81 protein-coding genes, 1 tRNA gene and 1 pseudogene (1 of these 83 cut by a window edge) are annotated in these 97,670 nt (G+C 60.0%); 41 read left to right on the top strand and 42 right to left on the bottom strand.

What is annotated here, in order from left to right:
* Positions 1–145 precede the first annotated feature (145 nt).
* From K0F88_RS25150 to choX, 5 genes are all read right to left on the bottom strand, one after another.
* On the bottom strand, positions 146–1,309 hold the full coding sequence (locus K0F88_RS25150; protein ID WP_219097017.1) for a gamma-butyrobetaine dioxygenase: 1,164 nt from the start codon (positions 1,307–1,309) through the stop codon (positions 146–148).
* Positions 1,310–1,323: 14 nt separating this feature from the next.
* A complete protein-coding gene (locus tag K0F88_RS25145) occupies positions 1,324–1,800 on the bottom strand; it encodes a thioesterase family protein (protein ID WP_219097016.1) in 477 nt (158 codons plus the stop codon).
* Between the two features lie 223 nt (positions 1,801–2,023).
* Positions 2,024–2,989, bottom strand: a complete 966-nt coding sequence (locus K0F88_RS25140) for an L-carnitine dehydrogenase (RefSeq protein WP_077747265.1) — start codon at positions 2,987–2,989, stop codon at positions 2,024–2,026.
* A gap of 142 nt (positions 2,990–3,131) precedes the next feature.
* On the bottom strand, positions 3,132–4,019 hold the full coding sequence (locus K0F88_RS25135) for a 3-keto-5-aminohexanoate cleavage protein (protein ID WP_008151915.1): 888 nt from the start codon (positions 4,017–4,019) through the stop codon (positions 3,132–3,134).
* Between the two features lie 75 nt (positions 4,020–4,094).
* A complete protein-coding gene (gene choX, locus K0F88_RS25130; protein WP_219097014.1) occupies positions 4,095–5,039 on the bottom strand; it encodes a choline ABC transporter substrate-binding protein in 945 nt (314 codons plus the stop codon).
* Between the two features lie 211 nt (positions 5,040–5,250).
* Here choX and K0F88_RS25125 point away from each other — a divergent pair, with 211 nt between their 5' ends.
* A complete protein-coding gene (locus K0F88_RS25125) occupies positions 5,251–6,210 on the top strand; it encodes a GlxA family transcriptional regulator (protein WP_219097012.1) in 960 nt (319 codons plus the stop codon).
* 138 nt (positions 6,211–6,348) lie between these two features.
* On the opposite strand, the gene K0F88_RS25120 is transcribed toward K0F88_RS25125, so the two are convergent.
* Complete coding sequence (locus tag K0F88_RS25120) at positions 6,349–6,765, bottom strand: DUF3010 family protein (RefSeq protein WP_219097010.1); 417 nt, start codon at positions 6,763–6,765, stop codon at positions 6,349–6,351.
* A gap of 61 nt (positions 6,766–6,826) precedes the next feature.
* The gene (locus tag K0F88_RS25115) at positions 6,827–7,228 is read right to left on the bottom strand and encodes a lysozyme inhibitor LprI family protein (RefSeq protein ID WP_094470273.1); all 402 of its coding nucleotides are present in this window, start codon (positions 7,226–7,228) and stop codon (positions 6,827–6,829) included.
* A 236-nt stretch (positions 7,229–7,464) separates the two neighbouring features.
* On the opposite strand from K0F88_RS25115, the gene K0F88_RS25110 reads away from it, so the two are divergent.
* The 8 genes from K0F88_RS25110 (at position 7,465) to K0F88_RS25075 (ending at position 17,207) form a co-directional block, all read left to right on the top strand.
* Entirely contained in the window at positions 7,465–8,442 is a 978-nt protein-coding gene (locus K0F88_RS25110; protein ID WP_008033250.1) for a dipeptidase, read from the top strand.
* A 79-nt stretch (positions 8,443–8,521) separates the two neighbouring features.
* Entirely contained in the window at positions 8,522–9,052 is a 531-nt protein-coding gene (locus K0F88_RS25105) for a DUF5943 domain-containing protein (protein WP_008033249.1), read from the top strand.
* Positions 9,053–9,067: 15 nt separating this feature from the next.
* Entirely contained in the window at positions 9,068–11,128 is a 2,061-nt protein-coding gene (dgcA, locus tag K0F88_RS25100) for a dimethylglycine demethylation protein DgcA (protein WP_219097008.1), read from the top strand.
* A 162-nt stretch (positions 11,129–11,290) separates the two neighbouring features.
* Positions 11,291–13,240 (top strand): dimethylglycine demethylation protein DgcB, encoded by a 1,950-nt coding sequence (dgcB, locus tag K0F88_RS25095; protein ID WP_219097007.1) that lies wholly within the window; start codon positions 11,291–11,293, stop codon positions 13,238–13,240.
* Positions 13,240–14,460, top strand: coding sequence for an electron transfer flavoprotein subunit alpha/FixB family protein (locus tag K0F88_RS25090; protein ID WP_219097006.1), 1,221 nt, complete (start codon positions 13,240–13,242; stop codon positions 14,458–14,460). Before dgcB ends, K0F88_RS25090 begins: the two co-directional genes overlap by 1 nt.
* A gap of 15 nt (positions 14,461–14,475) precedes the next feature.
* On the top strand, positions 14,476–15,246 hold the full coding sequence (locus K0F88_RS25085) for an electron transfer flavoprotein subunit beta (RefSeq protein ID WP_219097005.1): 771 nt from the start codon (positions 14,476–14,478) through the stop codon (positions 15,244–15,246).
* A gap of 145 nt (positions 15,247–15,391) precedes the next feature.
* Positions 15,392–15,958, top strand: coding sequence for a GNAT family N-acetyltransferase (locus K0F88_RS25080; protein ID WP_094470280.1), 567 nt, complete (start codon positions 15,392–15,394; stop codon positions 15,956–15,958).
* Between the two features lie 79 nt (positions 15,959–16,037).
* On the top strand, positions 16,038–17,207 hold the full coding sequence (locus tag K0F88_RS25075) for a retropepsin-like aspartic protease (RefSeq protein WP_219097004.1): 1,170 nt from the start codon (positions 16,038–16,040) through the stop codon (positions 17,205–17,207).
* Positions 17,208–17,994: 787 nt separating this feature from the next.
* Here K0F88_RS25075 and gbcA read toward each other — a convergent pair.
* Entirely contained in the window at positions 17,995–19,290 is a 1,296-nt protein-coding gene (gbcA, locus tag K0F88_RS25070; RefSeq protein ID WP_109635436.1) for a glycine-betaine demethylase subunit GbcA, read from the bottom strand.
* Positions 19,291–19,576: 286 nt separating this feature from the next.
* Here gbcA and gbcB point away from each other — a divergent pair, with 286 nt between their 5' ends.
* Positions 19,577–20,677, top strand: coding sequence for a glycine-betaine demethylase subunit GbcB (gene gbcB, locus K0F88_RS25065; protein WP_109635434.1), 1,101 nt, complete (start codon positions 19,577–19,579; stop codon positions 20,675–20,677).
* A 117-nt stretch (positions 20,678–20,794) separates the two neighbouring features.
* Here gbcB and K0F88_RS25060 read toward each other — a convergent pair whose 3' ends face one another.
* A complete protein-coding gene (locus K0F88_RS25060) occupies positions 20,795–21,619 on the bottom strand; it encodes an NAD(P)-dependent oxidoreductase (RefSeq protein ID WP_219097003.1) in 825 nt (274 codons plus the stop codon).
* Positions 21,620–21,767: 148 nt separating this feature from the next.
* A complete protein-coding gene (locus K0F88_RS25055; RefSeq protein WP_219097002.1) occupies positions 21,768–22,808 on the bottom strand; it encodes a low specificity L-threonine aldolase in 1,041 nt (346 codons plus the stop codon).
* A gap of 133 nt (positions 22,809–22,941) precedes the next feature.
* On the opposite strand from K0F88_RS25055, the gene K0F88_RS25050 reads away from it, so the two are divergent.
* The 8 genes from K0F88_RS25050 to fdhA all read left to right on the top strand — a co-directional run bounded on the left by K0F88_RS25050 (position 22,942) and on the right by fdhA (position 33,108).
* Positions 22,942–23,658 (top strand): TraX family protein, encoded by a 717-nt coding sequence (locus tag K0F88_RS25050; RefSeq protein WP_219097001.1) that lies wholly within the window; start codon positions 22,942–22,944, stop codon positions 23,656–23,658.
* A gap of 284 nt (positions 23,659–23,942) precedes the next feature.
* Positions 23,943–25,196, top strand: coding sequence for a serine hydroxymethyltransferase (glyA, locus tag K0F88_RS25045; RefSeq protein ID WP_219097000.1), 1,254 nt, complete (start codon positions 23,943–23,945; stop codon positions 25,194–25,196).
* 23 nt (positions 25,197–25,219) lie between these two features.
* A complete protein-coding gene (locus tag K0F88_RS25040) occupies positions 25,220–26,470 on the top strand; it encodes a sarcosine oxidase subunit beta (protein WP_007947735.1) in 1,251 nt (416 codons plus the stop codon).
* Positions 26,471–26,484: 14 nt separating this feature from the next.
* Positions 26,485–26,814, top strand: a complete 330-nt coding sequence (locus K0F88_RS25035; RefSeq protein WP_219096998.1) for a sarcosine oxidase subunit delta — start codon at positions 26,485–26,487, stop codon at positions 26,812–26,814.
* On the top strand, positions 26,811–29,828 hold the full coding sequence (locus K0F88_RS25030) for a sarcosine oxidase subunit alpha (RefSeq protein WP_219096996.1): 3,018 nt from the start codon (positions 26,811–26,813) through the stop codon (positions 29,826–29,828). Before K0F88_RS25035 ends, K0F88_RS25030 begins: the two co-directional genes overlap by 4 nt.
* Before the next feature lie 131 nt (positions 29,829–29,959).
* Positions 29,960–30,592, top strand: coding sequence for a sarcosine oxidase subunit gamma (locus K0F88_RS25025; protein WP_219096994.1), 633 nt, complete (start codon positions 29,960–29,962; stop codon positions 30,590–30,592).
* Positions 30,593–30,843: 251 nt separating this feature from the next.
* Complete coding sequence (gene purU / locus K0F88_RS25020; RefSeq protein ID WP_109635419.1) at positions 30,844–31,701, top strand: formyltetrahydrofolate deformylase; 858 nt, start codon at positions 30,844–30,846, stop codon at positions 31,699–31,701.
* 207 nt (positions 31,702–31,908) lie between these two features.
* Positions 31,909–33,108, top strand: coding sequence for a formaldehyde dehydrogenase, glutathione-independent (gene fdhA, locus K0F88_RS25015; protein WP_007947729.1), 1,200 nt, complete (start codon positions 31,909–31,911; stop codon positions 33,106–33,108).
* A gap of 45 nt (positions 33,109–33,153) precedes the next feature.
* On the opposite strand, the gene K0F88_RS25010 is transcribed toward fdhA, so the two are convergent.
* Complete coding sequence (locus K0F88_RS25010; RefSeq protein WP_219096986.1) at positions 33,154–33,537, bottom strand: DUF3757 domain-containing protein; 384 nt, start codon at positions 33,535–33,537, stop codon at positions 33,154–33,156.
* Positions 33,538–33,959: 422 nt separating this feature from the next.
* Positions 33,960–34,172: a cold-shock protein gene (locus K0F88_RS25005; RefSeq protein ID WP_219096985.1), complete on the bottom strand. Its 213-nt coding sequence runs from the start codon at positions 34,170–34,172 to the stop codon at positions 33,960–33,962.
* A 322-nt stretch (positions 34,173–34,494) separates the two neighbouring features.
* On the opposite strand from K0F88_RS25005, the gene K0F88_RS25000 reads away from it, so the two are divergent.
* Positions 34,495–35,052, top strand: coding sequence for a DUF2780 domain-containing protein (locus K0F88_RS25000; protein WP_094470293.1), 558 nt, complete (start codon positions 34,495–34,497; stop codon positions 35,050–35,052).
* A 1-nt stretch (position 35,053) separates the two neighbouring features.
* Here the strand turns inward: K0F88_RS25000 and K0F88_RS24995 are convergent, their stop codons facing one another.
* Complete coding sequence (locus tag K0F88_RS24995) at positions 35,054–35,941, bottom strand: acyltransferase (RefSeq protein ID WP_219096983.1); 888 nt, start codon at positions 35,939–35,941, stop codon at positions 35,054–35,056.
* Between the two features lie 313 nt (positions 35,942–36,254).
* On the opposite strand from K0F88_RS24995, the gene K0F88_RS24990 reads away from it, so the two are divergent.
* The 4 genes from K0F88_RS24990 to creD all read left to right on the top strand — a co-directional run bounded on the left by K0F88_RS24990 (position 36,255) and on the right by creD (position 40,399).
* Positions 36,255–36,761 (top strand): ATP-dependent zinc protease, encoded by a 507-nt coding sequence (locus tag K0F88_RS24990; protein ID WP_176457736.1) that lies wholly within the window; start codon positions 36,255–36,257, stop codon positions 36,759–36,761.
* Between the two features lie 59 nt (positions 36,762–36,820).
* Complete coding sequence (gene creB, locus K0F88_RS24985) at positions 36,821–37,501, top strand: two-component system response regulator CreB (protein WP_219096981.1); 681 nt, start codon at positions 36,821–36,823, stop codon at positions 37,499–37,501.
* A complete protein-coding gene (creC, locus tag K0F88_RS24980; RefSeq protein ID WP_219096979.1) occupies positions 37,501–38,919 on the top strand; it encodes a two-component system sensor histidine kinase CreC in 1,419 nt (472 codons plus the stop codon). Before creB ends, creC begins: the two co-directional genes overlap by 1 nt.
* Before the next feature lie 109 nt (positions 38,920–39,028).
* Complete coding sequence (creD, locus tag K0F88_RS24975; RefSeq protein WP_219096977.1) at positions 39,029–40,399, top strand: cell envelope integrity protein CreD; 1,371 nt, start codon at positions 39,029–39,031, stop codon at positions 40,397–40,399.
* A gap of 223 nt (positions 40,400–40,622) precedes the next feature.
* Here creD and K0F88_RS24970 read toward each other — a convergent pair whose 3' ends face one another.
* The 9 genes from K0F88_RS24970 to K0F88_RS24930 all read right to left on the bottom strand — a co-directional run bounded on the left by K0F88_RS24970 (position 40,623) and on the right by K0F88_RS24930 (position 51,405).
* Complete coding sequence (locus K0F88_RS24970) at positions 40,623–41,252, bottom strand: glutathione S-transferase (RefSeq protein ID WP_219096975.1); 630 nt, start codon at positions 41,250–41,252, stop codon at positions 40,623–40,625.
* Positions 41,253–41,435: 183 nt separating this feature from the next.
* Complete coding sequence (locus K0F88_RS24965) at positions 41,436–42,731, bottom strand: MFS transporter (RefSeq protein ID WP_219096973.1); 1,296 nt, start codon at positions 42,729–42,731, stop codon at positions 41,436–41,438.
* A 337-nt stretch (positions 42,732–43,068) separates the two neighbouring features.
* Positions 43,069–43,248, bottom strand: a complete 180-nt coding sequence (locus tag K0F88_RS24960; protein WP_219096971.1) for a hypothetical protein — start codon at positions 43,246–43,248, stop codon at positions 43,069–43,071.
* Positions 43,245–44,375: a PepSY domain-containing protein gene (locus K0F88_RS24955; protein WP_219096970.1), complete on the bottom strand. Its 1,131-nt coding sequence runs from the start codon at positions 44,373–44,375 to the stop codon at positions 43,245–43,247. The genes K0F88_RS24960 and K0F88_RS24955 overlap by 4 nt, the downstream gene beginning before the upstream one ends.
* 72 nt (positions 44,376–44,447) lie before the next feature.
* Entirely contained in the window at positions 44,448–46,874 is a 2,427-nt protein-coding gene (locus K0F88_RS24950; RefSeq protein ID WP_219096968.1) for a TonB-dependent siderophore receptor, read from the bottom strand.
* A 151-nt stretch (positions 46,875–47,025) separates the two neighbouring features.
* Positions 47,026–47,997: a FecR domain-containing protein gene (locus K0F88_RS24945; RefSeq protein WP_219096966.1), complete on the bottom strand. Its 972-nt coding sequence runs from the start codon at positions 47,995–47,997 to the stop codon at positions 47,026–47,028.
* Positions 47,994–48,512, bottom strand: coding sequence for an RNA polymerase sigma factor (locus tag K0F88_RS24940; protein WP_094470301.1), 519 nt, complete (start codon positions 48,510–48,512; stop codon positions 47,994–47,996). The genes K0F88_RS24945 and K0F88_RS24940 overlap by 4 nt, the downstream gene beginning before the upstream one ends.
* 239 nt (positions 48,513–48,751) lie before the next feature.
* On the bottom strand, positions 48,752–49,468 hold the full coding sequence (locus K0F88_RS24935; protein WP_219096965.1) for a PolC-type DNA polymerase III: 717 nt from the start codon (positions 49,466–49,468) through the stop codon (positions 48,752–48,754).
* The gene (locus K0F88_RS24930; RefSeq protein ID WP_219096963.1) at positions 49,465–51,405 is read right to left on the bottom strand and encodes a putative nucleotidyltransferase substrate binding domain-containing protein; all 1,941 of its coding nucleotides are present in this window, start codon (positions 51,403–51,405) and stop codon (positions 49,465–49,467) included. Before K0F88_RS24930 ends, K0F88_RS24935 begins: the two co-directional genes overlap by 4 nt.
* Before the next feature lie 255 nt (positions 51,406–51,660).
* Here K0F88_RS24930 and K0F88_RS24925 point away from each other — a divergent pair, with 255 nt between their 5' ends.
* On the top strand, positions 51,661–52,119 hold the full coding sequence (locus K0F88_RS24925; RefSeq protein WP_219096961.1) for a response regulator: 459 nt from the start codon (positions 51,661–51,663) through the stop codon (positions 52,117–52,119).
* A 57-nt stretch (positions 52,120–52,176) separates the two neighbouring features.
* On the opposite strand, the gene K0F88_RS24920 is transcribed toward K0F88_RS24925, so the two are convergent.
* Positions 52,177–54,354, bottom strand: a complete 2,178-nt coding sequence (locus K0F88_RS24920) for a malate synthase G (protein WP_219096959.1) — start codon at positions 54,352–54,354, stop codon at positions 52,177–52,179.
* Positions 54,355–54,947: 593 nt separating this feature from the next.
* Between K0F88_RS24920 and K0F88_RS24915 the strand changes: the two genes are divergently transcribed.
* On the top strand, positions 54,948–55,466 hold the full coding sequence (locus K0F88_RS24915) for a glycine cleavage system protein R (RefSeq protein ID WP_094470306.1): 519 nt from the start codon (positions 54,948–54,950) through the stop codon (positions 55,464–55,466).
* Between the two features lie 215 nt (positions 55,467–55,681).
* On the opposite strand, the gene rarD is transcribed toward K0F88_RS24915, so the two are convergent.
* From rarD to K0F88_RS24890, 5 genes are all read right to left on the bottom strand, one after another.
* Positions 55,682–56,569 (bottom strand): EamA family transporter RarD, encoded by an 888-nt coding sequence (rarD, locus tag K0F88_RS24910; RefSeq protein WP_219096957.1) that lies wholly within the window; start codon positions 56,567–56,569, stop codon positions 55,682–55,684.
* Positions 56,570–56,772: 203 nt separating this feature from the next.
* Positions 56,773–57,747 carry a serine/threonine protein kinase gene (locus K0F88_RS24905; protein WP_219096955.1) on the bottom strand — a complete coding sequence of 325 codons (975 nt, stop codon included), beginning with the start codon at positions 57,745–57,747 and terminating at the stop codon, positions 56,773–56,775.
* 207 nt (positions 57,748–57,954) lie between these two features.
* Complete coding sequence (locus K0F88_RS24900) at positions 57,955–59,856, bottom strand: PhoX family phosphatase (RefSeq protein ID WP_219096953.1); 1,902 nt, start codon at positions 59,854–59,856, stop codon at positions 57,955–57,957.
* Between the two features lie 58 nt (positions 59,857–59,914).
* Positions 59,915–60,679 (bottom strand): TOBE domain-containing protein, encoded by a 765-nt coding sequence (locus K0F88_RS24895; RefSeq protein ID WP_094470310.1) that lies wholly within the window; start codon positions 60,677–60,679, stop codon positions 59,915–59,917.
* Between the two features lie 188 nt (positions 60,680–60,867).
* Positions 60,868–61,608 (bottom strand): ComF family protein, encoded by a 741-nt coding sequence (locus K0F88_RS24890; RefSeq protein WP_094470311.1) that lies wholly within the window; start codon positions 61,606–61,608, stop codon positions 60,868–60,870.
* A 90-nt stretch (positions 61,609–61,698) separates the two neighbouring features.
* On the opposite strand from K0F88_RS24890, the gene bioB reads away from it, so the two are divergent.
* The 11 genes from bioB (at position 61,699) to K0F88_RS24835 (ending at position 76,755) form a co-directional block, all read left to right on the top strand.
* A complete protein-coding gene (gene bioB / locus K0F88_RS24885) occupies positions 61,699–62,754 on the top strand; it encodes a biotin synthase BioB (protein WP_219096951.1) in 1,056 nt (351 codons plus the stop codon).
* 147 nt (positions 62,755–62,901) lie between these two features.
* Positions 62,902–64,080, top strand: a complete 1,179-nt coding sequence (gene bioF, locus K0F88_RS24880) for an 8-amino-7-oxononanoate synthase (protein WP_219096949.1) — start codon at positions 62,902–62,904, stop codon at positions 64,078–64,080.
* On the top strand, positions 64,073–64,804 hold the full coding sequence (locus tag K0F88_RS24875) for an alpha/beta fold hydrolase (protein WP_219096948.1): 732 nt from the start codon (positions 64,073–64,075) through the stop codon (positions 64,802–64,804). Before bioF ends, K0F88_RS24875 begins: the two co-directional genes overlap by 8 nt.
* Entirely contained in the window at positions 64,797–65,609 is an 813-nt protein-coding gene (bioC, locus tag K0F88_RS24870; protein WP_219096946.1) for a malonyl-ACP O-methyltransferase BioC, read from the top strand. The genes K0F88_RS24875 and bioC overlap by 8 nt, the downstream gene beginning before the upstream one ends.
* Complete coding sequence (gene bioD, locus K0F88_RS24865; protein WP_094470315.1) at positions 65,606–66,286, top strand: dethiobiotin synthase; 681 nt, start codon at positions 65,606–65,608, stop codon at positions 66,284–66,286. The genes bioC and bioD overlap by 4 nt, the downstream gene beginning before the upstream one ends.
* 106 nt (positions 66,287–66,392) lie before the next feature.
* Positions 66,393–66,689: a pyrroloquinoline quinone biosynthesis protein PqqE gene (locus K0F88_RS24860; RefSeq protein WP_219096944.1), complete on the top strand. Its 297-nt coding sequence runs from the start codon at positions 66,393–66,395 to the stop codon at positions 66,687–66,689.
* Between the two features lie 277 nt (positions 66,690–66,966).
* On the top strand, positions 66,967–68,772 hold the full coding sequence (locus K0F88_RS24855) for a phenylacyl-CoA dehydrogenase (protein WP_219096943.1): 1,806 nt from the start codon (positions 66,967–66,969) through the stop codon (positions 68,770–68,772).
* 478 nt (positions 68,773–69,250) lie between these two features.
* Positions 69,251–71,389 (top strand): cytochrome-c peroxidase, encoded by a 2,139-nt coding sequence (locus K0F88_RS24850; RefSeq protein ID WP_219096941.1) that lies wholly within the window; start codon positions 69,251–69,253, stop codon positions 71,387–71,389.
* A 147-nt stretch (positions 71,390–71,536) separates the two neighbouring features.
* Complete coding sequence (locus K0F88_RS24845) at positions 71,537–72,826, top strand: GGDEF domain-containing protein (RefSeq protein WP_219097021.1); 1,290 nt, start codon at positions 71,537–71,539, stop codon at positions 72,824–72,826.
* Positions 72,827–72,916: 90 nt separating this feature from the next.
* The gene (locus K0F88_RS24840; protein WP_219096940.1) at positions 72,917–74,713 is read left to right on the top strand and encodes an acyl-CoA dehydrogenase C-terminal domain-containing protein; all 1,797 of its coding nucleotides are present in this window, start codon (positions 72,917–72,919) and stop codon (positions 74,711–74,713) included.
* Between the two features lie 263 nt (positions 74,714–74,976).
* On the top strand, positions 74,977–76,755 hold the full coding sequence (locus tag K0F88_RS24835; protein ID WP_219096938.1) for an acyl-CoA dehydrogenase C-terminal domain-containing protein: 1,779 nt from the start codon (positions 74,977–74,979) through the stop codon (positions 76,753–76,755).
* Positions 76,756–76,982: 227 nt separating this feature from the next.
* Here the strand turns inward: K0F88_RS24835 and K0F88_RS24830 are convergent, their stop codons facing one another.
* Positions 76,983–77,912, bottom strand: a complete 930-nt coding sequence (locus K0F88_RS24830; RefSeq protein ID WP_219096937.1) for a LysR family transcriptional regulator — start codon at positions 77,910–77,912, stop codon at positions 76,983–76,985.
* A gap of 169 nt (positions 77,913–78,081) precedes the next feature.
* On the opposite strand from K0F88_RS24830, the gene K0F88_RS24825 reads away from it, so the two are divergent.
* From K0F88_RS24825 to K0F88_RS24810, 4 genes and pseudogenes are all read left to right on the top strand, one after another.
* A complete protein-coding gene (locus K0F88_RS24825) occupies positions 78,082–79,323 on the top strand; it encodes an aspartate aminotransferase family protein (protein WP_219096935.1) in 1,242 nt (413 codons plus the stop codon).
* A gap of 248 nt (positions 79,324–79,571) precedes the next feature.
* A pseudogene (locus K0F88_RS24820) lies at positions 79,572–79,936 on the top strand (type II toxin-antitoxin system RelE/ParE family toxin).
* Positions 79,920–80,240, top strand: coding sequence for a DNA-binding transcriptional regulator (locus tag K0F88_RS24815; RefSeq protein WP_219097020.1), 321 nt, complete (start codon positions 79,920–79,922; stop codon positions 80,238–80,240). The pseudogene K0F88_RS24820 and the gene K0F88_RS24815 overlap by 17 nt, the downstream one beginning before the upstream one ends.
* 84 nt (positions 80,241–80,324) lie before the next feature.
* Positions 80,325–80,483, top strand: coding sequence for a YqaE/Pmp3 family membrane protein (locus tag K0F88_RS24810; protein ID WP_007904205.1), 159 nt, complete (start codon positions 80,325–80,327; stop codon positions 80,481–80,483).
* Positions 80,484–80,617: 134 nt separating this feature from the next.
* Here K0F88_RS24810 and K0F88_RS24805 read toward each other — a convergent pair whose 3' ends face one another.
* From K0F88_RS24805 to K0F88_RS24760, 10 genes are all read right to left on the bottom strand, one after another.
* On the bottom strand, positions 80,618–82,438 hold the full coding sequence (locus K0F88_RS24805) for a S9 family peptidase (RefSeq protein ID WP_094470323.1): 1,821 nt from the start codon (positions 82,436–82,438) through the stop codon (positions 80,618–80,620).
* Positions 82,404–83,546: a pyrroloquinoline quinone biosynthesis protein PqqE gene (gene pqqE, locus K0F88_RS24800; protein WP_219097019.1), complete on the bottom strand. Its 1,143-nt coding sequence runs from the start codon at positions 83,544–83,546 to the stop codon at positions 82,404–82,406. Before pqqE ends, K0F88_RS24805 begins: the two co-directional genes overlap by 35 nt.
* A 4-nt stretch (positions 83,547–83,550) precedes the next feature.
* The gene (gene pqqD / locus K0F88_RS24795) at positions 83,551–83,826 is read right to left on the bottom strand and encodes a pyrroloquinoline quinone biosynthesis peptide chaperone PqqD (protein ID WP_219096933.1); all 276 of its coding nucleotides are present in this window, start codon (positions 83,824–83,826) and stop codon (positions 83,551–83,553) included.
* Positions 83,823–84,575: a pyrroloquinoline-quinone synthase PqqC gene (gene pqqC / locus K0F88_RS24790; protein ID WP_219096931.1), complete on the bottom strand. Its 753-nt coding sequence runs from the start codon at positions 84,573–84,575 to the stop codon at positions 83,823–83,825. Before pqqC ends, pqqD begins: the two co-directional genes overlap by 4 nt.
* Positions 84,576–84,726: 151 nt before the next feature.
* The gene (gene pqqB, locus K0F88_RS24785; protein WP_219096929.1) at positions 84,727–85,638 is read right to left on the bottom strand and encodes a pyrroloquinoline quinone biosynthesis protein PqqB; all 912 of its coding nucleotides are present in this window, start codon (positions 85,636–85,638) and stop codon (positions 84,727–84,729) included.
* Between the two features lie 79 nt (positions 85,639–85,717).
* Entirely contained in the window at positions 85,718–85,792 is a 75-nt protein-coding gene (pqqA, locus tag K0F88_RS24780; protein ID WP_009045898.1) for a pyrroloquinoline quinone precursor peptide PqqA, read from the bottom strand.
* A gap of 155 nt (positions 85,793–85,947) precedes the next feature.
* A complete protein-coding gene (gene pqqF, locus K0F88_RS24775) occupies positions 85,948–88,374 on the bottom strand; it encodes a pyrroloquinoline quinone biosynthesis protein PqqF (protein WP_219096927.1) in 2,427 nt (808 codons plus the stop codon).
* Positions 88,375–88,422: 48 nt separating this feature from the next.
* Positions 88,423–89,217: a carbon-nitrogen hydrolase family protein gene (locus K0F88_RS24770; protein WP_109635347.1), complete on the bottom strand. Its 795-nt coding sequence runs from the start codon at positions 89,215–89,217 to the stop codon at positions 88,423–88,425.
* 12 nt (positions 89,218–89,229) lie between these two features.
* Positions 89,230–90,912 carry an NAD(P)/FAD-dependent oxidoreductase gene (locus K0F88_RS24765; RefSeq protein ID WP_219096925.1) on the bottom strand — a complete coding sequence of 561 codons (1,683 nt, stop codon included), beginning with the start codon at positions 90,910–90,912 and terminating at the stop codon, positions 89,230–89,232.
* A 260-nt stretch (positions 90,913–91,172) separates the two neighbouring features.
* Positions 91,173–91,634: an Lrp/AsnC family transcriptional regulator gene (locus K0F88_RS24760; protein WP_109635345.1), complete on the bottom strand. Its 462-nt coding sequence runs from the start codon at positions 91,632–91,634 to the stop codon at positions 91,173–91,175.
* A 182-nt stretch (positions 91,635–91,816) separates the two neighbouring features.
* Between K0F88_RS24760 and K0F88_RS24755 the strand changes: the two genes are divergently transcribed.
* Positions 91,817–92,494 (top strand): peptidase M41, encoded by a 678-nt coding sequence (locus K0F88_RS24755; protein ID WP_094470332.1) that lies wholly within the window; start codon positions 91,817–91,819, stop codon positions 92,492–92,494.
* A gap of 79 nt (positions 92,495–92,573) precedes the next feature.
* Here K0F88_RS24755 and K0F88_RS24750 read toward each other — a convergent pair whose 3' ends face one another.
* The 3 genes from K0F88_RS24750 to K0F88_RS24740 form a co-directional block, all read right to left on the bottom strand.
* A complete protein-coding gene (locus K0F88_RS24750; RefSeq protein WP_094470333.1) occupies positions 92,574–92,882 on the bottom strand; it encodes a DUF3077 domain-containing protein in 309 nt (102 codons plus the stop codon).
* A gap of 959 nt (positions 92,883–93,841) precedes the next feature.
* A tRNA-Ile gene (locus K0F88_RS24745) sits at positions 93,842–93,918 on the bottom strand.
* Positions 93,919–93,933: 15 nt separating this feature from the next.
* A protein-coding gene (locus K0F88_RS24740; protein ID WP_219096923.1) for a bifunctional diguanylate cyclase/phosphodiesterase crosses the window boundary here: on the bottom strand, positions 93,934–97,670 show its 3' portion. 10 nt of this gene lie beyond the right edge of the window; only the last 3,737 of its 3,747 coding nucleotides appear in the window; its start codon lies off the right edge, out of view; its stop codon occupies positions 93,934–93,936.

The following is a 97,670-nucleotide window of genomic DNA, read 5'->3' as shown; positions in this document are numbered from 1 at the left end:
GCGCCATCATAGCGCCCGATTGAAGTGTCCAAAATCATTAGGCCAGTTCAAGCCCGCTCCCACAGGTTTGGCGTCGTTCGCCAAATCTGTGGTAACCCCCGATCCTGTGGGAGCGTGGCTTGCCCGCGATGAACGATGACGCGGTCTAGCGTTGCAACACCAATATCCGCGACAGCAATTCATCACGATCGACATAGCACCCCTGGAAATGCCGGGCGCCGCTGGCGGGATCAAACGCATTGCGGGCGTGGAGGGTGCGGCGGTTGTCAAAGCACCACAATTCGCCGGGATTGAGCCGCGTCATCACCCGGAATCGGGCTTCACGGGTCATGGCAATAAAGCGTCGATAAGCGCGGTAGAGCTTGGGCATGTCCTCGATCGAGGCATCAAACGGTCCGCGCAGAAAGTTCGCCATGCGGATTTCCGACACCTGCCCCAACGCATCCAGGGCGATGATCGGCGCCAGGCAGCGGTAGTCGCTATGGCGGTCCTTGTTGCGGAACTCCACGGGGATTTCACACAGGGCGTTGAACGACTCGGGATCTTCCTCGCGCAACGCTTGGGCAATGGCAAAGCCGTCGACAAAAATACTCTCGCCGCCGTCCGCGTCATTCACCAGGCAATGCAGAAATTGCAGCCCCGGTTGCAACTCCCGGGTCGGCAGGTCGCTGTGCAGCGGCAGGTTGAAAGCGGTGTAGGCATTGCTGTCGGCATCGGCCTTGGATTGCACGTTGAACAGCACGCCGAAATTGCTCTCGCGGATAAAGGAGATGCGCTGGGCGATCAGTTTAAGTGAGCCGGGCTCGGTGGGTACGCCGCGCACTTGACTCAGGCCGATATCGCGCACGGCGAGCAGCCATTGCAGCAAGGCCTCGTTGTCGTTCATCAGCGCCTGGTATTCGAACACCGGCAGCTGCAAGTCGCTTTTCCACAGCCTGGATTTTGGCTTGCCGGCACGACGTTCGGTACGGGACTCGTCGTCATAGGCGTGAGCCCGCAGCCAGCCTGGATCGAAGCGACTCTGGTGGCCGTCCTGCCATTCGACGCTGAGGCAACCTTCGGCATCGACGTTTGCTTTTGTCGGCGTCAGGTCCTCTGCGACGTCGGCGATTTCCAGCACTTGCTCACGGGTCACGGTGTAGACGCAGTGCGGGCACGGGCAGTTGTCGCGAAGCCATTGATGATGAAAGGGGCTGATCCTACCGTCGGCCCACTGCACTTGAATTCGATCCGCCAGGGTTTGCACGGCGGACAGCGCGCTGATCAACGGGTAGGTACGGAAGTCGGCAAAAGCGGCGGCGGTGTTCAATGGCGATCTCCTTGTTATTTTTTAGGGGGTAACGCGATCACTCGGCCAATGTAGTCGGGGGAGGGAAGGTCGGTTTGCTCGGCGACGATGGCTTGCAGCTTGCTCAAGGTGTCTTCGCTGAACGGTGCGGAGCGCGGCCCGGCGAGGTCGACGTGCAGGAGCATTTGTTCGTTGCCCGCCAGTTCCTTGTCGTCGCCGACCAGATGCAAGCTGTGATAGAGGTGCAGGCGTTTGCTGTCGTGGCCGATGATCTGGGTGTGCACTTCGACATTGGCGTCGAGCTTCACTTCATGCAGGTAATTGAGGTGCAGTTCGAGGGTGAACAGCGAGTTGCCGCTGGCTTCGCGGTTGTTGCTGTCCATGCCCAGCCGATCCATAAGCGCGTCGGTGGCGTAGCTGAAAATCAGCAGGTAGAAGGCATCGCGCAAGTGGCCGTTGTAGTCGACCCAGTCGGGGATGATTTTGGTTTGGTAGGTGGTGAGGGTGGGCATGATGGGCGTCCGCTTGAGGATTTGGTTGTAATTCAAGATCCACCCCTCACTCCAGCCCTCTCCCCATAGGGGAGAGGGGTAAAGGGGGCCGATCGGGGGCTTTTCAGAACCTGAGTTCGACTCGGACTTTCAGGTCGATGTAGCTCCAAGAACGCCTCGGCCAGTCCCCTCTACCCTCTGGGGAGAGGGTTAGGGTGAGGGGGCGATCTCCAGCCGATCACTATCAATCGGCAAACGCCATCCCATGCTTCTCTTTGGTGGTCTTCACCGCTTCCAGCACCGCCAACAAGCAATCATCACGATAGCGCTCCAGCGCCGAAATGCTGTGCGTGCCCAACTGATCGCTGGTGCCATCCACCACATCATCAATCAACTTGTCGGTCAGCTCCGGCGCTGGCAGATAGGTCCACGGCAACTGCAACGCCGGCCCGAACTGTGCCATGAAGTGGCGCATGCCGGCATCGCCACCCGCCAGGGTGTAGGTCAGGAATGTGCCCATGAACGACCAGCGCAGCCCCGCGCCAAAGCGGATCGCATCATCAATTTCGCCAGTGGTCGCCACGCCGTCGTTGACCAGGTGCAGCGCCTCTCGCCACAGCGCTTCGAGCAAGCGGTCGGCGATGAACCCCGGCACTTCTTTGCGCACATGCAGCGGACGCATGCCCAGGGATTCATACACTTTCATCGCCGCTTGGACAGCCTCAGGCGCGGTGTTTTTGCCACCGACCACTTCCACCAGCGGCAGCAGGTAAACCGGGTTGAACGGGTGCCCGACCACACAGCGTTCCGGGTGCGTCGAACTCTCGTAGAACTCGCTCGGCAACAGGCCCGAGGTACTGGAGCCGATCAAGGCATTGGGCTTGGCCGCCGCGCTGATTTTGCTGTGCAGTTCGAGTTTCAGATCGAGGCGCTCAGGGGCGCTTTCCTGAATGAAATCCGCGTCGCGAACGCACTCTTCAATCGTCGCGACAAAGCGCAGCCGATCCTGTGAAGCACCCGGTGCCAGGCCTTGTTTCTCCAGCGCACCCCAGGCATTGGCGACGCGTTTGCGCAGCGCCGCTTCCGCTCCGGGCGCCGGGTCCCAGGCGACAACGTCGAGGCCGTGGGCGAGGGCGCGGGACACCCAACCGCTGCCGATGACACCGCTGCCCAGGGCTGCGAAGGTTTTGATTTCGGTGATAAAGCTCATGGCGACTTCCTGAGTGAATTCGGTGATCCCCTGTGGGAGCGGGCTTGCTCGCGAAAGCGGAGTTTCAGTCGACAGAGATGTCGGATGTAACGGCCTCTTCGCGAGCAAGCCCGCTCCCACAGTTGGAGAGAGTTGTCAGCAGTTAACCGCGCTTGGTCAGGCCCATTTTTGCCCGGCCTTCCGCCGGCGTCAGGACGCGGGCGCCGAGGCGGCTGAGAATTTCCGAGGCGCGCTCGACCAATTGGCCGTTGGTCGCCAGTACACCCTTGTCCAGCCAGATGTTGTCTTCCAGGCCGACCCGCACGTTGCCACCGAGCAGCACCGCTTGTGCGGCCATCGGCATTTGCATGCGACCGATGCCGAAGCCGGCCCACACAGCGTTCGCTGGCAGGTTGTCGACCATGGCTTTCATGGTGGTGGTGTCGGCCGGCGCGCCCCACGGGATGCCCAGGCACAGCTGGAACAGTGGATCGTCGAGCAAGCCTTCCTTGATCAACTGTTTGGCGAACCACAGGTGACCGGTGTCGAAAATTTCCAGCTCGGCCTTCACGCCCAGCTCTTGAATGCGTTTGGCGCCAGCGCGCAGTTGCGCCGGGGTGGACACGTAAATGGTGTCGCCGTCGCCGAAGTTCAGGGTGCCGCAATCGAGGGTGCAGATTTCCGGCAGCAGTGCTTCAACGTGCGCCAGACGGGTCAGCGGACCGACCAGGTCGGTGTTCGGGCCGAACTCCATCGGGTTCTCGCCTGCGCCGATTTCCAGGTCGCCGCCCATGCCGGCGGTGAGGTTGACGATGATGTCGACGTCAGCCTCGCGGATGCGCTCCATCACTTCGCGGTACAGCGCCACGTCACGGCTGAATTTGCCGGTTTCAGGGTTACGAACGTGGCAGTGAACGACGGTGGCGCCAGCCTTGGCGGCTTCCACGGCGGCAGCGGCGATTTGTTTCGGGGTGACCGGCACGTGTGGGCTCTTGCTGGTCGTGTCGCCAGCACCGGTAAGTGCGCAGGTGATGATGACGTCGTGGTTCATGAGGCGGGTTCCTTGCAGGCGTGATGATTCCGTTCGCAGCCCGGTCGGGCTGCGAGTCGGTGGTTCAATCGGGGTTTATTTACTGGTCAGTTTCAAATTGTCAGCGGCCGGTTTGCCATCGAAGGTGGTCACGCCTTCGAGCCAGCGTTGCTTGTCTTGCGGGTGATCTTTCAGCCATTGCTTGGCCGATTCGAAGGCGTCCTTGTGATCCAGCAGCGGCTGCATCATCCGGCTCTCATCTTCGGCGGTGTAAGTCAGGTTGCTCAGCAATTTGCCGATGTTCGGGCATTGCTCGGCGTATTTCGGCGCGGTGACGGTCCAGACCGTGGCCATGCCTTCGTTCGGCCCCAGAGCATCTTCGCTGCCGGTGAGGTAAGTCATCTGCACGTTGACGTTCATCGGGTGCGGCGCCCAACCGAAGAACACCACGGCTTCTTTTCGGCGCACGGCGCGATCCACCGCCGCGAGCATGCCGGCTTCGCTGGACTCGACCAGTTGGAACTTGCCGAGGCCAAACTGGTTCTTGGCGATCATCGCCTTGATCTGGGTGTTGGCGCCCGAGCCAGGCTCGATGCCGTAGATCTTGCCGCCCAGTTCTTTTTCGAACTTGGCGATGTCGGCGAAGGTTTTCAGACCCTTGTCGGCGAGGTAAGTCGGCACGGCGAGGGTGGCGCGGGCGTCTTTCAGGCTAGGCGCTTCAAGCACCTTGACCTGGTTGGCATCGACGAAAGGCGTGATGGTCTGGGTCATCAGCGGGTTCCAGTAGCCCAGGAACAGGTCCAGGCGCTGGTCGCGAATCCCGGCGAAGATGATTTGCTGGGACGCGCTGGTTTGTTTGGTGTTGTAGCCGAGGCCATCGAGCAGGACCTGGGTCATGGCACTGGTGGCGATCACGTCGGTCCAGTTCACGACGCCCATGCGCACGTTCTGGCATGAAGCAGGTTCGGCCGCCATGACGCTGGCGCTCAAGAAGGCGGTACCGCTGAGTGCAAGAACACAGCTGCTGATCAGTCGTTTCATCTCAGGTTTCCTCGGCAGTTCGTTATTGTGGGTCCGGGCGTCTTCGTGCGCCGGTGATGACCAAGTTACGCAGCTTGAGGCCCGCTAAAGCGCACTGCGGCGACCAGCTCTTGCACTGCAGCGACCTGTCCTCTTGAATGCCTCTTGCAAGTGGCGTATCAACGTCCACACGCTTCCCGCCCTCTCGTTACCTGCCAGTCGAGTGCGCTCCATGTCCCAGGATTTCTACTTCATGTTGATGCCGGGTTTCTCGGCCATCGGTTTTATCTCGGCCATTGAGCCCTTGCGGGTCGCCAACCGCTTTCGCGGCGAGCTGTATCGCTGGCATGTATTGAGTGCCGACGGTGGGGCAGTTCTGGCCAGCAACGGCATGTCGGTCAACGCCGACGCGGCGCTGGAGCCGCTGAAGAAAGGCGCAACCCTGTTGGTGGTCGCCGGTTTTGAACCCCTGAAGTTCGCCACGCCCGCGCTGGAACACTGGCTGCGCCGCCTGGACAACGAAGGCGTGACCCTCGGCGCCATCGACACCGGCAGCTTCGTCCTCGCCGAAGCCGGCCTGCTCGACGGTCATCGCCTGACCCTGCACTGGGAAGCCATCGACGCGTTCAAGGAATCCTATCCACAGCTCAGCGTCACCCAAGAGCTGTTCGAGATCGACCGCCGGCGTATCACCTCCGCCGGCGGTACAGCCTCCATCGACCTGATGCTCGACCTTATCGCCCAGGCCCACGGCCCGGAATTGGCGATCCAGGTCAGCGAACAATTCGTACTTGGCCGCATCCGCCCGCGCAAAGACCACCAGCGCATGGAAGTCGCCACGCGGTATGGCATCAGCAACAAGAAGTTGGTGCATGTGATTGGCGAGATGGAACAGCACAGCGAACCACCGCTGAGCACGCTGGAACTGGCGGAGTCGATCAAGGTGACACGGCGGCAACTGGAGCGCCTGTTCCGGTTGCACCTGAACGACACACCGAGCAATTTTTACCTGCGATTACGGCTGGAAAAGGCCCGGCAACTGCTGCGGCAGACGGACATGAGCGTGCTGGAAGTGAGCATTGCGTGCGGGTTTGAATCGCCGTCGTATTTCACCCGCAGTTATCGGGCACGTTTTGAACGGTGTCCACGGGAAGATCGACGACGTTTGGGTGACGGGCGAGAATTGGTTTGATCACAGGTTTCAACAGCAGTAGAGAACCCTGTGGGAGCGAGCTTGCTCGCGATGAGGCCAGTACATTCAACATTGATGTCGGCTGATCCACCGCTATCGCGAGCAAGCTCGCTCCCACATTTTGATCTGCGTTCGCTTCTACTTCTTCATCAGGGCGGAACATGCCGCTTTGTATGCCTCATGCTGATACTTGTTCAGCGTCTCCGGCAGTGCGAAGTCAAACTTCTTGTTCTGCGCATTGATCGTCTGTGGCGACAGCAATGTCACCTCGCAACTCTCCAGCAACTGAAAAACGCCCTCGATCTTGAACGTGGTCGGCCCACCGGCAAACTCACCTTTCTTGCTGCGTTTCTTGATCGCGATCCTGTCGACGGAATTCTCACGCACAAACGACGCCACCTGAGCGGCAAACACTTTGACGTTCGCGGCTTCGTCGTCATCGTCGAGGGCGATTTTCTTGGTGGCCAGGGCGACGTGGCTAAGCGTCTGACCGTCCAGCGAGGCCACGGCGATGATCGCTTCGCTGCCTTTGATTTCGATGCCGCAGATTTTCATGTGAATTCCTTAACTGGCTGATGGCGTGCAGCTTACAGCTCAAAACGACTGGCGTTCGCCTTCACTCCTGCCCGATCGACTCCAAAAACTCCGACCGCTCATCACTCATCCGCGCCACGCAATCATTCTGCGCAATGGTGAACGCCTTGCTACCGCTGGTCGCCGGGAACGCTTCAACCGCGCAATCCGCATCCCGGGTCTTTAGCCATTGCTGCTGCGCGGCTTTGAGCTTGGCGGTGATGTCGGTCAGTTGCGCCGGGTTCTTGCCGTAGGCGGTTTGCATGCGCTCGTTCAGGCTTTGGTAGTTGTCTTTGAGCAGGTCTTCGGCGGTGGTTCTGCTGTAGGCGGAGCATTCCAGGGTCTGGACGTCGTTTTCGACCTTGTCGCAGGGGTTGTCGTCGGCCTCTTCAGCCGCGTGTACGCCGGTCGCTATCAGTGCCAAAGCCAGGAAGATCGTTCTCATTGCGACGCAGCCCCTATTTTTCAGTGCCTATTCGGTAATGCAGCGAATTCTGGCCCAAGCGGCGGCCCTTGAACAGGTGGGCGATTGCGTCCATCAACGACCCTTTGTCGCGGATTGACGCTTTCGGCAAACCCCCTGTCGTTTTTGCACCCGGCTACCCCGTCCCTCAGGCATATGCTGGCCCCAAAGCGCCGGCACACGATTCGGCGCATGAATCGCTAATAGGGGACAGCCTGATGAGCCCAGCCGAATTGCACGCCGACAGCATCGTTATCGACGGGCTGATTATTGCCAAGTGGAACCGTGAGCTGTTCGAAGACATGCGCAAGGGCGGTCTGACCGCGGCCAACTGCACCGTGTCGGTGTGGGAGGGCTTCCAGGCCACCGTCAACAACATCGCCGCTAGCCAGAAGCTGATCCGCGAGAACAGCGACCTGGTGATTCCGGTTCGCACTACCGCCGACATCCGTAAAGCCAAGGAGCAGGGCAAGACCGGCATCCTGTTCGGCTTCCAGAATGCCCACGCCTTTGAAGACCAGATCGGCTATGTCGAGGTGTTCAAGCAGCTGGGCGTCGGTATCGTGCAGATGTGCTACAACACCCAGAACCTGGTCGGCACCGGTTGCTACGAGCGTGATGGCGGCCTGTCGGGTTTCGGTCGTGAGATCGTTGCCGAGATGAACCGCGTCGGCGTCATGTGCGACCTGTCCCACGTCGGCTCCAAGACTTCCGAAGAAGTCATCCTCGAATCCAAAAAGCCGGTTTGCTACTCCCATTGCCTGCCGTCGGGTCTGAAAATTCACCCGCGCAACAAATCCGATGAAGAACTGAAGTTCATCGCCGATCACGGCGGTTTCGTTGGCGTGACCATGTTTGCGCCATTCCTGGCCAAGGGCATCGATTCGACCATCGACGATTACGCCGAAGCCATCGAATACACCATGAACATCGTTGGTGAAGACGCCATCGGTATCGGCACCGACTTCACCCAGGGCCATGGCCAGGACTTCTTCGAATACCTGACCCATGACAAGGGCTACGCCCGCCGCCTGACCAGCTTCGGCAAGATCATCAACCCGCTGGGCATCCGCACCGTCGGCGAGTTCCCGAACCTGACCGAAACCCTGCTCAAGCGCGGCCACTCCGAGCGTGTGGTGCGCAAGATCATGGGCGAGAACTGGGTCAACGTCCTCAAGGACGTTTGGGGCGAATAAGCCACCGCATCTGAAGAATTCTTTCCCCCGGCCGTCCGCGCCGGGGGCAACACCCAAAATTTTCTGGAGTTAAGTTTCCATGGCCAAGATCGCCCCGCAATTGCCAATCGAAGTCGACAGCGAAACCGGTGTCTGGACCTCCGACGCCCTGCCAATGCTGTACGTACCGCGTCACTTCTTCGTCAACAACCATATGGGCATCGAGGAAGTGCTGGGCGCCGACGCCTACGCCGAGATCCTCTACAAGGCCGGCTACAAGTCCGCCTGGCACTGGTGTGAAAAAGAAGCTGAATGCCATGGCCTGGAAGGCGTCGCGGTGTTCGAGCACTACATGAAGCGTCTGTCGCAGCGCGGCTGGGGCCTGTTCAAGATCCAGGACATCGACCTCGACAAAGGCACTGCCAGCGTCAAGCTCGAACACTCGGCGTTCGTCTACGTGTACGGCAAGGTCGGGCGCAAGGTCGACTACATGTTCACTGGCTGGTTTGCCGGTGCCATGGACCAGATTCTGCAGGCCCGCGGCAGCAAGATCCGCACCGTTGCCGAACAGGTTTACGGTGGCTCCGAAGAAGGCCACGACGACGGTTTGTTCACCGTCAAGCCGTTGTAAGTCGAGGAACCCGCCATGGCTTTCGAAGCAATGTTCCAGCCGATCCAGATCGGCAAACTGACCATCCGCAACCGCGTGCTCAGCACCGCGCACGCCGAGGTCTACGCGACCGACGGCGGCATGACCACCGACCGGTACGTCAAGTATTACGAAGAGAAAGCCAAGGGCGGGATCGGCCTGGCGATTTGCGGCGGTTCCTCCAGCGTGGCCATCGACAGCCCGCAAGGCTGGTGGAAGTCGGTCAACCTGGCCGACGACCGGATCATTCCGCACTTTCAGAACCTGGCCGATGCCATGCACAAGCATGGCGCCAAGATCATGATCCAGATTACCCACATGGGCCGTCGTTCCCGTTGGGACGGCGAGCATTGGCCAACGTTGCTGTCGCCTTCGGGCATCCGCGAACCGGTGCACCGTGCGACCTGCAAAACCATCGAGCCGGAAGAAATCTGGCGGGTGATCGGCAACTACGCCACCGCGGCTGGCCGCGCCAAGGCCGGTGGCCTGGACGGCGTCGAACTGTCGGCGGTGCACCAGCACATGATCGACCAGTTCTGGAGCCCACGCGTCAACAAACGTACCGACGAATGGGGCGGCAGCTTCGAGAACCGTATGCGTTTCGGCCTGGAAGTCCTTAAAGCGGTGCGCAAGGAAGTCGGCCCGGATTTCTGCGTCGGCATCCGTCTGTGCGGTGATGAATTCCACCCGGACGGCTTGTCCCACGAGGACATGAAGCAGATCGCCAAGTACTACGACGACACCGGCATGATCGACTTCATCGGCGTGGTGGGTTCGGGTTGCGACACCCACAACACCCTGGCCAACGTGATTCCGAACATGAGTTATCCACCGGAGCCGTTCCTGCACTTGGCGGCCGGTATCAAGGAAGTGGTCAAGGCTCCTGTTCTGCACGCGCAGAACATCAAGGACCCGAACCAGGCAACGCGGATTCTGGAAGGCGGCTACGTGGACATGGTCGGCATGACCCGCGCCCACATCGCCGACCCGCACCTGATCGCCAAGATCAAAATGGGTCAGGTCGACCAGATCAAACAATGCGTCGGCGCCAACTACTGCATCGACCGTCAGTACCAGGGTCTGGACGTCTTGTGCATCCAGAACGCCGCGACCTCCCGTGAATACATGGGCGTGCCGCACATCATCGAGAAATCGACCGGTGTGAAGCGCAAGGTTGTGGTGGTTGGTGCCGGTCCTGCCGGGATGGAAGCGGCGCGTGTGTCGGCCGAACGTGGCCACGACGTGACCCTGTTCGAGAAAAAAGAATTCATTGGCGGGCAGATCACCACGGCGTCGAAAGCCCCGCAACGGGACCAGATCGCCGGCATCACCCGCTGGTTCCAGCTTGAGCTGGCGCGTCTGAAAGTCGACCTGCGCCTGGGCGTGGCAGCCGATGCGGCAACCATTCTCGACCTGCGTCCGGACGTGGTGGTGCTCGCCGTCGGCGGTCACCCATTCCTGGAGCAGAACGAACACTGGGGCGCGGCTGAAGGCCTGGTGGTCAGCAGCTGGGACATCCTCGATGGCAAGGTTGCACCGGGCAAGAACGTGTTGGTCTACGACACCATTTGCGAGTTCACCGGGATGTCCACCGCGGACTTCCTCGCCGACAAGGGCAGCCAGGTCGAGATCGTCACCGACGACATCAAACCGGGCGTTGCGATTGGCGGCACCTCGTTCCCGACGTACTACCGCAGCATGTACCCGAAAGAAGTGATCATGACCGGCGACATGATGCTGGAGAAGGTCTACCGCGAAGGCGACAAGCTGGTGGCGGTGCTGGAAAACGAATACACCGGCGCCAAAGAGGAGCGGGTGGTGGACCAGGTCGTCGTCGAAAACGGCGTGCGTCCGGACGAAGAAATCTACTACGCCATGAAGGAAGGCTCGCGCAACAAGGGACAGATGGACATCGAAGCCTTGTTCGCGATCAAGCCGCAACCTTCGTTGAGCCAGACGGGCGATGGCTACTTGCTGTTCCGCATCGGCGACTGCGTGGCGCAGCGCAACACCCACGCGGCGATCTACGACGCGCTGCGGTTGTGCAAAGACTTCTAACGGCTTGCACATGACCCTGTGGGAGCGGGCTTGCCCGCGATAGCGGTGGGTCAGTCAATGCAGATGTGACTGACAAAATGCAATCGCGGGCAAGCCCGCTCCCACAGGAACCGAGTAAGGCATCTCGACCTGCAAGACCCCGAGGTCTTTGGGAGCTCCACCATGTTGAACACCCTTCTTCCAATCCTGTTGTTCGCAGCCCTGGGCCTCGCCGTCCTCGGCGCGTTGCGGCGGGTGGCTATGTGGCGCCGAGGCCGTGCCTCCAAGGTCGACCTGATCGGTGGCCTGTTCGCCATGCCCAAGCGCTACATGGTCGATTTGCACCACGTCGTGGCGCGGGACAAATACATCGCCAATACCCACGTGGCCACGGCCGGTGGCGCGGTGGCGTCCATCGTGCTGGCGATTCTGGTTCACGGTTTTGGCCTGCATAACCGCATCCTCGGCTACGCGCTGTTGTTGATGACGGTGGTGATGTTCGTCGGTGCGATCTTTGTCTACCTGCGTCGCCGCAACCCACCGGCGCGCCTGTCCAAAGGACCATGGATGCGCTTGCCGAAAAGCCTGTTGGCGTTCTCGGCGAGCTTCTTCCTGTTGACCCTGCCGGTGGCCGGCATCCTTCCGGAAAACTTCGGTGGTTGGGTGGTGGCAGCGATCCTCGGTGTCGGCGTGCTGTGGGGCGTTTCGGAACTGTTCTTTGGCATGACCTGGGGCGGGCCGATGAAGCACGCCTTCGCCGGGGCCCTGCACCTGGCGTGGCACCGTCGCGCCGAACGCTTTGGCGGCGGCCGTTCCACCGGTTTGAAACCGCTGGACCTGAACGACCCGAACGCACCGCTGGGCGTGGAAAAACCCAAGGATTTCACCTGGAACCAACTGCTCGGCTTCGACGCCTGCGTGCAGTGCGGTAAATGCGAAGCCGCGTGCCCTGCATTCGCCGCCGGCCAGCCGCTGAACCCGAAAAAACTGATTCAGGACATGGTCGTCGGCCTGGCCGGTGGCACCGATGCCAAATTCGCTGGCAGCCCGTATCCAGGCAAGGCCATCGGCGAGCACGCCGGCAACCCGCATCAACCGATCGTCAACGGTTTGGTGGACGCTGAGACCCTGTGGTCCTGCACCACGTGCCGGGCTTGTGTCGAGGAATGCCCGATGATGATCGAGCACGTCGACGCCATCGTCGACATGCGCCGCCATCTGACCCTGGAAAAAGGCGCGACCCCGAACAAGGGCGCCGAAGTCCTGGAAAACCTGATCGCCACCGACAACCCGGGCGGCTTCGCCCCGGGCGGGCGGATGAACTGGGCGGCGGACTTGAACCTCAACCTGATGAGCGAGAAGAAGTCCGTCGACGTGCTGTTCTGGGTCGGCGACGGCGCCTTCGATATGCGCAACCAGCGCACCCTGCGCGCCTTCGTCAAAGTGCTGAAAGCGGCCAAGGTCGACTTCGCAGTGCTGGGCCTTGAAGAGCGCGACAGCGGTGACGTGGCCCGACGCCTGGGCGACGAGGCGACGTTCCAGCTGTTGGCCAAACGCAACATCCAGACCCTCGCGAAGTACAGCTTTAACCGCATCGTTACCTGCGACCCGCACAGCTTCCACGTGCTGAAAAACGAGTACGGCGCCTTCGACGGCAACTACCTCGTGCAGCACCACAGCACCTACATGGCCGAGATCATCGGCGCTGGCGCCCTGAACCTCGGTCAGCACAAAGGCAGCAGCGTGACGTATCACGATCCGTGCTACCTCGGCCGCTACAACGGCGAATACGAGGCACCGCGTGAAGTACTGCGCGCCCTCGGGATTGAAGTCAAAGAGATGCAACGCTCCGGTTTCCGCTCACGCTGCTGCGGCGGTGGTGGCGGTGCGCCGATCACCGACATTCCGGGCAAGCAACGGATCCCCGACATGCGCATGGACGACATCCGCGAAACCGGCGCCGAACTGGTGGCGGTGGGTTGCCCGCAATGCACGGCGATGCTCGAAGGCGTGGTCGAACCGCGACCGCTGATCAAGGACATCGCCGAACTGGTGGCGGACGCGTTGCTCGAAGATGCGGCCCCGAGCAAGCCGGCCAAACCGGCCCAACGTGAACCTGCGGAGGCCCACTGATGAGCGACATTATCCGCCGCGACCCCCGCGCCGAATGGATTGCCCGTAACCGCCTGCACCCGCTGCACGCGGCCATGCAACCGGCGCAGCACAGCTGGATGGGCCCGAACGGCGTCATCCGCAAGAACCTGCACGGCATCGGTTTTATTGGCCCCAACGGCATCAAGCGCATTGACCGCAGCGGCGCTCAGCAGGGCGGGGCGACTAAACGCACTGCTGCCGTTGAAGTGCAATTGCCACTGCATCAAGTGCCGGCACCTTCGTTTTACATCAGCGTGGTGCCGGACATGGTCGGCGGCCGCTTGAGCAGTCACGACCGTGACTTGCTCGGCCTCGCTCATCAATTGGCCGGCAAGGACGGCGCGGTGTTGGCCGTGGTTTTCGGCGAACACAAGGAAAACGCCTTCACCACCGCAGGTGTCGATCGCTTGCTGGTATTGGACGGCGATGAATTCAGCGGTTATGCACCGGAGCAACGAGTCCAGGGCCTGCGGGCTGTGGATAACCAGTTCAACCCGCGGCACTGGCTGCTGCCGGACAGCCGCAGCGGTGGCGGTGAACTTGGTCGACGCTTTGCCGCCGCACTGGGCGAACGCCCGGCCACGCGGGTCTGGCAGGTCAAGGATCAGGAATGCATTGGCCGCGCTGGTGCGGGTTTGCAAGACCTTGCGCGCCCGGTCGCACGCTTGATTCTGGCCGCCGTCGAATGCGCCGAACCGGTCAGCGAAACCCGTCACGAAGCCTTGCCGGTGGAGTTATCCACAGCCGTCGCACGCAGCTTGTCACGCATCGAGGACTTGGGCGCCGTGGCGGTGGATCCGGCGGCGATTCCGATGGCCGAAGCCGAGTTCATCTTCTCCGGCGGTAACGGGGTCAAGGACTGGGGACTTTTCCACAGGACCGCTGAAGCCCTCGGCGCCACCGAAGGCGCGTCCCGAGTGGCGGTGGACGATGGCTTCATGGCCCGTGATCGCCAAGTCGGCGCGTCCGGCACCTGGGTCACCGCGCGAGTTTACGTGGCGGTGGGGATTTCCGGGGCGATCCAGCACCTGCAAGGCATCGGTGCCTGCGACAAGGTGGTGGCAATCAACCTCGACCCTGGCTGCGACATGATCAAACGGGCCGACCTGTCGGTGATCGGCGAGAGCGCCGAGATTCTTCAAGCCTTGATCGCGGCGGTAGAGGCTTACCGCAACGAAGCCAAGCGCGATGCGGCTTAAGGAAAGGAAAGGGTTATGAGCACGAAAATCATCAGCCTGGTGTCCATCGGCGCCCACCCGACCTCCGGCCGACCACGTCGCGCGGAGCAGGATGCGCGGGCGGTGGAACTGGGTCTGCAACTGGCTGGGGATAACTTGCAAGTGCTGCATGCCGGCGATGTTGCCGAACCTGCATTGCGCGCCTATCTGGGCATGGGCCTGGAACAACTGCATGTGCTCGAACAACCGCAAGGCGCCGATGCATTGCCGGCGTTGACCGCGTATCTGCGTGACGCCGGGGCGCAAGTGGTGCTGACCGGCAGCCAGGCGGAAACCGGCGAAGGTTCGGGCATGCTCCCGTTCCTGTTGGCCGAAAGCCTCGGCTGGCCGCTGGTGGTCGGGCTGGCTCAGGTGGAATCCATCGATGGCAGTTCGGCGCTGGTGCTGCAAGCCTTGCCCCGTGGTCAGCGTCGTCGGCTGAAGGTTCGACTGCCATTCCTGGCGACTGTGGATAACGCGGCACCGAAGCCTCGGCAGAGCGCTTACGGCCCGGCGCGGCGTGGGGTGTTGCAGGCCGATGAAGTCGAAGTGGTTGACGATGAATTATTGGCCGTCGCCACCCTGCAACCGGCCAAGCCACGGCCCAAACGCTTGAAGGTGATCAAGGCCAAGAGCGGCGCCGACCGGATGAAAGCAGCGACGGCCAAGGCCAGTGGCGGGGGCGGGCAGGTGCTCAAAGGCGTAACCGCGCAAGCCGGGGCTGAGGCGATTCTCAAGTTGCTGATCGAAGAAGGCGTGGTCCGCTAACTCAATTTCACCACTATCTACTGTGGGAGCGAGCTTGCCCGCGATGGCGGTGTGTCAGTCGACATTAAAATGGCCTGACCCACCGCTTTCGCGGGCAAGCCCGCTCCCAAAGGACGTTCGTGTCACCAACATTTACGGGGAAACAATGGCCGTTGAATTTCGTTCGGCAGTGCGCGCCGATGCGCGGGAGATTGCGCGTCTGTTTCAAATCACATCGGAGGGGGCTGCCGATTACATCTGGAGCCAACTGGCGCAGCCCGGTCAGGATTTGCTGGAAGTCGGCGCTATTCGTTACGCCCGCGACGACGTAGATTTCTCCTGGCAGAACTGCCTTATCGCAGAGTCGGAGGGCCGGGTCATCGGCATGCTGCACAGCTACGTGATGCGTCACGATCCGCTGGCAGAGCCGACGACCGATCCGGTCCTGGCGCCCTACGCGAAGATGGAAATCCCCGACACCCTCTACATTTCCAGCCTGGCGCTGCATGAGGGTTGGCGCAACCAGGGCCTGGGCAAGCAATTCCTTGCCTACGCCTACGACCGTGCCAACCGGCTCGGGCTCAACGGCTTGAGCCTGATCGACTACGCCGCCAACACTGGCGCTCGCCGGTTCTATGAGCGTCATGGCTTTCGCATCGTCGACACCTGCCAGATCACGCCCCATCCGATGATTCGGGTCACGGGGGAGGCCTACCTGATGTATCGGCCCTAGTGAGCTACATTTCTCTATGAGCTGGCCTACGCGGCGGCAGCGCTAATTCATACAACGCGTTTTCAACAATGGGTTGAACATGAACGCGGTCAGTCGGCGTGAGACATGTCTGATCCGGGCCGCGATGGTGCTTCTGGTGGTGTCCACGGGTTCGACGGCTGAAACCGGCCAAGAACCAGATTTTTACCAATGGCTAGCGTCGAAACAGGGACAAGCAGCCTCCCTGACGCAGATGCAGCAACAGTGCGACAAGGTGTTGGCGGCGGACGATAACCTCAATTGTTCAGTGACTGTTCTGGCGCGCATGTTCGAGATCAAAGCTGCCAACCAGCTTCCCGATTACTACTTGGCGATCAAGCGTCGTCATGCCCGGGCAATCGCCAACGACCCTGAACTCAACGTGTTGTTTTCCATGTTTGGCAACAAGTCGATCGCGACCTTGCGCACGGTCGCCGATTTTTCCGTGGAAAGAACCCGGCGCCGCGAAGTCCTGGCGATTTACCCTTACCCCACTGACGATTACGTGGCTGACGAGGTGCTGCCCTATATCGATGTCAAAGCCGCCAATGGCTATTCGTCACGGTTCATTCTGGACACCGGAGCGCCTCAAACCCGGGTCAACGCCGACACCGCGAAGCAGATGGGGATCAAGTTGTTATCCGACTCTCACTACGGCTACAGCACGTTTTACGGTGAGCGCGACCTGTCGGCCAAACTCGGGATCCTCAAGTCGTTGAAGATCGGCGCAAGCGAGTTCAGGAATGTGCTGGTGTTTGTCAGTGACCGGGACAACTTGTTGGGGCTGGACCTGATCGGCAAGTTGGGACGCCTGAAAGTCACGAAGAAAACCCTGGAGCTTAACGCCCGACCTCCTACCCGATGTGATGCGCCGATTACCTATACGCGCATGGACATCAATCAACGATTGACCATTGCCGCACGGCTGGATCGTCGGGTAACCCTGGGGATTATCGACACCGGCAACGTGGATTACCTGACGTCCGCCGCGCCGGGCAGCTCACCCATTCACGTCGCCGCCAGGCCCAACTACCAAACCTTTCAGGGCGAGTTGAATTTGTCAGGTCATACCGCGCCGGTCACATATAAACACTACCCGAGCTTTACGATTCCGCCGTCGTTGCTGGCTGGGCGCTATGTGCCCTCGATTTTGTTCGGGTGGCGCGCATTCGATGACTATGAGCTCCATCTGGACATTGACGCTGGCTTGTCGTGTTTCAACAGGCGCTGATCGGTTTTACCCACAATCCCTGTTAACGCTTCTGTGGATAACATGTTCGCGCTTCGCTACACCCCATACAAAACAAGCCCTGCAACCCTTCGTACAAAAAACAACCAGGCTAACTTGCGGTTTTTTCACGCTTTTTCCAGAGGATAACTTTATACGCGCGCCAATACTTGCCCCCAATCTCTGTTAGCGCATCTGTGGATAAGATGTTTGTTGTCCTCTACAGGCTATATAAAACGGGCTTATCCGGTGGTTGATTAAAAAACGATCAAATCACCGTTTTGACGCGACAAACACCGCACAAACCTTGATTTACCGTGGTTTGCGCGGGTTTTCCACAGATCCATGAAAGTTGCCCCCAAAGTCTGTTGGCGCTTCTGTGGATAAGGTGTTCGCCATCCGCTGTACGCCACGTATAACGTGCCTTGCAGGCTTTCGATCAAAAAACAGCCAATCGCTGTTCAAAACCCTGCTTCTGGATAAGTCACGGTTTTTATTCACTTTATTAGACGAAAGTTATCCGTAAAAATAGACTTGTCCCCATTAGCTGTGGGTGGAGGTGTGGATAAGTTGTTTGCGGAAGGCTGGGAGCCACGTTGCGCATAGGCCTGAACGTAATAGATCATATTTCGTACAGTTCTAAGATGAGGGGAGTTTTGCAGTAAGGGATGCGGTGTCTTGGAGAACGCAATCGCGGCCAAGCCCGCTCCCACAGTGATTGGGGTGTTCACAAATGTTGTGTACGCCGCCGATCCTTGTGGGGGCGGGCTTGCCCGCGATGCTTTTGCTGTTAGCCCTGTACCGGGACGCCTTTGAGGTAAGGCGCAGGCTCGGCCCCGAGGTTGTTCAGCAACCGCTCGCTGTACCAGTCCACAAAGTTCACCACACCAAACTCATAGGTCTTGGAATAAGGCCCTGGCTGGTAAGCCGTGGAGTTGATGCCGCGCTGGTTCTCTTCGGCCAGGCGACGGTCCTGGTCGTTGGTGGCGTCCCAGACCTGGCGCATGCGATCCACGTCGTAGTCCACGCCTTCAACCGCGTCCTTGTGGACGATCCACTTGGTGGTGACCATGGTTTCCTGCGCGCTGATCGGCCACACCGTGAAGACGATGATGTGATCGCCCATGCAGTGGTTCCACGAGTGCGGCAGGTGCAAGATGCGCATCGAGCCCAGGTCCGGGTTTTTGATGCGGCCCATGAGTTTGGCGCAGCCCTGTTTGCCGTCCAGGGTCATCGACACGGTGCCTTTGAGCAGCGGCATGCGCACGATGCGGTTACGCAGGCCGAAACTGGCATGGGCGTAAGGGATCTTCTCGGCTTCCCAGGCAGCGGCGGACGCGGCGACGTGATCCTTGAAGGCCTGGTCGGCACGCGGGTCGGTGACGTCGTCCCATTCCAGCAGGGTTTTCAGCAGTTCCGGGTGCGACGCGTTGCAGTGGTAGCACTCGCGGTTGTTTTCCAGCACCAGTTTCCAGTTGGCCTTTTCCATCAAGGTGGTGGTAATCGCCACCTTGGTGTTTTCCATGTCATACGGTTCCATGTAATGGTTCAGCGTCGACAGGAAGTCATCAATGGCTGGCGGGTTCTCCGACAGGCTGATGAAAATGTATCCGCCGGCGGTCTTCACGTTCACCGGTTTTAGGCCGTACTGCTTCATGTCGAAGTCGGCGCCCATTTCGGTGCCGGCGAACAACAGGCGACCGTCCAGTTCGTAAGTCCACTGGTGGTAATGGCAGACCAGTTTGGCGACCTTGCCTTTTTCGCTGGTGCAAAGACGCGAACCGCGGTGACGACAGACGTTGTGGAACGCATGGATCACGCCTTCGGCGCCGCGAATCACGATGATCGGGTTCTTGCCGACTTGCAGGGTCAGGTAGTTGCCCTTGGTCGGGATTTCGCAAGCCATGCCGGCGATCAACCACTCTTTCTGGAAGATTTCCTGCATGTCGATATCAAACAGCCGCTCGTCAGAGTAAAACGGCTGCGGCAGCGAGAAAGTGCGCTCGCGCTCTTGCAGCATCTGCGCGGTGGCCTTGCGTGCGGGTTCCAGCGGATCGCCCAGGCTTATTTTTGCGGTGACGTCCATCGATTTGATCCTCATGGCCATTCTGTGTGGCCGGCGAAATAGTGGCTGATACGGTTTGCAACGCAAGGGTGTAAAGAAATCGTCTTTGTGTGGAGCGAGTGTGGGGCCGGCGCACGCCAGAACCTTATCCACGAGCGACATGGCCCACTCTGTTCCCGACGCGCAACCCCCGGTAGTTGGGGGCTGGTCGCGATAAGTATGTGAATGTCGCAGATAGGTAAATGGGTGGTCCGCGCGTTACGCAGAATCGTCAACATAAGGCCGACCATCGGCGGTGGAGAACAGCATGTCCAACAGCTTCCTGAATCCGGTAACCACCCAGACCTGGGCCAACGGTCGACACATCGTCCGTTGCGTCAAAGTCATCCAGGAAACCTGGGATGTGCGCACCTTCTGCTTTATGGCCGACCAGCCGATCCTGTTCTTCTTTAAACCGGGGCAATTCGTCACCCTGGAGCTGGAAATCGAAGGCGTGCCGATCATGCGCTCCTACACCATTTCCAGCTCGCCGTCGGTGCCGTACAGCTTTTCGGTGACGATCAAACGCGTGCCGGGCGGCAAGGTATCGAACTGGCTGCACGACACCCTGCATGAAGGTCAGGAGCTGGCCGTGCACGGTCCGGTCGGGCTGTTCAACGCCATGGACTTCACCGCGCCGAAAGTGTTGTACCTCAGCGGCGGCGTCGGCATCACGCCGGTCATGTCGATGGCGCGCTGGTTCTACGACACCAACGGCAACGTCGACATGGTGTTTATTCACAGCGCCCGCTCGCCCAAGGACATCATTTATCACCGCGAGCTGGAACACATGGCGTCGCGGATCGATAACTTCAGCCTGCACTTGATCTGCGAGAAGCACGGTCTGGGTGAGCCGTGGGCGGGTTATCGCGGTTACTTGAATCATAAGATGCTCGAACTGATGTCCCCGGACTTCATGGAGCGCGAGGTGTTCTGCTGCGGCCCGACGCCGTACATGAACGCGGTCAAGCGCATGCTCGAAGCGGTCGGCTTCGACATGTCGCGTTATCACGAGGAATCCTTCGGCGCCACGCCACCGGAAGCCCGCGCCGATGCGGTGGAACAGGCCGAAATTGCTGCGGACGCGCCGGAAGTCGATCTGGCGGACCTGCATCAAGTCGAATTTATCTCGTCCGGCAAGAGCATTCGCGTGGCCCCAGGCGAAACCGTGCATGCGGCGGCTGCCAAGCTCGGCTTGCTGATTCCGAAGGCCTGCGGCATGGGCATTTGCGGCACGTGCAAGGTATTGAAGCTGGGCGGCGAGGTCGAGATGGACCACAACGGCGGGATTACCGAGGAAGACGAAGCCGAGGGCTACATCCTGTCGTGCTGCAGCGTGCCGAAGGGCGACGTGCGCATTGAATTCTAAGTAGCACCCATTCCTTGTGGGAGCGGGCTTGCTCGCGAAAGCAGTGGCTCAGTCAACATCACCGTTGAATGGCACACCGCTTTCGCGAGCAAGCCCGCTCCCACAGGTTCGGTGTTTTCAGTCGACAAACAGGTCTGGCATCAGCTTGTCGTTGGTGCCGGGTTCGAAGCGGTAATGCTCGAACTCGGTCACACCGTTTTCCCGCAGGATGTCCTCATCAATCAGCAACCGCCCGGTAATGCTGCGACCGCTGCTGTCCAGAATGACGTGGGCGGCATCCGCCATGATCGCTGGCGTTCGTGCGTGTTTGAAGGATTCCCGCGAGCCGAGCTGAAATTCGATGGCGGCGGTGGCAATCATCGTCTGCGGCCACAACGAGTTGACGCTGATCCCGTAGTTCTTGAACTCCTCGCTCATGCCCACCGTCAGCATGCTCATGCCGTACTTGGTCACGGTGTAGGGGCTGTATTGTGCGAACCACTGGGTCGCCAGATTCAACGGCGGCGACAGGTTGAGGATGTGGCCGCTGCTCTTTTTCAGGTAAGGCAGCGCGGCCTGGCTGCATAGGAGCACGGCGCGGGTGTTGATCTGGTGCATCAGGTCGAAGCGCTTGAGTTCGATGTGTTGCACCCCGGTCAACTTGATCGCCCCGGCATTGTTGATCAGCGCATCGATAGCGCCGAAATGTTCGTTGGCCTGGGCCAAGGCGTTACGCACCGCGACCTCATCGCGTACATCCACCTGTAAAGCCAGGGCCTTGCCGCCTGCGGCTTCAACTTCCTCGGCCACACTGAAAATCGTCCCCGGCAGCTTGGGATGGGGCTCGGCGCTTTTGGCGGCAATTACAATATTGGCCCCGTCCCGCGCGGCCCGCAGCGCGATCTCGCGGCCGATGCCACGGCTGGCGCCGGTGATGAACAGGGTTTTGCCTTGTAATGACATGCGTAAGCTCCTGATTGTTATTGTCTGAGCGAATCGAGTGGTTCGCAGGACAATGTAGACCAAGACGCTGTGGTGAGTGGTGAGTGAGCTTTTGTGGCGAGGGAGCAAGCTCCCTCGCCACAGGAAATCGGGTTGTTGCTCGAAGGGATCAGGCGGACATGACTTCGCGGATATCCGCCGCGAGTTCGCGCACACGGTCTTCTTCGGTGTCCCACGAGCACATGAAGCGGGCGCCGCCGTTGCCGATGAAGGTGTAGAACCGCCAGCCCTTGGCAGTCAGTGCGGCGATGGCCGGTTCCGACAGTTGCAGGAACACGCCGTTGGCCTGTACCGGGAACATCAGTTCCACGCCGGGGATGTCGCTGACCAGTTCCGCCAGCAGTTGCGCGCAATGGTTGGCGTGTTTGGCATATTTGAGCCAGGCGTCGTTTTCCAGGATCCCGACCCACGGCGCCGAGAGGAAGCGCATTTTCGAGGCGAGTTGCCCGGCCTGTTTGCAGCGGTAGTCGAAGTCTTCGGCCAGTTTGTGGTTGAAGAACAGGATCGCCTCACCCACCGCCATGCCGTTTTTCGTGCCGCCGAAGCACAACACATCGACGCCGGCCTTCCAGGTCAGGTCCGCCGGGGAGCAGCCGAGGAACGCACAAGCATTGGAGAACCGCGCGCCGTCCATGTGCAGGTTCAGGCCCAGCTCTTTGCAGGTGGCGCTGATGGCGCGGATTTCTTCCGGGGTGTAGACGCTGCCGACTTCAGTGGCCTGGGTCAGGGTCACGACGCGGGGTTTCGGGTAGTGGATGTCCTGGCGCTTGAGGGCGACTTCGCGGATCGATTCGGGGGTCAGCTTGCCGTTTTCGGTGCGGGCAATCAGCAGCTTGGAACCGTTGGAGAAGAATTCCGGCGCGCCGCATTCGTCGGTTTCGACGTGGGCGGTTTCCGAGCAGATCACGCTGTGGTAACTCTGGCACAGCGACGACAGGGCCAGCGAGTTGGCCGCGGTGCCGTTGAAGGCGAAGAACACTTCGCAGTCGGTTTCGAACAGTTTGCGGAAATCATCGGACGCGCGAGCGGTCCATTCATCGTCGCCGTAAGCGCGTTGGTGGCCGTGGTTGGCCTGTTCCATGGCAGCCCAGGCTTCAGGGCAGATACCGGAATAGTTGTCGCTGGCGAATTGTTGGCTCTTATCGGTCATGGCCCTGCTTTCCGTGGTCGAGACGCTTATGGTGAAGCGCCTCGTGGTCAATGATGGTGCGCACTGTACCGAAGATCATCCGGTGAGCACACGCGCTGTGTCGGACAGAAAAATACAAAGACGACGGGCAATTATGCACATGACGCAAAGGGATGGGGCACTGGATCTGCTCAAGTGGCTGGCGCTATTGAGCATGGTGCTCGATCACCTGCGATATGTCGGTTACTCCGCTGATCTGCTGTATGTGCCGGGACGTCTGGCGTTTCCGTGGTTCTGCCTGGCGATGGCGGTCAACCTGTCACGCCCCCGGACAGTGACGACCGACGGCCCGTGGCGATACCTGGGCTGGTTGCTGTTGTTTAGCGCCCTCAGTGAAATTCCGTATCGGATGTTTATTCCTGATCCCGACACTTTGAACGTCTTGCCTACGTTGGCGCTGGGGTTGCTGGTGGCCCGTGGCTGGCAGGACCGAAGCCTGCAATCGCGACTGATGGCGGTCGGCGCCCTGGTGCTGGCGGCGCTGTGCCCGCAGTGGTTGATGTTTGGTTTCTTCGGCGTCCTGCTGCCGCTGGCGATGTTGCTGGTGATCGGGCGGCCCTGGTATTTCAGCCTGTTGCCGGGGCTGGTGTGCCTGGCGGCGAATCAATGGGATGTGCTGTTTTACTCCGCGCAGATCGGTAACCGTGCAGCCGTCCTCGGCATTGCCGCTTGTCTGATTGCGCCATTGCTGGGGCTGCTCTTGTTGCGATATGCAAAGGGCATGCAGCCACCGCCGATGCGACGCTGGGCGTATGCGCTCTATCCCGCGCATTTTCTGCTGCTACTCGCAATACGTCAGGTCATCACCTGACCCCTGTGGGGGCGAGCTTGCTCGCGATAGCGGTGGGTCAGGCAACATCAATATTGGCTGTGCCGGCCTCATCGCGAGCAAGCTCGCTCCCACAGGGGATCCTGGCGGGTTCGAAGGTTGTGTCCGGTCAGCCATTTCTCCCCATGTCGTAAACGCACCTTTGCGTGGCGTCCGTAGGCATTTGGCCTGTCTGCGCCGGTCATACCATCGCATCAAAGGGCACTGTCGAAACACCGGTGCCTTACCGAGACGAATGGCGCATAGATGCCGCTGGGAGAGACGCGATGTTCAGCAAGCAAGACCAGATCAAGGGTTACGACGATGCACTGCTGGCGGCGATGAATGCCGAGGAGCAACGCCAGGAAGATCACATCGAGCTGATCGCGTCAGAGAACTACACCAGCAAACGCGTCATGGAAGCGCAAGGCAGCGGCCTGACCAACAAATACGCCGAAGGCTATCCGGGCAAGCGCTACTACGGTGGCTGCGAGCACGTCGATAAAGTCGAAGCGCTGGCCATCGAACGCGCCAAGCAACTGTTCGGTGCCGACTACGCCAACGTCCAGCCGCACTCCGGCTCTTCGGCCAACAGCGCTGTGTATCTGGCCCTGATCCAGCCGGGCGATACCATCCTCGGCATGAGCCTGGCCCACGGCGGCCACCTGACTCACGGCGCCAAAGTGTCGTCCTCGGGCAAGCTGTACAACGCCGTGCAGTACGGCATCGACACCAAGACCGGCCTGATCGATTACGACGAAGTCGAGCGCCTGGCCGTCGAGTGCAAGCCGAAGATGATCGTTGCCGGCTTCTCGGCTTACTCCAAGACCCTCGACTTCCCGCGTTTCCGTCAGATCGCCGACAAGGTCGGTGCGCTGCTATTCGTCGACATGGCTCACGTGGCCGGTCTGGTCGCTGCCGGCCTGTACCCGAACCCGCTGCCGTATGCCGACGTGGTCACCACCACCACCCACAAGACCCTGCGCGGTCCACGTGGCGGCCTGATCCTGTGCAAGTCCAACGAAGAAATTGAGAAGAAGCTCAACGCTGCCGTGTTCCCCGGCGCTCAGGGCGGCCCGCTGATGCACGTCATCGCCGGTAAAGCCGTGTGCTTCAAGGAAGCGCTGGAGCCTGGTTTCAAGGTTTACCAGCAACAAGTGATCGACAACGCCCAGGCCATGGCCGGCGTGTTTATCAAACGCGGCTACGATGTAGTGTCCGGCGGCACCGATAACCACCTGTTCCTGGTCAGCCTGATCCGTCAGGGCCTCACCGGCAAAGAGGCGGATGCAGCTCTCGGTCGCGCCCACATCACTGTCAACAAGAACGCTGTCCCGAACGATCCACAGTCGCCGTTCGTGACCTCCGGCCTGCGCATCGGCACCCCGGCGGTGACCACGCGCGGCTTCAAGGTGACCCAGTGCGTGGAACTGGCCGGCTGGATCTGCGACATCCTCGACAACCTCGGCGACGCCGATGTGGAAGCGAATGTTGCCCAGCAAGTGTCGGCCTTGTGCGCGGACTTCCCGGTTTATCGCTGAGCGCGGTTTTGGAGTAAATGACTATGCAACGCTACTCGGGCTTCGGCCTCTTCAAACACTCCCTCAGCCATCATGAAAACTGGCAGAAAATGTGGCGCACGCCGACCCCTAAAAAGGTCTATGACGTGGTCATCGTCGGCGGTGGCGGGCATGGTCTCGCCACGGCTTACTACCTGGCCAAAGAACACGGCATCACCAACGTGGCCGTGGTCGAGAAAGGCTGGCTGGGCGGCGGTAACACCGCGCGCAACACCACCATCGTTCGCTCCAACTACCTGTGGGACGAGTCGGCGCACCTGTACGAACACGCGATGAAACTGTGGGAAGGCCTGTCCCAGGACCTGAACTACAACGTGATGTTCTCCCAGCGCGGCGTTTACAACCTGTGCCACACGCTTCAAGACATTCGTGATTCCGAGCGCCGGGTCAGCGCCAACCGCCTCAACGGCGTGGACGGCGAGCTGCTCGATGCCAAGCAAGTGGCGGACGAGATCCCGTACCTCGACTGCTCCAAGAACACCCGCTATCCAGTGATGGGCGCAACCGTTCAGCGCCGTGGCGGCGTGGCCCGTCACGATGCCGTGGCCTGGGGCTTTGCCCGTGCCGCTGATGCACTTGGCGTGGACTTGATCCAGCAGACCGAAGTGATCGGCTTCCGCAAGGAAAATGGCGTGTGTATCGGTGTTGAAACCAACAAAGGCTTCATCGGCGCCAAGCGCGTTGGCGTGGTCACTGCCGGTAACTCCGGGCACATGGCCAAACTCGCCGGTTTCCGTCTGCCGATCGAATCCCACCCGCTGCAAGCGCTGGTGTCCGAGCCGATCAAACCGATTATCGACAGCGTGATCATGTCCAACGCCGTACACGGTTACATCAGCCAGTCCGACAAGGGCGACCTGGTGATCGGCGCCGGTATCGACGGCTACAACGGCTACGGCCAGCGTGGTTCGTACCCGGTGATCGAACACACCATCCAGGCCATCGTCGAGATGTTCCCGGTGCTGTCCCGCGTGCGCATGAACCGGCAGTGGGGCGGCATCGTCGACACCACACCGGATGCGTGCCCGATCATTTCGAAAACCCCGGTCCCGAACATGTTCTTCAACTGCGGTTGGGGCACCGGTGGCTTCAAGGCCACACCTGGCTCGGGCAACGTGTTTGCCGCGAGCCTGGCCAAGGGTGAAATGCACCCATTGGCTGCACCTTTCTCCATCGACCGTTTCCACAACGGTGCGTTGATCGACGAACACGGCGCTGCTGCGGTTGCCCACTAACAGGAGAAATCCCCATGTTGCATATCTTCTGTCCTCACTGCGGCGAGTTGCGCTCCGAAGAGGAATTCCACGCATCCGGCCAGGCGCACATCCCGCGTCCACTGGATCCGAACACCTGCACCGACGAGGAGTGGGGCGACTACATGTTCTTCCGCGACAACCCTCGCGGTCTGCACCACGAGCTGTGGGATCACGTCGCCGGTTGCCGTCAGTACTTCAATGCCACCCGCGATACCGTGACCTACGAGATTCTCGAGACCTACAAGATCGGCACCAAGCCACAATTCACCGACAAGACCGATAGCTCGAAAGCGGCTACGACGGCTCTGGGAGAGAAGGTATGAGCCAGATCAATCGCCTGTCCAACGGTGGACGGATCGACCGCAACAAAGTGCTGAGCTTCACCTTCAACGGCCAGGTCTACAAAGGCTTTGAAGGCGATTCGCTGGCCGCTGCCCTGTTAGCCAACGGTGTCGACATTATCGGTCGCAGCTTCAAGTATTCCCGTCCGCGCGGCATCTTCGCTGCCGGTGCCGAAGAGCCGAACGCCGTGCTGCAGATCGGCGCGACCGAAGCCACCCAGATTCCGAACGTGCGCGCCACGCAACAAGCGCTGTATCAAGGCCTGGTCGCCACCAGCACCAACGGCTGGCCGAGCGTGAACAACGACATGATGGGGATTCTCGGCAAGGTCGGCGGCAAGCTGATGCCGCCGGGCTTCTACTACAAAACCTTCATGTACCCGCAATCGTTCTGGATGACCTACGAGAAGTACATTCGTAAGGCCGCCGGCCTTGGCCGTTCGCCGACTGAGAACGATCCGGACACCTACGACTACATGAACCAGCACTGCGACGTGCTGATCGTCGGCGGTGGCCCTGCTGGCCTGGCTGCAGCACTGGCGGCTGCCCGTAGCGGCGCCCGTGTAATCCTCGCCGATGAACAGGAAGAGTTCGGCGGCAGTCTGCTCGATTCCCGCGAAAGCCTCGACGGCAAGTCTGCGGCCGAATGGGTCGCCAGCGTCATCGCTGAATTGAAAGACACGCCGGACGTGCTGCTGTTGCCGCGCGCCACGGTCAACGGTTACCACGACCATAACTTCCTGACCATTCACGAACGCCTCACCGATCACCTCGGCGACCGCGCCCCGATTGGCCAGGTGCGTCAGCGTATCCACCGGGTTCGCGCCAAACGTGTGGTGCTGGCGACCGGCGCTCACGAGCGTCCACTGGTTTACGGCAACAACGACGTGCCGGGCAACATGCTCGCCGGCGCTGTCTCGACTTACGTGCGCCGTTACGGCGTGGCACCAGGCAAGAAACTGGTGCTGTCGACCAACAACGATCACGCGTACCGCGTGGCCCTGGATTGGCTCGACGCCAGCCTGCAGGTGGTGGCCATCGCTGACGCCCGCAGCAACCCGCGTGGTGCGCTGGTGGAAGAGGCACGTGCCAAAGGCATTCGCATCCTGACCGGCAGCGCCGTGATCGAGGCCCGTGGCAGCAAGCACGTGACCGCCGCTCGCGTTGCCGCGATCGATGTCAAAGCACACGCGGTGACCAGCCCTGGCGAGTGGCTTGATTGCGATTTGATCGCCAGCTCCGGCGGTTACAGCCCGGTGGTTCACCTGGCTTCGCACTTGGGCGGCAAGCCGATCTGGCGGGAAGACATCCTTGGTTTCGTACCGGGCGAGGCACCGCAGAAACGCGTATGCGTCGGTGGCATCAACGGCGTCTACGGCCTCGGCGATTCGTTGGCCGATGGTTTTGAAGGCGGCGCTCGCGCAGCCAGCGAAGCCGGTTTCAGTGTGGTCGAAGGCACACTGCCGAAAGCCCTGAGCCGTCTCGAAGAACCTACGTTGGCGCTGTTTCAGGTGCCGCACGAAAAAGGCACCTCACGCGGACCGAAGCAGTTCGTCGATCTGCAAAATGACGTCACCGCCGCCGCCATCGAACTGGCGACCCGCGAAGGTTTCGAGTCGGTCGAGCACGTCAAACGCTACACCGCATTGGGCTTCGGCACGGACCAGGGCAAGCTCGGCAACGTCAATGGCCTGGCCATCGCCGCCCGTTCGCTGAACGTGACCATCCCGCAGATGGGCACCACCATGTTCCGTCCGAACTACACGCCGGTAACCTTTGGCGCCGTGGCCGGTCGTCACTGTGGGCACATCTTCGAACCTGTCCGTCACACCGCGTTGCATCACTGGCACGTGAAAAACGGCGCCGAGTTTGAAGACGTTGGTCAGTGGAAGCGTCCTTGGTACTTCCCGAAAAACGGTGAAGACATTCACACCGCCGTGAAACGCGAATGCAAAGCCGTGCGCGACAGCGTCGGCCTGCTGGACGCCTCGACCCTGGGCAAGATCGACATCCAGGGCCCGGACACCCGCGAGTTCCTCAACCGCATCTACACCAACGCCTGGACCAAGCTCGACGTGGGCAAGGCCCGTTACGGCCTGATGTGCAAAGAAGATGGCATGGTCTTCGACGACGGCGTCACCGCTTGTCTGGCCGACAACCATTTCGTGATGACCACCACCACCGGCGGCGCTGCACGCGTGCTGCAATGGCTGGAAATCTACCACCAGACCGAATGGCCAGACCTGAAGGTTTACTTCACGTCCGTGACGGATCACTGGGCAACCATGACCCTATCCGGGCCGAACAGCCGCAAGCTGCTCAGCGAAGTGACCGACGCCGATCTGAGCAACGAAGCGTTCCCGTTCATGACCTGGAAAGAAGCGCTGGTCGGCGGTGTGCCGGCGCGGATTTTCCGGATTTCGTTTACCGGTGAGCTGTCGTACGAAGTCAACGTGCAAGCCGACTACGCGATGGGTGTGCTGGAGAAAATCGTCGAGGCCGGCAAGCAGTACAACCTGACGCCCTATGGCACCGAAACCATGCACATCCTGCGGGCGGAGAAGGGCTTCATCATCGTCGGTCAGGACACCGACGGCTCGATGACCCCGGACGACCTGAACATGGGCTGGTGTGTCGGTCGCACCAAACCGTTCTCGTGGATCGGCTGGCGCGGCATGAATCGCGAAGACTGTGTGCGTGATCAACGCAAACAGTTGGTGGGCCTGAAGCCGATCGATCCGACCAAATGGCTGCCGGAAGGTGCGCAACTGGTGTTCAACACCAAGCAGACGATCCCGATGACGATGGTCGGTCACGTCACTTCCAGCTACCTGCACAACTCCCTGGGCTATTCGTTTGCCATGGGCGTGGTGAAGGGCGGATTGAAGCGCATCGGTGAGCGGGTGTTCGCACCGCTGGCGGATGGCAGCGTGATCGAGGCGGAAATCGTTTCTTCGGTGTTCTTCGATCCGAAGGGTGATCGCCAGAACATCTAACACCACAGTACCTGTGGGAGCGTGGCTTGCCCGCGATGGCGTCAGACCAGACAACATCAATGGTGACTGATCCATCGCTATCGCGGGCAAGCCCGCTCCCACAGGGATACGAATTCAGGAACAGGTGCTTTATGACCGCAGCCAATGTGTACCAACAACGCCCAACCACCGGGGCCAAAGCCGAGTCGTCGCTGCATCATGCCGACCTCGCCGGCCTGGTGGGCAAGGGCCGCAAAAGCGCCGGCGTGATCGTGCGTGAGAAAAAACTCCTCGGCCACCTGACCATTCGTGGCGATGGCCACGATGCTGCGTTCGCCGCTGGCGTGCACAAGGCCCTCGGGATCGAGCTACCGGCAGCGCTGACCGTCGTCGTCAAAGGCGAAACCAGCCTGCAATGGATGGGGCCGGATGAATGGCTGCTGATCGTGCCGACCGGTGAAGAATTCGCCGCCGAGCAAAAACTGCGTGAAGCGCTGGGCGATCTGCACATCGCGATCACCAACGTCAGCGGCGGCCAGCAGCTCCTCGAACTGAGCGGCCCGAACGTGCGCCAGGTGCTGATGAAATCCACCAGCTACGACGTGCACCCCAACAGCTTCCCGGTGGGCAAGGCCGTGGGCACCGTGTTTGCCAAGTCGCAACTGGTGATCCGCCACACCGCCGAAGACACCTGGGAACTGCTGATCCGTCGCAGCTTCTCGGATTACTGGTGGTTGTGGTTGCAGGATGCGGCGGCCGAATATGGCCTCAGCGTTCAGGCTTAGGAATGAGCCGGGTTGGCCCTGATATTTGGGGTTGACCTGAGATCGACCCCTCACCCCAACCCTCTCCCCAAGGGGAGAGGGGGAAAGGGAGCAGATCTCTGTCGTTTTTAAAACCTGAGTTCACCTCGATGTTTCAGGTCGATGTAGCGCTAAGAGCAACTCGGTCAGTCCCCTCGCCCCTTTGGGGAGAGGGTTAGGGTGAGGGGTGGATTTCCCTGACACCCAGCACAATGAACAGGAGTCACCGCACTATGAGCCGCGCCCCAGACACATGGATTCTGACCGCCGACTGCCCCAGCGTCCTCGGCACCGTGGACGCGGTGACCCGCTTTCTGTTCGAGCAGGGCTGCTACGTCACCGAGCACCACTCCTTCGATGACCGGCTCTCGGGCCGTTTCTTCATTCGCGTGGAATTCCGCCAGCCCGATGGCTTCGACGAACAAGCTTTCCGCGCTGGATTGGCGGAACGCGGTCAAGCCTTCGGCATGGTCTTCGAGCTGACCGAGCCGAACTACCGGCCAAAAGTGGTGATCATGGTCTCGAAGGCCGATCACTGCCTCAACGATTTGCTCTACCGCCAGCGTATCGGCCAATTGTCGATGGACGTCGCCGCTGTGGTCTCCAACCACCCGGACCTCAAGCCGTTGGCCGACTGGCACCAGATTCCGTACTACCACTTCCCGCTGGACCCGAACGACAAGCCGTCGCAAGAGCGTCAGGTCTGGCAGGTGATCGAAGAGTCCGGTGCCGAACTGGTGATTCTTGCCCGCTACATGCAAGTCCTGTCGCCGGAGCTGTGCCGCAAACTCGACGGCAAGGCGATCAACATCCATCACTCCCTGCTGCCGGGTTTCAAGGGCGCCAAGCCTTATCACCAAGCCTACAACAAGGGCGTGAAACTGGTCGGCGCCACGGCGCACTACATCAACAACGACCTCGACGAAGGCCCGATCATCGCCCAGGGCGTCGAGGCCGTGGACCACAGTCATTACCCGGAAGATCTGATCGCCAAAGGCCGGGATATCGAAGGGCTGACCCTGGCTCGGGCGGTGGGTTATCACATTGAACGACGGGTGTTCTTGAACGCCAATCGCACCGTCGTTCTTTAGATCGCCATCGCGGGCAAGCCCGCTCCCACAGTGGACTGAGGTATGCCGCAGATCTGTGATCGACACAAAAACCTGTGGGAGCGGGCTTGCCCGCGATGAGGCCCTGACAGACGACGCAAAAAGACACAAGCAATAACCCGAGCAATCAACGCGCCGCCGATCCATGGCGACGCGACCGCTACATAAAAACAACAGCGAGGTGAAAGCATGTCTGGCAATCGTGGTGTGGTGTATCTCGGCAATGGCAAAGTCGAAATACAGAAAATCGACTATCCGAAAATGCAGGACCCGCGCGGCAGGAAGATTAATCACGCTGTCATCCTGCGCGTGGTTTCCACCAACATCTGTGGTTCCGACCAGCACATGGTGCGCGGTCGTACTACCGCTCAGACCGGTCTGGTGCTGGGCCACGAGATCACTGGCGAAGTGATCGAGAAGGGCAGCGACGTCGAAAACCTGCAAATCGGCGACTTGGTATCCGTTCCGTTCAACGTGGCTTGCGGGCGCTGCCGTTCCTGCAAAGAGATGCACACCGGCGTTTGCCTGAGCGTTAACCCGGCGCGTCCGGGTGGTGCTTACGGTTATGTCGACATGGGCGACTGGACCGGCGGCCAGGCTGAATACGCGATGGTGCCGTACGCCGACTTCAACCTGCTGAAATTGCCTGATCGTGATCGCGCGATGGAAAAAATCCGCGACCTGACCTGCCTTTCCGACATCTTGCCTACCGGTTACCACGGCGCAGTCACCGCTGGCGTTGGCCCGGGCAGCACCGTGTACATCGCCGGTGCCGGTCCTGTCGGCCTGGCCGCTGCCGCTTCCGCTCGCCTGTTGGGCGCGGCGGTGGTGATCATCGGTGACGTCAACACCGTCCGCCTGGCACACGCCAAGGCTCAGGGTTTCGAAATCGCCGACCTGTCCCTCGACACCCCGCTGCACGAACAAATCGCTGCACTGCTGGGCGAGCCAGAAGTGGATTGCGCCGTCGACGCCGTAGGCTTCGAAGCGCGCGGCCACGGCCATGACGGCGTGAAACACGAGGCTCCGGCCACCGTGCTCAACTCGCTGATGGGCGTAGTGCGGGTAGCCGGCAAAATCGGTATCCCGGGCCTGTACGTGACTGAAGATCCAGGTGCCGTCGATGCCGCCGCAAAAATGGGCAGCCTAAGCATTCGCTTCGGCCTGGGCTGGGCCAAATCCCACAGCTTCCACACCGGCCAGACGCCCGTGATGAAGTACAACCGCCAGCTGATGCAGGCAATCATGTGGGACCGCATTCATATCGCCGACATCGTTGGTGTGGAAGTCATCAGCCTGGATGACGCACCACGTGGGTATGGCGAGTTCGATGCGGGTGTGCCGAAGAAGTTTGTGATTGATCCGCATAAGTTGTTCAGCGCGGCGTAAGCGTTACGCAAGACGGGAGAAGGGCGACAGTGATGTCGCCCTTTTTTATTGATTGCTGATGGTGAATGAGCACTCGCTGATGGATTTCGTACAGTGATTTGCTTTGTCCCAGGCTCCAGAGGCTGGTTTCCAACCGGTCACGTTATCGAGAACCATCGCTATTTTTCCGTAACGACAGCTCATTTGACTGACGGTTACGGAGAGGCCGTCTTCGCCTTCATCTTCGGTGATGTAGGTCGCGCTTTCGAAGCCGAAAGAGGGCGCTTCGGGCAGCCAGTATTCACCTTCCCAGATCCGTCCCGACTTGTCTTTTGCGGTAAAAACGTTACCTGCCTGTTTGAAAGTTGACGGCTCAGGACAGGTGTCTGCGTAGGCGAAGTTGCTGATGGTCAGAATCGCAAAGGTGCTCGCAATAATAGTTGTGCGCAAAACGCTCTCCTTGTTTGTGTCCAATGTCCATGCTGCAGGCTAGAAATATTGAGTGCTTTGGTGGTGTGCATTTATATGCAAACAAATAAGCACAGGATCTCGGAAACTAACTCTAGTTAACGGGTTTTGTGTTCCTGACTATTTGAATGTTTGTCGCGTAGTACCGACCGTTATCACCTGCGACGATGTCATACGTTACGGTATCCCCTGCAACTGGGCGTGGATCTCCAGGATTGAGGCAAAAAATCAGCAATGAATTATCTGAATCTATATCAAGGTTTTTTGAAGGCGAAGAAGAGTCGCTAATGGCGACGTCATCGCATTTGGCCGGTTGTCTCTCCATCGCTTTATCTCCGTTAGAAATGGCCCACGCTGGGCAGCACAGGCCTTATTGAATACTCATGCATCGAACCGGTCTTATTTCAAATCGGCGTCACTTCTTCGGCCTGCATGCCTTTTTGCCCTTTCGCGGCCACAAAAGTGACCTTCTGCCCCTCTTTAAGGGATTTGAAACCGTCACTTTTTATTGCTTTGAAGTGCACAAAAAGGTCATCGCCTCCATCCTCTGGAGTAATAAACCCAAAACCCTTCTCATCATTGAACCATTTGACCGTGCCTGTTTGTACGTTAGCCATGTTGATCTTCCCGCATATTAAGAACGAAGTGGCGTGAGCAATTGTGTAATCTGCACACTCCCAATTGCAGTATTGCGACTAAAAGACTAAGTAAACTATGGGTAGGTAGCAACTGTCAGATCTGACAGATTTTTATGTCGGTTTGGTGTAATGGATACATTTTTTATAGCCGGGGAATATTCGTTGTTTCCAACGCACATTTATCGCGTAAGCGGGATAAAATGCCTGCCCCATCGAGGAACAATGCCACCTAAACCCCGGTCAAACCGGCAGTTTTCCCGTCCGCTCTCGGGCGGCTCTCACGGCACAAGAGGATGTCTGGATGAAGATTTCACGCAGTTTTGCACTGGCCTCTCTGATGACCCTCGCGGCCAGCCCGGTCTTCGCCGGTTTCAGCCTGGACGATGTGACCAAAGCGGCCTCGAGCATGCAGGGTGGTAATGCGGCCACTGCCGCCGCACCCACGCAGGAAACCGCCGGGCTGCTCGGCGCGCTGACTTCGCAGTTGAACGTTAAACCTGAGCAAGCCGTCGGTGGCACCGCAGCGATGTTAGGGCTGGCAAAGAATCAATTGAGCTCGACTGATTACTCGCAACTGGCCAAAAGCGTACCGGGCCTGGACAAGCTGTCAGGCGGCGGTGAACTGGGCGCTCTCGCGGGTTTGCTCGGCTCGTCCGGCAAGTCGGCCGGTCTGGAGAACGCGCTGGGCAATGTGAAGAACACCAGCGACCTGAACAGCGCGTTCGGCGCTCTGGGCATGGACGGCAGCATGGTCGGCCAGTTTGCCCCGGTGCTCCTCAAGTACCTCGGCGATCAGGGCGTGGGCGGTCCGTTGCTGGAAAGCCTGGGCGGGATCTGGGGTGCCGGCACCGGTAGTTGATTCAACGGCGCTCGGCGCGCAATGCGTCGATGCGTTGATCCTTCTCGATCCAGAGCTGGTTGACCCAGTTCTGGATCGTTTCGCGAAACACCGGATCGTTCTCGTAATCACCCTGCCACAACGCCGGGTCGAGTTCGCGGGTCTTGATGTCGATGATGATCCTCGGCACGTTGCCGCTGATCAAATCCCAGAATCCCGGAATTTTCTGCTGCGGATACACCACCGTGACATCGAGCACAGCGTCCAGCTGTTCGCCCATTGCCGCGAGCACAAACGCCACGCCGCCGGCCTTGGGCTTGAGCAGGTGAGTGAAGGGTGACTGCTGCTGAGTGCTTTTCGCTGCGGTGTATCGGGTGCCTTCCAGGTAATTGACCACGGTCACCCGCTGACGCTTGTACAACTCGCACGCCGCTTTGGTGATGTCCAGATCCTTGCCGGCCAACTCAGGGTGCCTGGCCAGAAATGCCTTGGTGTAGCGCTTCATGAACGGGTAATCCAAGGCCCACCACGCCAGCCCCAGGAATGGCACCCAGATCAGTTCCTTCTTGAGGAAGAACTTGAAGAACGGCGTGCGGCGGTTGAGTGTCTGGATCAGCGCCGGGATATCGACCCAGGATTGATGGTTGCTGATCACCAGGTACGAGGTGTCGCGGCGTAGGTCATCGCCGCCGCGGATATCCCATTGGGTGGGGATGCATAACATGAAGATCAGCTTGTCGATCTCGGCCCAGGTTTCGGCGATCCACATCACCGCCCAGGAGGCGTAGTCGCGAAAACGCCCGGGCAGGATCAGTTTGAGCAGGGCAAACACCATCAGCGGCCCGAACAGGACCAGGGTGTTGAGCAACAACAGCAGGGTAACGAAACAGCCGGTGAGCAGGCGGCGCATAAGTAACTCTTGAAAGCCTTTGGGCGCGCCATGATATGCAGCTTCGCGCGGCAGGCCAAATCGGCGGTGACGAATGTTTCACTTTTACATCGTTATGCTTGAGTGAATTTGAATCTGTCAGCATTTTTGGTGACTGATCTGGCCTCTTCGCGGGCAAGCCCGCTCCCACAGTAGATTAGGGTGTACTCAAGGTTTGTGAACGACACGAAACCCTGTGGGAGCGTGGCTTGCCCGCGATGCGATTTCAAGAGCGAACGAATTGCTCACTGACGGTCTAAAATTCCGCTGCCCACTCCTTATGGATGCCCATTACGTGAAATCCCTCCTTGCACTGCTTTCCCTCGTGGCCCTGCCAGTCCTGGCCGCCGAGCCGACGCTGTACGGGCGTTACGAATACATTGCGCTGCCGGAAATCGGCGGCGAAGTGCTCAAGGCCAAAATGGACACCGGTGCCCTGACGGCATCACTGTCGGCCAAGGACATCGAAACCTTCACCCGCGACGGGGACGAGTGGGTACGTTTCCGCCTCGCCACCAAAGACGCGAGCAACAAGGTCTACGAACACAAGGTCGCGCGGATCAGCAAGATCAAGACACGCTCCGAAGAAGACGAGGATGACAAGGAAGCCATCGAGCCCACCAAACGCCCGGTGGTCGATCTGGAGCTGTGCCTGGGCAACGTCAAGCGCACCGTCGAGGTCAACCTCACCGACCGCAGCAGCTTCAACTATCCGCTGTTGATCGGGGCCAAGGCCTTGCGTGAATTCGGCGCGGCGGTCAACCCGGCGCGGCGTTTCACGGCCGACAAACCCGACTGCTGATTGACGGAACGAGAGGCTTGGGGCACCGTTCGCCCACTTAACTGCCGGGCTCGGACGCCATGCCTCATATCCTGATTGTCGAAGACGAAGCGGCGATTGCCGACACCCTGATATTCGCGCTGCAGGGCGAGGGGTTCACCACCACCTGGTTGAGCCTCGGCGCGGCGGCGCTGGAGCATCAGCGCCAGACCCCGGCCGACCTGATCATTCTCGACATCGGCCTGCCGGACATCAGCGGCTTCGAGACCTGCAAGCAACTGCGGCGTTTCAGCGACGTGCCGGTGATCTTCCTCAGCGCCCGTGATGCGGAAATCGACCGCGTCGTGGGCCTGGAAATCGGTGCCGACGACTACGTGGTCAAGCCGTTCAGTCCCCGGGAAGTCGCGGCGCGGGTCCGGGCGATTCTCAAGCGAATGGCGCCGCGACTGGTGGCCGACGTCTCATCGGCGTTGTTTCGTGTCGACAGCGAACGCGTGCAGATCAGCTATCGCAATCAGCCCTTGAGCCTCACCCGGCACGAATTCCGTCTGCTGCAGTGCCTGCTGGAACAACCCGAACGCGTCTTCAGCCGCGAGCAATTGCTCGATGCGCTGGGGGTCGCCGCCGATGCCGGTTACGAGCGCAGCATCGACAGCCACATCAAAAGCGTGCGCGCCAAATTGCGTCTGGTGAAGGCCGACGCCGAACCGATCCACACCCATCGCGGCCTCGGTTACAGTTACAGCCCGGGGCACAGCTGATGCCATTGGGGATCCGGATTTTCCTGGTCTACGTGCTGTTTATCGGCCTGACCGGTTACTTCGTGCTCAATACCGTGATGGAAGAAATTCGCCCCGGCGTGCGTCAGTCCACGGAAGAAACCCTGGTCGACACCGCCAACCTGATGGCCGAAATCCTGCGTGATGATTTCAAGGCCGGCACCCTCAACCAGAACCGCTGGCCCGAACTGCTCAAGGCCTACGGCGAACGGCAGCCGAAGGCAAGCATCTGGGGCTTGCCAAAGAATCAGGTCAACCACCGCATCTACGTCACCGACGCCAAAGGCATCGTCGTGCTGGATTCCAGTGGCGCGGCGATGGGGCAGGATTACTCGCGCTGGAACGACGTCTACCTGACGCTACGCGGTGAATACGGCGCACGTTCCACCCGCAGCGATCCCAACGATGCGACCTCTTCGGTGATGCACGTCGGCGCGCCGATTCGCGACAACGGCCGGATCATCGGCGTGGTCACCGTGGCCAAGCCCAACAGTTCGTTGCAGCCTTACGTTGATCGCACCGAACGTCGATTACTCGTCTATGGCGCCGGACTGATCGGCCTGGGCCTGCTGTTCGGCGCGCTGTTGTCGTGGTGGTTGAGCGCGGCCCTGCGGCGGTTGACGGCTTATGCACAGGCCGTCAGCGAAGGGCGTCGCGTCGAGGTGCCGCATTATCGTGGCGGGGAGCTGGAGCAACTGGCCACGGCGGTGGAGCAGATGCGAACGCAGCTGGAAGGCAAAGCCTACGTCGAGCGTTATGTGCACACCCTGACCCATGAATTGAAAAGCCCATTGGCGGCGATTCGCGGTGCAGCGGAGTTGCTGCAAGGTGAAATGCCGTTGGCTCAGCAGCAGCGTTTCGTCAGTAACATCGACAGCGAAAGTGTGCGGATGCAGCAGTTGATTGAGCGGTTGCTGAACCTGGCCCAGGTTGAACAGCGTCAAGGGCTGGAAGAGCGGGTGGCGGTGCCGTTGGCGGGTTTGGTGAATGAATTGCTCATCGCCCAGGCTGCGCGGATCGAAAGCAAGCAGTTGCATGTGGAACAGCTGATTGCGCCGGATATCACCCTGCATGGCGAGCCGTTTCTGTTGCGTCAGGCGTTGGGGAATCTGCTGGAGAATGCTTTGGATTTCACTGCGCCTCAGGGCTTGCTGCGGTTCAGCGCCGAGAGGGTCGGTGAGCAGATCGAGTTCAAGTTGTTCAACCAGGCCGAGGCGATTCCCGACTATGCGTTGCCGCGTTTGAGCGAGCGTTTTTACTCGCTGCCGCGCCCGGACAGTGGGCGCAAGAGCACCGGGTTAGGGCTTAACTTTGTGGAAGAAGTGGTCAAGTTACATGGCGGGGCATTGAGCGTCGGCAATGTCGAGGGTGGTGTTGAAGTCAGGTTGCGCCTGGCTTAGGACCGAGTTGCGATTGGGTCGGCCCAGTCTCCACATAATCTACATATTGCCCCCATAAATCCCCCACACACCCATCCCAGACTCTCCCCATCCAAACAGGGAGAGTCCCATGAACCGCAGCCTGACCCTAAAACTCGGGGCAATCGCCCTTCTGATTCTGCTATTGCTGATCCCGTTGCTGATGATCAACGGCGTCATTCAGGACCGCCAGCAATTGCGCGACGGTGTGCTCGAAGACATTGCCCGCAGTTCCAGCTACAGCCAGCAACTGAGCGGGCCGCTGATGGTGGTGCCGTATCGCAAAGTGGTGCGCACCTGGAAACTCAACGAGAAAACCAACCAGCGCTACCAGGACATCGGTGAGGAGCGAGGTCGTCTGTATTTCCTCCCGGAACGCTTCGAACTCGACGGGCAGGTGCAGACCGAACTGCGCTCCCGAGGCATTTACGAGGCGCGGCTGTTCCACGCCGACAACCGCATCAGCGGGCATTTCTCAGTCCCGGCGCAACTGGGCATCAAGGAAGACTTCGCTGATTACCAGTTCGATCAGCCGTTTCTGGCGGTCGGTATCAGCGACATTCGCGGCATCGAAAACGCCCTGAAACTCGAACTCAATGACCAGCGGCTGGACTTCGTTCCGGGGACCCAGGTGGGCTGGCTAGGCGAAGGTGTACACGTGACATTGCCAGCGCTGGATGCCAGGCAATCCACGGAATTGACCTTCGGTTTCGACCTGCGGCTGCAAGGCACCGGTCAATTGCAGATCCTTCCAGTGGGCAAGACCAGCAAGGTGTCGCTGAGCGCCAACTGGCCGCACCCAAGCTTCATCGGCAACTACCTGCCGGCCCAGCGTGAAGTCACCGATCAGGGGTTTACCGCCAACTGGCAGACCTCGTTTTTCTCCACCAACCTACAAGAAGCGCTGAGCAGTTGTGTGTCCGGCGGTGGGTGCGAGGCGTACAGCGGCCGCAGCTTTGGCGTGAGTTTCATCGATCCGGTGGACCAGTACCTGAAGAGCGATCGGGCAATCAAGTATGCGCTGCTGTTCATCGTGCTGACCTTCGCCGGCTTCTTCCTCTTCGAAGTGCTGAAAAGCCTGGCGGTGCACCCGGTGCAATATGCATTGGTGGGCGTGGCGCTGGCGTTCTTCTACCTGTTGCTGCTGTCACTGTCGGAGCACATCGGTTTTGCCTTGGCTTATCTGTTGTCGGCCGGTGGCTGCGTGTTACTAATCGGGTTCTATGTCTGCCATGTACTGCGCAGCGTGCGTCACGGCCTGAGCTTTTCGGCGGGGTTGGCGGCATTGTATGGCTTGCTCTACGGCTTGTTGAGTGCCGAGGATTACGCGCTGTTGATGGGCTCGTTGTTGCTGTTCGGCTTGCTCGGCGTGTTCATGGTGCTGACCCGCAAGCTGGATTGGTACGGGATCGGGCAGAAGCCGGCCAAGCCGCTGGCGTTTGATCTTGGAGCGGTGGAATGAGCCGGTCGTTGGGGTTGCGCGAGGACCAGCGGGAAGGGGAGGTGTTGGCGACGCTGATTGCGGTGTTGTTTCCTGTGGATCCGGTGGGGTGCCATCGCGGGCAAGTCGGATCGCCGCACCGCCGCTCCCACAAGGGATCTTCTGCGAACACGAATTTCGCGCACGGCAAGGACCCTGTGGGAGCGGGCTTGCCCGCGATGAGGCCGGTACAGTCGGCGAAGATCTAGAGCTTCGGCATCGTCGCCACCATCGAAGGCCGCTGACTCACCTCGAAATACCAGGCCGCCAGCTGCGGGTTCGTCTCGCGCCATTGCAGATCCGGATGGCGCAGGTCGAGGTAACCCAACGCACACGCCACGCTGATCGCCGCCACATCGAAATGGCTGGTCAGCTCGGCAATCGCGTCCTTCTCCAACAGCGCCAGCGCGCGACGAATCTTGTCGCGCTGGCCATCGAGCCATTCGTCCCAGTGTTTTTCCGGAGCGCGCAGGGCCACTTCGTACCGAACCATCACCGAAGCGTCCATGATCCCGTCGGCCAGGGAGGCCAGGGTCAAACGACGCCAGCGGGCCGAACCGTCGCGAGGGATCAGCGGGTTGCCGACGTGTTGATGATCGAGGTAATCGAGGATCACCCGGCTGTCATGGATGACGTTGCCGTCAGCCAGGCGCAGGGCCGGGATCTTGCCCAGCGGGTTGTCTTCGTTGAGTGTCTGGTCCGGGTTCACCGGCGTGAGCACGCAGTCTTGCAGCGCCACGCGGTCGGTCTGACCGGTTTCGTGCAACAGCACCATGACTTTGCGAACGAAGGGCGATAACGAGTTATGGAACAGGGTCATGCTGGGGGCGGACATGGCAACGTCTCGGTGTTGGGCAGTGCTGGGCAGCATAGCGCGTTGAAGCGATAGCTCAAGATGACCAACGCACGCAAATCCTTGTGGGAGCGAGCCTGCTCGCGATGAGGTCGTCACATTCAGCACTCATGTTGAATGTCAGGCCGCCATCGCGAGCAGGCTCGCTCCCACATGGGTTCAGGTTCAGGCGGCTGGTTGCAATGCGGCTTGCGAACCCGGGGCATTCTTTTGTGGCTTCAGTTCACGCGCCACGGTCCAGACGATGAATGCAGCCACGATGTCGAAAATCGCCAGCACCACGAACAGCGGGCTGTAACCGATCTTGGTCACCATCACGCCGAACACCAGGGTGAAGGCTGCGGCGCCCAGGTAACCGAACATCCCGCCCATGCCGGTGGCCGTGGCCACTTCATTCTTGCCGAACGAGTCGGAGGTGATCGCATACAACGCACCGGACAACGTCTGGTGGGCGAAGCCGCCGATGCACAACAGTGCGATCGCCGTGTAAGGACTGGCCACCAGGCCGATGCAGGCCGGGCCGATCATGCACGAGGCGCCGAACAACAGGACCATCTTGCGCGAGGTGAACAACGACACGTTGCAATGCTTGTGGAAGAACGGGCTGAGGTAACCGCCGAGTACGCAGCCGAGGTCGGCGGCCAGAAACGGCAGCCAGGCGAACATCGCGATCTCTTTGATGTTCATGTGGCGTTCGGTCATCAGGTACAGCGGAATCCAGGCATTGAAGGTCTGCCAAGCGGGCTCGGAGAGCATCCGCGCACTGGCGATGGCGTAGAAGTTGCGGCTGCCGATGATCTTCTTCCAGCTACCCTTTTTCGCGGTCGGGTCTTTGAAGTGGTCTTCCTGGCCGCTGAGGATGTAGTCGCGTTCTTCGTCGCTCAGGCGCTTTTGATCGCGGGGGTGTTTGTAGAGGATCAGCCAGAGGAAACTCCAGGCGATGCCCAGCCCCCCGACGATCAGGAACGCCAGTTCCCAGCCACTGTTCAGGATCGCCCAGACCACCAGCGGCGGCGCCAGCAGTGCGCCGATCGATGAGCCGATGTTGAACCAGCCGATCGCGACCGAACGTTCTTTGGCCGGAAACCATTCGGTCGAGGCTTTGACCGCCGCCGGCAAACCGGCTGCTTCCGTCAGGCCCAGCAGGCCCCGGACGAAGGCCAGGCCTTGCCAGCCCGACGCCAGCGCCGCTGCCGCACAGGCAATCGACCAGGCGAAGGCGAAGATGGCGAAGCCCATCTTGGTGCCGATGGCATCGATGATGTAACCGGCCACCGGCTGCATCAGCGCGTAGCAAACCTGCCACGCGACCACGATGTGCGAGTACTGCTCGGTGGAGATATTCATTTCGCTCATCAGGGTCGGAGCGGCCACTGACAGGGTATTGCGAGCCAGGTAGTTGACCATCAGGCCGGCCGTCACCAGGCCGACCATCCACCAGCGGATGCCTTTGACTTTCATTGCTTCACCATGATTATTTTTGGAGTTTGGTGTCGAACAAGTTTGTTGTAGGTTGTCGTACAACATGTGCCTTTATAGAAGTGCAAGGGCGAAACTGTCAATAAATATGTCAGAGAATTTGCGGTGCGAGGCGACGGGCGGGAGAGGGTGTCGTCGTATGACTGTCGTGTTGAATCCTGGAGCAGCTGTCGAGCCCCAGCGAGGCTGCGTTCGGTCGCGCAGCGGCCGCAGACCGGGAAACGCGGTTTGTCTGACACAACCCGGCTGCCGGATTTACGACTGCTTCGCAGCCGAACGCAGCCTCGCCGGGGTTCGACAGCTGCGACAACCGTTTAGATCAACGCCGTGGCAGCAGGCCGCGCAGGGCCAGGACAGCAGGAATACCCAGGCCGAGCCAGCTCAAGGCATCCCACACCCCATCGCCCAGCAACGCGGCGAACAACCCCGCGGCGCTGAGAAGCGCGATCACGGTGGGTGTGGCGAAGACCTTCCAGAAGTTCGACTGTCGCGGCCTCATGCTTGAGCCTCCGCTTGCTCGAGCGCAGGTTTCGCCGCCTTGCGCCGCACCACCCACAGATAAACCCCGCTGCCCAGCACGACGATGGTCAGCCCATCCAGGGTCGCCCAGAGAATTTTCATCGGCATGCCACCGTAGTCACCAAAGTGCAGGGGTTGCGACATGCCCATGGCGTCCATGTACCACGGTCGCTCCGCCACCGCCGTGACTTGCAGGGTGCTGGCGTCAATCAACACCGGGGTCAGCAGGTGCGACGTCAGGTGGGTGCTGCCTTTCATGAACACGGCGTAATGGTGTTCGCTGGAAAACCGCGTGCCGGGGAAGGCGATGAAATCGGGTTGCATACCCGGCGCGACTTCCTTGGCGATGTCGAGCAAACGGGTCGCGGGTGCCAATTGCGTCAGCGGTGGCGCGTCGCGGTACGGCGCGATCATCGTGCTCAGTGCGTCGTTGCGCCAGGCGGCGATCAGCAGGTCGGCGCAAGCACTGATCACGCCGGTCACCCCGACTACCAGCGCCCAGGTCAGCGTGACCACGCCGATCAGGTTATGCAGGTCGAGCCAGCGCAGGCGGGTGGATTTGTCCTGGCGCACGGTGGCGAATTTCAAACGGCGCATGAACGGCAGGTACAGTACCGTCCCGGAAATAATGGCCACGACAAACATCAGACCCATGAACGCCAGCAGCAGTTTGCCCGGGAGCCCGGCGAACATGTCCACGTGCAGGCGCAGCATCACCATCATGAAACCGCCGTTGGCCGACGGCATCTCCAGCGCTTCGCCGGTGCGGGCATCGAGCATGAAGGTGTGCGACGAATTGGGTTCCGTGCCGGCGGTGGCCGCCATGATGGCGATCGCCGCGTTGGGTTCTTCTTCGTCGAAGCCAAAATACTGCATGACTTCGCCGGGGCGATGTTTTTCCGCCGCCTGGACCAACTGCTGCAAATTCAGTTGCGGGGTGTCCGCCGGCATGTGCTTCAACTCGGCGGCATCGCCCAGCAAGTGGTCGATCTCGTGGTGAAAGATCAACGGCAGGCCGGTCAGCGCCAGCATCAGCAGGAACACGGTGCAGATCAGGCTGGTCCACGTATGGATGAACGACCAGCGGCGAATTGTTTTACTTTTCATTTGATGGCCTTCAGAAATACCAAAGCCGTCCTCGAGGGACGGCTTGGTCTTGGAGCGTTTCAGCTCAGGCAATTACCACTTGTAAGTTGCACTGGCGACGACACTGCGCTGGTCGCCGTAGTAGCAGTAGAAACTGTCACAGGTGGAGATGTAGTCCTTGTCCAGCAGGTTGGTGGCGTTCAGTGCCAGGGACGCGCCTTTCAGGCTGTTGTCCAGACGGCCGAGGTCGTAATGGACCGCGGCGTCGAACACGGTATAGGCGTCGGCCTTGCCCAGCCAGGTGTTGGCCTGATCGCCGTAGGTGTTGCCGGTATAGCGAGCGCCGGCACCAATACCGAAGCCGTCCAGCACGCCGGTGTGCCAGGTGTAATCGGCCCACAGTGAAGCCTGTTGGTTAGGCATCAGTTGCAGACGATTGCCCTTGTTGTCGCCTTTTTGCACTTCGGATTTGGCCAGGGTGTAGGCCGCGATGATTTTCAGGTTTTCGGTAACGTCGGACACCGCTTCCAGCTCCAGGCCCTTGACCTTCACTTCGCCAGTCTGGCTGGTGATCGGTGTCGCGCCGACGGTGGTGGTGACCGAGACGTTTTTCTGGGTCAGGTCATACACCGCCGCGGTGAGCAGGGTGTTGCTGCCCGGTGGCTGGTACTTGATGCCCAATTCCCACTGCTTGCCTTCGGTCGGCTTGAACGAGTCGGTGGCCGTGGCCGAAGCACCCATGGTTGGCTGGAAGGATTCGGCGTACGACAGGTACGGCACAAAGCCCGAATCAAACACATAGCTGATCGCCGCGTTGCCGCTGAAGTTCTTGTCGCGCTGGGTGTTGGTGGCATCGCCCTTGTTGAAGAACTCGGTGCTGGTGTGAACCCAATCCTCACGTCCGCCGACGGTCAGGCGCCATTGGTCGAGGGCCATTTGATCCTGCACGTACAGGCCGGTCTGGTAGGTCTTCTGGTTGTAGTCGTAGAACGCGGTAGAGCGCGGCGGACGAACGATTGGCTGGCCATAGATCGGGTTGTTGACGTTGGTGGTCAGCCCGTCGCCGAAAATCGAGGTGTAGTTGGTGTTGCTGCGCTGGTGGTCGAGACCCAGCAGCAGGGTGTGACGGACATCGCCGGTGGCGAAATCGGCCTGGAAATTGTTATCCACGGCGAACTGGCTGATGTCTTCATCGACGATGGTGCTGGTGCGCCCGACGTTGCCTTCGTTATCCACCTGGGTGAACGGATACGAGCCGACAGTGAGCCCCTGGAACGACAGATCGGATTTGGTGTAACGCAGGTTCTGCTTGAACTGCCAGATGTCGTTCAAGCGATGTTCGAACGCATAGCCCAGCGCGTAGTAGGTGCGGTCGTAGTATTCCCAGTCCGGGTCGCCGAGGTTCTTGTGATGGGAAACCTTGCCGAACGGCATGTCGATCTTGGTGCCTTGCACTGGCAGGAACTGGCTTGTGATGCCGGTATCGTCGCGGGTGAATTGCGTAAGCAGGGTGAACCTGGTGTCTTCGTCGATGTTCCAGGTCAGGCTCGGCGCGATGTTGTAGCGCTTGTTATCGACGTGGTCGATCTGCGTGCCGCTGTCGCGCACCACGCCGCTCAGGCTATAGAGGAACTGGCCTTCGTCATCGATCTTGCCGGTGTTGGCGAAGTTGATCTGACGCTGGTTATCGCTGCCGTATTGCAGCTGGATCTCGTGACTGTCTTCAGCGGTTGGACGGCGGCTGACCATGTCCAGCAAGCCACCCGGCGGGGTCTGGCCGTAGACCGACGACGCCGGGCCGCGCAGCAGGGCGAGGCGATCGAGGTTCCAGGTTTCCTGTTTCGGGTTGGCGTAGGTGCCTTTCGGCAGCGGCAGCCCATCGAGGAACTGGGTCGGTTCAAAACCCCGGACCCGTAGCCAGTCGGCGCGGGTGTCGCTGCCGTAGCTGCTGGCGACGATGCCGGGCATGTAGCGCACGGCGTCATCGAGGTTCTGCACATTGCGATCGTCCATTTGCTGGCGGGTTGCGATCGAAATCGAGCGCGGCGCTTCGACCAGCGCGGTGTCGGTCTTGGTGCCGGCGGCGGTGCGCGTGGCGAGGTAGCCTTCCACCGGGCCCCAGGCGCTTTCAGTATTTTCGACGCCGATGACCGCAGTTTCCGGCAGGGCCAGCGTGCCCTCGGGAATGGCGACCAGGCTGTAGGTGCCGGCGCTGCTTTGCTCCAGTTGCAGACCGGAGCCGCGCAAGGCTTCACGCAGGGCGCCGGCGGCATCGAACTGGCCCTTGACCGGCGCCGAAGTCTTGCCCGCGGCCAGCGATGGGTTCAACGACAGGGCGAGGCCCGCCTGGCTGGCGATCTGGTTCAGCGTGCTGGCCAAAGGCGCAACCGGCAGGTTGTAGGCGCGAACGCTGGACGCCTGTTCAGCGGCAATCAGCTGACTGCTGGCCAGCGGGGCGCAAAGGGCAATGGCAACGGCCAGCAAGCTGGGGCGCAACAAGGTGTCTAGCGAACGGGACATACAGCGGCTCCTGAATGGAAATATTTCTCAATTGCCTAGGTGCCGGACGAGAATCCAAAAGTGATAGGGCTGGATGAAAATAATTTCGATTCAGTAAAGAAGATGAGTTTCTAAGGGTGAGGCGATGGCGTCGGTTCAGGCTCCGAGAATTTCAGGGCTTCGCATCAGCCTTCGCCACCGTCACCCACCACGGCGTGTGCTGCTCAATCTGCACGGGCAAGGTCGGCAGCAGCGCGCTCAGGGCCTTGTCGGTGTCGTGCAGGGGGAAGCTGCCGGTGATCCGCAGGTCAGCAACCTCCGGCGCAACACCCAGATGCCCGCGTCGATAGCGACCGAGTTCGTGCACCAGGTCTTCCAGTCGTGTGTTGTCCACCACCAGCATGCCGCGGGTCCAGGCATCGGCGCCCAGGTTCAGCGCGACGATGGGCCCCAGGCCGTTGCTGCGCATCAGCACTTGCTGGCCTTCACGCAGGATCTGTTCTTCAGGGCTCGACTGCGGATGGGCCGCCACCGCTGACTGCAACACGCTCAGCCGCGTGCCGTCGTCCTCGCGCTTGACCAGGAACCGCGTGCCCAGCGCGCGCAGGCTACCTTCACGAGTTTCGACGATAAACGGCCGGGCATCGCCATGACCGGTTTCGACGAGGATTTCCCCTTCCTGAAGGATGATCAGTCGCTGCTTCTCGTCAAAACGCACGTCCACCGCACTGTGGGTATTGAGGTTGATCAGCGTGCCGTCGGTCAGGCGCAGGGTGCGCTGCTCGCCGGTGGCAGTGCGCTGGTCTGCCAGCCAATAGTCGATGGGTAGATAACGATCACCGGCGAACAGCGCCAGGCCGATCACTGCAACGATGCTGGCCAGGCCACTGCCGAGCGTGCGTACCCGTCGGCGAATGCTTTCGCGCGATTGCAATAACGCCGTGCGCGCAGGACCGTTGGCGACGCTGAAACGCTGATCGAGCATGCCCAATTGGCGCCAGGCCCGAGCGTGTTCCTCGTGGGCGGCGTGCCATTTGGCGAATTCTTCACGCTCCACCGGGCTGCCGGAATCCAGGGACAATTGCCAGGCAATCGCGGCATCCAGCACGTGGGCTGATACCGGTTTGGAACTGGCCGGGCTCATACCGGCTCACCGTACAGCGCGATGTAGCACTGACGAATGCCTTGGGTCAGGTATTGGCGAACCCGGGGCACCGACACACCCAGGCGCTCGGCGATTTGCGCATGGCCGAGGCCGTCGAGACGGTTATAGAGAAACGCCGCCCGGGCCTTGCTTGAAAGCTTGCCGAGCAGGCGGTCGATGTTTTTCAGGTCTTCGAGGATCAGTTGCTGTTCTTCCACCGACGGTTGTTCGCCTTCGGGGATCAGCATCAACTCAGTAAGGTAGGCCTGTTCCAGCGCTGCACGGCGGAAATAGTCGAACAGCAAGCCTTTGGCGATCGCCACCAGAAACGCCCGCGGTTCGCGAGGCTCCTTCAGCTCATCACGGCCCAGCAAGCGCACGAAGGTGTCCTGACTCAGGTCTTCGGCCCGTTGCGGACAGGCCACATTGCGTCGCAGCCAGGCCAATAGCCAACCGCGATGGTCGCGATACAACGCACCAACGAGCTCACTTTGGGGGCTTTGGACTGACGACACGCAGCATCACCGATTGGGAAGTGTTAACTAACGAGAATTGTTCGCGATTGTGGCAGAGGCGGGGGAGGTAAGCAATTGGCCACTGGTCAGGTGGTTTTTGATGGGGGGCTTCAGTTGGACCGCGTGATCGTTCTTCGCGGGCAAGCCTCGCTCCTACAGGATGTCGTAGTTCCACAGATCGACACAAAACCTGTAGGAGCGAGGCTGCCCGCGAAGGCGTCAGAACAGGCACCGCAAGGCTAAAAGGACGGCGCCCGCTGCCGCCGTTTCCACTGGCTCAACCGCTGCTGCAAATTCAACGGGCTATGAATCTGCTGCTGCCGCGCCCGGCTGAACAGAATCAACGCCAGCTCCGCCGTGGCTAACGCATCTGCGCTGGCGTTGTGCCGTTCGAAAACCTCCAGCTTGAACCAGTCGATCCACTCATCCAGTCCGGCATCGCGAATGTGCGCCTGAGGACAGAGCAGCGGCGCGATATCCGCCACATCCAGGAACGGATGCTGCAACTTGTAACCCAAATGATCTTTCAGCGAACGCCCCAGCATGTGTTGATCGAACGGCGCATGAAACGCCAGCAGCGGGCTGTCTGCGACGAACTCCATGAATTCGACCAAGGCCTGAGCCGGATCGCTGCCAGCAGCAATCGCGCTAGGCCCCAGTCCATGAATCAACACGGCGGGCCCCACCTTCATATCGGCGCATTGCAGCGTGCGTTCGAACTGCTGGCTGAAATCGATCGCCCCGTCTTCGATCACCACCGCGCCGATGGACAACACCCGGTCCTTGTTCAGGTTCAAGCCAGTGGTTTCCAGGTCGAGCACCACCCAACGCTGCTCGCGCAGGCTGCATTCACTCAGTTCGGCCGCCGAGGGCAAGCGTTGCAGACGTTGCAGACGTTGCTGGAGTTCAGCGGTCAGGCTTGGGCCTGCCGGGCGCAACCATGAAAACAGGCTCATAGCTGATACCGCAGGGCCAGGCTGCTTTGCAGGCGTTGAGCCTGGCGCAGGGATTCACGCAGGATCCGTCGGTCCAGATGATTGAGGCTGTCTGGATCGACCCGGTTGGAGTAGGGCAAGTTCTCCCTCGTCTGTAGCTGATGCTGCTGCATGCGGGTTTGCTGGATGAAGTGATAGGCCTCTTCATACGCGGCGCCGTCCAGCCGTTCAATGACCTCTTTGGCCACCAATTCGCGAAAGCGCTCCAGGGTATTGTTGGACTCGATGCCATGGGCCAGGGCCAGCAATCGAGCGCCATCGACGAAAGGCGTCAGCCCCTGGACCTTCAGATCCAGCGTGGCTTTCTCACCATTCTTGCGTGCCAGCACGAACTCACGGAAACGTCCCACGGGCGGACGGTTGCGCAAGGCGTTCTCGGCCATCATCCGCTGGAACAGCCGGTTGTCGTTGACCTGATCGAGAATGCCCTGACACAGCTGGTCACAGCCTTGCTCGTCGCCCCAGACCACGCGCAGGTCGAAATAAATGCTCGATCCCAGCAAATTCTCCGGCGTCGCCTCACGAATAAACGCCGCAAAACGCCGCGCCCATTCGGCCCGGGACAAACACAGTTCAGGGTTGCCGGCCATGATGTTGCCCTTGCACAGCGTGAAGCCGCAGAGCGCCAGGCTCTGATTGATCTGCTGGGCAATCGGCAGTAATTTGCCGCGAATTTCGGCGGCATGCGCCGCGTCCCGGGCTTCAAACAGAATGCCGTTGTCCTGATCGGTGTGCAGCGTCTGTTCACGGCGGCCTTCACTGCCGAAGCACAACCAGCTGAACGGAACGCCGGGGTCACCTTTCTCGGCGAGTGTCAGTTCGATCACCCGGCACACCGTGTGATCGTTGAGCAAAGTGATGATGTGGGTGATCTGGGTCGAAGAGGCACCGTGCGCCAGCATGCGTTCGACCAGTTGACCGATCTCGCCACGTATCGCCACCAGGTTTTCCAGTTTCTGGGCGCTGCGAATGGTCCGCGCCAGGTGCACCAGGTCGACTCGTTGCAGTGAAAACAGATCGCGCTCGGACACCACGCCACACAAACGGTGGTCTTTCACCAGGCAGACGTGGGCGATGTGGCGCTCGGTCATGGCGATCGCTGCGTCGAAGGCACTGTGATCCGGCGACAGGAAAAACGGCGCTTGGGTCATGTGGCGTTCGATTGCTTCGTTGAAGTCGTCAGTGCCGTCGGCCACCACATGGCGCAGGTCGCGCAGGGTGAAAATGCCCAGCGGGGCTTTGTGCTCGTCGACAATCACGATGCTGCCGACCTGTTGCTCATGCATCAGGGTCACGGCTTCACGCAATGGCGTGGCGGGGCTGCAGGTCACCGGATGGCGCATGGCCAATTCGCCCAGCCGCGTGTTCAGCGAATATTGAGTACCGAGGGTTTCCACAGCTTTTTGCTGGACTTGCTGATTGACCTGATCCAGCAGGCTGCTGACACCGCGTAGGGCAAAGTCGCGAAACGTGGTGGAAAGTGCGAACAACTTGATGAACGCCAGCTTGTTCAGCTGTAGGCAAAAAGTATCTTCTGCCGCCAGGTGTTCGGTGCGGGTCGCACGCTCACCCAGCAGCGCGGCGAGGGGGAAACACTCGCCGGTGGTGATTTCAAAGGTAGTTTCGGTGCCGCCCTTGGCCGTATGCGGGCGTTCGCCCACGACCCGGCCTTGTTTGACGATGTAAAAATGTTCGACCGGCCCATCGGCAGGTTTGATGATGCTCTCGCCAGGGGCGTAGAAACGCATCTGACATTGCTCAACCAGGTACGCCAGGTGCGCGTGTTCCATTTGGTTGAAGGGCGGGAAGCGCTGAAGGAATTGCAAAGTGCCCTGGATGTTCTGCAACACCGCGGTTTTCCCTGCCTGGGTGAAGGCGTCCGCTTTACTCATAACCATGACCGCAGTCTTTTTTTGAATTGTTGTTGTCGGATGACTCAGCCATGGTCGGCCCCTGCGCGCAGGGTGCCCATTGGACGTAAGTCTAGGTCGGGGCGTGCAGGCGTCGGAAGTTAGGAAATGTCTGACGCAACTGTGCGAAAAACCTCCTACATTTGCTATAGGAAAACTTTCCGACGAAGTGCACATTGAAGGCCTGCTTAGCAATGTCTGACGGATGTGCTAGGGAATTGAAATGAAAACGTAGAGAAAGCCATGTCCGACCACGATATTTTGAGTGATGCCGAGCGCGAGGCGCTGAGTGCGATCATGCTCGAACCCGATTTGCCGCCGCAGCGTGTGCTGATCGTCGACGACGATAAAGATGCACGGGAGCTGTTGTCAGAGATTCTTGGTCTGGACGGTATCCGCTGCATGACCGCAGCCAGTGGCGAAACCGCACTCAAGATGTTGAGCGAGAAACCCGCGATCGGCCTGGTGATTACCGATCTGCGCATGGGGCACATCGATGGCTTGGAGCTGATCCGCCAGGTGCGTGAGTCGGTTAGGGCGGCAATGCCGATCATCATTGTTTCCGGCGACGCCGATGTGCAAGACGCGATTGCCGCCATGCATTTAAGCGTGGTCGACTTCCTGCTCAAACCTGTCGATACCGGCAAGCTGGTGGCGCTGGTCAAGCATGAGTTGGGAATGGATGTGCAAGAACCGATTTGAAAAAAAAAGGCCCTGATCTTTCGATCAGGGCCTTTTTTATCCGGCGTCAGCGCTTAGTTACAGGCCATTGGCAGCCTTGAACTCGCGACGACGACGGTGCAAGACTGGCTCGGTGTAGCCGTTCGGCTGCTTCGTGCCTTCAACCACCAGTTCGACTGCCGCCTGGAAGGCGATGTTGCTGTCGAAGTTCGGTGCCAGCGGGCGATACAGCGCGTCGTTGGCGTTCTGGCGGTCAACCACCGGCGCCATGCGCTTGAGGCTTTCCATCACTTGCTCTTCGGTGACGATGCCATGACGCAGCCAGTTGGCGATGTGCTGGCTGGAAATGCGCAGCGTCGCACGGTCTTCCATCAGGCCGACATCGTTGATGTCCGGCACCTTCGAGCAACCCACGCCCTGGTCGATCCAGCGCACCACGTAACCGAGAATGCCCTGGGCGTTGTTGTCCAGTTCGTTCTTGATCTGTTCCGCGGTCCAGTCTGGATTGACGGCCAACGGGATGGTCAGGATGTCATCCACCGAAGCGCGGGCACGTTTGGCCAGCTCGGCCTGACGGGCGAACACGTCGACCTTGTGGTAATGCAGCGCGTGCAGCGCGGCGGCGGTCGGCGATGGAACCCAGGCAGTGTTGGCACCAGCTAGCGGGTGAGCGATTTTCTGTTCGAGCATCGCCGCCATCAGGTCGGGCATCGCCCACATGCCTTTACCGATCTGGGCACGACCTTGCAGGCCGGTGCTCAAACCGATATCGACGTTCCAATTCTCGTAGGCACCGATCCACTTCTCGGCCTTCATGTCGGCCTTGCGCACCATCGGGCCGGCTTCCATGGAGGTGTGGATTTCGTCGCCCGTGCGGTCGAGGAAACCGGTGTTGATGAACACCACGCGCTCGCTGGCGGTCTTGATGCAGGCCTTGAGGTTGACCGTGGTGCGGCGCTCCTCGTCCATGATCCCGACTTTCAGCGTGTTACGCGGCAGGTCGAGCACTTCTTCGATGCGACCGAACAGCTCGTTGGTGAACGCGGCTTCTTCCGGGCCGTGCATTTTCGGTTTGACGATGTAGACCGAACCGGTGCGGCTGTTCTTGCGCGAACTGTTGCCGTTGAGGCTGTGGATCGCCGCGAGGCTGGTGATCAGGCCGTCGAGAATGCCTTCCGGCACTTCGTTGCCGTTTTTGTCGAGAATCGCGTCGATGGTCATCAGGTGACCGACGTTGCGCACGAACAACAGCGAACGACCGTGCAGGCTCAGTTCCTTGCCATCGACACCGGTGTAGGTGCGATCAGCGTTCATGGTGCGGGTAAAAGTCTGACCGCCCTTGGAGACTTCTTCCGACAGATCGCCCTTCATCAGGCCGAGCCAGTTGCGGTAGATCACCACTTTGTCATCGGCATCGACAGCAGCGACGGAGTCTTCGCAGTCCATGATGGTGGTCAGCGCGGCTTCCATCAGGATGTCTTTGATACCGGCAGCGTCGGTCTGGCCGACCGGGGTGCTGGCGTCGACCTGGATTTCGAAGTGCAGGCCGTTGTTTTTCAGCAGGATCGCGGTCGGTGCGGCTGCATCGCCGTGGAAACCGATCAGCTGGGCGTCGTTGCGCAGGCCGGTGTTGCTGCCGCCTTTAAGGGCGACCACCAGTTTGCCGTCCACGATCTTGTAGCCGGTGGAGTCGACGTGAGTGCCGGCCGCCAAGGGCGCGGCTTCGTCGAGGAAGGCGCGGGCGAAGGCAATCACTTTGTCGCCGCGAACCTTGTTGTAGCCTTTGCCTTTTTCCGCGCCGTCGGCCTCGCTGATGGCGTCGGTGCCGTAGAGCGCGTCGTACAGCGAACCCCAGCGGGCGTTCGAGGCATTGAGCGCGAAACGGGCATTCATCACCGGTACCACGAGCTGTGGACCGGCCATGCGGGCGATTTCGTCATCGACGTTTTGCGTCGTTGCCTGGAAATCAGCCGCTTCTGGCAGCAGATAACCGATGTCTTGCAAGAAGGCTTTATAGGCCACAGCGTCGTGTGGTTGACCGGCACGGGATTGGTGCCAGCCATCGATACGAGCCTGGAAATCATCGCGTTTGGCGAGTAGGGCTTTGTTCTTCGGCGCCAGGTCATGAATGACCTTGTCGGCACCGGCCCAGAACTTATCGGCGGTGAGGCCGGTACCGGGAATGGCTTCGTTGTTCACGAAGTCGAACAGGACTTTGGCGACCTGCAGGCCACCGACTTGAACGTGTTCAGTCATTGCTTGCCTCACTCTGCTCAGCTATTTCGCTTTTCAGCTCTTCAAATTAACAATGAAGCCTCTGGCTATTTAAACCACAAACCCCCTCCACCAGTACATGCCATTTCGGGCGGCTGGGATGGAACCGATCAACGGCTTTGAGGCCTTGCTGATAGGGCTTTCAGGGCTGCGAGTGTGCCTGTGGCAGACATCGATCCAACGTTATGTAGTGCGCGCTGCGGCATACTACATGATGAATTGCGCTTGTGAAAATTAGACTAATTACGTCGTTCTGCGACCCCATGACGCATTGCGGTCACGTCGGGGCACGGGATGTTCTCAAAAAACTATTGGATTGTTCCAGTTAAATATAAAAACTTGTACACATAATCTTTAATGCACTGCTATGGCGCTTAGCTTTTGTGGCGAGGGAGCTTGCTCCCGTTCAGCTGCGAGGCAGTCGCAAAATAAGCGAACGCGGTCTTTCTGGATCATTGCAGGAGGGCGCTCCGCGCCCCAGCGGGAGCAAGCTCCCTCGCCAAAGAAAAGCAGTGCCGGGCTGATTCCGGTCCCTTGCCTATACTTCTTTTTCTATAACAAAAGAGGGCTGCGCCATGGACCACCTCGTACTCACTGTTTTCGCTCCGGACAAGCCTGGGCAGGTCGAGCGCATTGCCCAATGCATTGCCGAGCATGGCGGTAACTGGCTGGAGAGCCGCATGTCGCGCATGGCCGGGCAGTTCGCCGGGATTCTTCGGGTGGGCGTGCCGGCCGAGGCCTACGATGAACTGGTCGATGCCCTGAAGGCGTTGTCCGCCCACGGCATTCGTGTGCTGATCGCCGAAAGCGGCATCGAGCAATCCTGCACCTGGAAACCGATTGCCATGGAATTGGTGGGCAATGACCGCCCGGGGATTGTCCGTGACATCACTCGCCTGCTGAGTGAACAAGGTGTGAACCTGGAGCGTCTGGTGACCGAAGTGCGTCCGGCACCGATGAGCAGCGAGCCGTTGTTTCACGCCGAAGCGATTCTGGCAGTGCCGCTGACCTTGTCGCTGGATGTCTTGCAGTCGCGGCTGGAAACCCTGGCCGACGATTTGATGGTGGAATTGGTGCTGCGCAGCGAACCCTGACAGGGTTATCCAAGTTAAACGTGCACCTGCCTGTGGATAACCTGTAGAGACAGCCCGCCAGCCCACGCCGGCCGGGCTTCTTCAAGATCTGATCAAAAAACCATCAGTTTCAACAAGTTGCGCACAAACGGCGGGGATCACGCTGTGGATAACCTTGGGAAGGATCCATGCAGGCCACGAAGGACGTGGCTCGCAGAGGTTTGTGTGTTTTTTGATCAGCTGCGGCGACGCATACTGATCACCGCATCGACGCTGTAAACCGCCAGGCCGGCCCAGATAAAGATAAACGCGACCAGCGTGCTGGACGACAAATGCTCGCCAAACAGCAGCACGGCTTGCAACAGCACCAGCGTCGGCGCCAAGTACTGGAGGAATCCCAGCGTCGTGTAGGGCAGATGCCGTGCGGCGGCGTTGAAACACACCAGGGGCACCAGCGTCACCGGCCCGGCCGCTACCAGCCACCAGGCTTCGGATGTGGTCCAGAACTCGGGTTGAGCACTCATGGCTGTCTGATTGAACAGCAGCCAGGCAATGGCAATCGGCACCAGCATCCAGGTTTCCACCACCAGGCCGGGCAGCGCCTTGACGGGCGCTTGCTTGCGGATCAGGCCGTAAAAGCCAAACGTCAGCGCCAGCACCAGCGACACCCACGGCAGACTGCCGACTTGCCAAACCTGTTGCGCCACACCGACCGCCGCCAGTCCTACCGCGATCCACTGCATCCGCCGCAGCCGCTCGCCGAGGATCAACATCCCCAGCAGCACGTTTACCAGAGGGTTGATGTAGTAACCGAGGCTGGCTTCGAGCATGCGCCCGTTGTTCACCGACCAGACGTAGGTCAGCCAGTTGGCCGCAATCAGTGTGCCGCTCAGGGCCAGGACCGCCAGGCGTTTCGGGTTGTCCCGCAGCTCCTGCCACCAGCCCGGATGTTTCCAGACCATCAGCAACAAGCCGCCGAACAATGCCGACCACAACACGCGGTGGATGATGATTTCTACGGCCGGCACCGAGGCGATGGCTTTGAAGTAGATCGGGAACAGGCCCCAGATAATGTAGGCACTCAGGCCCAGGATATACCCGCGACGCGGGTTGGCAGCTTGCATGCAGAATCCTTGCTTAGGCAGCTAACAAAGAGGGGATTGTAAGGAGATTTGTTTGCGGATGTCCTGCCTGATTAGGTTGGGCATTGTGAACACAATCCCTGTGGGAGCGAGCTTGCTCGCGATGGCGGTGTCTCAGCTTGCATCGATGTTGAATGTGCTGCCGTCATCGCGAGCAAGCTCGCTCCCACAGGGTTTTCGGTGTGTCAGAAGAGTTTCAGGGGTTCTTCATTCAGCGCAGACAGTTGCTCACGCAACGCCAACACCTGATCCCCCCAATACCTTTCACTGCCAAACCACGGAAAGCTGTGCGGGAACGCCGGGTCGTCCCAGCGGCGGGCGAGCCAGGCGCTGTAATGCATCAGGCGCAAGGCGCGCAGCGGTTCGATCAGCGCCAATTCACGTGGGTCGAAGTCGTGGAATTCGTTGTAGCCGTCCATCAATTCCGACAGCTGACCGAGGCATTCCTGACGATCCCCCGCCAGCATCATCCAGATGTCCTGCACCGCCGGGCCCATGCGACAGTCGTCGAGGTCGACGATGTGGAACATCTCGTCGCGGCACATCATGTTGCCGGGGTGGCAATCGCCGTGCATGCGGATGTTCTGGTGCGGCGTGGCCTTGTAGACCTCTTCCACGCGCTTGAGCAGGTCGCGGGCCACGGACTCGTAGGCCGGCAGCAGGCTCTTGGGGACGAAATTGCCTTCGAGCAAGGTGGTCAGCGAATCGTGACCGAAATTCTTCACGCCCAGTGCTTCACGGTGTTCGAACGGCTTGGTCGCACCGACGGCGTGCAGCCTGCCGAGCAGTTGGCCCAGGCGATACAGCTGATCGAGATTGCCCGGCTCCGGCGCACGGCCGCCACGGCGGGGGAACAGAGTGAAACGAAACCCGGCGTGTTCGTGCAGGCTGGCACCGTTGTGAATCATCGGCGCCACCACTGGCACGTCGCACTCGGCGAGTTCGAAGGTGAACTGGTGCTCTTCGAGAATCGCTTCGTTGGTCCAGCGTTGTGGGCGGTAGAACTTGGCGATCAGTGGCTCGGAGTCTTCGATGCCGACCTGATAGACACGGTTCTCGTAGCTGTTGAGCGCCAGGATGCGCGCGTCGCTGAGAAAGCCGATGCTTTCGACGGCATCGAGCACGAGGTCTGGGGTGAGGGTTGCAAACGGGTGGGCCATGCTGACTCCTGCGCGCAGCAGGCTGCCGCGTCCGGCCAAGCATGGTAGCGCAGACGGGGCGTCTTTAGTGTTAAGGCTTGAGTCGTGTGTTGTTTTGGCTGACGCCATCGCGGGCAAGCCCGCTCCCACAGTGATCTCCAGTGTTTGCCAAATAGTGTGCACACTCTGGAACCCTGTGGGAACGGGCTTGCCCGCGAAGAGGCCCGATCAGGCGCCGACGATCCCGCCATCCTCACGGGAAATCGCCATCACCGAAGACCGCGGTTTGCCATTGGGCAGATGCTCTGGGAACGTCGACCCGCCGTTCTCCCCCGGATGCTGGATCCCGACAAACAACGTCTTCTGATCCGGCGAAAAGCTGATCCCCGTGACCTCGCAGCCCACCGGCCCAACCATGAACCGACGAATCTCCCCGGTCACCGGGTCGGCACACAGCATCTGGTTGTTGCCCATGCCGGCAAAATCCCCGGCATTGCTTGAATCGCCATCGGTGAGAATCCACAACCGCCCGGCCTTGTCGAAGCCCAGGCCATCCGGGCTGTTGAACATGTTCTGTGGCGTGATGTTCGACGAACCGCCCTTCGGCGTGCCGGCGTGGACGCCCGGGTTGCCGGCGACCACAAACAGGTCCCAGGCAAAGCTTTTCGAGCCGTGATCGTCGCGGTCAGTGCGCCAGCGCAAAATCTGCCCGTAGACGTTCTTCTCGCGCGGGTTCGGCCCGCCCACAGGTTGGCCGTCCTCGCCACGCTTGGCGTTGTTGGTCAGCGTGCAATAGACCTGACCATCCTTGGGGCTGACGACAATCCATTCCGGGCGGTCCATGCGCGTGGCCTTCACCACGCTGGCCGCGAGGCGTGCGTGAATCAGCACTTCGGCCTGATCGGCAAAACCGCTGCTGGCGTCGATCCCGTTTTTACCGTGGGTCAGTTCGATCCATTCGCCCTTGCCTTTGGGGTGATCAGCGTTGCCGTCGCCCGCATCGAAGCGCGCCACGTACAAGGTGCCGTGGTCCAGCAGGTCGCGGTTGGCCTTGGGGTTTTTGTGGTTGATTTTGTCGCGGCTGACGAACTTGTAGATGAACTCGCCGCGCTCATCGTCGCCCATGTACACCACGGCGTGACCGTCATGGGTTTCAGCCAGCGCAGCGTTTTCATGTTTGAAGCGGCCCAGCGCGGTCCGTTTGACCGGCGTCGATTGCGGATCGAACGGGTCGATTTCCACGACCCAGCCGTGACGGTTGAGCTCGTTCGGATTTTTCGCCAGGTCGAACCGCTCATCGTGTTGATGCCAGTTGATCTCTTTGCTGGCCGCCACTGCGCCGTAGCGCTTCTGCGCGGCATCGAACTTCTGCTCGGCATTGCTGCTGCCGAAGCAATCGGTGAAGTTCTCTTCGCAGGTCAGGTACGTGCCCCACGGCGTCTTGCCGTTGGCGCAGTTCTGGAAGGTGCCAAGGACATTCTTGCCGTGCGGATCGGCGCTGGTTTTCACCAGTGCGTGGCCGGCAGCCGGGCCGCTCAGGCTGATCGGTGCGTTGCCGTGAATGCGCCGGTTGTAGCGCGAGCCCTGGACGAATTGCCACTGGCCGTTCTTGCGTTGCACTTCGATCACCGACACGCCTTCGCAGGCCAGTGCCTTGTGCACCTCTTGCGCCGACTGCGGCATGCCGCCGTGCGGATAGAGATAACGGTAGTTGGTGTATTCGTTGTTGATCGCCATCAGCGCCCGGTCTTTCTCACCCGGAAATTCGAACAGGCTCATGCCGTCGTTGTTGTCACCGAACTGGACTTCCTGCTGCTCGGCGGTGCCGTTACCGCTCGGGTCAAATGCCGGACCGTTCTTTTGCAGTGGCTGGCCCCAACTGATCAGCACCGAAGACTTGTAGCCCGGCGGCAGGGTGATGGCGTCGCTGGTGGCGGCGGGGATGCTGTCAAAACCCAACAGTTTGCTGGAGCCTGCGCTGACACTCGCGGCCAGCACGCTGCGGCTCAGCAGGTTGCCACCGAGGAACATGGCCGCACCGCAGAGGGCGCCGGCGCTGATGAAACCACGGCGACTTAGGCCGACCATTTTCTCGAGGTCGGTGGACTGGTTTTCTTCTAATAGGCTCACATCAGGCTCCCTGCTGGTTTTTGCAGCCACCTTAAAGAGCAATCATGAAGCTTATGTTTCAGAGCGGTGTACCAAGCAATACGTTGGACGGCGCAAACTGCACCCGCACCGGTTTGTCGGTGGCAAGACCCTGGCTTTTCAGGTGCTGCGGCTCGGCCAGCGCGCAGAGAGTCTGGCCGTTGGGCAGGCCAATGCGCACTTCGCTGGGGCCGTCTTGGGCGTCGAGTATTTGTTCGATGGTGCCATTCAGGACGTTGTTGCCCGGTGTTGCTTGTTGATCGATGCCCAGCAACTCCAGCCAACCGGCCTTGATCAGGGCCACGACTTCGGTGCCGGTCCCCAGCTCCAGGCGCAGGGTGCTGTCGTGCGTGATCTGCGCATCGAGGGTTAAGCCTTCGACCAGTTCGAGGCCAATCCGGTCGTTGTGCCCCTGGTTATCGATCGCGACGACCTTGCCGTGCAATTGATTGCGCGCGCTGGTTCTGAGCATCAGCCGACCGAGCAGGTCCAGGTCGCTGGCATCTTCGGCAGCTTCCAGTATCTGGGCCTGCAAGGCTTGCAGCTTTTGATAGAGGCGCAGCACTCGCTGGCCTTCGCTTGACAGCTTGGCGCCACCACCGCCCTTGCCGCCGACGCTGCGTTCCACCAGCGGTTTCTGCGCGAGGTTGTTCAGCTCATCGATAGCGTCCCACGCCGCCTTGTAACTCAGCCCCGCACTTTTCGCGGCTCGGGTGATCGAGCCCTGTTCGGCGATGTGCTGCAGCAACGCGATGCGCTGCGGGCGACGGACAATGTGCTGGGACAACAAGGTGGGCAAGGACATGGCGAGGCGCTTTGGGCTGTGGCGATGGGGAGGACGTTGGCGGCTGGAAGCCTGGGAGTCAAGTCAGCCCATTTTCCCTGTGGGAGCGAGCTTGCTCGCGATGAGGCCATCACAGTCACCATTGATATGTGTGATACACCGCCATCGCGAGCAGGCTCGCTCCCACAGGTTTTGTGCATGGCTTTACGTCAGTTTGCGTCACCGGGTTTGGGTGTGCGGGCCAGGCAATAAACATCGACCCGTGCCGCGCCCGCATCCATCAACAGGCGAGCCAGGGCCTGAGCCGTGGCACCGGTGGTCAGCACGTCGTCCACTATCGCCAGATGCCGACCCTTGATGGACGCATCAGGCCCCAGGGCAAAGGCATTGCGCAGGTTCTTTTTGCGCGCATCGGCATTCAGGTCCTGTTGCGCGCTGGTGTCCTGAATCCTCAGCAGCAGTTTTTCATCGCAAGGGATGTCGAGGCTGCTACTGAGCCAGCGGGCGAGCATCGCGGCCTGGTTGAAACCCCGTTGACGCAGGCGTTTTGCAGCCAGCGGAACAGGGACCAGAGCGTCGGGCCGATCAAGGTCCTCATCGAAGCGATGTTGCAGGAACTGCGCGAGAAGTTCGCCGAGAAGGCGGCCAAACGGCCACTTGGCGCTGTGCTTGAAGCGCGTGATCAATGTGTCCACCGGAAAGCTGTACGTCCAGGGCGCGGCGACCCGCTCGAAAGCCGGCGCCAGCTTTAAACAGGGGCTGCACGTCAGGCCCGACGCAGGCAAGGGCAGGGCGCAGGTCTGACAGTGATCGCCCAGCCAGGGCAGGTCGGTTTCACAGGCCATGCAGATGGGCCTGACGTCTTCGGTGGCTTCGCTGCAGAGCAAGCAGTGTTGGTTATTGTTTAACCAGATGTAAACCGGTCCTACGTATCGTGGTTGACAGCGCATCACTCTTCCTTAAATATGCCGAACATCCGTGTCGCGTCTGTGGGTATTCCCTTCCCCAGTCGCTTGCCAAGCATAAACAAGGAAACGCCCATGAGCGCCAGCACCTCTGCCACCCTGCGTCATGACTGGTCTTTGGCCGAAGTCAAAGCACTCTTCGTTCAGCCATTCAACGACCTGTTGTTCCAGGCGCAAACGGTGCACCGCGCGCATTTCGACGCCAACCGCGTCCAGGTTTCCACCCTGCTGTCGATCAAGACCGGCGCCTGCCCGGAAGATTGCAAATATTGTCCGCAGTCCGGTCACTACAACACCGGGCTGGAAAAAGAAAAACTGATGGAAGTGCAGAAGGTCCTCGAAGAGGCCGCTCGCGCCAAGGCCATCGGTTCGACCCGCTTCTGCATGGGCGCGGCGTGGAAACACCCGTCGGCTAAAGACATGCCTTACGTGCTGGAAATGGTCAAAGGCGTGAAAGCCATGGGCCTGGAAACCTGCATGACCCTCGGTCGTCTCAACCAGGACCAGACCGTTGCGCTGGCCGACGCTGGCCTCGACTACTACAACCACAACCTCGATACCTCGCCGGAGTTCTACGGCAGCATCATCACCACCCGCACCTACAGCGAGCGCCTGCAAACTCTGGCGTATGTGCGTGAATCGGGGATGAAGATCTGCTCCGGTGGCATCCTCGGCATGGGCGAGTCCCTCGATGACCGCGCCAATTTGTTGATCCAGCTGGCCAACCTGCCGGAGCATCCGGAATCCGTGCCAATAAACATGCTGGTGAAAGTTGCCGGCACGCCGCTGGAAAATGCCGAAGACATCGACCCGTTCGATTTCATCCGCATGCTCGCCGTCGCGCGCATCCTGATGCCGCAATCCCACGTGCGCCTGTCCGCTGGCCGCGAAGCGATGAACGAGCAGATGCAGGCCCTGGCGTTCTTCGCCGGTGCCAACTCGATTTTCTACGGCGAAAAACTGCTGACCACCGCCAACCCGCAGGCCGACAAGGACATGCAACTGTTCTCGCGCCTGGGGATCCTGCCGGAAGCGCGCGAAGAACACGCGGACGAAGTGCATCAGGCGGCCATTGAACAGGCACTGGTTGAGCAGAAGAGCAGCGAGCAGTTTTACAACGCGGCTGTCTGACCCGCCACAAATCCAATGTGGGAGCGGGCTTGCTCGCGAATGCGGAGTTTCAGTCACCATCCATGTTGGATGTGACGGCCCCTTCGCGAGCAAGCCCGCTCCCACACTGGGATTGGGTGCATACCCATATTGATCTTCGAGGCCTGCATGTCTTTCGATCTCGCCGCACGCCTTGCTGCCCGTCGTGCCGAAAACCTTTACCGCCAGCGCCCCCTGCTCGAAAGCCCTCAAGGCCCGGAAGTGGTGGTCGACGGTCAGCCGTTGCTGGCGTTCTGCAACAACGACTACCTGGGCCTGGCCAATCACCCACAAGTGATCGAAGCCTGGCGCGCCGGCGCTGCTCGTTGGGGCGTCGGTGGCGGGGCGTCGCATTTGGTCATTGGGCACAGCACGCCACATCATGAGCTGGAAGAAGCCTTGGCCGCTTTGACGGGTCGCCCGCGTGCGCTGCTGTTCACCACCGGTTATATGGCCAACCTCGGCGCGGTCACCGCGTTGATCGGGCAGGGCGATACGGTGCTGGAAGACCGCCTCAATCACGCTTCGTTGCTGGATGCCGGTTTGTTGTCCGGCGCACGTTTCAATCGCTATCTGCACAACGACGCGGCCAGTCTGGCCAAGCGGCTGGAGAAGGCCACCGGCAATACGCTGGTGGTCACCGACGGCGTGTTCAGCATGGACGGTGATATCGCCGACTTACCGGCGCTGGCCCGGGAAGCCAAGGCCAAAGGCGCGTGGCTGATGGTCGATGACGCCCATGGCTTCGGTCCGCTGGGCGCGAATGGCGGCGGGATCGTCGAGCATTTCGGTCTGAGCCAGGAAGACGTGCCGGTATTGGTCGGCACCCTTGGCAAGGCGTTCGGAACGGCAGGTGCCTTTGTGGCCGGGAGCGAAGAGCTGATCGAAAGCCTGATCCAGTTTGCCCGTCCCTACATCTACACCACCAGCCAACCGCCGGCCCTGGCCTGCGCGACGTTGAAGAGCCTCGAACTGCTGCGCACTGAACATTGGCGACGCGAGCATCTGAAAACGCTGATCCGCCAGTTCCGCCAGGGTGCCGAACAGATTGGCCTGGAGTTGATGGACAGTTTCACGCCGATCCAGCCGATCATGATCGGCGATGCCGGGCGTGCGGTTCGACTGTCGCAGATGCTGCGCGAGCGCGGGCTGATGGTCACGGCGATTCGTCCGCCCACCGTGCCCGCCGGCAGCGCCCGTCTGCGCGTGACCCTGACCGCCGCCCACAGCGAGGCGCAGGTGCAGCTATTGTTGAATGGACTGGCCGATTGTTTCCAACAACTTGGACCGGAGCCAAACCATGCGTGATCGACTGATTCTGCTGCCCGGTTGGGGCCTCGGAATTTCACCGCTGGAGCCTTTGGCGGCCGCCTTGCAGGGGCTGGATGAGCATCTGCGGGTCGAAATCGAGCCGTTGCCGGAACTGGAATCGAGCGAGCTCGAAGAATGGCTCGATGAGCTGGATTCGACGATCCCGCAGGACGTCTGGCTCGGTGGCTGGTCCCTCGGCGGCATGCTTGCGTCTGAACTGGCGGCGCGTCGTGGTGATCGTTGCTGCGGCTTGCTGACCCTGGCGAGCAACCCTTCTTTTGTCGCCCATGAGCAATGGCCGAGCGCGATGCACGGCGAAACCTTCGACGCGTTTCTCGCCGGTTGCAAGGCTGATCCGCGGATGACGTTGAAGCGTTTTTCACTCCTTTGCGCTCAAGGCTCGGAAGATCCTCGCGGGCTTTCGCGGTTGTTGCTCGGTGGGGCGCCGCATACCTCTGAAGCGGTGCTGATGAGCGGATTGGAAGTGCTCGCACAACTGGATACCCGCCAGGCGTTGCAGGCATTCCGCGGTCCGCAACTGCATTTGTTCGCCGGCCTCGACGGGCTGGTCCCGGCCGAAGCGGCCGGAGAACTTCTGGCCTTGCTGCCGGACGTCGAAATCGGTCTGATTGAACAGGCCAGCCATGCGTTTCTTCTGGAAGACCCCCACGGTGTGGCGGGGGCGATCCAGGCCTTTTTACACGAGTCCGGTGATGACTGATTTATCCCTTCCCAATCTGCCCGGCGGCTTGCCCGACAAGCGTCAGGTGGCGGCCTCCTTTTCCCGCGCGGCGGCGAGTTACGACAGCGTGGCCGAATTGCAGCGCGATGTCGGTAGCCAGTTGTTGAGTCGTTTACCGGGTGAATGTGTGCCGGGTGTCTGGCTGGATCTGGGTTGCGGCACCGGGCATTTCAGCCGGGCATTGGGCGAGCGATTTCCTGCAGGTCACGGACTGGCAATGGACATCGCCGAAGGCATGCTCAACCACGCCAGGCCTTTGGGTGGCGCCAGCCATTTCATCGCCGGGGATGCAGAGCGTTTGCCGTTGCAGGATTCGACCTGTGATCTGATCTTCTCCAGCCTGGCGGTGCAGTGGTGCGCGGATTTCGAGTCGGTGCTCAGTGAGGCGTATCGGGCCCTGAAACCGGGCGGGATTTTCGCGTTTGCTAGTCTTTGCGTAGGGACGTTGTTTGAGTTGCGTGACAGCTGGCGTCAAGTGGATGGCATGGTGCACGTCAATCGCTTCCGCGAGTTGGGCGTTTATCAACATTTGTGCGCGTCCAGTGGCTTGAAGGTGGTCAGCCTGCAAACCCGTGCGCATGTGTTGCATTACCCGGACGTGCGCAGCCTGACGCATGAACTCAAGGCGTTGGGCGCACACAATTTGAACCCCGGTCGGCCGGGCGGTTTGACCGGTCGGGCGCGGATCCTCGGCTTGGTCGAGGCGTATGAGCAGTTTCGTCAGGCCGAAGGATTGCCGGCGACTTATCAAGTGGTCTACGCCGTGTTGGAGAAACCCATATGAGCGCTGCTTATTTCATCACCGGCACGGACACTGATGTCGGCAAGACCACCATTGCTGCCGGCTTGTTGCATGCCGCACGGTCGGCGGGCATGAGTACGGCGGCGGGCAAGCCGGTCGCTTCCGGCTGTGATGTGACGCCCAAGGGGTTGCGTAATTCCGATGCGCTGGCGTTGCTGGCTGAGTGCTCACTGCCGCTGACTTATGCACAGGTCAACCCGGTGGCGTTCGAGCCGCCGATCGCTCCGCACCTGGCCGCGCGGGAAGCAGGTGTGGCGCTGACGGTGCAATCGCTGTTGACGCCGATGCTCGACATTCTCGACATGCTGGCGGATTTCACCTTGATCGAAGGCGCCGGCGGCTGGCGCGTGCCGTTGGCGGATCAGGACAATCTGTCGGACCTGGCAATGGCGCTGGGCCTGCCGGTGATCCTTGTGGTTGGGGTGCGCTTGGGCTGTATCAATCATGCGCTGCTGACGGCCGAGGCGATTGCCCAGGACGGTTTACAGCTGGCGGGTTGGGTGGCCAATATCATCGATCCGAAAACCTCGCGCCTGGAAGAGAACCTAGCGACTCTCGCCGAGCGGATTCCTGCGCCTTGTCTTGGACGAGTGCCGAAACTCAAATCGGTGACAGCAGAAGCGGTGGCGGAACATTTGCAGCTGGATTTGCTGGATTGAGGTTTTGCCTATGACAAGTCACTGTGCCATTAGTGTTTTTGTCGGGCCTTTTGCCATCATGTCTGGTTCAATGGCCGCAGTTAATCCTTTGTAGGACGAGTTCCCTATGGAAATCTCAGGAAACACCGCTTTTTATGCCGGTCTGAGCACTATTCAGACAGGACAGAACCGTGTCGATCAGGCATCCGGCCAGATCGCCAGCAGCACCATCGAGCGTGCGGTGACCAGCCAGTCTTCCGACGTTCAGGTAGACCGCCTGCGTTCGGTTGACCGCAGCCAGCAATCGGACCTGGCCAGCAATATGGTCGAGATGGCCCAGGGCAAGTTTCAGGTTGAGGCGGGCGCCAAAGTCGCCAAGGCTTCCGATGAAATGCTTGGCACGTTGATCGATACCTTCGCTTGATCCCTCGCTGAACCCGTCCTGCCAACGCCGCGACTATTCGCGGCGTTTTTGTGCGTAAGTCCTTCACCCTCAACTAATCTTTCCTGCAGGGCCTGTTGCGTTGTCAACGGCGGCCGCGTGGCTGCGTGTCCGGCAATTGGCGGCGTGATGACGAACGGCAAAAGATCGGCGCTTGACAAGATTTGGGCGTAAACGTATGTTTCAAACAACTGTTTGACCGTCACAACAAATCAACACGGTCGTTCATTCCCGGTTACATCAGCAGAGGTTTATCGCTATGCCTGACTACAAGGCCCCCTTGCGTGATATTCGCTTCGTTCGTGACGAACTGCTCGGCTACGAAGCGCACTATCAGAGCCTTCCGGCTTGCGCAGACGCAACTCCAGATATGGTTAGCGCCATTCTCGAAGAAGGCGCCAAGTTTTGTGAGCAGGTGCTGGCTCCGCTGAACCGCGTGGGTGACACCGAAGGCTGCACCTGGAGCGAGTCCGGCGTTAAAACCCCGACTGGCTTCAAAGAAGCCTACAAGCAATTCGTTGAAGGCGGCTGGCCAAGCCTGGCCCACGACGTAGAACACGGCGGCCAGGGCCTGCCGGAGTCTCTGGGTCTGGCGGTCAGCGAAATGGTTGGCGAAGCCAACTGGTCGTGGGGCATGTACCCAGGCCTGTCGCACGGCGCGATGAACACCATCTCCGAGCACGGCACGCCTGAGCAGCAAGAGGCTTACCTGACCAAACTGGTGTCCGGCGAATGGACCGGCACCATGTGCCTGACCGAACCGCACTGCGGCACCGATCTGGGCATGTTGCGCACCAAGGCCGAACCTCAGGCCGACGGTTCCTACAAAGTCTCCGGCACCAAGATCTTTATATCGGCCGGTGAACACGACATGGCCGACAACATCGTCCACATCGTGCTGGCTCGCCTGCCGGATGCGCCGGCTGGCACCAAAGGCATTTCGCTGTTCATCGTGCCGAAGTTCATGCCGAACGCAGACGGTTCGATCGGCGCACGCAACGCCGTGAGCTGTGGTTCCCTGGAACACAAAATGGGCATTCACGGCAACGCCACCTGCGTGATGAACTTCGACGCGGCCACCGGTTACCTGATCGGCCCGGCGAATAAAGGCCTGAACTGCATGTTCACCTTTATGAACACCGCTCGCCTGGGCACCGCGCTGCAAGGTCTGGCCCACGCCGAGATCGGCTTCCAGGGTGGCCTGAAATACGCTCGCGATCGTCTGCAAATGCGCTCGCTGACTGGCCCGAAAGCGCCGGAAAAAGCCGCTGACCCGATCATCGTTCACCCTGACGTCCGTCGCATGCTGTTGACCATGAAAGCGTTCGCCGAAGGCAACCGCGCGATGGTTTACTTCACCGCCAAGCAAGTCGACATCGTCAAATACGGTGTAGACGAAGAAGAGAAGAAGAAAGCCGACGCACTGCTGGCCTTCATGACTCCAATCGCCAAAGCCTTCATGACTGAAGTCGGCTTCGAATCCGCCAACCACGGCGTGCAAATCTACGGCGGCCACGGCTTCATCGCCGAGTGGGGCATGGAGCAGAACGTTCGCGACAGCCGCATTTCGATGCTGTACGAAGGCACCACCGGTATCCAGGCACTCGACCTGCTGGGCCGTAAAGTGCTGATGACTCAAGGCGAGGCCCTGAAAGGCTTCACCAAGATCGTCCACAAGTTCTGCCAGACCAACGAAGGCAACGAGGCGGTCAAAGAGTTCGTCGAGCCATTGGCTGCGCTGAACAAAGAATGGGGCGAGCTGACCATGAAGGTCGGTATGGCCGCCATGAAGGATCGCGAAGAAGTCGGCGCGGCGTCGGTGGACTACCTGATGTACTCCGGTTACGCCTGCCTTGCCTACTTCTGGGCTGACATGGCGCGTCTGGCTGCCGAGAAACTGGCTGCCGGTACCTCCGAAGAGGCGTTCTACACCGCCAAGCTGCAGACTGCGCGCTTCTACTTCCAGCGCATCCTGCCGCGTACCCGCACTCACGTTGCAACCATGCTGTCGGGTGCCAACAACTTGATGGACATGAAAGAAGAGAACTTCGCGCTGGGCTACTAAGCCTTAACGCTGTTCTTCATAAAGCCGCTACGCCTTCGGGGGTAGCGGCTTTTTTGTTTGAAAAATAGTAAAACCAGCCGCCCACGACTAATTAAGAACACCGAAGACGGTGAACTATTTGTTGGATATTTGTTTAGAAGTGATCTCTAGATAAACCGGGTAGTTACTTGTGTTGCAATTCCGCTGCCAATTCGCAAACTTTGCCGTGAGTACCTGATTCGTGGGGCCATATCCCTTGTTTCGCTGGGGCGGATGCCCAAAGGTGGGGGAGTTTCACCAAAGTTGAGGGGGGTAATACGGGGGGAAATTTATTTGTAGTTTTACTGTTGAAATTATTTGTTACGACTACAGTTCAATTAAAGCGCCTGCCACGGTGCCTCCTATTGGCGTTTCACTTATACGTCGACAAAGAGACAACTTTGTCCGTTGAGCTGCGCCTCATGCCCGGCAACTCCACTATTAGAACGGGAGTGTCATCATGGTGAACTTGAGTCTCTTTCGAGCTATCCGACTGGCCTGCGCACTCGCGCTCGGCCTGATAACAATCTGTCTGCCTTTCAAGAATACCTTCGCCGCTGACGTGCCAGAAGTTGATCTTCCCGTGCCGGAAGTACCGTCCTTGCAGTCACTGCGCGGCATGACACCACCCGACCCCTCAGGCACCGAAGGCGGACGCAAAGTCGATCTGATGACCGACTACGTACTCAATCGCAGCGCCGCCATTCTGTTGGGCAAAGCGCTTTTCTGGGACATGGAGATCGGCAGTGATGGCTCCACGGCATGCGCGTCGTGCCACTTTCATGCCGGCGTCGATCACCGGATCACTAACCAGATCAACCCGGGCCAGGCGAATACCAGCGCCAACGTTGCGTCGATTTTCAACAAGCCGTTTGTTGCGTCCGACATTCCTGGCGACGTGGCTTCCTACGCGACGTTATCCGCTGGCAAGGGCGGCCCGAACTACACGCTCAAGAAAACTGATTTCCCGACCCACGTGCTGGCCGATCCACTGGATCGCAACTCGCCGATCCTCTACTCGACCGACGATGTGGTTGGCTCACAAGGCGTGTTTGACGCCAACTTCGTCAAGCCGCGGCAACCGCGTTTCGACAAATGCACGCAACAGCCGGATGGTATCTTCCAGGTCGGCGGCATCAATGTTCGTCGCAGTACCGGGCGCAACGCACCGACGGTAATCAATGCCGTTTTCAACGTGCGAAATTTCTGGGATGGTCGGGCGAATAATGTCTTCAATGGCTTCTCGCCGTTCGGCAATCGTGACCCCGATGCCGGGATTTTCGTCACCAGCGATCGCAGTGGGGTTGCGGCGAAAGTGCGGCTGGCGCTCAACGATGCTTCTGCCGCGTCGCAGGCCGTGGGCCCGCCTGGCAGTCCGGTTGAAATGTCCTGCGGCGGGCGCACCTTCGCGGACATCGGCCGGCGCATGCTCGATACGCTGATGCTCAAGCAACAGCGGATTTCATCAACCGACTCGGTGCTGGCCCCCGTTTCCGGTGCGCGCCGTCCGACCTACCGTGAACTGATCAAGGCTGCTTTCCAGCCGCGGCTGTGGAATGCCACGCAGCAGGTTTCGCTGGGCGGTGCGCCGTATACGCAGATGGAAGCCAACTTCCCGCTGTTCTTCGGCCTGGCGATTCAGATGTACGAAGCGACGTTGGTTTCGGATCAGGCGCCGCTGGACGCTTACCTGCAAGGTAATCAACAGGCAATGAATGCCCAGCAAGTCGAGGGGATGAAGCTGTTCCTGGGCAAGGGCAAGTGCGTCAATTGCCACGGCGGTGCTGAACTCACCAACGCCGCCAGCCGTTTGCTGTTCCATCCCCGTGAGCGCGTCGAACGCATGGTGATGGCCGATAACCTGACTGCGCTGTACGACAACGGCTTCTACAACACAGGGGTACGCCCGACTTCAGAAGACTTGGCGCTCGGCGGGACGGATGCCTGGGGCAATCCGCTGTCATTCACCCGTGAATACAACACCCAACTGCAGGGCGGCAATGTGCCCGATCCCCTGGACGTCGATGTGTGCACATTTGAAGCGTTATTGAACGCGGGATTACCCTGCGACTCGACGCTCAAACCCAACGTGGGTTTCCACGACGCCATCGACGGTGCCTTCAAGACCCCGACGTTGCGCAATATCGCGCTGACCGGACCTTATTTCCACAACGGCAGCCGGTCGACGCTCAAACAGGTCATGGAGTTCTACAACCGGGGCGGCGACCGGCGCGGCTCTGAGGCGAACAACACCAGTGGATTCGATCATTCGAGTGTGAACCAGCACAACACCTCTAACCTCGATCCGGACATGACCGCGTTGAACCTGACGCCCGATGAAGTGGATGCGTTGGTCAAATTCATGGAGGTCGGATTGACCGATCCGCGAGTCGCCTGGGAACAGGCGCCATTTGATCACCCTTCGCTGGTCATACCGCAAGGCCATATAGGTGACGAAAACGCCGTAACGCTAAAACCCGTCAGCCCGAAAATAACCACCTGGCAAGCGGCGGACGCGTTGATAACGCTCAAGCCCGTCGGTGCTGAAGGTCGCAGAGTCGAAGAGGGGCCGTTGCTGCCGTTTTACAACGACCTCTGATGGCATAACCGTCACTGGCCACCCGGCCTGCGGCCAGTGACGCTGCCTCTAAAAAAACCTGACAAATCGCTCAGTAAGTCGGCTTTTCTGCCGTTACAGTAGGTGGGCACAATGCCATCTATTGTCATGACGGTCGGAGCTTTACCCTTGCCGCGTTCTTCCGCTGTACGTTTCAGCCATTTCCTACCGTCATTACTGCTTTTACTTGCGGGGCTTGCGGCCGCCTACATCAAGGACCTCAACGTCTTTTTCACTTCGCTGTTCAACGTGCTGCCGACCTTGGTGCTGTTGCTCGGCGGTGCGTACTGCGCGGTTTACCGACGGCAGCGCGAACTGTTTCTGATGGTGACGGTGTACATCGCCTACTTTCTGCTCGACACCCAGACCGATTATTACCGCGACAACGGCAAGGTCCGTGAAGACGCAGCAGTGGTGTTCCACCTGTGTTGCCTGTTACTGCCGCTGTTGTTCGGCGTGTTCGCCGCCTGGCAGGAACGCACTCATTTATTTCAGGACATGGTGGCGCGCTTCGCGGTATTGCTGGCCGTCGGCAGTGTCGCGTTGGGGCTGGAGCAAAGTTATCCCCAGGCCTTATTGATGTGGCTGTCGGAAATCCGCTGGCCAGCGCTGCATGGCGCCTGGATGAGCCTGATCCAGCTGTCCTATCCCGTGTTCATCGCCTCGTTCCTGCTGCTGAGTTGGCAATACTGGCGTAACCCGAGACCCTTGCACGCCGCACAACTCGTCGGTTTGCTCGGGTTGTTCTGGGCGTTGCCGAAAACCTTCATCCTGCCGTTCACCCTGAACATCATGTGCAGTCAGGTGATGCTAATGATTGCCGCTGCGGTCGCCCACGAAGCCTATCAAATGGCCTTCCGCGACGAGCTCACCGGTTTGCCGGGTCGTCGCGCCTTGAACGAGCGGATGCAACGCCTGGGGCGCAATTACGTGCTGGCCATGAGCGACGTCGATCACTTCAAGAAATTCAACGACACCCACGGTCACGATGTCGGCGACCAGGTCTTGCGACTGGTCGCCAGCAAGCTGTCGAAAATCGGCGGAGGCGGTAGGGCGTATCGCTACGGCGGTGAGGAATTTGCCCTGGTATTCGCGGGCAAGACACTGGAAGAGTGCATGCCGCACCTGGAAGTCATCCGCGAGTCCATCGCCACGTACAACATTCAACTGCGCAACCAAGACGCCCGCCCGCAGGACGACCAGCAAGGTCGTCAGCGTCGCGCAGGGCCGGGCGCTACAAGCGTGTCGGTGACTGTGAGCATCGGCGTTGCTGAGCGCGTGGAGCAGCGTACCCCCGAAAAAGTGCTCAAGTCCGCTGACGAAGCGCTCTACAGCGCCAAGGGCGCCGGGCGAAATTGTGTGGTGGCCTTCGGTCAGACTCGCCGTGGCGCGGTGCGCATGGACGCCGCTGCGGGTTGAGTGATGATGGCGCATTCAGCGTCTGGACTGTGATTGTGAGGCAGGGTGGGCAGCAGTAGGTTTGAACGATCTGCTGACGGAGAAACGACCATGCCCGAATACAAAGCTCCCCTGCGCGACATGCGCTTTCTGATCGACCACGTCTTCGACTTCCACGCTAATTACGCCGCGCTGGGCGCCACCGACGCGAGCCCGGACATGGTCAATGCGATCCTCGAAGAAGGGGCGAAGTTCTGCGAGAACGTTCTCGCACCGTTGAATCGCTCCGGCGACGAAGAAGGCTGCCATTTCGACAACGGCGTGGTGACAACGCCTACAGGCTTCAAGCAGGCTTTCGCACAGTACGTGGAAGGTGGCTGGCACGGTCTGGCAGCTGATCCGGCGTATGGCGGCCAGGGTTTGCCGAGTTCACTGGGCCTGGTCATCAGTGAAATGGTCGGATCGAGCAATACCTCGTGGGGCATGTACCCCGGCCTGACCCACGGCGCAATGTCGGCCATCCACGCCCACGGCACCGACGATCAGAAGAACACCTACCTGAGCAAACTGACGGCTGGTCAATGGACCGGCACCATGTGCCTGACCGAGGCGCATTGCGGCACTGACCTGGGCATCATCAAAACCCGCGCCGTCCCTTCAGCCGACGGCAGCTACGCGATTTCCGGCAGCAAGATCTTCATCTCGGCCGGCGAACACGACATGAGCGACAACATCATTCATCTGGTGTTGGCGAAACTGCCGGATGCTCCGGCAGGCACCAAGGGTATTTCCCTGTTCATCGTTCCCAAATTCCTACCCGATGCCGAAGGTGAAGCCGGCAAGCGCAACGGCGTTTCCTGCGGCTCGATCGAACACAAAATGGGCATCAAGGCCTCGGCTACCTGCGTGCTGAACTTCGACGAGGCCAAGGGCTTCTTGATCGGCGAGCCGAACAAGGGCTTGAACTGCATGTTCACCATGATGAACCACGCGCGGCTCGGCACCGGCATGCAGGGGTTGTGTCTGGGGGAGGCGAGTTTCCAGGGCGCCATCAAGTACGCCAACGATCGCCTGCAGATGCGCGCGCTGACCGGCCCGAAAGCGCCTGAAAAAGCCGCTGACCCGATCATCGTTCATCCTGATGTGCGCCGGATGCTACTGACCATGAAAGCCTTCAACGAAGGCAACCGCGCGCTGACCTATTTCACCGCGCAGCTGCTGGACGTGGCGCACCTGAGCCCCGATGAAACGGCGCGTCAGGACGCCGAAGACCTGTTGGCCTTCCTGACGCCGATCTGCAAAGCCTTCATGACCGACACCGGTCTGGAGGTCACCAACCACGGCATGCAGGTGTTTGGCGGTCACGGCTTTATCCGTGAATGGGGCATGGAACAGTTGGTTCGCGACTGCCGGATTGCGCCGATCTACGAAGGCACCAATGGCATTCAGGCGCTGGATTTGCTCGGGCGCAAAGTGCTCGGCAGCCAAGGCAAATTGCTGCGCGGCTTCACCAGGATCGTCCATAAGTTCTGCGCGGCGAATGCCGAGCATCCACAACTGGCCAGCTATGTGGCGCAACTCAATGAGTTGAATCAGCAGTGGGGCGAGTTGACCGCCAAGGTCGGCATGGCTGCGATGAAGAATCCGGATGAAGTCGGTGCGGCGTCCGTGGATTACTTGATGTACAGCGGTTACATCATCCTCGGCTATCTGTGGCTGCACATGGCGCTGGTGGCTCAGGCGCAACTCGACGCGGGCAGCGGCGATGCCGATTATTGCCAGGGGAAACTGGCAACCAGCGAGTTTTACTTCAAGCGTTTGCTGCCACGCACTGCCGCTCATCGCGCGGCGATAGAGGCTGGAAGTGATTGCCTGATGAAGCTGCCGGCGGAGTTGTTTGCGCTCTGACGATTGTTAAAAGCTTCGCGGGCAAGCCTCGCTCCTACAGGTCGGTGTCGTTCACGGGGTATGCGTGACCCCAACTGTAGGAGCGAGGCTTGCCGCGAATACGTTCTGGCAGGCGAGAGCTGCTCAGCTGAAATACTGATGACTAAAAATTACAAAACGGTCACGGCCTGACCCTATGTGTCGCAAAAGTTGTTGGGTTACACTCGGACCCAACGAAAACATCATTCCCACGAATCACCTGTTTAGATCTTGCGAGGTTTGCCATGGCTGACTACAAAGCGCCCCTGCGCGATATGCGCTTCGTCCTCAATGAAGTCTTCGAGGTCGCCAAACTCTGGGCGGAGCTGCCTGCGCTGGCCGAGACCGTTGATGCTGAAACCGTCGAAGCCATCCTCGAAGAAGCCGGCAAGGTCACCAGCAAAAGCATCGCGCCCCTGAGCCGTGCAGCTGACGAAGAAGGTTGCCATTGGGCGGACGGAGCCGTCACCACGCCGGCCGGTTTCCCACAGGCTTATCAGACTTATGCCGAAGGCGGCTGGGTCGGTGTCGGTGGCGATCCGACCTACGGCGGCATGGGCATGCCCAAGGCCGTGTCGGCGCAAGTCGAAGAAATGGTCAACTCCGCCAGCCTGTCGTTCGGTCTGTACCCGATGCTGACCGCCGGTGCCTGCCTGTCGATCAACGCCCACGCCAGTGAAGAACTGAAAGCCGCGTACCTGCCGAACATGTACGCCGGCGTCTGGGCCGGTTCCATGTGCCTGACCGAACCGCACGCCGGTACGGACCTGGGGATCATCCGCACCAAGGCCGAACCTCAGGCTGACGGGTCCTACAAAGTCAGCGGCACCAAGATCTTCATCACCGGCGGCGAACACGACCTGACCGAGAACATCATTCACCTGGTGCTGGCCAAACTGCCGGACGCACCGGCGGGGCCGAAGGGCATTTCGTTGTTCCTGGTACCAAAATTCATGGTGAATGCCGATGGCAGCCTGGGCGCGCGTAACCCTTTGAGCTGCGGTTCGATTGAACACAAGATGGGCATCCAGGCCTCCGCGACGTGCGTGATGAACTTCGACGAAGCCGTGGGTTACCTGGTCGGCGAGCCGAACAAAGGTCTGGCGGCGATGTTCACCATGATGAACTACGAGCGTCTGGGCGTCGGTATCCAGGGCCTGGCCACCGGCGAGCGCTCGTACCAGAACGCCGTCGAATACGCCCGCGACCGTCTGCAAAGCCGTTCGCCGACCGGCGCGCAGAACAAAGACAAAGTCGCTGACCCGATCATCGTCCACCCGGACGTGCGTCGTATGCTGCTGACCATGAAAGCCTCGAACGAAGGCGGCCGTGCATTCTCCACCTACGTGGCCATGCAACTGGACACCGCTAAGTTCAGCGAAGACGCGACCGTCCGCAAACGCGCGGAAGATCTGGTTGCACTGCTGACGCCAGTCGCCAAGGCGTTCCTGACAGACCTCGGTCTGGAAACCACCGTGCACGGCCAGCAGGTTTTTGGCGGCCACGGTTACATCCGTGAGTGGGGCCAGGAACAACTGGTACGCGACGTGCGCATTACCCAGATCTACGAAGGCACCAACGGCATTCAGGCGCTGGACCTGGTGGGACGCAAGATCGTCGGCACGGGTGGGGCGTTCTACAACCTGTTCGCGGATGAAATTCGTCATTTCACGGCCACCGCCAGCGCAGACCTCGCGGAGTTCACCAAGCCGCTGAACGATGCCGTCACCACCCTCGACGAGCTGACTTTGTGGTTGCTGGACCGGGCGAAAAGCAACCCGAACGAAATCGGCGCGGCGTCGGTCGAGTACCTGCAAGCCTTCGGTTACGTGGCTTACGCCTACATGTGGGCGCTGATGGCCAAGGCGGCCTTCGGCAAAGAAGCGCAGGAAGATTTCTATGCGAGCAAGCTGGGCACGGCGCGGTTCTATTTCGCCCGTCTGCTGCCGCGTATTCACTCGCTGAGTGCGTCGGTGAAGGCGGGGAGCGAATCGCTGTTCCTGCTGGACGCCGGACAGTTCTGACCCGATAGCGTCATGTAAGCATTCTCTTACATGACGTGCTGCTGTTCTCCCATAGGCGAAGATTGGATCCAGAGCTAATCTACTTCACATGGACGTCGCGCAGGAAGCGCAAAGCAACAACACGGACACGTAGGATTCTGCCAGGACGGCGGAGTGAAATGGATGTCAGGGAAACAGTCTGCAAAGCCCCGCTTCGGCGGGGTTTTCTTTTGCCCGCAGAAAAGTATTCAGCGCAGCCCGTCGAGCGCAGTCGAGCTGTTCAAACGGTCGTCCGGCCTGTTCATCACTTCTTCCAACAGCGTGCGCAATAGGGCCAGCGAGGCTTGTTGCCGCTGCACATCCCGACACACCAATCCGACTTTCAGCGGCACACGCGGCTCGGTCAGCGGTTTCCAGAGCAGTTCATTGTTGCCGAGCGCCTTTTGCGAGCGCCCGGGCAGTACGGTGGCCAGCCGGGTGTGGGGCAGACTGTCGAGAATCCCCGCCATGTTGTTCAGTTCCGCCTGAACCTGCGGCCGTCGTCCCAGATTGGCCAGTTGTGTCTGCCAGATCTGCCGCACTTGAAATTCTTCACCCAGCAACAGCATGGGCAACTCGGCCGCCTGACTCATCGAGACTTTCTTGAATTCACGCAACGGATGGTCCGCCGGGATGACCAGGGTCAGTTCATCTTCGTACAGCATGACGCCATGCAACCCCGGTTGACGGGGCGGCAGGTAGCTGATGCCGATGTCGAGCGACCCATTGAGCAGTCGCCGCTCGATTTCCAGGCCCGTCAATTCATAGATCTGCACCACCAGATGCGGTTGCGCCTTGCGCACGCGTTCGAGCATCTGCGGCACCAGGCTGGTGTGGACCGTCTGCAACACGCCAATCGCCAAGGTGCGCAGCGCCTGGCCCTTGAAGCTGCCCAATGCCTCGCGTGCCCGTTGCAGGCCATCGAGCAAGGGCAGGGCGTGGTTGTACAAAGTGTGGGCAGCCAGTGTGGGCAGCAGGCGCTTGCTGCTGCGTTCGAACAGGCTCACATCGAGGTTTTGTTCGAGCTGGCGAATCTGCTGGGACAGTGCCGGTTGGGAGATCGACAGTCGCTCGGCCGCCCGGCCGACGTGGCCTTCTTCGTAGACCGCGACGAAATAACGCAGTTGCTTGAAATCCATAAGGTGCGCTTATCGAAAATGCTGGGAAATCGAAATGGCTCAACGCCGTGCCTGAGCCTAGTCTAACCGCATTCACAAGGCTTACAGGGCCAGAGCGCACGATGAATACCGTTTACGTCGATGGTGTTTACATAGGTAAGGCAAAAAACCTCACGCGGGGTTTCAGCCAATGAATTTGTTCAACTTGCGTCGTACTCAACCGAGCCTCGACGATTTGGTCGTCGACACTTTCCAACCCTCCAGACGCGACAACCTTTCCAGCGAGTGTCTGATGCCCAGTGTCGAGCGGCTGAAGCAGATTTTTGTCCGTGGCCAAGGCTCCTGGCTGTGGGACAGCGATGACCGCGCTTTCCTGGATTTCTCGCAGGGTGGTGGCGCCAATAGCCTGGGCCACAGTCCTTCGGTGCTGGTCAACGCGATCTCGGAACAGGCTAAATCGCTGATCAACCCGGGGTTCGCGCTGCATAACCGCGGCATGCTCAACCTTGCCGAGCGGCTCTGCACCAGCACCGGCAGTGATCAAGCGTACCTGCTCAACAGCGGCAACGAAGCCTGTGAGGCCGCGATTCAACTGGCGCGTCAATGGGGTCAACGACATCGCAGCGGGGCTTCACGGATCATCGTTGCCAGCAACGGCTGCCATGGCCGTAGTCCCGTGACGATTTCAGCGTCGAACTTTCACTACGTTCACTTCAATGATCTTGCGGCGATTCACGCGGCGGTCGATGCCCGGACCGTGGCAATCCTGCTCGAACCGATCCAGAGCGACGCCGGGGTGATTCCGGCCACCGAGCATTACCTCAAGGGTGTCGAACGCCTGTGCCGGGAACTGGGTATTTTGTTGATCCTCGACGAAGTGCAAACCGGTATCGGTCGCTGCGGCACCTTGCTTGCCGAACAGTCCTACGGCGTTCGAGCCGATATCGTCGTCCTCGGCAAAGGGCTCGGCGGCGGCGTGCCACTGGCCGCGTTGTTGGCGCGAGGCAAGGCTTGCTGCTTCGAGGTGGGCGAACTGAGCGGAACTCATCATGGCAATGCCCTGATGACGGCGGCCGGTCTTGCCGTGCTCAACACTATTCAGGACAAGGGTTTTCTCGATCATGTGGGCGAAACCGGCCAGCACCTGCGCGAAGGACTGAGTCGTTTGTCCCACCGCTACGGTCACGGCCAACTGCGCGGGCAAGGGCTGCTCTGGGGGCTGACCCTGTCCGACGATTCGGCTGATGCCGTAGTCAAATCAGCCTTGTACGAAGGCTTGTTGCTCGACGCCCCGCAACCTGATTGCCTGCGCTTTACCCCGGCCCTCACCGTCAGCAAAGGCAACATCGACGAAATGCTACTGCGCCTGTCCCGCGCCTTTTCCCGCGTACGCACCGCACAACTGCAGTGCCGCAAAGGGATTGCGGTCTGATCAGACTTTTCCCGCACGAATTACAGAACCGTCTCGCGGTAATAACGCATCGCGCCACGTTTGATTCTTTTCGCGTGGGGCGTTTTTTTGTCTCCGCGTTTTGCCAAATGCCAATCGGAGCTTGAGCAATAGCGGGATCAATGGCTTTTTAGAGGGCATCGGCATGGAGTGCCGATGCCCGACATTGTCGTGGGGATGGTTTTGATTTCTATACCACTGAGTGGTATGTTTTTGCGGAAGGGATGCCGATGTTACCCAGGTTTTTCAAGACCAAACGTTTTGCGGTGCAGGCTGGTAAAGCCTGGATTTGTGATGATGAGCTTCGTGAGGCGTTCACCGAGATGCTCAATGGCCAGGCTGAAAATCTCGGCGGCGGGGTCTGGAAGAAGCGCCTGAATGCCAATCGACACCGCTCGATTGTCGTGGCCAAAGCTGGTCGATACTGGGTTTATCAATTTCTGTACGCCAAGAAAGATCAAAGCAATATCAGTCCGGCCGATCTGATCGGTTTTCGGAAAGTGGCGAAGACCTACGAAGGACTGACAGATTTGGAAGTCCAGCACCTACTGGATAGCAGAGAGTTTTTTAAGATATTCATGAACAAGAAGTTTAAAAGTGAGGCCTTGGAATCGGTACATGAATCCGCCACTGCCTTGTATGCCATCGGTGCCATCAGCAAGGCAACCATGCGCGAATTCGACGAATCCTGTCTTGCAACCGTTCCGGACGCGATGCGGGCTGAGCAAATCAAAGCTCTGCGGGAGCGCAACAACGTAAGCCAGCCAGTATTTGCGCGTTATCTAAACACCAGCGCATCGACGGTTAAGCAATGGGAGGCGGGTGACAAACATCCCAGTGGCATGGCGCTCAAGTTGCTGAGCATCGTTCAGAAACACGGTCTGGAAATACTTGCGTGAAGAACCGCGCTGAACCCTGACGAACGGCGCAGGTCGATTAGCTGTAGGGCTTTCATGAGCCCACTTCAAATCAGGAGCTGCCCCATGGATTTCATTCGCATCATCATTGCCATTCTGTTGCCACCACTGGGCGTGTTTCTGCAAGTCGGTTTCGCCGGTGCGTTCTGGCTGAATATTCTGCTGACGTTGTGCGGTTACATTCCGGGGATCGTGCATGCGGTGTACATCATCGCCAAGCGCTGAGTTCATCGGCGCCAGATAGACCACCATCGCGAGCAGGCTCGCTCCCACAGGGGATTTGGACCGTTCACAAATCCAATGTGGGAGCGGGCTTGCTCGCGAAGGGGGCACCGCAGTTTTTGATCCAAGCGCCGACTTCAGTCCGCCATCACCCGCCGATAAAACAACCATTCCTGCTCCAGCGCATGGGCCTGGTTCCCCGCCTTGCGAAAGCCATGACGTTCGTCCGCGTAGTAATGCGCATCCACCAGAATACCGTTGTCCTGTAGCGCCGTGACCATGTCGCGGGTCTGTTGCGGCACCACCACGGCGTCCAGCTCGCCCTGAAAGAAAATCACCGGAACACTGATGTTGCTCGCATGCAGCAGCGGCGTTCGTGCGGCATAGCGTTCGGCATCCTCTTCCGGATCACCAATCAGCCAATCCAGATAATCGCCTTCGAACTTGTGGGTCGCCCGGCCCAGTGCCACGGGATCGCTGACACCGTAAAGGCTGGCGCCAGCGCGGAAGACGTTGTGAAAGGCCAACGCACAAAGCGTGGTGTAACCGCCGGCACTGCCGCCGCGGATAAATGCCTTGTTACCGTCGATCAATCCTCGTTCGGCAAGATGAGCGACTACGGCGCAGGCATCCTCTACATCGACTTCGCCCCAACTCAAATGCAGCGCCTGGCGATATGCCCGGCCATAGCCACTGCTGCCACGGTAATTGAGGTCGGCCACGGCGAAGCCGCGTTGCGCCCAGTATTGAATACGTGGATCGAGCATCGGGTAGCAGGCCGAGGTCGGGCCGCCGTGGATAAACACCACCAGCGGCGGTTTCGCCTCGCCGGTCATCGCCGGATAGAAAAAGCCGTGGGCCTCGCCCGAACCGCTCGGATAACGCAAGGTTTGCGGGACGCTGATGTGCTCGGCGGGCAACGGTGCAATCCCGCCAGCCAGGACTTTGACCTGGCGGGTATCGCGCTCGATTGCGATCACCGCCGACGAACTGATTGGCGATGCCGCGATGCAGTAGATGAATTGCTCATCCAGTGCGAGATGACGAAAACGGCTGTAATCACCGGTGAACTCTTCAGCGGCGTCACCGCAAATGCCCAGTTTGCCAAACCCGCCTTCGGTCCAGCTGGCCAGATAGCTGCTTTCACCCAGCGGCAACCAGGTGCTGCCACCCAGCTGCCACGGCGCCGGGCCATGATCGGCTGCGGTACTCGGCAACGGACTCAGGCCCTCTGCGGATTCCGCCCAAGGCTGCCAGTAGCCGCCGCGATCCGTCAGGCAAAACAGACGTCCGTCGCTGTCGAAACGCGGTTGTTGCAGTGACTCCTGCACGCCGTCGCCCGCCACACAACGCGGTTGAGCAAAACCCCCATCGTTCTGGCGCTCGGCAACCATCAGACGAGTGGCGGTCCATGGCTGATCCGGGCGGCTCCATTCGATCCACGCCAATCGTTGCGAGTCCGGACTCAGCGTCGGCGCGGCATAGAAATCGGCGCCTTCGGCCAGCAGGTGACGCTGGCCGTCAGCCACATCAATCGCCACCAGACGATGCCGATCCCGGTTTTCTTCAACCGCCCAAACCTGTCCGTTGGCAAACTGCAGATCGCCGTAACGGCATTCCCCGGAGGTCAGCGCCTCAGGCGTCTCGCCCGCCAGCGATTGTCGATAGAGTTGCTGGTCCGCTTCGTTGACGAAAACAATCCCGTCATCCGTCAGACAAAACGCGCCACCGCCATATTCATACACCCGACTGCGCACGCTGAAACCGGCTGGCGTCAGGCAACGGGCCTGGCCGTCGCGCCAATGCCAGATCCTGCAGGCGGCATCCTCGGGGCGGTATTCGTTCCAGAACAGGCCATGCTGGCCGACCAGCAACTCGGCGAAGTCGATACCGGCGGCGACGGCCCGGGAAGCGCTGAAGGGTTCAGCTTTTAGCGATGAGGCGTGAATTTCGTTCATTGCGAAAGGCCAGTTGTTCGATGGTCTGGGTCGCGTGCTCGGCTTCTTCGCGGGCCTTGAGAATCACGCCATGATGCTCCGACTTGCTGCACACCGGGTCGGCATTGCTCGCGTCACCCGTGAGCATGAACGCTTGGCAGCGGCAGCCACCGAAGTCTTTTTCTTTCTCGTCGCAGGAGCGGCACGGCTCGGGCATCCAGTCGTAACCGCGAAAGCGATTGAAGCCGAATGAGTCGTACCAGATGTGCTGCATGCTGTGGTCGCGCACATTGGGAAACTGCACCGGCATCTGTCGGGCGCCGTGGCATGGCAGTGCGGTTCCGTCCGGTGTGACTGTCAGAAAGATGCTGCCCCAGCCGTTCATGCAGGCTTTCGGGCGCTCTTCGTAGTAGTCCGGTGTGACGAAAATCAGCTTGCACGGATGCCCTTCGGCTTCGAGCTTGGCGCGGTATTCATTGGTGATGCGCTCGGCTCGGACCAGTTGTTCTCTGGTCGGCAACAGGCCGACGCGATTGAGCTGCGCCCAACCGTAAAACTGGCACGTCGCGAGTTCGACAAAGTCGGCCTCAAGGGCGATGCACAGCTCGATGATCCGGTCGATCTTGTCGATGTTGTGCCGATGGGTGACGAAGTTCAGCACCATCGGGTAGCCGTGGGCTTTCACCGCACGAGCCATTTCCAGCTTTTGCGCGAAGGCCTTTTTCGAACCGGCCAGCAAGTTATTCACTTGCTCGTCGCTGGCCTGGAAGCTGATCTGGATGTGGTCGAGGCCGGCTTTCTTGAAGTCGCTGATTTTCTGCTCGGTGAGGCCGATGCCGGAAGTGATCAGGTTGGTGTAGAAACCCAACTTGCGCGCCTCGGCGATCAACTCGGCGAGGTCCTGGCGCACCAGCGGTTCACCGCCGGAAAAGCCCAGCTGTGCGGCACCCATTTCCCGGGCTTCGCGGAACACTTTGATCCACTGCTCAGTGCTCAGTTCTTTGCCTTGTTCGGCGAAGTCCAGCGGGTTGGAGCAGTACGGACATTGCAGCGGACAGCGGTACGTCAGCTCGGCCAGCAGCCACAGCGGCAGGCCGATTTCAGGTTTTGGCGGTAACGTGCCTGACATGGAATCAGGCAAGTTCGATCCAGTGCTGAGCACGGGCGACCTCCATGAATTGCTCGATGTCCTCAGCGAGCTCGGGCACGCCGGGGAACTGCGCGTCCAGTGCGGCAATGATCGCCTCGACATCGCGTTGCCCATCGATCAAACCGCCGATCAGCGCGGCGCTTTCATTGAGTTTGATCATGCCTTCCGGGTACAGCAGCACATGACCTTTCTGCGCCGGTTCGTACTGATAGCGGTAGCCCTGACGCCAGGTCGGAATCTTGCTGCGATCGAAACTCATAAGGTGATTCCTTTATGCCAGACCCGCTGGTCGGTCACGCTGTGATACGGCGGGCGGTTCAGTTCGTAGGCCATGCTCATGGCATCGAGCATGCTCCAAAGGATGTCCAGTTTGAACTGGAGAATTTCCAGCATGCGCTCCTGGCCTTCACGCGTCGTGTAGTGCTGCAAGGTGATGGTCAGACCGTGCTCGACATCACGGCGTGCCTGGCCGAGACGGGTGCGGAAATACTCGTAGCCGGTCGGGTCGATCCACGGGTAATGCTGCGGCCAGCTGTCGAGGCGCGATTGGTGGATCTGCGGCGCGAACAACTCGGTCAGCGAGCTGCTGGCGGCTTCTTGCCAACTGGCCCGGCGGGCGAAGTTGACGTAGGCGTCCACGGCGAACCGCACGCCAGGCAATACCAACTCCTGCGAGCGCAGCTGATCCGGGTCGAGGCCGACGGCCTGGCCCAGACGCAACCAGGCTTCGATGCCGCCGTCTTCGCCGGGGGCGCCGTCGTGATCCAGCAGGCGCTGAATCCACTCGCGACGGATCTCGCGGTCCGGGCAGTTGGCGAGGATCGCGGCGTCCTTCAGGGGGATGTTCACCTGATAGTAGAAGCGATTGGCGACCCAACCCTGGATCTGCTCGCGGGTCGCCCGGCCTTCATACATCGCCACGTGATAGGGGTGATAGATGTGGTAATAGGCGCCCTTGGCGCGCAGGGCCGCTTCGAATTCGGCGGGGGACATTGGGGTGTCAGTCATTGCGGTTCTCCGGGGAATCTTCGGTGTCTGGTCTGGCCGCATCGCGGGCAAGTCGAATCGTCGCACCGCCGCTCCCACAGGTTTTGGATACACCGCAGATCCTTGTGGGAGCGGGCTTGCCCGCGATAGACCGCGAAGCGGTCTCGGTTACTTACAACACAATACTCATGCCGTCATACGCCACTTCAACCTTGCGCCGAGCCAACTCGGCACGCTCCGGCGAATCCTCATCAAGAATCGGGTTGGTGTTGTTGATGTGGATAAGCACTTTGCGCTGCTTGGGCAACTGTTCCAGCACTTCGAGCATGCCGCCGGGGCCGTTCTGCGCCAGATGGCCCATTTCCCGACCGGTACGGGTGCCGACGCCACGGCGCTGCATTTCGTCGTCTTCCCACATGGTGCCGTCCACCAGCAGGCAATCGCTGCCGGCCATGATTTCCAGCAGCGGCGCATCGACTTTGCCCAGGCCCGGCGCATAGAACAGTTTGCCGCCTGTGTTCAGGTCTTCGACGATCAGGCCGATGTTGTCGCCCGGGTGCGGGTCGAAGCGGTGCGGCGAATAGGGCGGCGCGGCGCTACGCAGGGGCAGCGGGGTGAAGCGCAGGCTCGGGCAGGCCGGGATGGTGAAGCTGCGTTCGAGTTCGATGCGGTTCCAGGTCAGCCCGCCATTCCAGTGCTTGAGCATGGTGAACAGCGGGAAACCGGTGCTCAGGTCTTCGTGGACCATGTCGGTGCACCAGACCTGGTGCGGGCAACCTTCGCGCAGGCTGAGCAGGCCGGTGGTGTGGTCGATCTGGCTGTCCATCAGGATGATCGCGCTGATGCCAGTGTCGCGCAGGGCGCGGCCCGGTTGCATCGGGGTATAGCTCTGGAGTTGGGCACGGATGTCCGGCGATGCGTTGCACAGGATCCAGTTCACACCGTCATCGGAAATCGCGATGGACGACTGGGTACGCGCCTTGGCGTTCAGGCTGCCGTTGCGAAAACCGGCGCAGTTCACGCAGTTGCAGTTCCACTGGGGGAAACCGCCGCCGGCGGCGGAACCTAGAATCTGGACAAACATGGGCGCTCCATCATTTCAACGCTGAAAATAAAAACGCCCCGGTAAACCGAGGCGTTGCACATCATTACAACGGCAGACCTTAGCGGCTTGCGAAGTACATGGTGACTTCAAAGCCGATACGCAGGTCGGTGTAAGCAGGTTTGGACCAGGACATGGGAGCGCTCCTTCAGGTGATGAGACAGTTAAGACCTATACATATAGTCCACCTCCAGCCGGAGATGTTCAGATAGTTAGGTGGCTATGTTACTCAAAATTACAGAGCGATTGGCCGCGAATCTTTGAGAAAGCTAATTGCAGCGTCGGTAATGATCATTTTGCCGCTTGCCAAGGCGCCGATGCGCAAGCACTGCTGGCCAGGCAGCGCCAGCCACCTTCGGCTTGATTCAATTGTCGGGCTGCTTCTTTCAATGCGTTGCGATCGATCATCAGGATCGCTTCTGGCAAACGCTCCAGATAATCCGACGAGTGGCCCGCCAGTTTGCCCTGCCAGAGCAGTTCGGCCGCCTGAGCCTGGGGCAGTGCGCAGGCGTGGAATTGATCGGCCAAGGCCTGGCGCTGGGCGATGAAGGTCGCGTCATCGACGCCTTCAATCACTGCGGGCATTTCGCTCAAGAAGCGCTCTATGTGTTTCAACAGATCCTGAGGCGCAACGCTTGGTGATTGCACGCCGAACAGCAGGCCGGTTTGCCCATGGAACTGACGCAGGCCGCTGAACACGGCATAACCCAATTGCAGCTCAACCCGCAGGCGCTGATAGAACGGCGTCTGGCACAGGTGAGCGAGCAAACGCCAAGACGCTTCGTCTTCGATGTCCGGCGTGGCCGGTGGACAAAACAGCAACAGGGCGTGTTCGCTGGAATCGGTGTCGAGCGTGCTCCACAGATACTGCGAGTTTATCGAGGCGGGCGGCGAAGGCTGATCGTCAGCAGCACCGGGCACGCGGCTCAGTGCCAGGCCCATCGCCGCTTGCGTCTGCGCCGACAGGCCCATCGCCAGACCTTGCCAGCGTGCGCTCGCCCAGAGTTGCTGCATGTCATCACTTTCAGCGGTGCGCTCAAGTGAATGCTCGGGAAGCATTTTCAGCAGCTGTCTGATCGGCATCAACGGTACGCTTGGCGGTTCTTCCTGAGGGAAACCGGCGTCGGGTTTTGTCAGCTCTTTCAGCGCATGTTCGAGGACGGTCGGCATGGGCTCTTGCAGGCCTGTCATCTTCAGCAGCCATTCATTGCCTGATGCACTGAATGAAAAGTCGACGCCAGCCTGACGGGCATCTTCACGCAAGGGTTGCAGGCGATTTTCCAGGCTCGATTGAAGACGAGGGTGAGGTTTGGCCTGCAGTCGCCAGCGCAGGTAAATCGCACCCTCATCCGTGTTATCCGGCAACACCTGACTGAACTGCATCGGCGAGTTTTCGCGACGGCTGCGCGAGCGGTCCTGGGCGAACGTCCGCAGGCCACGGTGTTTGCTGGTCTGGCCGCGAATCAGCCCGGCATTGGCCGCTGGCGCTTCAGCACGTAAAAACGGATTAGGCGTCGGTAGTTTCCATTTGCCGCTGAAGTTATCCACAGCGCCGATTTTTTTCAGGATGTCCTTGAGTGCTACGACGCCTTGTTCGGATAAACCGGTTTCAAGCTGCTCACTGTCCAGTCGCGCCAGTTGCATGGCTCCCCTGACTCGTTGCTGACGGTCGAGCAGGGCGGCGTACTCCTGGCGCAACTCGGCCCAGTTCTGGTGAGAGGCAAAAAAGCCCAGCCAATCCACCAGCCGCTCGCAGCTCGCGTTCCCCGGTTTATCTGTGGTGAATTCAATGTGCAGCAAGGCTTGCCCGGCAAACTGATACAACGGCACGGCTTTCAGGCTGTCCGCCAGCCCTTCCTCGCCCAATTCAGCCAGCAGACCGCCGGGTTTCGCGGCGTTCAGCGAGTGACACAGAAACGCTAATGCTTCGCGCGAGGAGTCTGGCAACGCTTCGAGCGCGAACAGAAGATCGAGCCGACGTTCACCAGCCTGTTGATAACGTGTGTAGGAAGAATCCATCAGCGGTACAGGCGCTTGTTGCGCGACCTTTTCCCCTGCGGAAATAGGTTCGCCAAAGCGCTGAGCCATTGCCCTCAACTCATCAAGTGTTTGCGGGCCGGCCAGGCTCAACGTCATCTGCCCGGTCTGATAAAACTGCCGATGGAAATCCCTCAACGCTTGCTGAAACTCCGGCTGCGGCACCGGCAGGCTGTAACGGTTGCCCGCATGAAACGCCCGAAGCGGGTGAGCGGCCGACAGCCCGTCGAACAACGCGAACTGCTGCTGAGCCGTGGCATCCCGGGACCAGGCGACAAACTCAGCGTGCAGCACTTCCCGTTCCCGCCGCTGATCGTCCAGATTCATACGTGGATGAGCGAGCATGTCTGACAGACGCTCCAGCCCACCGGCAAAGGCTTGCGGTGGCAATTCGAAAAAGAAATCGGTAGTGCGTTCGCTGGTGCGCGCATTCACCTGGCCGCCGTGACCTTGCACGTAGGCCATCAGCCCTTGCCCGGCGGGAAAGCGCTCCGTCCCCAGAAACAGCAAATGCTCAAGAAAGTGCGCGAGGCCGGGCCATGCCAGCGGCACGTCATGGCTGCCCGCGAAAACCCGCAACGCCGCCGCGCAGCGCTTCAAATCGGGAGCATGACGTAGCGTCACCCGCAGGCCGTTGGCCAGGGTTTCGGTGTGGGGGCGAGGGTGATTCAGCGCAGGCATGAGCACTTCCAGAACAGAGAAGCGCTAATGCTAGCGGATTACGATGAGTCAGCGCTTGTTAAGGTCGCCGTAAAGCTCGGGGCGGCGATCGATCAAGTAGCGATTGGCGGCGCGGGAGTCGACCATCAACTGACGGTCCAGCTCACCGACAATCAGTGCTTCATCGAGGCCAGCCTGGGCGATGCGGCTGCCATCCGGCGCGGCGATGCTGCTCTGGCCGCAGTAATTGATCTCGCCTTCCTGCCCGCAGTAGTTCGCGTACGCCACATAACACTGGTTTTCGAAGGCGCGGGAACGAACGGTGACGTCTGCAACGAAATCGAAGGGAATCATGTTCGCCGTCGGCACCAGGATCAGCTCGGCACCGGCCAGGGCCAGGCGTCGGGCGTTTTCCGGAAACTCGAGGTCATAGCAGATCAAAAAGCCGAGCTTCCAGCCGTTGAGTTCCACCAAGGGGAAATCATCTTGCCCGGCGCTGAACATCGAGTGATCCAGATCGCCGAACAGGTGAGTCTTGCGGTAGTTGCACAGGCGCTCACCGTTGGCGTCGATCAGCTGCACGGCGTTGTAAATCTGCCCGTCCTCGGTGCGCTCGGGATAGCCATACAAAATGGCGATCCCGGCGGTCTTGGCGATGCGCGCGATCTGCTGCGCCGATTCACCGTTGTGCACTTCCGCCAGCACGCTGACGGCATCGATGCCGATGTTGTAGCCGGTCAGGAACATCTCCGGCAGCACCAGCAAGTCTGCGCCCTTGGCCTCCAGCGCCAGTTGATGCAGGCGTTGCAGGTTGCCTGCGACATCCAGGGGCAGCGGTGGACATTGGTAAAGGGCTACGCGCATTTGGAACTCCTTTTACTCGGGCAGGGCGATCGGACCGATCTCGTTGAACACATCACCTGGACCCGGGTTCTCGGCGTGAGTTTCACCGCCGAAGTGTTTCATGATGCCCCAGACCGCGTTGAGCGAGGTCTGCACCGCGCCTTCGACCCACGCCGGCGTCCATGAAACGTCGTCGCCTGCGATGAAGATCCCGCGTTGCTCGGCCGGCATGTCGTCCTGCATGAAGTGCGCGTACATCCGCTGGTTGTAGCGATAGTGGCCGGGCAGGGCGCCTTTGAAGGCACCGAGGAAATGCGGGTCGGCTTCCCACGACACGGTGATCGGATCGCCGATGATGCGCGCGGCGATATCGACTTTCGGGTAGATCTTTTTCAATGCGTCCAGCGCCAGTTTCACGCGTTTTTCCACTGGGTGCGGGAGCATTTTCAGCGCGTCGCTCATCCACGAGTACGACAGGCAAATCACGCCCGGCTTATCGTCGCCGTTGTCGAAGAGGTAGGTGCCACGGGTCAGGCGATCGGTGAGGGTCATGCTCATCAGGTCGCGGCCGGTTTCCGGGTCCTTGTCCTTCCAGAATGGCCGGTCGACCATCACGAAGGTTTTCGACGACTGCATGTAGCGCGTGCGGTCGAGGGCCATCCACATCTTTTGCGAGAACAGGGTTTCGTCGCATTCGATCTGGGTGGTCAGCAGCCAGCTCTGGCAGGTGGTCAGGACCGCGGCGTATTCGCGGGTGTCGCCGTTGTTATCGGTGACCGCAAAACGGCCGTCCGGGGCGTGAGCGATTTTCTTGACCCCGGAGCGTGGCGCGCCTCTGTGCAGCGACTTGAGGCTGGTGCCTTCGGGCCAGTGCACGCAGCGTTCCGGCACATGGCGCCAGATGCCTTGCGGTACTTGTTCGACGCCGCCGACGACCAGATGTTGGTGATCGTCGCAGTTGGTCATCACGACGCGGAAGATTTCCAGCATCGAGTTCGGGAAGTCCGAGTCCCAGCCGCCGGTGCCGAAACCGACCTGGCCGAACACTTCGCGGTGATGGAACGAGAGCTTGGCGAAGGCTTCGGAGGTGGCGACGAAGTCGTAGAAGGTTCGGTCATCCCACAGCGGAACCAGGGTGTTCCACAGCTCTTTGAGGCGTGGCACATCGCGGTCGCGGATCGCTTGCTGGATATCGGCGAACTGCGAGCCAGCCTCCAGTGCATCTGCCCAAGCGTCAGCCACTTCCTGGAATAGTGCAGGAAGATCTGCCAGTTTCTGTGCGTAATGGGTTTTGCCTTCCAGGTCGATCACGGTGCTGCCAGAGGCAGGCGTCAGCGGATTGGGAAAGGGTTTGGTCTCAAGACCGAGCTTGTCGACATAGTGGTAAAACGCCGTGGACGACACAGGAAAGCGCATGCCGCCCAGTTCGGCGACGATGCCATCGGTCCCGTTGAACGCTTGGGAACGCAGACGGCCACCCATTTTCGAAGCTTCGTAGACGACGGGTTTGAGGCCCAGTTTCATCAACTCGTAAGCCGCCACCAGACCGGCGATACCCGCACCGACAATCGCCACTTCAGCGCCATGATTGTGCGCCGGAATGCTGCCCAGGCCGGCCGGGTGCTCGATCCAGTCGTCAAAGGCGAAAGGAAAGTCCGGGCCGAAAATGGTGACTGGTTTTTTACCGTCTGCAGGATGGCGATTGTTCTTGTTCATGACTGACCTTACTGGCGACCCGATGCGGAATGCGCATCTGAGTATAGGAAAAGATGGCAGCCATTCTAGAGAGCGTAGAACACGTTAATAAGACGCAATGTGTCGTCGTTTTGCCAGTTAATCAATCAATATGACGATCTATCGCTACACACTGACCAGTGTGGGAGCGGGCTTGCTCGCGAATGCGGTGGGCCAGACAGCAGAGATGTCTACTGACACGCCCTCTTCGCGAGCAAGCCCGCTCCCACACTGGACCGCGTTTAAACCGGCTGCCCCCGATCAATCTTGCTGCTCAAGATGATCGAAGTCGTCGTCTTCTCCACCCCATCGACACTGCCAATCTGATCCAGCAACTGATCCAGCTGCTCCGGCGATTCCGTGCGCAACCACGCCACGTAATCAAATTCACCACTCACCGCACACAACTGCTGCACCTGGGCCATGGCGCTGAGCCGACGCAGCACTTCCTTGCCCGAGCGCGGTTGCACCGTGATCCCGACGTAAGCCTGCAATCCGCCGTCCACCACCCGCTGCCCCAAACGCACGCCGTAACCGGTGATGACTTTGGCCTTTTCCAGCCGTGCCAGACGTGAAGTCACCGTGGTCCGTGCGATCCCCAACTGGCGAGCGAGCATGGCCACGCTTTCACGGGCATTGATCTGCAAGGCCGCGATCAGTTGGCGGTCGATTTCGTCAAGAACGGGTGGGCGGGTGTCAGGCAAGGGTCGTCTCCGGCAACACAAATCAGTGGCTTGGCATGTTACAGCACGGCTGGCGCGGCGGAGCTGGGATCTGGCTTCGGTACTGTGCCATGGCGGGCTTTGGCCGGGTATCTGGTCCATAGGATGGACACACAGAGTCAGTCGTAGTCGAATGCGAAATCGAGGGATGCGAGGTGACCACAATGACGAAGAAGATGCCTCCCGCTGTACGGGATCGCGCAATGCAGATTGCCCATCACGAAATGGGTCACTACGTCGTTGCCCGGGCCTTGGGGTTTGAAACGGGTGGCGTGAGTCTGACAGTCACCATGGATTTGAGGCATCAAGCGGGCGCTTCCATCACCTTGGCACGTTCGATTTCGTCGATTGAAGCAATGAAGGCGCATCTGGAGGCGCGGATGATGGTCCTGTTTGCTGGCGCGATGGCGCAGTCATTAACCTCAAAACGTTCACCCGGCAAACGCGTCGATCAGCCGAAAGCGACCGCCATCCTGAAGGGAGAGCTTGGGGCGGAGCAGGACTACGCAAAAATTAGGGAATTACGACACCTGCTGCGCAACATTGCCTACCCCGAGACGGATCCGGCTTCGGCTGACCGGGTAGCGGCTGAGCTGAAAGAGATTACGGATCGCGTGTGGTTGCGGACTCAAACAATCGTTGAGGAATTGGCGGATACGATTTCCGGCTTGGGCGAGGCATTGGTTGATGGCATGGGTATCGTGGAGCAATGGGGCAGGGCGGCGGTTACGTATGAGGGTGTTTTGACAAGGGAGGGGCTTGAGCGGATGGGGTTGGTGCGGGCGATTCCGGTGTTGAGTGTCTGGGCTGGCAACGATGGTGCCGATTCGCACAGGGAGTAACTTCCGGGCGCGCATTGCATGCCCGGTCACGACTGGAAGCCCCGAATAACCGGGGCGTCTTTCAGTGGGATAGTGCGCGCTACTCCTCTGATTCCGTCGCGGTCCGAGCCGGTCTCGGCGTTAGCACCTTCACAACATCATCAATCACCGCCTTACCCATCGCCGTCAGATAGTGCGCGGCCCAGGCGTGGCGGTCAGTGTCTCTTGCGTAGGCTGCGTCTTCGGCAAATGATTTGGCGAGGAACAGCAGATCGGAAGCTTGTGACAATGCTTCGACGATGGGGACGCCGGCGCGGACGTTGAACAACGCCTGATCCGAGCAGTAGATGAGTGGGGTGAAACCGATGGTTTTCAGGTCTGATGGTGCGGACGGATTTGCTTTGCTCATTGTTTCGCTCCTTAAAACGAGGAGCTGCCGCATTCGTTACCACACGAATGGGTGGCAGCTGTACGCAGGGTGGTAAACCGGGAAAGCAAAGAAACCGGCAGACCCGAAGGTCTCCCACGCACAGCCGCCATAACACAGGAATACAGGCGTAAAAACGCATGAAATCGTGATGGGAGCACTGTTGCACTTTGCCTCGCTGGGTTACCACACCCGATCACTGCATTTGCAGCGACGTTCGGAGAGTATTCCGTCGAAGAGAACGCCAACAAGGCGGCAAAGTGCCCAAAAGCACCCATTACGCAATTCTCGGAGTTTGCCTACAACCTTGGCAGACGTCATCCGATAACCCGACGTCAGCGCAAAATATAACCTAGACGGCAGACAGGAAAAAACGCATGCCCCGCCGCGGAGCAGCACACAGGGCGCGATTCGAGCCCCGACAGGAAGACTGATGCTACAAAATGACCGCAAAAATCTGGAGCTCGATAGGTTCAAGTCGAAGTCCGGACATTTATGGCCGAAGACATGCGTAGCCCAACGCCCACCGCGACCCGAGCAATCCTACTGCCGTTCGGACTCGGTGCCGCGCTGGCGCTCGTGACTATTGTTGCTGTTGCTTTGGTGGTTCGGCTGGTCTGATCTCCTAGGCCAAACGTTAGTCTCAGAAAAAAGCCGCGCATTTGCGCGGCTTCCGTATTTGGTGGGTCCACACGGATAAATCGTGGACCAAAGGGTTGTGAGCAGGGCTGTATTGCTGGGACAGAAACGAAAAAAGACGCCATAGGCGTCTTATTCGATTTGGTAAAGCAGATCCGGACACCACTTGCGAACCGCCTTGCGCGGTTACGGCTTTCGCCGCTGGGAAGCGCTCAATCTCATCCGGTCAGTCGCTTCGATAGCACTATTTACGTGATTCGTTAAATCAAAAAAAAGCCGCGCATCAGCGCGGCTTTCTTGTTTGGTGGGCCCACACGGATTTGAACCGTGGACCAAAGGATTATGAGTCCTCTGCTCTAACCAACTGAGCTATAGGCCCTCAGTAGGCCGCGGATTATAGCGATGGTTTCTCGGCTGTGCTATCCGAAAAATCCGATACGGCTATACGAAGAAACGTCGCGGCGAATTCGTCGGGGGGGAGGGGCAGGCTGACGATGTAGCCCTGGATCTGTTCGCAGCCTTCTTCGGCCAGGAATTGTTGCTGCGCCAGGGTCTCGACGCCCTCCGCAATGACGGTGAATTGCATGCTGCGACCCAGGGCGATAATGGCGCGAACAATCGCTGCATCGTGCGGATCATCAGGCAGGCCGCGGACGAAGGACTGGTCGATCTTGAGGATGTCCAGCGGCAGACGCTTGAGGTAGCTCAGTGACGAATAGCCCGTGCCGAAGTCGTCGATGGCCAATTGCACACCCAGGTGTTTGAGTTGGTGCAGCACCGCCAGTGCTTCTTCGGCCTGGCTCATGATGAAGTTTTCGGTAATTTCCAGTTGCAGAAAACCGGGTGCCAGGCCGTTGTCCTTGAGCAGTTGCTCGATCCGTCCGAGCAGGTTCGGCTGGCGCAGTTGAGCGCCCGCGAGATTGACCGACAGGGGGCCGAGGCACTCATAGACCTGATTCCACTCGTACATCTGCCGGCAGGCTGTCTCCAGTACCCAGTCGCCGATTTGCAGGATCATGCCGTTTTCTTCCGCCAAGGGAATGAAGTGTTCCGGCGGCACCGCACCGAAGGTCGGGTGATGCCAGCGAATGAGCGCTTCGGCGCCGACCAGTCGATGGTCGGCGAGGCTGATTTTCGGTTGGTAGCAGAGAAACAGCTCGTTGCGCTCGATGGCGCGCCGCAGTTCGTGTTCCAGCGCCACGCGCTCGCTGGCCTGGGCCGTGAGGTCGCGGGTGTAGCTTTCCACCCGGTTGCGGCCCTTGGCCTTGGAGCGATACATCGCGGCATCGGCGTTCTTGACCAGCGTGGCGACGTCGCAGCCGTCCTTGGGGTACAGGCTGGTGCCGATGCTGGCGCTGATGAAAAACTCGTGCTCGCCGGCCTGAAATGGTGCGGCGAAGCAATTGAGCAGCTTGGTCGCAATGTTGTCGGCATCGCTGGATTGTTGCAGGCCGGGCAGCAGGATGATGAATTCGTCACCCCCCAGGCGCGCAACGGTATCGATATCGCGCAGCTGCTCCTTGAGACGCACGGCGATGCCTTTGAGCAGCAGGTCACCGACCGGGTGACCAAGGCTGTCGTTGATGTGTTTGAAGCGGTCCAGGTCGAGGAACAACACCGCGCCTTGGCCACCGTTTTCCTGTTGGGTATTGAGTGCGGTCAGCAGTCGGCTCTCGAACAGCGTGCGGTTTGGCAGGCCGGTCAGCGGATCGTGGTGCGCCTGGTAGTCGAGTTTGGCCTGCGCGTGCTTGAGGCTGGAAATGTCCGCGAACACCGCCACGAAGTGGGTGATGAATTTTTCCCGGTTACGCACGGCGCTGATGGTCAGCCAACTCGGGTAGAGCTCGCCATTTTTGCGTCGGTTGGAAATCTCGCCTTGCCAGTGACCTTCGTCCGTCAGCTGATGCCACATTGCCGCATAGAACGCGCTGTCGTGGAGCCCCGAGGCGAGCAGGCGAGGGGTGTGGCCCAGAGCCTCGCTCTCGCTGTAACCGGTGATCTCGGTGAACGCTCGGTTGACCGCGCTGATGTGTTGTTGGGTGTCGGTGATCAACACGCCCTCGGCGGTGCTCTCGAACACCGTAGCGGCCTGTTGCAGTTTCTCCTGCATCAGGTGCCGCTCGGTGATGTCTCGGGCGATGGTCAACATGCAGTCTTCGTCGCCGATGGGCAGCGGACGGCTTGAAACCTCGCAAAGGCGGATCTGCCCGTCACTGCGGCGGATGTGGCAACTGAAGTCGCGAACGAAGCCATCCCGGTGCAGCAAGTCGAGCATCTGTTTCCGTTCGTTGAGATTGACCCAGATCCCCAGCTCCAGGGCTGAGCGATCCACGGACATCGCGCTGTTGAAGCCGGTGATGCGGCTGAAACCCTCATTGACCTCCATCAGCAACCCGTCGCTCTGCCGCGACAGCAACAAGCCGTCGGGTGAGGCGTGGAAGGCCTTGGCGAATTTTTCTTCGGAAGTTTGCAGTTGCTGCTGGGTTTCCTTGAGCTGGCTGATATCGCGCACAACGACGACCAGGGCAGGGGTCGTGTCGAGGTCGAAAGGCTCGGCGGAAATCAGGCCGGTAAACACCTGGCCATTGTTGCGGCGAAAGGGCATCTCCAGGTTGCGGATGCTGCCGGCTTGCAGGCGCTGCAGCAGGCCCGGTCCCACGCCGGGGATGCCCCAGATGTTCAGGTCGGTGGCGGTCTGGCCAATGACGTCTTCGGCCTTGAGACCAATTTGTTCTTCGAACGCTTTGTTGACTTCGAGCAGGCAGCCGTCCGAGAGCCGAGCAATCACCAGGATGTCCGGGCATTGCTGAAACACGGAGGCGAATTTTTGCTCTGAGAGGCTCAACGCTTCTTCCGTGCGCTTGGCGTCGCTGATGTCGATCATCAATCCGCGCATCACCGGCTCATGGCCATGCTCAATCAGGCTGACGATATCGCGCACCCACAGGCAGCGGCCGTCGGCGGTGATAACCCGGTAATCGACGCTATGATCGCGCCCGGCCAGCACTTCGTGATCGCAGAATGTCTGGGCCCGGGTCAGGTCCGCAGGGTGGATGATGTTGCGCCAGAAGCCCGGAATCAGCCAGTGGGACAGGGGATAGCCCAAGAGTTCTTCGGCATGCGGTGACACATAGCTGTAGGTGAAATCGCTGATCCGCGCTTCCCAGGCAATCGCGGAAAGGCTCTCCACCAGCCCGCGGTAATGGTATTCGCTGCTGCGCAGTTCTTGTTCCAGGTCGACCCGTCGGGCAATCTCCGAACTCAACCGGCGGTTAATCCGGATGACCACGGCCAGCATGATCATCAGAAATAGCAGCCCGGGCAGACCGTAAACCAGCAAATCGGACCAGAAGGTTCGATGATCCAGGACATTACCGACCCAGTGTTCCTGAATGGCACTGATTTCACTTGAAGTCATGTCCGCCAGGACTTTGTCCAGAATCCCGACCAGAATCTTGTTGTCGGGGGGCACGGCCATCGCCAATTGATAGCGATAGGGCGTTTCGCCGCTGACATACAGGCCGTCGAGCTTGAGTTGACGCAGGCTCCAGACGCTGGAGGCGAGATCACCCACGACCGCGTCCACTTCATCGGTGGCTAACGCCTGCAAGGCCGAGCTGACATTGGGCATCGCCACCAGATTCAGGTCGGGGTGGTGTGTGCGCAACAGTTCATGGGGCGCATAGTTTTCCACCACCGCGATCTTCAGCCCGTAGAGCTCGTCGAGCTTGCGCGGCTGGGGACCTCCGACATGGGCGAGGATGACAATCGGAAAGTCCAGGTAGGGACGAGTGAACGACAAATACGACTGGCGCTCCGGGGTCGACATGATGCCCGGCAGGACGTCCAGCTTGCCCTCTTTAGCCTGCTGCAGGACCTCGGTCCAACTGATCGGTTCGATGGGCGTCAGTTTGACGGCCAGCCGTTGACGAATCACGTTGATGTAGTCCGCCGCGAGGCCCTGATAGCGACCCTGGTCGTCACGAAACTCAAACGGCGGCCAGGACGCGTCCACACCCAGGCGCAAGTCCGGGTGAGCCGCCAGCCAGCTACGTTCTTCGTCGGTCAGAGTCAGCGCGCCAGCCGTTGCGGTCCAGGTCATCAGCGACAGCAAAAAAAGCACGGTCGGCA

It is taken from the genome of Pseudomonas sp. UMAB-40 (genome assembly GCF_900095275.1).
Classification (GTDB): Bacteria; Pseudomonadota; Gammaproteobacteria; order Pseudomonadales; family Pseudomonadaceae; genus Aquipseudomonas; species Aquipseudomonas mandelii_B.
Note: the sequence above shows the minus strand (reverse complement) of the source record. Positions and strands in the feature narration are given on the sequence as shown.

Excerpts from the sequence above, each read along its gene's own strand:
- bioD (WP_094470315.1), top strand. The coding sequence starts at position 65,606 with ATGAGCGCTGCTTATTTCATCACCGGCACGGACACTGATGTCGGCAAG.
- pqqD (WP_219096933.1), bottom strand. The coding sequence starts at position 83,826 with ATGAGTTTCGATCGCAGCAAGATTCCGACCTGGCGTCAGGGCTACCGC.
- K0F88_RS24960 (WP_219096971.1), bottom strand. The coding sequence starts at position 43,248 with ATGAGGCCGCGACAGTCGAACTTCTGGAAGGTCTTCGCCACACCCACC.
- K0F88_RS25085 (WP_219097005.1), top strand. The coding sequence starts at position 14,476 with ATGAGCACGAAAATCATCAGCCTGGTGTCCATCGGCGCCCACCCGACC.
- pqqF (WP_219096927.1), bottom strand. The coding sequence starts at position 88,374 with ATGCCTGCGCTGAATCACCCTCGCCCCCACACCGAAACCCTGGCCAAC.
- creD (WP_219096977.1), top strand. The coding sequence starts at position 39,029 with ATGAACCGCAGCCTGACCCTAAAACTCGGGGCAATCGCCCTTCTGATT.
- K0F88_RS25030 (WP_219096996.1), top strand. The coding sequence starts at position 26,811 with ATGAGCCAGATCAATCGCCTGTCCAACGGTGGACGGATCGACCGCAAC.
- K0F88_RS24915 (WP_094470306.1), top strand. The coding sequence starts at position 54,948 with ATGGACCACCTCGTACTCACTGTTTTCGCTCCGGACAAGCCTGGGCAG.
- K0F88_RS25135 (WP_008151915.1), bottom strand. The coding sequence starts at position 4,019 with ATGAACCACGACGTCATCATCACCTGCGCACTTACCGGTGCTGGCGAC.
- pqqC (WP_219096931.1), bottom strand. The coding sequence starts at position 84,575 with ATGACTGACACCCCAATGTCCCCCGCCGAATTCGAAGCGGCCCTGCGC.
- K0F88_RS25075 (WP_219097004.1), top strand. The coding sequence starts at position 16,038 with ATGAACGCGGTCAGTCGGCGTGAGACATGTCTGATCCGGGCCGCGATG.
- K0F88_RS24965 (WP_219096973.1), bottom strand. The coding sequence starts at position 42,731 with ATGAAAGTCAAAGGCATCCGCTGGTGGATGGTCGGCCTGGTGACGGCC.
- K0F88_RS25055 (WP_219097002.1), bottom strand. The coding sequence starts at position 22,808 with ATGACCGATAAGAGCCAACAATTCGCCAGCGACAACTATTCCGGTATC.
- K0F88_RS25050 (WP_219097001.1), top strand. The coding sequence starts at position 22,942 with ATGCACATGACGCAAAGGGATGGGGCACTGGATCTGCTCAAGTGGCTG.
- K0F88_RS25115 (WP_094470273.1), bottom strand. The coding sequence starts at position 7,228 with ATGAGAACGATCTTCCTGGCTTTGGCACTGATAGCGACCGGCGTACAC.
- choX (WP_219097014.1), bottom strand. The coding sequence starts at position 5,039 with ATGAAACGACTGATCAGCAGCTGTGTTCTTGCACTCAGCGGTACCGCC.
- K0F88_RS24860 (WP_219096944.1), top strand. The coding sequence starts at position 66,393 with ATGGAAATCTCAGGAAACACCGCTTTTTATGCCGGTCTGAGCACTATT.
- K0F88_RS25000 (WP_094470293.1), top strand. The coding sequence starts at position 34,495 with ATGAAGATTTCACGCAGTTTTGCACTGGCCTCTCTGATGACCCTCGCG.
- rarD (WP_219096957.1), bottom strand. The coding sequence starts at position 56,569 with ATGCAAGCTGCCAACCCGCGTCGCGGGTATATCCTGGGCCTGAGTGCC.
- K0F88_RS24875 (WP_219096948.1), top strand. The coding sequence starts at position 64,073 with ATGCGTGATCGACTGATTCTGCTGCCCGGTTGGGGCCTCGGAATTTCA.
- dgcA (WP_219097008.1), top strand. The coding sequence starts at position 9,068 with ATGGCTTTCGAAGCAATGTTCCAGCCGATCCAGATCGGCAAACTGACC.
- K0F88_RS24920 (WP_219096959.1), bottom strand. The coding sequence starts at position 54,354 with ATGACTGAACACGTTCAAGTCGGTGGCCTGCAGGTCGCCAAAGTCCTG.
- K0F88_RS24805 (WP_094470323.1), bottom strand. The coding sequence starts at position 82,438 with ATGAACGAAATTCACGCCTCATCGCTAAAAGCTGAACCCTTCAGCGCT.
- K0F88_RS24815 (WP_219097020.1), top strand. The coding sequence starts at position 79,920 with ATGAACAAGAAGTTTAAAAGTGAGGCCTTGGAATCGGTACATGAATCC.
- K0F88_RS24755 (WP_094470332.1), top strand. The coding sequence starts at position 91,817 with ATGACGAAGAAGATGCCTCCCGCTGTACGGGATCGCGCAATGCAGATT.
- glyA (WP_219097000.1), top strand. The coding sequence starts at position 23,943 with ATGTTCAGCAAGCAAGACCAGATCAAGGGTTACGACGATGCACTGCTG.
- K0F88_RS24905 (WP_219096955.1), bottom strand. The coding sequence starts at position 57,747 with ATGGCCCACCCGTTTGCAACCCTCACCCCAGACCTCGTGCTCGATGCC.
- K0F88_RS25145 (WP_219097016.1), bottom strand. The coding sequence starts at position 1,800 with ATGCCCACCCTCACCACCTACCAAACCAAAATCATCCCCGACTGGGTC.
- K0F88_RS25060 (WP_219097003.1), bottom strand. The coding sequence starts at position 21,619 with ATGTCATTACAAGGCAAAACCCTGTTCATCACCGGCGCCAGCCGTGGC.
- K0F88_RS24935 (WP_219096965.1), bottom strand. The coding sequence starts at position 49,468 with ATGAGCCTGTTTTCATGGTTGCGCCCGGCAGGCCCAAGCCTGACCGCT.
- K0F88_RS24955 (WP_219096970.1), bottom strand. The coding sequence starts at position 44,375 with ATGAAAAGTAAAACAATTCGCCGCTGGTCGTTCATCCATACGTGGACC.
- K0F88_RS24945 (WP_219096966.1), bottom strand. The coding sequence starts at position 47,997 with ATGAGCCCGGCCAGTTCCAAACCGGTATCAGCCCACGTGCTGGATGCC.
- K0F88_RS24890 (WP_094470311.1), bottom strand. The coding sequence starts at position 61,608 with ATGCGCTGTCAACCACGATACGTAGGACCGGTTTACATCTGGTTAAAC.
- K0F88_RS24765 (WP_219096925.1), bottom strand. The coding sequence starts at position 90,912 with ATGAACAAGAACAATCGCCATCCTGCAGACGGTAAAAAACCAGTCACC.
- K0F88_RS24825 (WP_219096935.1), top strand. The coding sequence starts at position 78,082 with ATGAATTTGTTCAACTTGCGTCGTACTCAACCGAGCCTCGACGATTTG.
- K0F88_RS24850 (WP_219096941.1), top strand. The coding sequence starts at position 69,251 with ATGGTGAACTTGAGTCTCTTTCGAGCTATCCGACTGGCCTGCGCACTC.
- K0F88_RS24810 (WP_007904205.1), top strand. The coding sequence starts at position 80,325 with ATGGATTTCATTCGCATCATCATTGCCATTCTGTTGCCACCACTGGGC.
- K0F88_RS24855 (WP_219096943.1), top strand. The coding sequence starts at position 66,967 with ATGCCTGACTACAAGGCCCCCTTGCGTGATATTCGCTTCGTTCGTGAC.
- K0F88_RS24835 (WP_219096938.1), top strand. The coding sequence starts at position 74,977 with ATGGCTGACTACAAAGCGCCCCTGCGCGATATGCGCTTCGTCCTCAAT.
- pqqB (WP_219096929.1), bottom strand. The coding sequence starts at position 85,638 with ATGTTTGTCCAGATTCTAGGTTCCGCCGCCGGCGGCGGTTTCCCCCAG.
- K0F88_RS25120 (WP_219097010.1), bottom strand. The coding sequence starts at position 6,765 with ATGAAAATCTGCGGCATCGAAATCAAAGGCAGCGAAGCGATCATCGCC.
- creB (WP_219096981.1), top strand. The coding sequence starts at position 36,821 with ATGCCTCATATCCTGATTGTCGAAGACGAAGCGGCGATTGCCGACACC.
- K0F88_RS25140 (WP_077747265.1), bottom strand. The coding sequence starts at position 2,989 with ATGAGCTTTATCACCGAAATCAAAACCTTCGCAGCCCTGGGCAGCGGT.
- K0F88_RS25040 (WP_007947735.1), top strand. The coding sequence starts at position 25,220 with ATGCAACGCTACTCGGGCTTCGGCCTCTTCAAACACTCCCTCAGCCAT.
- K0F88_RS25080 (WP_094470280.1), top strand. The coding sequence starts at position 15,392 with ATGGCCGTTGAATTTCGTTCGGCAGTGCGCGCCGATGCGCGGGAGATT.
- K0F88_RS25035 (WP_219096998.1), top strand. The coding sequence starts at position 26,485 with ATGTTGCATATCTTCTGTCCTCACTGCGGCGAGTTGCGCTCCGAAGAG.
- bioC (WP_219096946.1), top strand. The coding sequence starts at position 64,797 with ATGACTGATTTATCCCTTCCCAATCTGCCCGGCGGCTTGCCCGACAAG.
- K0F88_RS24930 (WP_219096963.1), bottom strand. The coding sequence starts at position 51,405 with ATGGTTATGAGTAAAGCGGACGCCTTCACCCAGGCAGGGAAAACCGCG.
- K0F88_RS25125 (WP_219097012.1), top strand. The coding sequence starts at position 5,251 with ATGTCCCAGGATTTCTACTTCATGTTGATGCCGGGTTTCTCGGCCATC.
- K0F88_RS25025 (WP_219096994.1), top strand. The coding sequence starts at position 29,960 with ATGACCGCAGCCAATGTGTACCAACAACGCCCAACCACCGGGGCCAAA.
- creC (WP_219096979.1), top strand. The coding sequence starts at position 37,501 with ATGCCATTGGGGATCCGGATTTTCCTGGTCTACGTGCTGTTTATCGGC.
- K0F88_RS24830 (WP_219096937.1), bottom strand. The coding sequence starts at position 77,912 with ATGGATTTCAAGCAACTGCGTTATTTCGTCGCGGTCTACGAAGAAGGC.
- gbcB (WP_109635434.1), top strand. The coding sequence starts at position 19,577 with ATGTCCAACAGCTTCCTGAATCCGGTAACCACCCAGACCTGGGCCAAC.
- K0F88_RS24970 (WP_219096975.1), bottom strand. The coding sequence starts at position 41,252 with ATGTCCGCCCCCAGCATGACCCTGTTCCATAACTCGTTATCGCCCTTC.
- fdhA (WP_007947729.1), top strand. The coding sequence starts at position 31,909 with ATGTCTGGCAATCGTGGTGTGGTGTATCTCGGCAATGGCAAAGTCGAA.
- bioF (WP_219096949.1), top strand. The coding sequence starts at position 62,902 with ATGTCTTTCGATCTCGCCGCACGCCTTGCTGCCCGTCGTGCCGAAAAC.
- K0F88_RS25105 (WP_008033249.1), top strand. The coding sequence starts at position 8,522 with ATGGCCAAGATCGCCCCGCAATTGCCAATCGAAGTCGACAGCGAAACC.
- K0F88_RS24770 (WP_109635347.1), bottom strand. The coding sequence starts at position 89,217 with ATGCGCGTAGCCCTTTACCAATGTCCACCGCTGCCCCTGGATGTCGCA.
- K0F88_RS25005 (WP_219096985.1), bottom strand. The coding sequence starts at position 34,172 with ATGGCTAACGTACAAACAGGCACGGTCAAATGGTTCAATGATGAGAAG.
- bioB (WP_219096951.1), top strand. The coding sequence starts at position 61,699 with ATGAGCGCCAGCACCTCTGCCACCCTGCGTCATGACTGGTCTTTGGCC.
- K0F88_RS24995 (WP_219096983.1), bottom strand. The coding sequence starts at position 35,941 with ATGCGCCGCCTGCTCACCGGCTGTTTCGTTACCCTGCTGTTGTTGCTC.
- K0F88_RS25110 (WP_008033250.1), top strand. The coding sequence starts at position 7,465 with ATGAGCCCAGCCGAATTGCACGCCGACAGCATCGTTATCGACGGGCTG.
- K0F88_RS25090 (WP_219097006.1), top strand. The coding sequence starts at position 13,240 with ATGAGCGACATTATCCGCCGCGACCCCCGCGCCGAATGGATTGCCCGT.
- gbcA (WP_109635436.1), bottom strand. The coding sequence starts at position 19,290 with ATGGACGTCACCGCAAAAATAAGCCTGGGCGATCCGCTGGAACCCGCA.
- K0F88_RS24840 (WP_219096940.1), top strand. The coding sequence starts at position 72,917 with ATGCCCGAATACAAAGCTCCCCTGCGCGACATGCGCTTTCTGATCGAC.
- dgcB (WP_219097007.1), top strand. The coding sequence starts at position 11,291 with ATGTTGAACACCCTTCTTCCAATCCTGTTGTTCGCAGCCCTGGGCCTC.
- purU (WP_109635419.1), top strand. The coding sequence starts at position 30,844 with ATGAGCCGCGCCCCAGACACATGGATTCTGACCGCCGACTGCCCCAGC.
- K0F88_RS24895 (WP_094470310.1), bottom strand. The coding sequence starts at position 60,679 with ATGTCCTTGCCCACCTTGTTGTCCCAGCACATTGTCCGTCGCCCGCAG.
- K0F88_RS24950 (WP_219096968.1), bottom strand. The coding sequence starts at position 46,874 with ATGTCCCGTTCGCTAGACACCTTGTTGCGCCCCAGCTTGCTGGCCGTT.
- pqqE (WP_219097019.1), bottom strand. The coding sequence starts at position 83,546 with ATGTCAGGCACGTTACCGCCAAAACCTGAAATCGGCCTGCCGCTGTGG.
- K0F88_RS24925 (WP_219096961.1), top strand. The coding sequence starts at position 51,661 with ATGTCCGACCACGATATTTTGAGTGATGCCGAGCGCGAGGCGCTGAGT.
- K0F88_RS24750 (WP_094470333.1), bottom strand. The coding sequence starts at position 92,882 with ATGAGCAAAGCAAATCCGTCCGCACCATCAGACCTGAAAACCATCGGT.